The following is a 115,343-nucleotide window of genomic DNA, read 5'->3' on the forward strand; positions in this document are numbered from 1 at the left end:
ACCGCGAACAGGACGATGCAGCGCGGTTGCTTGCCCTGCAGCTGCTGGCGCAGCAACTGGGCATGACCGCTCTGGCCAGTGGCGATGTGCATATGGCGCAGCGGCGCGAGCGCATCGTGCAGGACACCCTGACCGCCATCCGCCACGGCTTGCCGTTGGCCGAGTGCGGCGCGCACCTGTTCCGCAATGGCGAGCGCCATCTGCGCACGCGGCGTGCCTTGGGCAACATCTATCCGGATGCGCTGTTGCAGGTCGCGGTGGACCTGGCGCAGCGCTGCAGCTTCGATATCTCCAGGCTTGAATACACCTATCCGCGCGAACTGGTGCCGCAAGGGCATACGCCGGCGAGTTATCTGCGACAGCTCACTGAGGAGGGGATGCGTGAGCGGTGGCCGAATGGTGTGCCGGAAAAGATACGCGATGACATCGAAAAAGAGTTGGAGCTGATCGCCGAGCTGAAATACGAGGCTTTCTTCCTCACTGTGCGCGATGTGGTGAATTTTGCGCGGTTACGCAAGATTCTTTGCCAGGGGAGGGGGTCGTCTGCCAATTCCGCAGTGTGCTATGCACTCGGCATCACCTCCGTGGACCCAATCAAGACGCGCTTGCTGATCTCGCGCTTCTTATCCAAGGCGCGCAACGAGCCACCTGACATCGACGTGGATTTCGAGCACGAACGGCGCGAAGAAGTACTGCAATATGTCTACAACAAATACGGCCGCGAACGCGCGGCATTGGCGGCGACGGTGATCTGCTATCGCGGCAAGAGCGCCGTGCGCGATGTGGCCAAGGCGTTCGGCCTGCCGCCGGACCAGATCGCGTTGCTGGCCAATTGCTATGGCTGGGGCAATGGCGAAACGCCGATGGAACAGCGCATCGAAGAGGCCGGGTTCGATCTGGCCAATCCACTGATCAACAAGATTCTTGCGGTGACCGAGCAACTGCGCGATCACCCGCGCCATCTGTCGCAGCATGTCGGCGGTTTCGTCATCTCCGACGAACCCCTGTCGCTGCTGGTGCCGGTGGAAAACGCCGCCATGGCCGACCGCACCATCATCCAGTGGGACAAGGACGATCTGGAAACCATGAAGCTGCTCAAGGTCGATTGCCTGGCGCTGGGTATGCTGACCTGCATCCGCAAGACGCTGGACCTGGTGCGTGGCCATCGGGGTCGCAAGTACGAGTTGGCGACGTTGCCGGATGAGGATGCGGCTACCTACAAGATGATCCAGCGCGCCGATACGGTTGGCGTGTTCCAGATCGAGTCGCGTGCGCAGATGGCGATGCTGCCGAGGCTCAAACCTGCAGAGTTCTACGATCTGGTCATTGAAGTGGCGATCGTGCGGCCCGGGCCGATCCAGGGCGACATGGTGCATCCGTATCTGCAGCGGCGTAAAGACAAGAGCCTGATCAGCTATCCCTCCGAAGGTGTAGAGAAAATTCTCGGGCCGACATTGGGGATCCCGCTATTCCAGGAACAGGTGATGGAGCTGGTGATTCACGCCGGTTACGACCCGGACGATGCCGACAAATTACGCCGCTCGATGGCGGCCTGGCGTCGCGGTGGTGATATGGAATCGCATCGGACCCGGATTCGCGCGCTGATGGAAGGCAAAGGCTACGCCTCCACCTTCATCGACCAGATCTTCGAGCAGATCAAGGGCTTCGGCTCTTACGGCTTCCCGCAAAGTCATGCTGCCTCGTTCGCCAAGCTTGTCTACGCTAGCTGCTGGCTCAAGCGCCACGAGCCGGCGGCCTTCGCCTGCGGGCTGCTCAACGCGCAGCCGATGGGCTTCTACTCCGCCAGCCAGATCGTGCAGGACGCACGCCGCGGCAGTCCCGAGCGTGCGCGCGTGGAGGTGTTGCCGGTGGACGTGTTGCACAGCGACTGGGACAACACGCTGGTCGGTGGCCGGCCCTGGCGCAGCGACGACGACCCCGGCGAACAACCGGCGATCCGGCTGGGCATGCGCCAGATCGCCGGGTTATCGGAAGTGGTGGCCAACCGCATTGCCGCGGCACGCGCGCAGCGGGCCTTCGCCGATATCGGCGATCTGTGCCTGCGCGCCGCACTCGACGAAAAGGCGCGCCTGGCATTGGCCGAAGCCGGCGCCTTGCAGGGCATGGTGGGCAATCGCAATGCCGCGCGTTGGGCGATGGCCGGCGTGGAAGCGCGTCGGCCGTTATTACCGGGCAGCCCCGAAGAACGCACGGTGACGTTTGAAGCCCCGCGCGCAGGCGAAGAGATCCTGGCCGACTATCGCGCGGTCGGCCTGAGTCTGCGCCAGCATCCGATGGCGCTGCTGCGCCCGCAGATGCGGCAGCGGCGCATCCTCGGCCTGCGCGAACTGCAGGGCCGCCGTCATGGCAGCGGCGTGCATGTCGCCGGCCTGGTCACCCAGCGCCAGCGCCCGGCCACCGCCAAGGGCACCATCTTCGTCACCCTGGAAGACGAGCACGGCATGATCAACGTCATCGTCTGGTCGCACCTGGCGCTGCGCCGCCGCCGCGCACTGCTGGAATCGCGCCTGCTGGCAGTGCGCGGCCGCTGGGAGCGCGTGGACGGCGTGGAGCATCTCATCGCCGGCGATCTGCACGACCTCAGCGACCTGCTCGGCGAAATGCAGCTGCCCTCGCGCGATTTTCATTGAAACTTTGTCTGGTCTGCGATTGCTGGTAAATTTCGCGCTCAGTTTGCACAAGACATGGAGCAGCACGTGCGGAAAAGGATTTTTATTGCGGCCTTGGGGCTGCTGATGGCTGCCGGCACTGCCGCAGCGCAGGTGGATGTCGGCGCCTATATCAAAAAAGACAAGTTTGCCGATATCAAGCTATCGCCCAGCGGCGCGTTTTTCGCCGCTACCGTGCCGATGGAAGACAAGACCGCGCTAGCGATCGTGCGGCGTTCGGACAACAGCATGGGCGCAACTTTCGTGTTGGAGAAGAACACGTATGTGAGCGACTTTGCCTGGGTCAGCGAGACGCGTGTGTTGATCTCCATCGCACAGAAATACGGTCTGCTCGACAAGCCGTTGCCGACCGGCGAGCTGTATGCCATCAATGCCGATGGCACTGGTGTCGAGTTGCTGGTGGGCTATCGTGCCCGAGGCACCGGGCTTGGCACCAATATCAAGGTCAAGAAAACCGAAGCAGTTGCCGCATTCCTCACCGATACCTTGCCCGACGACGATCGCAACGTGGTCGTCGGCATCTGGCCGTTGTCAGGGCAGGACCCGTACACGCGCGCAGAAAAACTCGACGTCAACACAGGTCGGCGTCTTCCGCTGGCGCGTGCCCCGATTCAGCGCGCCAGCTTCACCACCGACCACCATGGCGAGGTGCGTTTTGCGCAGGGCGCAGGATCGGACAATGTCAGCAAGCTGTATTACCGCGTTGGCGGTGGAACCGAGTGGACGCTGCTCAACGACGAACAGGCCAGCGGCCGCATCGAAACCCCACTGGGCTTTTCGCAGGACGAGCGCATTGCCTACCTGCGCGTGCAGGCTGCCGATGGCCCCGATGCGATCGTGGCTTGGGACATCCAGGCCAATCGCCGTGAACAGGTGCTGCGTGACGCAGTGGCCGATCCACTGGACGTCATCTATCGCAACGGCACCACGATCCCGGTGGGTGCCATTTTCATGGCTGACCGTCCGCGCAGCCGCTTTTTCGACGAGCAGGGCCCCGAGGCGCGGATGTATCACAGCCTGGAGGCCGCCTTCGCCGGTAATGCTGTGCGTATCACCTCCAGTACCAGCGATGGCCGCTACGTCATGTTGCAGGTCGATTCGGGCAGCAACCCTGGCGATTTCTATGTGTTCGATACGCAGGAGAAAAAAGCCCAGCACGTGATCAGCCGACGCGACTGGTTCGATCCCGAGCGCACCGCGACCGTGCAGCCCATCGCGCTGCAGGCACGCGATGGCGTGCCGTTGCATGGCTACCTCACGCTGCCGCGCACCGGCACGGCGAACAACCTGCCGATGGTGGTGATGCCGCATGGCGGCCCGTTCGAGATCTTCGACAGCTGGCAGTTCGACGACGACGCGCAGTTGCTGGCGCAGGCCGGCTATGCGGTGCTGCAGATCAATTTCCGTGGTTCCGGCAATTACGGTCGCGCTTTCCAGCATGCCGGCGCGCGCCAGTGGGGCGGCACCATGCAGGATGACGTCACCGACGCCACGCGCTGGGCGGTGACGCAGGGCTATGCAGATGCGCGCAAGATCTGCATCTTTGGTGCAAGTTATGGTGCGTATGCAGCCCTGATGGGGGCAGCCAAGGAACCGGGGTTGTATGCCTGCGCGGCCGGCTATGTCGGCGTCTACGACCTGCCGATGATGTTCACCAGCGGCGACATCCAGAAGCGCGGCTCAGGCGAAAACTATCTGAAGCAATGGCTGGGCGATCCGGCAACCCTGGCCGCACGCTCGCCGGTCCATCTGGCCAAGCAGATCAAGGTTCCGGTGTTCCTGGCGGCCGGTGGTGAGGACGAGCGCGCGCCGATCCAGCACAGCAAGCGCATGGAGGCGGCATTGCGCCAGGCCGGAACGCCGGTGGAAACCTTGTACTACGACACCGAAGGCCACGGGTTCTATACCGAGCCGCATCGGCGTGCGTTCTATACGCAGTTGCTGGCGTTTCTGGCCAAGTCCCTGGGAGGTGCCAAAGCGAACTAACCGCGTCGACGCACGCATATCGGGATCTTGTCGACCGCGCCATCCATGATGGCCGTCGCTACGCGACCGGCGGGGCAGCCCGCCGCAAGGCGATGACGCAAAAGCGCGGGTGAATAGCCGCCGTGGCGGGTCATCGTCATCCAACCAGTCTGTGCTACACCATGCAGGCCGGCGCGGCCGCGCTGGCTTACCTTTCATCCACGAGGCGATCATGAAGTTGGAGGCGTTGTTCGACCAGTTGCACACCTTGCCCACCGTACCCGAGGTGGCGCAGGACCTGATTGCCCGGTTCGACGATCCGGCAACCAACATCGATGTGCTGGCGCACACCATCGAGCGCGATCCGGTGATCGCCGCCAAGGTGCTGCGGCTTGCCAATTCGGCGCGCTTCCACGGATTGCGCGACTCCACCAGCGTGGAAGACGCGGCCATGCGGCTGGGCTTCAACACGCTGCGCACCCTTGTGCTGGCCTCGGCGATGACGGGTGCGTTCCGCGCCGGCCCGGGCTTCGATCTGAAGGCGTTCTGGCGGCACAGTTTCGAGGTGGCCGGCATCTGCCGTCTGCTGGCGCGCCAGCACGGCGTGGATCCGGAAACCGCGTTTACCTGCGGCATGATGCACAACATCGGCGAGCTGCTGATCCAGTCCGGCTCGCCCGATTACGCCAGCCGCATCAATCACGACAGCTCATCGGCCGGCCATGCCGCCGAAGAAACCCTGCAGTTGGGCTTCGGCTACCCGGAAGTCGGCGCCGAGCTGGTGCGTCGCTGGCAGCTGCCCGCCGTCATCCAGGAAGCGATCGCCTATCAGGTCCGCCCGGCCGCTGCCCCGGAAGGTGCGCGGATGCCGCTGCTGGTCGCCCAGGCGGTGCAGGTGTCCGACGCGCTGCGTGCACATGGTGGCGCCACGCCGGCGGCGTTGGAGGCGGTGCGCGGTCCGTTGATGGACACGGTGGATCTGGATGCCTTGTTCGCCGCATTGCCGGACGTGATCGAGGCCGACCGCGCGTTTGCCGAACTGCTGCATTGATTGGACAGCCGCGCCGACGTCGCCAGCGTCGGCGCAGCCGCTGACGCACCATCGCCGGCAGCAGATCCCTGACGTGCAGGAAAAACGGCAACGCCCAGCAATCACGGCGACAGCGATATACGGCAACGCGTGCCCGCCGCTGCAGCAGCAGACCAGTCGGCCCTTACGGGCGCACGGCCTCATCCGCGACCCCTCATCAGCGCATTGTCCCGCCAGCACGAGCGGCAGGCGACCGCCGGTACGAGCGATGGACGTGATGACGAGCCCATCGCTCGTTGTCACCTATCGGCCACGGCGCGTCGCTCATGGCGCCTCCGTCGGTCGACGAGCCGGAAGACCGCATCGCCGCACCCTGACGCCGTAAGCCGCTGGTCTGCATGCCATGCAGCAGTGTCCGCCACCTCCACACCGTGCGACCTCATGCGCTTGCGATCTGCATGCGTGCTGCAGTCGCCGGCACACGCTGGTACACGCCTGTCGTCCCTGTCGATACATCCCCGGGCGTTCCAGTCGCCACAGCAGGCACAGTGTCACGCCGCGGCGCAGCTGGACGGAACCCCGTGTAGGCGCTAGCGTGGTCCGGATTTTTTGCCACAGGGGAACTGCCCATGAGCCATGACGCGCAGCCGCGCCAGCTCACCTTCCGCGCCGTCGTGCTGGCCATCGTGCTGGCGGTGGTGCTTTCGGCCGCCAACGCCTATCTCGGCCTGTTTGCCGGCCTGACCATCGCCACCGCCATTCCGGCTGCGGTCGTCTCGATGGGCGTGCTGCGCCTGCTCGGCGGCGGCACCATTCTGGAAAACAACATCGTCCAGACCGGTGCCTCGGCCGGTTCGTCGATCGCCGCCGGGGTGATCTTCACCATCCCCGCGTTGGTAATCATGGGCTACTGGCCTGACTTCAAATACTGGTGGGTGCTGGGCATCGCCGGTATGGGCGGCTTGCTCGGGGTGCTGTTCTCGGTGCCGTTGCGGCGCTCGATGATCGTCGAAGACCCGCTGCCGTTCCCCGAAGGCAAGGCGGCGGCCGAGGTGCTCAAGGCCGGTGAAAACCCCGGCCCGGGCCTGAAGATCCTGGCGATGTCCGGTGCGATCGGCGCGCTGGTCAAGCTGGGTGCGGCCAGCGGCCTGCGGGTGATCCCGGACACCTGGGCGCAGGCCACCTACCTGGGCAGCAGCCGCCTGGTCGGCTATCTGGGCACAAACCTGTCGCCGGCGCTGCTGGGGGTGGGCTACATCGTCGGCCTGAATGTCGGCATCGTGGTGCTGTCTGGGTCGATCCTGTCCTGGCATATCGCCATTCCGCTGTATCAGCAGTTCTTCATGGGCAGCGACCCGGCCCTGGCGCAAAGCCTGGTCGGTGCGCCAGCGGCCGATGCGGCATTCGGCATCTGGGGCGCGAAGATCCGTTACCTTGGTGTCGGCGCGATGCTGATCGGCGGCGTGTGGACGCTGTTCTCGCTGCGCAAGTCGCTGTTGTCCGGCGTCAAGAGCGGCTTTGCTGCCGCGCGCAAGAGCGGTGGCGGTGTGGTCGCCGAGACCGAGCGCGACCTGCCGATGAAGTGGATGCTGGCGGCGCTGGTGCTGTGCACCTTGCCGCTGCTGGGCCTGTACCAGGCGATCGTGCAGCAGTGGCACGTGTCGATCCCGATGACCATCATCATGATCGTGGCCGGCTTTCTGTTCGTGTCGGTGTCCGGCTATCTGGCCGGCTTGATCGGCTCGTCCAACAACCCGGTCTCGGGCATCACCATTTCCACCATTCTGTTCGCCTCGGCGGTGCTGGTGCTGTTGCTCGGCAAGGATGGTCTGGTGCCGGTCGGCATCGGCGCGGCGCCGTTGGGTGCGGTGGCGGCGATCATGATCGGCGCGGTGGTGTGTTGCGCGGCAGCGGTGGGCGGCGACAACCTGCAGGATCTCAAGGCCGGCTATCTGGTCGGCGCCACGCCATGGAAGCAGCAGCTGATGCTGGGCATCGGCGCGTTTTCCTGCGCACTGATCATGGCGCCGGTGTTGAACCTGCTGGCGCAGGCCTACGGCATCGGCCCGGCCACGCCGCAGCACCCCAACTCGCTCGCTGCACCGCAGGCCACGCTGATGGCCTCGGTCGCCAAGGGCCTGTTCGGCGGGCAGCTGCCGTGGTCGATGATTGCCATCGGTGCCGGCGTGGGCGCGGCGATCATCGCGCTGGACGAATGGCTGAAGAAGACCGGCAAGCGCTTCCGCGTGCCGGTGCTGGCCGCGGCGATCGGTATCTATCTGCCGCTGGAGCTGATGGTGCCGATCTTTATCGGCGGCCTGATCGCGCACCTGGTGGAGCGCTTCCACAAGATCCGTGCCGACGACGAAGATGGCCGCGACCGCGTGCATCGCCCGGGCGTGCTGTTCGCCGCCGGCCTGATCACCGGCGAGGCGTTGATGGGTATCGCCATCGCGGTGCCGATCGTGCTGTCCAGCCGCGCCGATGTGCTGGCGTTGCCGGCCAGCCTGCAGCTCAACCAATGGTTCGGCCTGGCGATCCTCGCCCTGGTCGGCTGGCTGCTGTATCGCGTCGGCAAGCGCGGCGAACAGACCGTCTGAGGGTAACGCTTCACCAAGGTATGCGCCTGCGCGCTGCCTCTCGACGGACACATATCGCTGGATGTGTGTCCGTTTTTCGTTGTGGTAGTGCGACTGGATTTTCGCAGTTCTGATTGCCTCGCAGCAGGCGCGGTTCGAATGCGGCCCTGCTGCCGAACGCGCGAGTGCAGCAGCATGCCGGTAAGGCATGCTGCACCGAATCGATGCCGTGACCGCGCAGCGGCATATCCAGTTCGAACATCCCTGCAAGCTCGTGCATTGCCACCGTGAGCGGACCTGCCTTGTCGCTGCAGGGCAACGTCGTTGGCGCATCTGGTTAATCAGCTGACACGACGAGAGCAGCTGCACCGCGCCAAGGCATCAAGCGTTTGCCGATCGCGCAATGCACGCACAGCGCACGCACAACGCTCAGGCCATCGCGTCTGCACCACCGCAGCGCCTTTGCGCCGGCTTTACGCCTCACCCAGGCCTCGTGCATAGCGACTTTATGCGGCTGCTCCGTATCGTGCCGTCTCCCGCACCGATGGTGCACCACGGCGACCGCATGCCTCGATCGATCCCGGTGACGCGCCACGGCGCAGGTCATCGCACCGCCTGACCCCCATAAATGATGTGTGTGGAAAAGCGACTCGCATCACGCTATGCGACATCCGCACACTGTTGAGGCCGCTTTTGTCACCGACGGCGTTTTCGGACCTGCCGAGGCCTATAAGATCGATTGGTAACACGCCGCCCTCCAGCGGCCATGCAGTCGTTCGACATCCACGCGCATTCCCCCTCCCACTGCTGGCCGTTCACGCGATCTGGCCAGCGTCTTGCCATGGAAACCACTGCAATGCTGACTGCTGCTATCTCCCACCGTTCCACCCGCGCACGCCGTGCCCCCTTGTTGAGCATCGCCCTGGCCGGTGTGCTGTGCAGCCTTGCGCTGCAGGCGCAGGCACAGGAGGCCACCGACGTGGCGCTGTGTACCGATCGCCCGACCAAGGCCAATTCCACCTGTACCGTGCCAACCGGCGCCTGGCAGCTGGAAACCGACATCGGCAGCTACACCCGCGACAGCCAGCCCGCCACCCGCGTCGAAACGGCGTATTTCACCAACCCCACGCTCAAATACGGCGTCAGCGACCGCATCGATCTGCAGCTCAACTGGGCGCCGCAGCTGCAGGTCAAGACCACCGACCGTGCCACCGGTGCGCGCAGCAGCCTGAGCGGCGGCGGCGACATCTATCTGCGCATGAAGGCGCGTTTCTACGAAAGCGACACCGCCACCGTCGCGGTGCTGCCGTTCGTCAAGGCGCCGACCGCGCGCACCGGTCTGGGCAACGACGAGTGGGAAGGCGGCGTCGCATTGCCGATCAATTTCGCGCTGCCCAACAGCTTCTCGCTGACCTTCGGGCCCGAGGTGGATTGGTTGGCCGACAGCGATGGCAGCGGCAAGCATGTTGCGCTGATCAACGCGATCAACCTGGCGCATCCGCTCACCGCAAAGTTGTCGATGGCGGTGGAAGTGTGGTCCTCGATCAACCGCGACCCGGCGCAGACCATCGAGCAGTATTCGGCCGACATCGCCGCTGCGTATCTGCTCAATCCGCTGCTGCAGCTGGATGTGGGCGCCAATTTCGGCCTCAACGACCGCACCCCGGACGCGCAGGTGTATGTGGGCATGTCGCACCGCTTCTAACGCGCGCAGCACGCGCTGCGCATACAAAACGCCACTGCGGTCCGCGCCTGTGCGGACTGCAGTGTTCCGCAGGCAACCGCTTCAGATATGTAATAACTACCCGGTGCGGTGCGACACTATGTCGTCAGTCTGCCGGGCATGCCGGTGCCGGTCTCGCCAGAGGTACGCGGGCCGGGGAGGGGAGTGACAGAAAGTGGGCAGTGATGCTGCCTCTACTGGCCGTCGTGCGGGCACCTTGTAGCATCCAGATCGGAATGCCGGGCGCAGTGCAGGGCGGAATCTCCTGATCGAGGTGTTGCAACGTGGAAACGAAATCGAAGTTGCCGGTCCCGGGCCGGGCATTGCTGCTGGTGCTGGGCATGCTGGTCGCGCTGGTGGGGCTGATCTTTCTGCTGGGTGGCGCGAGGTTGGCCAGCCTGGGCGGCAGCTGGTACTTCCTGCTGATGGGCCTGGCGACCGCTTTGGCCGGTGTCTTGATCGTGCTGCGTCGGCCGGCCGGTGCGCTGGTGTACGGCGTCGCCTTCGCGCTGACGCTGGTGTGGGCGCTGTGGGATGCGGGGCTGGAGTTCTGGCCGCTGGTCTCGCGGCTGATGCTGCCTGCGGCGTTCGCCGTGCTGGTGGCACTGGCCTGGCCAGCGCTGCGGCGCAGCCGGGCGTTGCCGACCGGGCGCACTGCCTATGGCGTGGCGACGGTGCTGGCGCTGGCGGTAGTGGCCGGGATCGGCGGCATGTTCGTGCCGCATCCGCCGGTCGCAGGTAACGCGGGGCCGGGCATGACGGCGGTGCCGCCTGGAAGCGTGCAACAAAACTGGTCGGCCTACGGCAATACCGATGGCGGCAGCCGCTTCGCTGCGCTGGACCAGATCAACCGCAGCAACGTCGACCGGCTGCAGGTCGCCTGGACCTACCACACCGGCGAGATCGCCAACAGCGACGGCAACGGTGCCGAAGATCAGCTGACCCCGCTGCAGGTGGGCGAGAAGGTGTTCCTGTGCACGCCGCACAACAATCTGATTGCGCTCGACGCCAGCACCGGCAAGCAGCTGTGGCGGCGCGAGATCAATGCGACCTCGTCGGTCTGGCAGCGCTGCCGTGGCCTGGGCTACTTCGACGCCGACGCGGCGTTGCCGGCACCGAGCGTGGCCAATCCCTCGCCGATCGCCGCAGTGACCGTGGCGCAGGACGCCAACTGCCGTCGCCGCCTGTTCACCAACACCATCGATGGTCGCCTGATCGCGGTGGATGCGGACACCGGCGCGTTCTGCCAGGGCTTCGGCAGCAATGGTCAGGTCGATCTCAAGGCCGGCCTGGGCGCTGCGCCGGATCCGTTCTACCAGCTGACCTCGCCGCCACTGGTGGCCGGCACCACCGTGGTGGTGGGCGGACGCGTGGCCGACAACGTGCAGACCGACATGCCTGGTGGCGTGGTGCGCGGCTTCGATGTGGTCACCGGCGCGCAGCGCTGGGCCTTCGACCCGGGCAATCCGCACGATCGCCAGGCGCCGGCCGCCGGCAGCAGCTATGTGCGCAGCACGCCGAACGTGTGGGCACCGATGTCATACGACGCGGCGATGAACACCGTGTTCCTGCCGCTGGGCGGGCCGTCGACCGATCTATACGGCGCCGAGCGCACCGCGCTCGATCACCGTTACGGCGCCTCGGTGCTGGCGCTGGATGCCACCACCGGTGCGGAGAAGTGGGTCTACCAGACTGTGCACAACGATCTGTGGGACTTCGACCTGCCGATGCAGCCCAGCCTGATCGACTTCCCCAACCAGGACGGCAGCCACACCCCGGCCGTGGTCATCGGCACCAAGGCCGGGCAGATCTACGTGCTCGACCGCGCAACGGGCAAGCCGCTGACCGAGGTCAGGGAAGTACCGGTGAAAGGCTCGGATATCGCACACGAGCAGTACGCGCCGACCCAGCCGCTGTCGGTCGGCATGCCGCAGATCGGCACCAAGCACCTGACCGAATCGGACATGTGGGGCGCCACTGCGATCGACCAGATGCTGTGCCGCATCGCGTTCAAGCAGATGCGTTATGAAGGCCTGTATACCGCACCGGGCACCGATGTCTCGCTGAGTTTCCCCGGCTCGCTGGGCGGCATGAACTGGGGAGGCCTGTCGACCGACCCGGTGCATGACGTCATCTTCGCCAACGACATGCGCCTGGGCTTGTGGGTGCAGATGATTCCTGCCGACACCCGCAAGGCCGAGGCGGCCGGTGGTGGCGAGGCCGTCAATACCGGCATGGGCGCCGTGCCGCTGAAGGGCACGCCGTATGCGGTCAACAAGAACCGCTTCCTGTCGGCGCTGGGCATCCCGTGCCAGGCGCCGCCGTACGGCACGCTCAGCGCGATCGACCTCAAGACGCGCAGCATCGCCTGGCAGGTGCCGGTGGGGACGGTGCAGGACACCGGCCCGTTCGGCATCAAGATGCATCTGCCGATCCCGATCGGCATGCCCACGCTGGGCGGCACGCTGTCCACCCAGGGCGGGCTCGTGTTCATCGCCGGCACCCAGGACTACTACCTGCGCGCGTTCGACAGTGCCACCGGCAAGGAACTCTGGAAGGGCCGCTTGCCGGTCGGCAGTCAGGGCGGGCCGATGACCTACGTCTCGCACAAGACCGGCAAGCAGTACGTGGTGATCAGTGCCGGCGGTGCGCGGCAGTCGCCCGATCGTGGCGATAACGTGATCGCCTACAGCTTGCCTGACGCGCACTGACGCCGCCCACCGGTGACCACGTCGGCAGCTGCGTCGGCGTGGTCACGGAGCGGCCGAGAAACCTCGCGCGCGCCTGACGGCTGCGCACTCGCGTCAGCCGCTGTTGGCTGCAACCCGACGGCCGGGTGTCTCGCACATCCCGGCCAACGCTCCCGTTACCGCAGCGGCGCTTTGGCACACCGCCATGCATCGCCACCGATGGCCGTGCACGCTGCCCCGATCAGAGAACCACGATGCATCGTCTGTCTTTCCTCCCGCGCCGCAGTGCGCTGGGCTACGCCTTGTTGCTGGCACTGCCGGCCACCGCAGTCGCCGCGGGCGACACCACGTTGACCGGCGACTGGGGTGGGCGCCGGTCCGCCTGGGCCGAGCAAGGCGTGAGCGTTCGCGGCGACTACGTGTCCGAGACGTTTGGCGTGGTGGACGGCGGCTACGAAAACACCAGCGCGCGCTACGCGCAGCAACTGCGGGTGGGCGTGGATCTGGACATGGCCAAGCTCGCCGGCTGGGGCGGTGGCAGCCTGCACGTCACCATCAACGACCGCCGCGGCCGCAGCACCTCCGCCGACCTGGTCGGCAATCGCTTCCCCATCCAGGAAGTGTACGGAGGCCAGTACACCCGCCTGAGCGAGTTCAGCTACGACCGCAGCTTCAACCAGGGCAGGACGTATCTGAAACTGGGCTTCTATGCGATGGGCAACCAGTTCGCTTCGCACACGTTGCTGGTGAACTTCGTCAATGCCGCGTTCTGCGCGCATCCGCTGGCGTTTTCGGCCAATAGCGGCTGGTACAACTATCCGGCCGCGCGCTGGGGCATCGAAGGCGCGCAACAGCTGACCCCGCAGCTCAACCTGCATGCCGGCTGGTTTCAGGTCAACCCGAATCTGGGCTTCGGTGCCCGCGACACCTACGCGTTCGAGCCGCTCGCCAGCGGCACCACCGGTGCGATCTTCCCGCTCGAATTTACCTGGAAGCCGGCCACCGCGCGCTACCCGGGCGTGTACAAGTTCGGCGGCTACTACGACTCCTCGTCGGTACCCAGGCGTGGGCTGGACACCAGCCGCAGCACCGGCCGCGACGGCGCCTATCTGCTGGTCGAACAGAAACTGTTCACCCCGGGAGCGGACCCCAGCATCGGCCTGACCGGATTCGCCCAGTACATGGCCAGCGACCACGACAGTGCGCTGATGACACGGTGGTATTCGGTTGGCGGGGTGTACCAGGGCATCGGCACACGCACGCAGGACCGCATCGCACTCGGCTATGTGGCCGGCAGGATCAATCATCGGCTGCTCGATGCACGCCGCGCAGAACTGATCGATGCCGGCGTGGCGGCCGATTCGCCACTGGTCGGGCTGAGCGCTGCCGAAGAGCTCTACGAGCTCGCCTACAGCGCGCAGATCACGCCGTGGCTGATGTTGCGCCCGGACCTGCAATACATCGTCAACCCAGGGACCTACGCCTATACCCACACGCGCAACGCAGTGGTGGTCGGGCTGCAGGCCAAACTCACGTTCTGAGTGCGTGCCCGCAGCGTGGCGCGCCGTTGCCGCAAGGCGCACGACGCGCTGTGCGCATTCGGCGCCTTGCAGGGCGGCCACGTGCGGCGCCTGCGGGCGCATGACCTTGTGCCTTTGCGCGTGCGCCGCAGCAACGCCTACCATCGACGTTTTGCCGTTGCAGGAACTCTCGATGAAGCTTCGTTACGCCGTGCTGCCCCTGTGTCTGTTGACCGCCTTGCCAAGTCTTGCCGCTGCGCGCGGATTCGATGTGCGCGACATGGTCGCGCTGGACCGGGTGTCTTCGCCCACGCTCAGCCCCGACGGCAGCGTGCTGGTGTTCGCCAAGCGGCAGGCCAAGAGCAGCAACGGCAAGCCGGCCACCGGCCTGTGGACGCGCAATCTGCGTACCCGCGATGCTGCGCCGCCCAGGCGGCTCACTCCCGACGGCTGGAACGTCAACAGCCCGGCGCTGTCGCCGGACGGCAAGACGGTGTACTTCCTCAGCAGTAAATCCGGTACGCAGCAGCTGTACGCGCAGCCGCTGGCCGGCGGCGCGCCGCAGCAGTTGACCGCCTTTGCGGTGGATGTGGACAGCTACAAGCTCTCGCCCGACGGCAAGCGCATTGCCTTCAGTGCCGGCGTGTTCCAGGACTGCGGCTCGAACCTGGGTTGCACCAAGAGCAAGCTCGCCAACCTCAAGAACGCCAAGGCCAGCGGCGTAGTCTACGACCAGTTGTTCGTGCGGCATTGGGATACCTGGAACGATGGCCGCCGCAATACCTTGTTCGTCGCCGACCTGCCGGCTGCCGGCGGCAAGGCCGTGGCCGGTGCCTCGGCGATCAGCGCCACGCTGGCCGGCGATGCGCCCTCCAAGCCGTTCGGCGGCAACGACGATTACGCCTGGTCGCCCGACGGCGGCAGTGTGGTGGCCAGCGTGCGCGTGCCGCAGCCGCATGGGCCGGAAACCGGCAAGAAGGCAACCGCCGGCGCCAAGCCCACCGGCAACGACGAGCCGTGGCAGACCAACTTCGACCTGTACCGCCTGGATGCGGCCGGCAAGGCCGCGCCGGTCAATCTGACCGCGTCCAACCCTGCCTGGGATGCCGGCCCGGTGTTCAGCAGCGACGGCAAGACGCTGTACTACCGCGCGATGAAGCGCCCCGGTTTCGAAGCCGACCGCTTCGGCCTGATGGCGATGGACGTGGCCAGCGGCAAGAGCCGCGAGATCGCCCCCAAGTGGGACCGCTCGGCCGGCGAGATCGTCTTGAGCGCCGATGGCGCCAGCCTCTACACCAGCGCCGACGACCTCGGCGAGCATCCGTTGTTCAAGATCGACATCGCCAGCGGCCAGGCGACCAAGCTGGTGGGCGAGGGCAGCGTGCATGCGCCGACCCTGGCCGGCAACACGCTGGCCTTCACCCGCAACTCGCTCAAGAGCGGCGACCAGGTCTTTGTCAGCGATGTGCAGGGCCAGGGCCTGCGTGCGATCACCCAGAGCGCCGGCGAGCTGCTGCCGGAGGTGCAGTTCGGCGATTACGAGCAGTTCCAGTTCAAGGGCTGGAACAACGACACCGTGCACGGCTATGTGGTCAAGCCGTACAACTACCAGGAAGGTAAGACCTACCCGGTGGCATTCCTGATCCACGGCGGGCCGCAGGGCAGCTTCGGCAACGGCTGGAGCAACCGCTGGAATCCGCAGACTTACGCCGGCCAGGGCTATGCGGTGGTGATGATCGACTTCCACGGCTCCACCGGCTACGGCCAGGAATTCACCGATGCGATCAGCCAGCATTGGGGTGACCGCCCGCTGGAAGACCTGCAGAAGGGCTGGACCGCCGCGCAGAAGCAGTACGGCTTCCTCAACGGCGACAAGGCCTGCGCGCTGGGTGCCAGCTATGGCGGCTACATGGTCTATTGGATGGCCGGCAACTGGAATCAGCCATGGAAGTGCCTGGTCGACCACGACGGCGTGTTCGACAACCGCACCATGGGCTACGCCACCGAGGAACTGTGGTTCAGCGAATGGGAAAACGGCGGCACGCCGTGGCAGAACCCGGCCGGCTACGAGAAGTTCAACCCGGTGCTGCACGTGGACAAGTGGAAGGTGCCGATGCTGGTCATCCACGGCCAGCAGGATTTCCGCATCCCGGTCGAGCAGGGCCTGGCCGCGTTCACCGCGCTGCAGCGCAAGGGCATCGATTCCAAGTTCCTGTACTTCCCGGACGAGAACCACTGGGTGCTCAAGCCGGACAACAGCGTGCTGTGGCATGACACCGTCAACAGCTGGCTGAAACAGCATATCGGCCAGTGAGGTCGCGACCGGCACGCCGCCTGGAGCGGCGTGCTGGTTGGTGCGGCGATGACGCGTGAGACCTCGGCCTCTAATGCAGGTCGCAGGGGTTGTTCGGTTTGCTCAGTTCGGCAGCTGATCGCGTTTGGCCAACTGGCCTTCCACGATCTGCAGGATCTCCGCCACTGCGATACCGAACGAGCCGGCATTGCCGGCGTCGAAGGCGGCCTTCCATTCTGCATAGCCCGGCAGGTAATCCTGATTGGGCGCGGCAGTGCCGACGTGTTCGGCAGCGCTGCGCTCCAGGGTCTGCGCGATCACCGGGATGTGCGGCAGCGCGTCCAGGATCCCATCGGGCAATCCTGCGTGACGTACCTGGATGTCGCTGATGCTCACGTGCAGGATCTGGCCGCCGTGGGGATGCACATCGATCTGGTTGATCAGCAGCAGCGGCGTCTCCGTCGCGGTGCGCCCGCGGCAGCGCCAGATCTGGCCGACCGCATAGGCGGGGGAGGTGGTGTCGGGCATCGGGTACTCCACGATCAAACCGCAATGATGCAATGCGCTTGCGGAGATGGCGACTCTGCCGCCATATCGGCCATGCCAGGGTTGGTCCGGCGTTCGACACGCAGTCTGAGCAATCGCGCTTCGCCCGTCAGACGATGTTCGGAAGTGGCGCATTGAACTCGATTACGCTTTTTCAGGATGAGTCCGCTTGTAGCGGACCGAGATGGCCTGATCACCGCATCTGGCTGAATGCCAGCATGAGCCAGCAGTGCCGCAGTACACGCAAGCCATGTCAAAATAGCGATTCTTTAACTTCCTCAGCTCCCTGCCAGGATCGCAAGGACCGTCTGCATGCGCACCTTGTTCCGCCCCTCATTGTGGGCGCTCGCCCTCGTCTGTAGTCCTGCCCTGAATGCCGCATCGCGGCCCACGGCGGTGCCTGCGCGCGCGCCCGTGTCTGCGACTGCCGTAGGTGGCACCGATGCGGTGGCCAGTGACCCGGCCGTGCCACTGCCGGCCACGCTGAAGTCCGGCATGGGCTACCGCGCGTTTGCGCAGGCGGTGATGGAGCAGGGCTGGCAGCTGGTGGATCCGCTTGCCGCCGACAGCTGCATGGCCGCCGGCGATTGCGCCGTCGAGTTCGTCGCACCCGGCGGCAGTGCACGCCTGCAGGTGCAGGTCGGCTCGCAGTCCGGTGCGGCGGTGGTCAGTGGCTGGCGCGCGCAGCAAGTGCCGCTGGATCGCATCGGCAACCCCACCGCAGCGGCGGTGGACAGCAAGGCCGCGCCGGCCGCGTCCAAGGTGGCCGACAACCCGCGCTGAGCGCAGTGCGCCGGCGTCTGAGGCGCGCGGCGTATCATGGCGCTGCACGCGCTGCGGCCTGCATCGGTGGCGTGCGTCAGCGCCAGCCGCGTCTTCCTGATCCCGAGTCCAGTCCCGCATGACCTCCATGAAGAGCATCGATCCTGCCGATCTGGAAGCGTTGTTCGATGCGGTGCCGGACGTGCTGTTCTTCGTCAAGGATCGCGAGGGCCGCTATACCCACGTCAACCAGACCATGCTGCGGCGCCTGGGCCTGAAATCGCGCAAGGAATTGATCGGCAAGCGCGTTGCCGAGGTCTATCCCAGCGGGCTGGGCGCCAACTACGCCAATCAGGACGAGCAGGTGCTGGCCGGGGAAGTGATCGACAACCTGCTGGAACTGCATCTGTTCGCCAACCGCGAACCGGGCTGGTGCCTGACCTGCAAACGTCCGCTGCTGGTCGACGGCAAGGTGCAGGGCATCATCGGCATCTCGCGCGATCTGGGGCCGCAGGACGGTCACGAATCGCAGTACGAAAAACTGCGGCTCGCGCTGGCGTACCTCAACGCCAACTACGCGCAGAACGTGCGCATGCAGGCGCTGGTGGAGATCACCGGGTTTTCGATGTCCAAGCTGCAACGCTCGTTCCGCAAGGTGTTCCAACTCACCCCGCAACAGGTGCTGGCCAAGCTGCGCCTGCAGATGGCCATGCATCTGCTGCACGGAAACAAGAGCCTCACCGAAATCGGGCATGCCTGCGGTTTCAGCGATCAGAGTGCCTTCGCACGGCAGTTCAAGCTGGCGGTCGGCATGACGCCACGCGAGTACCGCGCGCTGGCGAACGCGGCGCAGTTTCCTGCCGAACCGGCTTAGTGCGCCTGAGCAAGACGACTGCTCAGTAGCTGAGTTGGTCGAGCACGGCTTCTCTGTAATGCTTGCGGGGAACTGCGTGAATCCATCGAGATTCCGGGTTGCAGTTTCATTTGGTAGATGCAGTCGAAAGCCTGGTTCGTTGAATGTGCGGCGCCCCCACCGCTTGCGGGACACGCCGTGAATCCGTCCATGGAGGCTCGGTGGCGGCATCCATGCCGCCACACGGTCCCGCAAGCGGCGAGGGCACCGCACCAGATAGTTGATCGGTGGCCGCATGAAAAGCTGCCTATCGCTCGACGTGCGTCTGGCATTGCGCCGGCACATTAGTAGCGAACAATGCGCATCGTGCACTGCTCTTAACTTTGCGCACCGACCCTCTCGACTGGTCCTTGCCCGCTCACCGTCGCGGGACCTTACGCGGCATGGATGCCGCGTAAGAGCCTACATGGACGTACTTGCGGCGTGTCCTGCGATGGTGGGCGGGCAAGGGCCTCGCAGCCAAACCGCAGCCCGCCGCTCTACTGCCGACCTAGCCGCACGCGCCGACACCCCAAAGACACGACCGCGCAACAACGTAGATACAGCCGGTTTCCAAGTCGCAGCGTCGTTTATCAGACGCGGCCAAAAGACTGGTCGAAGATTGGCCGTCGCAGAGGATGCGCTAATCTTCAGTTGAGGATAAATTGCTGCCTGCATAAACGACTTGGGCGCGAACGACGTAGAAGTCGTTCGCGCCCAAGCCTGTGCAGCCCATGCGGATGCGGTTACGCCAGCATGCGCACCTTCGGTTCGCGTGCCCACTGGCGGGTCTTGGCGGCAGTGATGAATGCCTTGGTATCTGCCGCCGCGATCACGCCCGCGTCCTTGCCGACATTGCCGGCCTTCAGCAGCAGCTGCGCGCCATCGTCAAAAGCGATTGCCTTCAGATGCGCCCACGCATTGCTGACGAAATCCAGCGCCGCCGATTCGCGTGTCAGCGCTTTGGCAGCTTCCGACGACAACACCACCGCTACCGCGTCGAACACCACCGAGGGTGTGCCGGCCAATTGACCATCGGCAGCCAGTTGCTTGCCGTCGCTGAGCTTGGCACCACCCAGTTTCGGCGCAACGATCTTGACCGTGGCACCGGCGGCTTCGGCGGCCTTGCGCACGGCCTTGATCGTCGCTGCATCGGAGCCATCGTGAATCAGGATGCCGACCGTGCGGCCCTGCAAGGTGTCCTTCATCTTGCCGATCAGCTGCAAGGCAGGCGACAGCGGCATGTCGGTCGGTGCGACCGCAGCCGGCGGTGCCGGCGGCAACGTGGTCATGCCCATGCCATCGGCCACACGCTGTGCCAGCGTCGGGTCGATGTGACGCAGGTGACCGACGATGGCTTCGCGCACGTGAGCGGTCTCCACCTTGGACAACTCGAACACCAGTGCTGATGCCATATGCGCCTGTTCCGGTGCGGTCTGGCTGCGGAAGAACATGCGTGCCTGGCTGTAGTGATCGGCAAAACTTGCTGCGCGTACGCGGCCCTTGGCACCATCTTCGGCCGGTGTTGCGTGGCTCGGGAATCCACGCAGCGCCTCACGCGGCGCATCGGCCTGCAACGAGCTGGGCTCGTAGGCGACACGGCCCTTGGGGACGCCCATCTGCATATGGCCGTCGCGCTGGTTGTTGGCGAACGGGCACTTGGGTGCATTGACCGGGATCTGGTGGAAGTTCGGCCCGCCCAGGCGGCTCAGCTGCGTATCCAGATACGAGAACAGGCGGCCCTGCAGCAGCGGATCGTTGCTGAAGTCGATGCCGGGCACGATGTTGGCCGGGCAGTACGCCACCTGCTCGGTCTCTGCGAAGAAGTTGTCCGGCCAGCGGTCGAGCACCATGCGGCCGACGATCTGCAGCGGCACCAGTTCTTCCGGAATGACCTTGGTCGAATCCAGATGATCGAACGGGAATGCATCGGCTTCCGCCTCGGTGAACAGCTGCACGCCCAGCTCCCACTCGGGGAAGTCGCCGCTCTGGATCGATTCGAACAGATCGCGACGATGGAAGTCCTGGTCGGCGCCGGCGATCTTCACCGCCTCGTCCCAGATCGTGGACTGCAGGCCGAGCTTGGGGCGCCAGTGGAACTTGACGAAGGTGCTGTCGCCCTTTTCATTGAGGAAACGGAAGCTGTGGATGCCGAAGCCTTCGATCATGCGCAGCGAGCGCGGAATCGTGCGGTCGCTCATCGCCCACATGATCATGTGCATCGATTCGGGGCTCAGCGAGATGAAGTCCCAGAAGGTGTCGTGCGCACTGGCGGCTTGCGGGAAACCGCGGTCCGGCTCCATCTTCACCGCATGGATCAGGTCCGGGAACTTCATCGAGTCCTGGATGAAGAATACCGGGATGTTGTTGCCCACCAGATCCCAGTTGCCTTCCTTGGTATAGAACTTCACCGCAAACCCGCGCACGTCGCGCGGCGTGTCCACCGAGCCGGCACCACCGGCAACGGTGGAAAAACGCGTGAACAACGGCGTCTTTTCGCCGACTTCGGTGAAGATCTTGGCGGTGGTGTACTGGCTCAACGACTTGGTCAGCTCGAAGTAGCCATGCGCCGCGCTACCGCGTGCGTGCACGATGCGCTCGGGAATGCGCTCGTGATCGAAGTGGGTGATCTTTTCGCGCAGGATGAAGTCTTCCAGCAACGTCGGCCCGCGCGGCGTTGCGCGCAGCGAGTTCTGGTTGTCGCCAACCGGAATGCCCTGGTTGGTGGTCAGCGGCGGATGGGTGCCGCCGGCCTTCTGATGCAATTCATCGCCCGTGCCGCGCAACGTTTCGGGAATTGCGCTGACAGCAGCGGTGGACGGAAGTTGCGCGGACTTGCTGGGGGACTTGGGCATGGGACTCCACTCTGGCGGGCTTGAGATGCGGGCTGATCCACTGAGCCTGGGAGTGGCGCTGTTAAGTGCACGTGTCTGCATGCGAACGAATACTCACATGCAGCCAAAAGCTTGCGCTGGATCGCAGCTGTCCGATGCGTCTGTCACGCAATGCACCGATGCATGGTCTGCAAGCGCATGCAGCGAACGCGACCGTTACATGCCGACTACAGAAGGTCCAGCGGCTGCTTGCGCGTCGGTGGCGGGAACGCACGGTCCAGTTCGGCAAGGTCCTGCGCGTCCAGGTGCAACGTGCACGCCGCTGCATTCGCGCGCACATGTGCAGGCGTTCCCGATTCGGGAATGGCAATGACCTGGCCACTGCGGATCGCCCATGCCAGCGCTACCGCAGTTGCGGCCACGCCGCGTCGCTCGCCGATCGCGTGCAGTACCGGGTGATCCAGCAATGCGCGGCTGCCCAGCGGCGAATACCCCATCACCGTCACCTCGTGCTGTGCGCACCACGGCAGCAGGTCGAACTCGATACCGCGGCTACCGGCGTGATACAGCACCTGATTGACAAGGCAATGCTGCCCGCCCTCGATCTCCCACAGGTCCTGCATGTCCTCCACATCGAAATTCGATACACCCCAGTCGCGGATCTTGCCGGCATCGCGCAGGGCTTCAAAGGCATCGACCACTTCGCGCAGATCGCTGCCGCCGCGCCAGTGCAGCAGATACAGATCCAGCGTGCGCACGCCAAGCCGCTGCAGGCTGGCCTCGCAGGCACGCGCGATGCCGCGCGCGCTGGCATTGCTCGGCAAGACCTTCGACACCAGATAAGGCCGCTGCGCGCTATCCATGGCCTGGCCGATCAATTGCTCCGACCGGCCATTGCCATACATCTCGGCGGTGTCGATCAGGCGCATGCCCAACTGCTGGCCTGTCTGCAGCGCATCGATCTCCTGCTGCGGCGGGTGTCGTCCCTGGCCCAGATTCCACGAGCCGAGCCCGAGTGCCGGCACGCTGCGTCCGTTGCGCAGGCGCACCGTGGGGCAGGGGGATGGAGTGGAAACGGACATGGGTGGCTCCTGATGATGCGATCAATGCGAGGGTGACTGTGCCGGCGTTGCGGTCGCGTGCGGTAGCGTCAGCGTTGCCTGTGCATCCCAGAACGTGCAGCGATGCCGTTGCGCGAAGTCGGGCGTTGAGCCGATCCTGCCGGGCGACAGCGTCAACGGAGCGTCGCCATCGAAGCGCGGCCATTGCGGACGGCCAGCCCCGTTCGGATCGCCGGTGCGTGCAAACGCGCCCCAGTAATCCTGCAGCGTATCGGCGAAGGCCTGCTGCGCCGGCGTGAACGCCGGCTCGCCACTGAGCACCCACGGACGCTGGAACAGGTACACCAGCTCGGACGCGTGATACGCGCCCAGCGGATGCGAGAACGGCAATCGCAACAGGTCGTAAGGCGCCTGCGGGTCGTCGAATTCGTACGCATACACCGGCGCGCGGCTGCGCAAGGCTTGGCCCAGCCGGCGTGTCGGGCAGGCGAATCCGCCATCGGTGACGATGTCGGCAAACGCATCCCAGCGCGATTGCGCGGCAACGTCCGCGTAGCGCGCCATGATCGCGGTAGGGTCGGCATGCATGCGCTTGAGGCGTGCCTCATAACCGCTGCGCAGGTTGAGCTTGCCGATGTAGGACAGCAGCTGCGCAAACAGCCGCCCTTCGTTGCGGTTGGTGCCGATCAGCACCGGCACCTGCGCATGTTGCAGGTTGGCGATCGCCTCGGCGGGCGGCAACGGCAACACCTCGCCGCCGGACATTGGCGCCCACGCATCGCTGCCGGTCAGGCCACGTCGCTGCGGTTTTGCGTCGGCCACGGTGTCGGCAGGCAATGCGCGCAGGCACGCGGCAACATCGCCTGCGTGCTCGCAGCCAAGCGTCTGCGCCATGCGCACACCGCCGCGCTCGGCCTCGGCACGCGGCAGGCTGGAATCGCTGGCCAGGCAACTGCCGCTCTGCAGGATTGCGCGTTGGAACAGACCGGCCGCGCCCGGTGCGGCCAGTTGATAGCAGATGCTCCAGGCACCGGCCGATTCACCGAACACGGTGACGTTGTGCGCATCGCCACCGAAGGCGGCGATATTGCGCCTGACCCAACGCAACGCAGCCTGTTGATCGAGCAATGCATATGCGCCTTCGCCCTCGCCACGCAGCGCCGGATGCGCGAAGAAACCGAACACCCCCAGCCGGTAATTGGGCGCCACCACGATGACGTTCTGCTGCGCGGCCAATGCACTCAGGTCGTAGTCGACATTGCTGCCCAGCTCCAGCGCGCCACCGTAGATCCACACCATCACTGCGCGCGGATGCGCCGGCGCAGGGCCGGGTGGCGCATAGACGTTGAGGGTGAGGCAATCCTCGGACACCTGCTTCTGCCCGAAGCGATAACGCGGCAGGCACGCCGGCCCGGCCTGGGTGGCATCGCGGACTCCCTTCCAGGCTGGCGCCGCCTGCGGCGCGCGAAAGCGCAATGCGCCCACCGGCGGCGCGGCGAACGGCACGCCCAAGAACACCCGCCCCTGCGCGCCGGCAACACCGCGGACTGCGCCGGCATCGGTCTGCACCACCTCGGCCTGCGCATCGGCCGCGTGCACCAGCGCCGGCACCTCGCCAGGGCGGCGTGGCGCACACGCGGTCAGCGTGCAGGCCGCCAGCAGAAGGATGCCGAAGTGTTTCAGCTGAAGCATGCGCAGGTCTGCCGTGTGCGTGAGGACGTCCGCCATCATCTCCACCGCACGTGTAGGGCAGGCAAACGTGTGGTTGATAGGGCACTGGCATGAGATGGCCGGGTACACGCGTTGCTGTGGAGTGAGCGGGTATCGCTGCCTGCGGCGCATGTGTACCTACTGGCGCAGTCGTCCTGCATGAAGTGTTGATGCATCCGCCTGCGACGGGCAGATGGCATCGCTGTCGCCTGGTCGAGTGCGGTGCGATGAGCGCAGCACGCGCCGGAGGGCAATCTTTCACCGCTGTCCATGAAGAGCGGGCTATCGCCCTGGCTGTGACAAACGCAAAACCTGTGCTGGCGGCTGCAGCGCCGATCCGTCCCTGCAAGGCAACAAAAAACCCAGCCGTGTGACCGGCTGGGTTTCGCGTTTTTACCTGGTGGTGGCGCTTACGCCTCCACATCGTCCTTGTACGCATCCACCGGGATGCAGGCACACATCACGTTCTTGTCGCCGTAGACGTTGTCCACGCGCGCCACCGGCGGCCAGTACTTCTGCTGCTTGAGGCTGGGCAGCGGGAAGGCGGCAAGTTCGCGCGGGTAGGCGTGGGTCCACTCGCTGGCCGACACCTGGGTGGCGGTGTGCGGGGCGTGCTTGAGCGGGTTGTCGTCGCGGTCCAGGCGGCCGTCTTCGATGGCGCGGATCTCTTCGCGGATCTGGATCATCGCGTCGATGAAGCGGTCCAGTTCGTGCTGCGATTCGCTTTCGGTCGGCTCCACCATCAAGGTGCCGGCGACCGGGAAGCTCAGCGTCGGCGCGTGGAAGCCGAAGTCGATCAGGCGCTTGGCGATGTCTTCGGCACCGATGCCGCTGGTCTTTTCCAGCGGGCGGATGTCGAGGATGCACTCGTGCGCCACCAGGCCGTTGCGGCCGGTGTACAGCGTCTTGTAGTGCGGCGCCAAGCGCTTGGCGATGTAGTTGGCATTGAGCAGGGCCACCTGGGTCGCCTTGCGCAGGCCGCCGCTGCCCATCATGGTCACGTACATCCAGCTGATCGGCAGGATCGAGGCCGAGCCGTAGGCCGCCGCGCTGACCATGCCGCCGATGCGCGAGGAGTGTTCACTCCCGCTTTCGGAGTTGAGTCCGCCGCCATGGATGGCGGCAGTTTGACCTTCGCCGGCATGGATGCCGGCACGAGGCAGGTATGGCGCCAGATGCGACTTCACCGCGCACGGGCCCACACCCGGGCCGCCGCCGCCATGCGGAATGCAGAAGGTCTTGTGCAGGTTCAGGTGCGACACGTCCGAGCCCCACTTGCCGGGCTTGGCCACGCCGACCAGGGCATTCATGTTGGCGCCGTCGGTGTAGACCTGGCCGCCATGCGCATGCACCGCTTCGCAGATCGCCACCACGTCCTCTTCGAACACGCCGTGGGTGGACGGGTAGGTGATCATCAACGCGGCCAGACGCTCGGAGTACTTTTCCGCCTTGGCGCGGATGTCGTCGACATCGACATTGCCGTTGGCATCGCACTTGGTCACGACCACGGTCATGCCGCACATCTGCGCCGACGCCGGATTGGTGCCGTGCGCGGATTCGGGAATCAGGCAGATGTCGCGATGCGCTTCGCCGCGCGCGCGGTGATAGGCACGGATCGCCAGCAGGCCGGCGTACTCGCCCTGCGCGCCGGAGTTGGGCTGCAGGCTCACCGCGTCGTAACCGGTGCATTCGACCAGCATCGCTTCCAGCTCCTCGATCAGCTGCGCGTAGCCGGCCGACTGCTCGGCCGGGGCCAGCGGATGGATCGCGCCGAACTCGGGCCAGGTCACCGGGATCATTTCGGCAGTGGCGTTGAGCTTCATCGTGCAGCTGCCCAGCGGGATCATGGTGCGATCCATCGCCAGGTCCTTGTCGGCCAGCGATCGCATGTAGCGCAGCAGTTCGTGCTCGCTGTGGTGGGTATTGAACACCGGGTGTGTCAGGAACGCGCTGCTGCGCAGCAGGCCCTGCGGCAATGCGTCGGCGGTGGCGGCATCAAGCGCGTCCACATCCGCCTGCGCACCGAACAACGCGGCCAGCGCGACCACATCGGCGCGCGTGCTGGTTTCATCCAGGCTGATGCCGACCGCTTCGCTGTCGATCGCGCGCAGGTTGATGCCGGCGGCGCGGGCCTTGGCGTGGATGGCCTCGGCATCGATCGCCTTGACGTGCAGGGTGTCGAAGAACTGCTCGCCCACAGTGACACCGGCGCCGCGCAGGGCGGCGGCCAGGATCGCGGCAAGGCGATGCGTGCGCCGCGCGATGCGGGTCAGGCCCTCGGGGCCGTGGTAGACCGCGTACATCGAGGCCATCACGGCCAGCAGCACCTGCGCGGTGCAGATGTTGGAAGTGGCCTTCTCGCGGCGGATATGTTGCTCGCGCGTCTGCAGGGTGAGGCGATAGGCCGGGTTGCCGGCGGCATCAATCGACACGCCGATCAGGCGGCCCGGCATCGAGCGCTTGTAAGCATCGCGGCAGGCCATGAACGCGGCATGCGGGCCTCCGAAGCCGAACGGCACGCCGAAGCGCTGCGAATTGCCGACCACGATATCGGCGCCCCATTCGCCGGGCGCGGCGATCAGGGTCAGCGCCAGCAGGTCGGTGGCCACCGCGACCAGGCCGCCTTGTGCATGCACTGCATCGGCCAGCGCGGCGTGATCGCCGATGTGCCCGAAGCTGTCCGGGTACTGCAGCAGCACGCCGAAGCACTCGGCCTGCAAGGCCTCTTCCGGCGTGCCGACGCGCAGCACGATGCCCAGTGGCTCGGCGCGGGTGCGCAGCAGTTCCAGCGTCTGCGGGTGCACCGCGTCATGCACGAAGAAGGTGTCCGACTTCGACTTGGCCGAGCGCTTGGCCAGCGTCATCGCTTCGGCCGCGGCAGTGGCTTCGTCCAGCAGCGAGGCGTTGGCGATCTGCATGCCGGTGAGGTCGGCGCACAGGGTCTGGAAGTTGATCAGCGCTTCCATGCGGCCCTGCGAAATCTCGGCCTGGTAGGGCGTGTATGCGGTGTACCAGGCCGGGTTTTCCAGGATGTTGCGCAGGATCACCTTGGGCGTATGGGTGCCGTAATAGCCCTGGCCGATAAAGCTGCGCTGCACCTGGTTCTTGCTGGCGATGGCGCGGATCTTGGCCAGCGCCTCTTCTTCGGTGATCGCCTCGGGCAGCGCCAGCGCCGCTGGCGACTTGATGTTGCCGGGCACGATCGCATCGGTCATCGCATCCAGCGAGGCGTGGCCGACCACCTCCAGCATCTGTGCGATTTCTGCGTCGTTGGGGCCGATATGGCGTTCGACGAACGCACTGTGGTGTTCGAGGTCGCGCAAGGAAGACGTGGTCTGGGACATGGCGGGCATCCGGGGCGGGGGCAGACGAATGGTCGACGGCCACCGGACCGGCGTGACGCGCGCAGCGCATCACCTCCTGTCGCAGCGACAGTCTTCCTCGCGCCCCTCTGTCCTTTTGCCTGAGAGTTTAAGAACGCGGCATGGCGCTGGGCCTGCCTGCGTTCCGTGCCCCTTCGGCGCCGGCATCGGCCGGTCTCTCCAGAGTTGTACTGCGGATGGTATCGGGCCTGAGCGATTACGGGCTGTTGCGCCTTCGGCAGCGGCAGTGCCGCTTCTCCCACCGTGTTGCCGGCCGATTATAGCCTGCGTGCGCACGCGCCGGAGCGCATGCGGCAGGCCCATGCACTCGGGTTTGCTTAACCTTGCAACGGCGAGCGCCTATCATCGACGCCCTTATGCTCATCCCGACGCCGCCCCCCAGGGCGGTGCCGGCGTGCGTCCCCCCCGATGCACCACGTTTCGGATCCCTGCATGACCCCCACCACGCCTTCCACCCGTCGCATGGCGCTGCTGCTCGCCGGGTTGGCGATGTTTGGCCCGTTTTCCATCGACACCATCTTCCCGGCGTTCTCGCGGCTCAGCCGCAGCCTGGCGGTGGACGAGGTGGCGATCCAGCAGACCATCAGCGTCTATCTGCTCGCCTACGGGCTGATGAGCATCGCGCACGGCCCGCTGTCCGATGCCTGGGGCCGCAAGCGGGTGATCCTGGGCGGGCTGGTGCTGTTCATCGCCGGCTCGGTGGGCTGCGCGCTGTCTCAGGACCTGCCCACCCTGCTGGCGTTCCGCGCACTGCAGGGGCTGTCGGCCGGGGTAGGCATGATCGTCGGGCGGGCGGTGATCCGCGACCTGTTCCAGGGGGCGGACGCGCAACGGCTGATGAGCCAGGTGTCGATGATCTTCGGCATCGCCCCGGCGATCGCGCCGATCATCGGCGGCTGGATCCTGCTCAGCGGTGCCGGCTGGCCGCTGATCTTCTGGTTCCTGGTGGCGTTCGGGCTGGTGCTGCTGGTGGCCACGCTGATCTGGCTGCCGGAGACCCACCCGCCGGAGGCGCGCACGCCGCTGCAGCTGCGCCGCCTGATGCACGACTACGTGCGGATCGGCTTCAACCCGCGTTTTCAGCGGCTGGCGGCGGCCGGTGCGTTCAACTTCGCCGGCATCTTCCTGTACATCGCCTCGGCGCCGGTGCTGATCATGCGCCACCTGCACCTGGGCGAGGGCGACTTCGCCTGGCTGTTCATTCCCACCATCGGCGGCATGACGCTGGGCTCGTTCCTGTCCGGGCGCATGGCCGGCAGCATGGATCCGGTGCGGCAGATCCGCATCGGCTTCATCTGCTGCGGCGTGGCGGCGCTGGCGAACCTGGGCTACACCATGACGGCGGCGCAGATCGCGCTGCCCTGGGCGGTGCTGCCGATCTTCCTGGCCGGCGTGGGCATGGCGCTGATCTTCCCGATCCTGGCGCTGGCGGTGCTGGACATGTACCCGCATCAGCGCGGCCTGGCCTCCTCGCTGCAGGCCTTCACCCAGCTGATGACCAATACGCTGGTGGCCGGGGTGCTGTCGCCGCTGCTGAGTGAACACCCGCGCCATCTGGCGATCGGCATGACCGGTTTTTTCCTGCTGGGCTGGCTATTCTGGCGCTGGGAACGCCGCAGCGGCCGCCGTCTACGCCGCCGCCAGGCCGAGGAGGCAGTGCCTCTGGAGCCGGCCGACCATCTCTGACCTCACAGGAGCCTGCATGTCCACCGATTCCAAGCTGCGCCGCGATGCCCGCAAGCGCGCCGCCGAACGCCAGCGCAACCAGGCCGCCGCCAATCCCGCGCCGGTCTCGCCGATCGAGCCGCATGCCGAACTGCGCGACCAGCAACGCACGTTACTGGCCGGCATCGTCCGCCGCGATGGCGAATGGGTGCTGGGCATGGACGGCCGCATTGCCGGCGAAAGCACCAGCGCCGCCCAGGTGCTGGCCCTGATCATGCGCGCGGCCGAGCTGCACGAGCGCCAGGGCACGCCGGTACGGCTGACCTATTCGGATGCGCTCAAGGACGCGGCGCATGCCGAGGCGGCCGCCGACGGCAGGGATTTCGAGGCGTTCCGGATCGAATTCGCGCAGAAGCTGGTGCCCGCGCGCACCAACTGAGGTCATGCACGCAGCGGTGTCGGCGACGCCGGCTCCGAACACTGCCCATTCCGCATCGGCGGGCAGTGTTCGGTGCTGACCTGCGCCAGCGCTTAGCTGCGGATCAGCCGGCGCGCTGAATCAGCGCGCCGGAGCCTGTCGCTGGAGGTCCTGCTGCTGCGCCTGTTCCTGCTGCTGCGCCTGTTCCTGCGCGGCGTCGTTGCGATCCTGCTCGGCGCCCACTGCCTGCGCGCGCTGCAGGCTGTGGTCCACCGGCGTCTGCTGCGCGGCCTGGGCATCGAAGGGTCCGCGCAGGTGCGCCGGCGAATCCAGCGCTCCCTGGACCACAAAGCCCTGTGCCGGGTCGCGGCCGAGCACCACGTGGTCGACGCGCTGCAGCCCGTGCTCGCGTGCGGCCACCAGCGCTCCGGCTGCCAGGCGCTCGCTGTCCGCATCGGGCACGCGGCCGCGCGCGGCCTCCAGCTGCTCCACCGCTGCGGTGCATTGGGTCAGCAGCGCATGGTCCGGACTGGCCGGATTGCGCGGATCCGCCGCCGCGGTTTCCGCAGCCGCCTGGCGCGGAAGCGCCTCGGCATCGATGCGCTGCAACCGGCCGTCGTATGCCCCATCGGCGCCGTCGGCGATGCGCTGCAGCCGCTCGACGAACGGATACGGCTCGCCGCCCACATTGCGCGCCATCGCGATCGCGAAGCGTTCGGGTGACTGCGGTGCGGCGTTGCGGTCGCCGACCAGCGCCGTCAGCGAGCTGCCGCCGATCCTGCCGGCTTCGACGCTGGCCTGGGTCTGCTGCATCAGCGCCTGCATCTGCGCCTCGCTGAAGGCCAGCGTGGTCTTCTGCCCTGGCGCAATCGCACCGGTGCCCGCCATGTCGCCGCTCAGCGCGCTGTTGAGATTCTGTGCAATCGCCTTTTCCTCGCTGGCCTCGTTGCGCCCGCCCAGGCGTTGCAGCAGCCCCGGCGCGGCGACATCGCCATCGATCTCGAAGCGGTAGCTGCGTTCCTGCACGCGCTCGGTGTCGTTGCCGTCGTACTGGCGCACGATCGTCAGCGGCACGTTGCCGCCGTATTGCAGCTGCTGCACCACGGTGTAGCCGTCCTGGCCCGGTGTGCTGATGCGCACCTGGCTGCCCTGGTTGCGGTTGCCGGCCAGATCGGCGCTGAGCGGGCCCAATTCCAGCTGCAGACGCTGCTGCGAGCTGAAACTGATCCGCTCCACCGTCTGTAGCTCATCGACGCCGGGCACGCCCGGTGCCATCTTGCCCTCGCGCACAAAGTCGCCCATGGCCGCGAGCGCGCGTGGATCGGCCAGGTCGAATTGCGCGCTCTCCACACGCGACTGGCCCAGGGCGTCGGCGCGCCCGAGCAGGGCCTGCGCCGGTCCCACCTTGACGCCAACGGCGTTCACTGCCTCGATGGCTGCATTGGGCCCGGTCACCACGCGCACGTGGCGCTCGTCCACGCGTTCGATCAGGTAGCTGCGGCCGCTGGCTTCGGTGATCTCGCTCTGCATGGTGAGGTTGTGCAGACTCGCCGAGGCGTCGCGCTGGGTGTAGGTCTGGGCGTCCATCACCGCGCGCGCGCCGATCGGCAGGCTTTCCGGCTGCAGCGGATTGACGCGGGTGGCAGCCTCTGCAGGCTGGTCGGCACCGGGCAGCGTCAGTGCGTAACGCATGCGCTGCCCGGCACTGGTGCTGGTCTCGATGCTCAGCTTGCTGTCGCCGAGCTTGGTCTGCAGGCTTTGCTGCTGGCCGGTGTTGGCGTCGGCCTCGAGGTTGAAGGTGGTGGTCTTCGCCTCGGCGTCGCTGAGCTTGCCCAGGCCGAGCGAGCGGCTGCTGCGCAGGCTGTTCTCGCCCAGCGGCTGCGTCGGACTGCCGCTGCTCTGCTCGCTGGTATGGGAATACTTGACCGTCTGATCTTCGGGGCTGAGCTCGATGTTGCTGCCGCCCACTTCCAGCGCGTAGTCGCTGCTCTTGCTGCTGTAGATCGGGTCGAATGCGCGGTCGTTTGCGTCGTCGATGAACTGCTTGTTGCGGTCCGCGTCGCGCGGGTCCGGGCCGGTGGAGGTGTTGTTCACTGGATGCATCCTGCATGCTGCGCCGGTGCAGCGGGCGCGCAGTATATCGCCGGCGTTTTGTGCGTTTATCAAATCAACGTTATGCGGCGGCCAGGGTGAGGGCCGCCGCATGCCGCAGGGAGCGCGTGCGTCAGTGCGTTACGGCAGGCACAGGCGTAGTGCTGGCGGCCGCGGGTGCGTTCGCCTGCCAGCCGCACAATTTCCCCTGGTTCTGCTGCTTCAGCCACTCGTTCATCGGTGCGAAATATTCCAGCATCGGGCCGGCATCCAGGCGGTCGTTGCCGGTGAGTTCCTTCAGCGTGGTCTGCCAGGGTTGGCTGGAACCCCGTTGCAGCATCGACCAGAACTTCTGCCCGGCGTCCTTGTTGCCGTAGAAACTGCACTCGTACAACGGGCCTTGATGGCCGGCGGCTTCGCACAGGCCCTTGTAGAACTGGAACTGCAGGATGTGCGCAAGAAAATACCGGGTGTAGGGCGTGTTGCCGGGCACATGGTACTTGGCGCCGGCATCGAAGAACTCTTCGCCGCGTGGGCTCGCCGGTGCCACGCCCTGGTACCTGGCTTTCAGTTCCCACCAGGCCTGGTTGTAACGCTCGGGGGGGATCGAGCCGTCGAACACGCCCCAGCGCCAGCGGTCGATCATCAGGCCGAACGGCAGGAAGGCAACCTTGCTCAGCGCCATGCGCATCTGCGAATTGATCAGCGCCTCGCGGCTGGTTTGCTGTTCGCCCACCATGCCAATCGACTGCAGATACTTGGGCGTCATCGCCAGCACGATGGTGTCGCCGATCGCTTCGTGGAAACCGTCGTTGGCGCCGTTCTGGAACAGTGGCGGCAGCGGGTTGTAGGCCAGGTCGTAATAAATGTGCCCAAGCTCGTGATAGATGGTGGTGAAATCTTCTTCGGTCGGCTTGATGCACATCTTGGTGCGCACGTCCGCACCGATGTTCTGCGTCGCTTCGCCGCCCATGTTCATGTCCCATGCGCTGGCATGGCAGACCACGTCGCGGTCCAGCGGTTTGATGAACTGCGAACGTTGCCAATAGGTGTCGGGAAGCTTGGGCATGCCGAGCGAGGTGTAGAAATCCTGCGCACGTTCGGTCATCTGTCTTGCGGTGCGCAGCTGCGCTTCGCGCTCGGCCTGGAAGCGTGCGCCGCTGCCGCCTTCGGTGCCGGTGTTGCGCGCCAGCACCGCACTCAGGTTGCCCTGGTACTGTTTTTCCAGCGCAGCGGTGATGTCCAGGTCGCCGGCACCCGGGTACGGCTGCAGCAGGTCCCACAGATTGCTCCAGTCCTGCTGCCACATATTGCCCATCAGATGCGCCGGCAACATGCCACCGGCGAGCTCGCCCTTGTCCTTGCCGTACTGCGTATCGAGCTTGCCGCGCGCATAGCACTGCAGTTGTGCGTACAGCGGCTTGACCTGGTCCCAGAGACGGTCGGTTTCGCTGGCCAGTTGCGCTGGCGGCATGTCGTAACCGCTGCGCCACAGCACGCCGACATCGGCAAAGCCCAGCCCGCGCGCGCCCTCGTTGGCGAGCTCGACAAAGCGCTGATAGTCCTTACGCATCGGGACTGCGGTGCCATGCCAGCCCTGCCAGGCGTCCAGTTGTTCGGTGTAATCACGGCTGCTGGCGAGCACTTGTTCCAGCTCGCCAAGCTGGCGGCAGCGGCGTTGTTCGCCATCGCCCACGCAATAACTGGCCGCACCGTAATCGCCTTCCATCTTGGCGGCGATCCGGGTGAGCTCTGCCAGCTTGGCCGGGTCGCGTGGGGCGGGCAGGGCGCTCATCAATTTCAGCAGTTGCAATGCACGCGCGCTGTCGGCCGACATCGGGGTGCCTGCATACTGCTTGGATTGTTCGATCCAGTGGTCCAGTTGCGCCAGCGAGCGTTCGTTGGCCTTGGCGGCCAGCAGCTGCGAGTCGCCGTTGATGTAGGTCGAAGACAACCACTGCGCGGCGGTGAGTTCCGGGTAAGCGGCCTTGTACTCGGCGCTGATGCGCGCGACGAACTGGTCGGCGCTTTCCTCCGGCGCGGTTTTGGTGGCAGCAGGCTTGGCGGGTGCTGCCGCGTCCTGACGGCAGGCCGACAACGACACGGTGCCGGCGGCCACGGCCAGTGCCAGCCACAACAAACGAGGATTCACGGGTGGTCCTTGCGGTGAAGTCCGACGCAGGCTAGAGCGCGTCGGGTTCCACCGCAAGCGCTGTCACGGTGTACGTGACTCGGACGGCTGCAAATCCATCTGTGCTCGCCATGTGTGCTCGTCAGAGCAAGCGCCACATTGCATGCTCACCGCAGGCGGGCACGGCCGTTACCTGATGTGGCATGGAGTGCTAGGGCACGCCGGTTGAAAGTGCGTCGTCACTACCCGCCTGCTGATTTGCTCGCGCCGTACTGTCAGCTGCTTCAAGACTGGGGGACCAGTTGCATCGGGTTGATGGAACCGTGCGGATGTATCGGCCGTAGGGCAGACCATCTGCCACTTGGCTGCAGGGCCCTTACCCGCCCACCCTCGCAGGACACGCCGCAAGTACGTCCATGTAGGCTCTTACGCGGCATCCATGCCGCGTGAGGTCCCGCGACGGTGGGCGGGCAAGGACCCGTCGAGATAGTCGGTGTGCACGGTAAGAGCAGTGCCTGATGCGCGTTGTTCTGAGCGTCGTGCGTCCGAAAATCTTTCCATCGCAAGCCGCGCAGCAAGTCTTCAAGAAAGAAGCCGACCAACTTACTGGCGCGGTGTCCTTGCCGGCATGGATGCCGCCGAGGAGCCTCCGCGGAAGGATTCACGGCGTGTGGCGCGAGCGGCTAGGGCACGCCTTCGATCACCATGCTTTAAAAAATCCAGCCGCATTTATCCCGTGCATTGCGCGAACAGATCGCGCTCACGTGCATAGACGCTGGTCTTGACCTGCATCAGCCCGAGCACCGACGGAAACAGCGCGTCCTGATCGGTGTACTGGCCGGCACGGTGGCGCAGGCAGGTTTCGTCCAGGCCGCGGTCACGTGCGAACTCCGGAGAGAACCACATCACCATCGGCACGTGGGTCTGCTCCTTGGGCGCGATCGCGTACGGCACGCCATGCAGGTAGAGGCCCTTTTCACCCAGCGATTCGCCGTGATCGGAGAGGTAGATCATCGCGGTGTCGTAGTCCTGCAGCCCGCGCAGCGTGTGGATGGCCTGGTTGAGGAAGTGATCGGTATAGGTGATGGAATTGTCGTAGGCGTTGACGATGTTCTGGCGGCTGCAACTACCCAGGTCGGCGGTCTTGCACACCGGTTTGAAGCGCTCGAACTGTGCCGGGTAGCGCTCGAAGTAACTCGGCCCGTGGCTGCCGAGTTGATGTAGCACCACCACGCGGTCGCCGGGCTTTGCGCGCACTTGCGCAGCCAGGTCGCTCAGCAGGATCTCGTCCATGCAGCGGCCATCGGCGCACAGCCCTGGCGTGGTGGCATCGTCCAGCTTCTGGATGTCCAGGCCATCGCAGACGCCCTTGCAGCCGGACTGGTTGTCGCGCCACAGCGTGGAAATGCCGGCGTGTTCGAGCACATGCAGCAACGACTGGTGGCCGCGGATCATGTCCTCGTTGTAATCGCGGCGGCCGAACGGCGAGAACATGCACGGCACCGAGACCTCGGTGCTGGTGCCGCAGGAATGCATATCGGGGAAATTGATCACTCCGGCCTGCGCCAGTTCGGGCGTGGTCTGGCGCGCATAGCCGTTAAGGCCCCAGTTCTGCGCACGTGCGGTTTCGCCCAGCACCACCAGCAGCAGGCGCGGACGGCTACCCGATGCGCGTGGTGTGGCCATGGCGTCGTGTTCGACCGGTTGCTTGGGCGCATGCTTGATTGGCGAATCGGATTTGAGGTTCTGCCGCAGTGCCACGATGTAGTTGATCGGCGTGGCCAGGTAACGCACCTCGCGGTGATTGCGCATCAACGCCGAGACGTCCTGCGACGACAGCATCGCGCCGGCCGCGCCAACCACTGCCACCACCAGCAAGAAACCGGCGCGGATTGCCAGTGATCTGCCGATGCTGCGTGCTTGCAGGCGCGTGCGCCACAACAGCGTGGCCGGAATCAGGAAGTAGCACAGCAGCGGCAGGATCAAGCCGGGCGTGAGCAGTTCGCGCGATTCCTTGTGGTCGGTATGCAGCACGTTGCGCAGCATGTCCGCATCCAGGTAGACGTTGTAGCTGTCCATGTAGTGCGCAGCCAGCGCGGTGGTGAACAGCAGTAGCGTCAACAGCGGCTTGGCGTTCCAGCGCCACACCAGCAGGCCCAGCAATAACGCATGCACGGCCACCAGCAAGGCCATCAACGAGATGGCAAACCCGAGACTGCCCGGATGCGTGGCCATGGCCGTGTGCCAGAACAGCTGGTTGCACACCAGTGCGAAGAACAGACTCGACAACAACACCAAGGTTTCGGTCGAGACCGTCGGTCGCGTCGTCCAGCTCAGTGCGCGCAGGCGCTTGAGCCCACGCGATTGCGGTAGATAGGTACTCATGCTGCATCCCCCGATTGCAACACCACAACATTGGCGCGATGCGGTCGAGCCAGCATCACGCAGTACAGTGCAAGTGCAGTTCCCCAACACACCGCCAGCGACCATAGGTCGTGCGACAGAAAATGCGCGCCGCGTAATTGCTGCGCAATCCCGAACAACAAGCCTGCCGCGATGCCCAGCCACAATGCAGGAACACGCCACGCAGGACGTAGTGCCAGCGCACAGAAATACAGCGCCACCCACGCATAACCGGCACTGGCGTGGCCTGCAGGAAAACAACCGGACGCAGCAATGCCGTGGCGCGATTCGAATAGCCCGATCATTTGCTGGGTGCCGCCGTAACGGCTCAGATCCCACGGGCAATCCATCGCCGTCCACGACTTGAGCAAGGACACCAGCGAGGTCGACAGTGCGATCGATGCAGCCAGATACGTCAGTGGCCAGCGCAGCACACGCAGGCGCGGCCGGTACCAGGCAACTAGCGCCAGCACCAGCACGCTGACAGCGCCAGCGGTGCTCAACCATTTGCCGACACGGTGAATCACGCCGCTGGTGAACCAGTGGTCCTTGAGCAGCCACTGCCCACCTTCCAGCCGATACAGCGCATCGGCAATCCACTGGTCGCCGCCGGCTCCCATCAACAACGCGCTGAGCACCAGCACACCGGCCAGCGGCAGCCACAGATGCCGAATGAGAAAGCGGGTTTGCGCAACAGTGGCTGTGCGCGCCAGGGCAGGTGCGTATACGGGAAGCGTGGTCATCGAAGCATCGGCCGGTGGTCTATGCCCGGCATCTTCGAAAGCGGCATGTCGGAAAGCGGTCGGACCGGAGTTGCCCGGCGGTTAACGCGCTACCCGGCGTTCAGTCTGTCTCGCTGTCGCCACCGCCAGTGTTGGTGTCGGAGGCGGTTGCAACGCAACCGGCATGCCATGCCGTGCCCGGCACCAACTGCCATTGATTGCGGTTGGACTCGCCAATATCGATCCGCTGCGCCGGATCGATGCACGCCGGTACCGCCTGCTTGAGGACGAACAGCCAACGGCGCTCAGGTGCGTCTGCAAGCCATGGACCTGCCTTGGCCCACTGCTGCTGCCAACTCGCCTTGAAGCCGAAGTCGGTGACCGGTCGATCCGCCTGCAGCATGTTCTGCTCTCGCCAGGCCAGCATGCCGAGCTCGGCCTCCGGGCCGATGCGCTGTCCCACGCGCTGCATCAAGCGGGCGGCAGAACTGTAAGGGTCCAGTGCCGGCATCAAGCCCAGGCCATACACGCTCCATAGTGCGGCGGTCACCACCACCACGGCGGTGCCGGTGCGCTTGCCACGCGACCCTGCAATTGCCGCCAGGCCGACCACGCCCAGCCCGATCAACCAGACACCCACCGACCGCAGCGAGGCCAACGCCATGCCGCGCTGCAGGGCGGTGTTTTCCGCCCAGTGCAGATGCAGTGCGATACCGCTGCCCAATGCAAGAGCGGCCAGCGCGAGCAGCAGCAGGTAGCCGGTCAGCAACACGCGGACGCCACGCTTGCGCAGCAGCCCGGCCAGAAGCGGTGCGGCGGCGATGCACAGGGCCGGCAGCATCGGAAAGATATAGACCTCGCGCTTGCCCGGGCTGGCGCTGAAAAACACCAGCACCAACACGCTCCAGGCAAGCAGCAACAGATAGCGCGGGTCGCCGCGTCGCAGCCGTCGCCACCAGGCCGGCAGCAACCAGGGCAACACCAGGCAGCCGGGCAACCACAGCGTGGCGATCACCTGCAGGTAGTACCAGGCCGGCTTGACATGATGCCAGGCGTGCGCATAACGGGTACCGGTCTGCTTGAACAACAACTCGTGTGCGTAGGCATGCAGCGCCGGGTCGTTGCTCTGCCACAACGCGATACCCAGCGGACCAAGCCATACCGCAGTCCCCGCCAGGAACGCAGGCAGCACCAGCAACCAGCTGCGCCCGGCCTGTGCGCGTGCCGGCAGCACGCGCCAGTGCTTGCGCGGCAGCGCCATCCACGGCAGCAACAGCAGCAAGGGCAGAAAGCCCACACCCTTGGTCACCGTGCCCACGCCGGCGGCGAACAATCCCAGCGTCCAAGCGCGCCAGTCCGGCCCGCGCAGCAGATGCCGCAGCATCCCCCACAACGACAGCGTGGTCAGCGCCACCAGCACCATGTCGATCTGCGCACGCTTGGCCATCAGGCCGAACTGCAGCACCGCAAACAACGCCAGTACCGCATGCCGCGCCACGCGTCGGTTCCACAACCGCCGCGCGATGTCCCAGGTCAGCCATAACGTGGCGAGCGCAGCCAGCAGCGACGGCAGCAGGAACGCGACCGGCCAGTGCGGCACCAGCTCGTAGCTGGCTGCCTGCAACCACATGAAGATCGGCGGCTTTTCGGCGTACAGCTGGCTGCCCCGATGCGGCAATAGCCATTGACCGGTCGCAACCATGCTGCGTGCGGCCAGCACAAAGCGCGGCTCATCCGGTGGGTTGGGCTGACGCAGGCCCAGCCCGGCCAGCAGGCTGACGATGATCAGCAACACGGCGGCAAGCAGCGCACGCTGGCGGGAAGTGGCGGCGGAGATGGCAGGCGACACGCGCACGCCCCGATCGGTGGGGCGCCACACTATCCGGCAAGCAGGTCGGAATTTTGTCGGAGCCATCCAGAGCGGCTGTGTTCGGCCAGGCTCGGTTAGGATGCGCACATCGTCCCTGCCGGGCCGCCCTGGAAACGCGCTCATGCGGTTGCTGGTCATCGAAGACAACCGCAACATGGTTGCCAACCTGTTCGACTATTTCGAAGCGCGCGGGCACACCCTGGACGCAGCGCCCGACGGCATCACCGGCCTGCATCTGGCCACCACCCAGCAGTACGACGTGCTGGTGCTGGACTGGATGATGCCGCGCATGGACGGCCCGGAAGTGCTGCGCCGCCTGCGCGAGCAGCACCAGTCCGAGCTGCCGGTGATCATGCTCACCGCCCGCGACGAGCTGCCCGACAAGATCGCCGGCTTCCGTGCCGGTGCCGACGACTATCTGACCAAGCCGTTCGCGCTGCCGGAACTGGAGGTCCGCATCGAGGCGCTGCTTGCGCGTGCGCATGGGCGCCGACGCGGCAAGTTGCTGCAGGTGGCCGATCTGCGTCTGGACCTGTCCACGCTGGAAGCCACCCGCGCCGGCCAGGTGCTGCACCTGTATCCGGCCTGCCGCAAGCTGCTGGAAGTGCTGATGCAGGCCAGCCCCGCCGCGGTCACCCGGCAGCGGCTGGAGCAATCGCTATGGGGCGACGATCCGCCCGATGGCGACATGTTGCGCTCGCATATCTACGAGTTGCGCCGCAGCGTGGATGGTCCGTTCGCACAGAAACTGATCCACACCCTGCCGCGGCTGGGCTATCGCCTGGCGCCGCTGGAAGGTGCCGGCGATCCGGCCACGGGCGAGTGCAGCGATGCTTAGGCAGCGCCCGTTGGGCCGCCGCGTGCTGGTGTGGTTGTTCGGCTACACGCTGCTGATGGTGCTGGCGGTGTTCGGCACCGCGCAGTATCTGCACGAGCGCGCAGAACACGGCGTGTGGCGCTCGTTGTTGAATTCGGAGCTGGACAGCATCCTGGATCGCAGCGCGCAGAATCCGGATTACCGCTGGCAGGACTCGGACACCCTGCGGCTGTATCGCGTCGACGGCAGCGCGACAGTACCGCCGGTGTTGCGCACGCTGCATCCCGGCCTGCACGACGAGCTGGAAATCGCCGGCCGCCAGAGCGCGGTGATGGTGCGCGACACGCCGCATGCCGGGCGCCTGGCGCTGGTGCTGGATATCACCGACTTCGAGGCGCTGGAGCAGTTCATCACCCGCTGGATGCTGGCGGCAGGCGTCGCGCTGATCGGCATCACCTTGCTGATGGGCACTTATGCGATGGCGCGGCTGGTGCGCCCGCTGGTGGAGCTGGCGCGCGACATCGGCGCGCTGCGTCCCGAGCGGCGTGCACAACGCATTGCTGTTGGCCCGCAGGGCAGCGCCGAGCTGTACGTGATTGCCGATGCGCTCAACGACTATCTCGATCGCAACGGCCAGTTCGTCGAACGCGAACGCGCCTTCATCGACAGTGCCAGCCACGAGTTGCGCACCCCGCTGGCAGTGATCGGCAACGCCGCCGAACTGGCGCTGGAACAACCCGGCACACCGCCGGCGGTGCGCCACCAGCTGGAGCGCATCGCGCAGACCAGCGCCGCGGTGGAGCAGTTGATCACCTTGTTACTGGTGCTGGCCAAGGACCCCGGCCGGCTGACGCGCAGCAGCGATACGCTGCGTCTGGACCAGTTGCTGCCGGAGATCGTCGCCGACCACGCGCATCTGCTCGCCGACAAGGATCTGCAGGTACTCACCGACCCGCTTCCGCCATGCAGTCTCACTGCACCGGTGGCGATCGTGCAGACCGCCATCGGCAATCTGTTGCGCAACGCGATCGAGAACAGCGACCGCGGCATCATCCGTGTCTCGCTATCGGCACCAGGGGTGGTGCGCATTGCCGACCCGGGCCACGGCATGACGCCGGAGGAGATCAGCGCAATCTACGCGCGCCTGGCGCGCGACAACGCACGCCAGGGCAACGGCATCGGGCTGGAGCTGATCGGACGGCTCTGCGAGCATCTGGGCTGGCATCTGCACCTGGATTCCAGCGCGGGGCAGGGCACGGTGGTGACGCTGGATCTCAGCGGCGCGCAGCGCAGCTAAGCGCCGGTACGCTCAAGGCAGCTGCGCAGTGCGGCCATCGCCGCCGCCGCGGTGGCCGGGGCAGCGGCGGCCTTGCGGACATCGTTGAAGACCTCGATGCCGATCGGTCCCGTGTAGCCCATGCCGGCCAGGCGCCGCAGCAGCGCCGACAGCGGAAAGCAGCCTTCGCCCGGCAGCAGGCGCGCATGCCGCGCCACCGCAGCCAGCGCACCTGGCGCCACCGGCTGCGCCACATCGCATAACTGCACGTTGGCGATGCGCGTGGCCGGGATGGCGTCCAGGTCGTCCAGTCCGCGGCCTGGCGCGAACAGATGGTAGGCATCCACCACCAGGTCGATGTTGTCCGCGCCGCTGGCACGCACGCTTGCCCACGCGGCAGGCAGGGTGTGATTGACCGTGCTCCACGCCATCGGTTCGTAGGCGATGCGCAGGCCGTGCTCGGCCGCGGCACGGCCGAGCCAGCGCAGATCCTCGACGATCCATGCAGGCACGACGTCGGTACGCGTGTTGGCCGGTGCCTGCACCACGCCCGCGCCCAACGCGGCGGCGGTTTCCAGCATCTGCAGCGCGTGCGCGCGGCAACCGTCGCGTTGCGCGTCAGCGGCACCGTCCACATCGCGCAGCACCTGGTAGTCGGTCAGTCCAAGCCCGAGCTGGTGGAGGGCGTCGCGCACCTGCGCCGGCGAGCGCGCCAACTGCTGCAGGTCCTGTTCCCACAATTCGACTGCATCGAAGCCGGCCGCCTGTGCGGCCGACAATTTATCGGCTGCGGTGCCGCCCAGCAGCACCGTGTTGAGAAACAGGCTGTGCATGCGTTGCAGCCTACGCGGCGTGGCGTTGAGGAGATGTCTGCGTCGTAGTGCTGCTGCGCGGCGCGACCTGTAGTACTACGAAACGCCGCGCCTGGCGATGCGCGCGACCTGCACGGAGACGGCGGCCGGCATGTTTTACGCGGAGGCACTCGGCATGGTCTATGCCGATGTTGACGACCCCGTCGTCTGCGGCCTGCTTGTGGCACGCAGTGCAGTGCCACTGCACTGCGTGGCCACTGGCTCGATCCCGGGGCTGCATGCTGGCAACCTGTGCATGCCGGCCTGCAGGCACGTCACAGCCAGGCGATCAGGTTGCGGCGCTCCGGCGTTACTGCGGTAACAGGTTGCGCGCGAGCAGCCAGCTGCGCGCATTTTCCGCGTCCTGTTCGAACCAGGCGCGCGTGGATCCCAGCCGGTAGGTGTAGCCCCAGGTGTCCATGTCGGTCATCAGGCGCGCGCTGCCCACGCCCGGCAATTGCTCGGCCAGCAGGATCTGCAGATAGCAGGTGGCGTCTTCCTCATCCACCGAGTCGGTGGCGTCGGTATGCACGGCCGCGCGTTTGTCGGCCGGCAGGACGATCAGGTGCCCGGCTTCGTGCAACAGCGAATGCACCGGCGTGTCGTCACGCACATAGACATCGCAGCCGATGATGCCGGCTTCCGGTTCGCCCCAGAAACTGCCGGGGATCGGCGCGCCGGCTTCCACGCGATGCAGGCGCAGGCCATAGCGGACGAGCAGGGCAGCCGGTGCGTCCAGGCCGATATCGCCCACGCACAACACGCTGGCTGGCTCGGCGCTGGTGGAAGAGTCGATGGTCACACGCAAGGGCTCGTGGTCGGTTCGGGCCGTCAAGGCGGCACCGTGCAAACACGGTGCCGCAGGGGACACTTACTTGTCGCCGTCTTCGGGCAAGGCGACCGAAATATCGAGCACGTCATGCTCGCCATCCTTGACCAGATCAACCCGCACCGCATCGGCGTCGATGTTGACGTACTTCTTGATCACTTCCAGCAATTCGCGCTGCAGCAGCGGCAGGTAATCCGGCCCGCCGCGGTGGTTGCGCTCCTGCGCAATGATGATCTGCAGGCGGTTCTTGGCCGTCTCGGCGGTGTTCTTCTTGCTCTTGAGAAAATCGAGCAGGCCCATGCTTACCCTCCGAACAGCTTGCTGAAGAAGCCTTTCTTCTCCACGGATATGAATCGCATCGGGCGCTCTTCGCCCATGATGCGGGCGACCGCGTCGTCGTAGGCCTGGCCGGCCGGGGACTCGGCATCCAAGATCACCGGCTCGCCCTTGTTGGAAGCGTTGAGCACATCACCGGATTCGGGAATCACGCCGATGGCCTTCAGCCCCAGCACTTCTTCCACGTCGGTGATGCTGAGCATCTCGCCGCCTTCCACGCGGCCCGGGCTGTAGCGGGTCAGCAGCAGGAAGGCCGGCACGGTCTGGCCTTGCTCGGCCTTGCGGGTCTTGGAATCGAGCAGGCCGATGATGCGGTCCGAGTCGCGGACCGAGGAGACTTCCGGATTGACCACCACCACCGCGCGGTCGGCGAAATACATCGCCAGGAACGCGCCTTTCTCGATGCCGGCCGGCGAATCGCAGACGATGTAGTCGAAGCCGTCGGCGGCCAGGTCCTTGAGCACCTTCTCCACGCCTTCCTGGGTCAGCGCGTCCTTGTCGCGGGTCTGCGAGGCAGCCAGCACATACAGGTTGTCGAAGCGCTTGTCCTTGATCAGCGACTGCTTGAGCGTGGCTTCGCCATGCACGACGTTGACGAAGTCGTACACCACGCGCCGCTCGCAGCCCATGATCAGGTCCAGGTTGCGCAGACCGACGTCGAAGTCGATGACGGCGACCTTCTTGCCGCGCCGTGCCAGCCCGCAGGCCAGGCTCGCGCTGGTGGTGGTCTTGCCAACGCCGCCCTTGCCGGAGGTGACTACGATGATTTCAGCCAAAGGATTTCTCCGAATATTTCTGTGGTTGGGCTGCGTCAGTCCAGCGCAGCGATCTTGATCTGATCCTGCTCCAGCCAGACCTGGACGGCCTTGCCACGCAGGTCCATGGGAACATCGTCCAGCACCTTGTAGTGGCCAGCGATGGCAACCAGTTCGGCGTGGAAGTCGCGGCAGAAGATGCGCGCGTCAGGGTTGCCCTGGGCGCCGGCCAACGCGCGGCCACGCAGGGTACCGTAGATATGGATGCTGCCGTCGGCGATGACCTCCGACCCGGCACCGACCGTACTGAGCACAGTCAGGTCGCAGTTCTCCGCGTACAGCTGCTGGCCCGAGCGCACCGCGTTGCGTTGCATGCGCCCAGGCGCAGGCCGCGCCGCGGGCGCTGCAGGTTCGGCACGCGCCGGTGGCGGCGGGGGCGGCGGCGGGCTCACCGCGGTCGGCTCGTATTGCGCACGGAACTTGGCCAGCAGCGGCACGCCGAGCTGCTGCGAGAGCAGGTCGATCTCGCTGGTGCCGTAGGCCAGTGCCACCGGCAACACGCCGGCATCGCGCAAGCCGTCCAGCAGCGCCTTGGCCGTGGCCAGGTCCGGTACCTGCGACAAGCCGCCGAAATCCAGGATCACCGCCGCGCGTCCGAACAACTTCGGCGCTCGGGTCACGCGCTCGCGCATCTCGCGCACCAGGCGCGGCACATCCAGCGTGCGCACGCGCAGGTTGGCAATGCCCACCTGGCCGATCTTCAGTTCGCCGGCCTGTTCAAAATCCACATTCACGCTCGCCACGCCTCAGCTCCCCGTCGACGGGTTGTCGGTGGCGGCGGCATGACGCGGCCGGCCGACCCACGGCAGGTGGTCGGGCAACTTGCCGGCATAGGTCTCCTTGACCCACGGATAGCTGCACATGTCTTTCATCAGCATGCTGGCGCGCACCTCGACATCGGCCATGGTGTTCTGGCCAACCTCGCGGAAGCCGAAGCTGCCATGGAACAGCAACGCCGCATCGGCGCCATGGTCCAGGAACACCTCGCAGGCCAGTTGCGGGTAGCGCAACTCGGTGTAGCTCTGCACATCGGCATAGAACGCACGCCCGACGCCACCGCCGCGACGGCGGCTGGCGACCACGATGCGGTCGATATAGAAGAATTCCGGGTGACGGTCCCGGAACCAGGCGAAATTGCTGCTGTCATGCGCACTGCCGCTGCCGAACCCGACCAGGAAACCGGCCAGGTTGCCGTCGCGCTCGGCGACGCGGAAGTATTCGGCCTGCTCGTAGAAACGTTGCAGCTTGGTTGAATCCAGCGGCAGGATTGCCAGTCCGGCATTGTTGTTCAGGGCCAGGACGGAATCGAGCTCGTGCTCGCGCACGTCGCGGATAACGATCGACATTGGGACTCCGTGGGGTAACGCTCTCGACCCGAAATCGGATCTGCGTCGGATTATTGCATGCGTGGCCTGAAGCGGCGACCCGCCGTGTGCCGCCAGCCAGGCATGAGAGCCGACTGCAGCATGCCGACGCCGGCAGCTCCTGCTGCCAAGGCCGTCGCGCCATGCCAGGCGTATGCATGACTTCCGGCAAGAGGGCAGCCGCCCGGCGAGCGCCTAAGATGCCTGCATGTTGGGATACCTCAGTCATACGCGCGTCCTGCGCTTCGCCGGCCTGTTCACCTGGGCGATGATCGCCATGCCCCTGGTGTACACCTATTGGCCGGCCGCCGAAGAGGGCGACCACCGCAGCGTGGCCGAAGGCCTGCTGATGTCGGCGTTCTTCGTCGGCTTCGGCGCCAGCTACTTCTGGCTGACCCGCGGCCTGAGCAGCGGCGGCCATGCGCATTGGTACGACCGGCTGATCCTGCTGCTGCTGACCATCTTCGCGCTGGCGGTCAGCTATCTGAGCGGGACCGGGCTGGGCAGCATCCTGATGATGGTGGCGGCCGGGGTGATCCCCTGGCTGCTGCCACTGCGCATCGGCGTGGCCTGGCTGGTGCTCAGCCAGCTGGCGGTGCTGCCGGTGTTCTATTACCTGCGCCCGGACTTCACCCTGTTCGCCGCGCTGATGCAGTCGCTGTTGTACGGCGGCTTTTCGATGTTCATCTTCGTGACCAGCCTGGTCGCGCGCCAGCAGACCGATGCCCGCGAAGAACAGCGCCGGCTCAATGCCGAGCTGCGCGCCACCCGCGCGCTGCTGGCCGAAAGCGCCCGCGTCAACGAGCGCACCCGCATCTCGCGCGAGCTGCACGACCTGCTCGGCCACCACCTCACCGCGCTGAGCCTGAACCTGGAAGTGGCCGGCCACATCACCGATGGCCAGGCCCAGGAACACGTGCGCCAGGCGCATACGCTGGCCAAGCTGCTGCTCACCGATGTGCGCGAAGCGGTCAGCCACCTGCGCGACAGCGGCGCGATCGACCTGGAAGCGGCCCTGCGCCCGCTGGTGACCCAGGTGCCGTCGCTGGACATCCATCTGGACATCGCCCAGCCGCTGACCCTGGACGACCCCGAGCGCGCCCACGTGCTGCTGCGCTGTACCCAGGAAATCATCACCAATGCGGTGCGCCATGCCGGTGCGCGCAACCTGTGGATCCAGGTGCGGCGCGATGCCGACACCGTGTTGATCGACGCGCGCGACGATGGCCATGGCGCCGACGCGGTGGCGCCCGGCAACGGGCTGCGCGGCATGCGCGAGCGGCTGAACCAGTATGGTGGCCAGCTCGAGATTCAAACCCGGCGGGGTGACGGCTTCGGCCTGCGCATCTCCGTTCCAGGCGCGCCGGCACTGATGCCTGCGGCCGTGACTCAAGGAGTGTTCTGATGATCCGTGTGTGCCTGGTCGACGACCAAACCCTGGTACGCCAGGGCATCCGCTCGCTGCTGGCGCTGGATAACGGCATCGAGGTGGTGGCCGAGGCCTCGGACGGCAAGCAGGCGGTCGAGCAGATCCCGCAGGTCCAGCCCGACGTGGTGCTGATGGACATGCGCATGCCGGTGATGTCCGGCCTGGAGGCGCTGCAGATGCTCTCGCGCAACGGCACGCTGCCGCCGACCATCATCCTGACCACCTTCGACGACGACCAGCTGGTGCTGGCCGGGCTCAAGGCCGGCGCCAAGGGCTACCTGCTCAAGGACGTCTCGCTGGAACAACTGGTCGGCGCGATCCGCACCGTGGCCGACGGCGGCTCGCTGGTGCAGCCGGCGGTGACCCAGCGCCTGCTGTCGGGCCTGGAGCACATGCGCAACGAGTTCGTCAGCCTGGACCGGCCCGATCCGCTGACCGACCGCGAGACCGAGATCCTGCGGCTGATGGCCAGCGGCTTCTCCAACAAGGAGATCGCCAACTCGCTGGGCGTGGCCGAGGGCACCATCAAGAATCACGTCTCCAACATCCTGTCCAAGCTCGGCGTGCGCGACCGTACCCGTGCGGTGCTGAAGGCCTTCGAGCTGCAATTGGTCTGATCGGCAACGCAGGGGGCGCAGCTGCCGACGCGCGGCGCTGCGTGCGCTCCGCCGCGCGCGTGGCAAAGCGCGTGGCGGGGTGGTCTGGTCGTTTCCAAGCCGATCAAGCGTGCTGCCGGAGGAACGAAAACCGCGCTGCCGGCAATCGCATCACACACAGGCATCGCGCGATGTGCATGATAGCTGCGCGCAATCTGCCCAAACCCTTGTGCAGGTTGGGATTGCGCAGTCATGGACTGCGCGGTTGCGCGGTGGATGACACCGCAAGACCGCGCTACCCGTCGCACAACTGAACATCTTTCTCGAAGCCTGCTAGGATGGCGGCTTCGCTTCACTCAACCCGGCCGTGGGATCGGCCCCGGAGACCTCCTGAATGACCCGTATTATCGAGTTCCTGATCGCCTTGGGGATCGTGGCTGGCTTGTTTGTCGTGGTGGGCTTGGTGTTGCCCTCGGAGCGGCAGATGTCCGAGAGTGTTGAGACCAACCGCAGGATGACGATTGTTTACGACACCGTGAACAGCTTCCGTCGTTTCAAGGATTGGAACCCGCTTGTGCTGCGTGACCCGAAGATCCAGCTGAAGCTGGTCGGCCCGACCGAGGGCAAGGGTGCACGCGTCGAATACAGCTCCACCGAAGGCTATATCGGCGACGGCAGCTGGGAGATCACCAACAGCGTCAAGAACGAGCGTGTTGAGATTTCGATCGACGATCCCACCAAGGGCTACGACAAAGTCACCAACTTCACCCTTGCGCCGACCGGCAAGAACAACAAGAACGTCAAGATCACTCAGGACTACAGCGTCAAGTACGGCTGGAACCTGTTCGGTCGTTATGCCGGTCTATATGTCAGCCGCCACGTGGGCGACGACCTGAAGCTGGGTCTGTCGCGTTTGACGACCGCACTGGCCACCGTGCCGAATTTCGACTACCGCGCCCAGCTCGACGGCAAGCCGGTGTTGAGCGATCTCAAGCTCGTCGATGTGCCGGCCGAGGACCTGTTGGTCGTCACCGCGGGCAACATCGATCGTGACAACGAGACGATCAAGAAGTCGATCAAGGACAACCAGGAGTGGATCAAGCGCGTGATGGACGCCAACGGCCTCGAGGCTGCTGGTCCGGTCCGCATCGTGACCACCGACTTTGCTACCGACAAGTACGCGTTCGACGTGGTGCAGCCGGTCCGCAAGCGTGCCGGTGGCGCGCCGAAGACCGATGCCAAGGCCGACACCGCCAAGGCTGATGCCAAGAAGGACGACGCCGCGGCTGCCGCACCTGTGGATGCAACCCCGGTTGCTGCAGCGGGCGAGGAGTTGAAGGTCAACATCCCGTCGGAAGCACCGGTCAAGTACGAGCGTACCAAGGCACACCGTTCCGCGTTTGCGACCTACGCAGGCCACATGGCCGGCCTGGACGCAGTGCGTAGCTCCCTGCGTGCCTGGGCTGCCACCAACGGCAACGACGTGACCGAGCGTCCGTACGAGTCGTGGAAGGGCGGCGTGGACAAGTCGTTTACGCAGGATGGTACCTACGACGTCTACTGGGCCATCAAGTAATCGTCTCACCACGATGATCTGATCCAGACGAAAACGCGCCGCAGTCCTGCGGCGCGTTTTTTTTTGCGCCACGGCGCTGCAATGGAAACTTCGTTATGTCCCTGCTCGAACGTCGCAAGAAACATCCGTCGCTGCTGGCGTTTTGCGGCGGCCTGCTGGCCGCCATCGCGGTGGGCCTGTCGGCTTATGCCTCGCACGGGGTGGCCGATGCGCTGGTGCAATCGCGGCTGCAGCTGGCAGCGCTGTATGCGTTTGGCCACGGTGCCGTGCTGACCGTGCTCGGCGCTACCGAAACGCGTGCACTTGGCCGGCTCGGCCTGTATCTGCTGTTGCTCGGCACGCTGCTGTTTGCCGGCAGCCTGGTCGGCGGCGCGCTGCTGCACTGGCCCACCAGCCTGGCACCGGTCGGCGGCACCAGCCTGATGCTGGGCTGGGTGGTGCTGGCGATCGGCGCGTTGAGGCGCTGAGCATGCCGCGCCATGCCCGCGGATTCGATGTGGAGGCCGCCTTTGCGTACCTGAGCCGGCGCGATCGCGCGCTAGGCGCGTGGATGAAGCGCATCGGCCCGATCACCGCGCAGCCGGGTTGGCGCAAGCCGTTCGATCCGGTGGACGCGTTGGCGCGCGCGATCCTATTCCAGCAACTCAGCGGCAAGGCCGCATCGACGATCGTAGCGCGGGTGGAAGCGGCCATCGGTGCGCCGCGGCTGCATGCGGACACGCTCGGTCGCATCGACGACGCGGCACTGCGTGCATGTGGCGTCTCCGGCAACAAGTCGCTGGCGCTGCGCGATCTGGCGCGCCGCGAGCGCGACGGCGAGATTCCCTCCCTGCGCAGGCTCGCCTTCATGGACGAGGAAGCGATCGTGCAGGCGCTGATCCCGGTGCGCGGCATCGGCCGCTGGACGGTGGAGATGATGCTGATGTTCCGCCTGGGCCGGCCGGATCTGCTGCCCATCGATGACCTGGGCGTGCGCAAGGGCGCCCAGCGCGTGGACAGGCAGGAACAGATGCCGACACCGAAGGAACTGGCCATCCGTGGCGAACGCTGGGGCCCATACCGCAGCTACGCGGCGTTTTATCTGTGGAAGATCGCCGACTTCAGCGTGGCAGCCAAGGTGCCGACGCCGCGCTCGCAGGAGTAGGGCGTTGCAGTGCGGTGCGCGCGGCTTGCCGCGCGCGTTACGCCGCCGACCAACGCCAGTGCCAGGGCTCGTAGATGATGCCGTAGGGATTGTCGCGCGGATAACTCAGCCGGTAGCCAAAGCGATCCGCGTTGTCGCGCAGCCAAGCGAAGGCCGGCGTGGTCTCGAAGGATTCTTCCACCGGCGGCTCGCCGGGCGTGCCGATATCCAGTGCATCGCCGCTGTGGTGTTCGCTGAAGCCGGGCGCGGTGTTGACCGCCAGGATCTGCGGCACCGTCAGGCCGCGCGCCAGCTTGCGTTCGAAGATCGCCAGTTGGTAATCGTGGCTGCGATAGCCGGACAATGCATCCAGCAGCACGCCAGCGCGTGCAGCGTCGGCCCGCATCTGTCGCCATGCACGGCTTGCGCCGGCGCTGAGCCATAACGGACGCGCAAAACGATCGCGTCCGGCAAAGTGCAGGGCAGCAGGTTCGGCCACCAGGCTCAGCCCGGTCTGCCGTGGATACGCCTCCACATCGATTTCCAGTTGCGCCAGCCGCTGCTGCACGCCGCTGACCGGCAGCCGCGTGTTCGCCCGGTCCGATGCACGCCCGCCTGGCAGTTCTAGCAGCGCCAGTGCCTCGTCCAGCCCCGGCTCGTACGCCAGTCGCGGGATCAACGGCATCAGGCCCTGCGGCAGATGCGCGGCCAGGTAGCGCCCGTCGCGCTTGCGCCGCAGCAGCCAGTCGGCTTGCGCCAGCACGCGTGCATCCGCATTGCCGCGCGCACGCAGCAGGTCTGCCGGCCACAGTTCGATGTCGGAGGTGTTGAGCAGAAAGCGTGGGGAATTGCGCATCGCCGCAGCTTAGCGGGTGCCACGTGAGGGCTGCCAGTCCGGAGCGGGGCGAACGCTTCCGTGCAGCGATAAAGATGCTCCGCTGAGCGGCGGCGGGGCGGATGCATGCGAGCGGAAGCTGATCCGTTCTGACGATTACTCACGCCTGTGCTTGTTCAAGCACCGGCGTCCTTGTCGGCCTGCGGCTTCGGCAGGCGCCCGGCCTTGCGTAGCGCATCGCGCAGCACGTATTCGATCTGCGCGTTGAGGCTGCGCAGTTCGTCGTCGGCCCAGCGCTGCGCGGCGGCCAGCACGTCGGCGTTGATGCGCAGCGGATAGGCCTTCTTCTCGCTCACTCGCGCTCCTGGCGGCCGCTGTGGCGGCGCAGGTGCATCACCATCGACACGATCAACACATTCACACCGACGAGCATGCCGATCACCACCGCGTAGATGCCGGCGCGGTTGTCGCCGGCCCAGTACAGGCAGGCAGCACCGATCAGGATGACCAGGCTGATCAAGGCCCAGCGCAGCCCCAGGCCGCGCGCGCGGTCGTCGTCGTCCGCACCGATGGAGGCGGCGATTGCCAATGCAGGCAGGCCGGAAAGCGCGACGACCAACGGCACGATGACATTCATTGCATCACCTCAATACAGCGAGCCGGCGTTGACCACCGGTTGGGTACCACGATCAGAACACAACACGGTGAGCAGGTTGCTGACCATGTGCGCCTTGCGCTCTTCGTCCAGCTGCACCACGCCGTTTTTCTGCAGCTCGGCCAGCGCCATTTCGACCATGCCCACCGCACCGGCGACGATGCGCGTGCGTGCGGCGATCACCGCATTGGCCTGCTGGCGTTGCAGCATGGCCTGGGCGATTTCCGGCGCGTAGGCCAGGTGGCTGATGCGCGCTTCGATCACGTCCACGCCGGCCTGGGTCAGGCGCTCGTCCAGATGGCGCTTGAGCTGTTCGCTGATTTCGGCCGGATGGCTGCGCAGCGAGATCTGATCGTCTTCGTGCTGGTCGTACGGGTAGCTGGTGGCCATCGCGCGCAACGCCGCTTCGGACTGGATATGCACGAAGCTTTCGTAATCGTCGACGTTGTAGACCGCCTCGGAAGCGTCCAGCACCTGCCACACGATGACCGCGGCGATCTCGATCGGGCTGCCGTCCAGTTCGTTGACCTTGAGCCGGCCGCTCTCGAAGTTGCGCACGCGCTGGCTGACCCGGCGCTTGGCATAGAAGGGGCTGTTCCAGCGCAGGCCCGGGTCCTTGACCGTGCCGACGTACTTGCCGAACAGGCTCAGCACCGCCGCCTGGTTCGGCTCCAGCGTGTACAGGCCGGCCAGCATGAAGATGCCCGCCGCCACCACCAACAGCGCAATCAGGAACCCGGCTGGAGTCGGGCTGCCGGCCGCCAGGGTCGTGAGAATGAACCAGGCGGCGCCCGCAAACGCGGCGCCAGCGGCGAGGATGACCGGAATGCCCGGCAGTGAGCTGATCGGCTTCTCTTTCATGAGGTGGGTGTCCTTGGGGAGTGGAAAAAAGATATCAAAGTGATATCAGTTGCTGCAAGTCGCGCAGCCGGCGGCCATGGCGACGGCCCGTTAGAATGGCGGCCCCCTCCCGATCTGGACTGCGCTCATGACTACTCTCGGCACGCCGTTGTCGCCTTCCGCCACCCGCGTGTTGTTGCTGGGCTCGGGCGAGCTGGGCAAGGAAGTGGCGATCGAATTGCAGCGCTTCGGGGTGGAAGTGATCGCCGCCGATCGCTATGCCAACGCGCCGGCGATGCAGGTCGCGCACCGTTCGCACGTGCTGGACATGCTCGATCCCCAGGCGCTGCGCGCGCTGATCGCCCAGGAGCAGCCGCATCTGATCGTGCCGGAGATTGAGGCGATCCATACCGAAACGCTGCTCGCGCTGGAGCGCGAGCAGGGCCAGCGGGTCATCCCGACCGCGCGCGCCGCACGCCTGACCATGGACCGCGAGGGCATCCGTCGCCTGGCTGCCGAAACACTGGGCCTGCCGACCTCGCCGTATCGCTTCGTCGACACGGCTGCCGAGTATCGCGAGGCGATCGCCGCGGTGGGCCTGCCGTGCGTGGTCAAGCCGGTGATGTCGTCCTCGGGCAAGGGCCAGAGCACCTTGCGCAGCGAGGCGGACATCGAGGCGGCCTGGGATTACGCGCAGACCGGCGGACGTGCCGGTGCCGGCCGCTGCATCGTCGAGGGCTTCATCGACTTCGATTACGAGATCACCTTGTTGACCGTGCGGCACGCCGGCGGCACCTCGTTCTGCGACCCGATCGGGCATTGGCAGAAGGACGGCGACTACCGCGAGAGCTGGCAGCCGCAGCCGATGTCAGCGGCCGCCTTGCAGCGCTCGCAGCAGATTGCGCAGGCCATCACCGACGACCTGGGCGGTCTGGGCCTGTTCGGCGTGGAGTTGTTCGTCAAGGGCGACGAGGTGTGGTTCAGCGAAGTCTCGCCGCGCCCGCACGACACCGGCCTGGTCACGCTGGTCTCGCAGGAGCTGAGCGAATTCGCCCTGCACGCACGCGCGATTCTCGGCCTGCCGGTCGGTGCGGAAAACGGCGGCGTGATCCGTCAGAGCGGCCCGTCGGCCTCGTGCGCGCTGCTGGCGCACGGTCACGGCGTGCCGGTCTTCGACAATGTTGCGCAAGCCTTGCGCGACCCGGACACCGCACTGCGCCTGTTCGGCAAGCCGCGCGTGGACGGTCACCGCCGCGTCGGCGTCACGCTGGCGCGCGCGGACAGCATCGATACCGCGCGCGAGAAGGCGCGGGTAGCCGCAGAGGCAGTGCAGATCCAGCTGGACTGAGCGCTGCGCGCGTCATGGCGCGGTTGCGGCAACCAGCCGCAATCGCGCCACGTCACAAGCAACCACCCGACGCTTCAAATCCCCAATCCCCAATTCCCAATCACCGCCCCCCAGCCACATCCACCCAAACCGCATGATGGTCGCTGCCATCGGCAATCGCCGCTTCCGGCGTGGCGCTGGCGGGCCAGAAGATGCCGCTGCCGACCAAGGTGAACTGGCGCGAAGGCAGCACGTAGTCCAGCCGCATCGTGCCCGCCTGCGGCCCGAAGTCGCCGGTTACCTGGTGCGGGTCGCCCGCATGTGCAATGCCTTGCGCGGCGTACTCGGCAGTTTTTTCCGGGCCGCCTGCACTCTGCGGCGTGGGGTACTGCAGCACCCGCGGGTGCGTGATCAAGGCGCGGATCGCATCGTGCCGGCCGGCGCCGTCGACCGGGTCGTTATTGAGGTCGCCGAGAATGACGAAGCGCGCATCGGCGGGCAGCCCGCCGCAGCGGCCCTGGTCGTCGCACAGCCAGCTGGCGTCCTTGGGATTGTCCAGATACTCGCGCCATAGCCGCAGCTCGTCGTGGTTGCGGGCGACGTTGCGCTTCTCGGCGCCATCGAACACCGGCGGGGTGGGGTGCGAGACCAGCGCGTGCACCACACCGAGCGGCGTGCGCACCGGCACGTCCCAATGCGATTTGGACGACAGCCGCAGCTGCGCCCAGATCGCGTCGCGATAGAACGCTTGTTTGCTGGACGGGTCGGTCGGGCGCAGCGCACCCGGCAGCGCGCTCCATTTCAGCAACTGGAAACTGCGCACCGCCTGCGCGTCGATCGGGTAGCGCGACAGCATCAGCATGCCGTACTGGCCGGGATGCAATCCGTAACCCCAGGCATCGTTGCCGCGGGTGCGGCCATCGCCACCGACGCTGCCGTTGTTGTCCAGATCCAGGCCGCTCGGCACGCCGGTATTGACCGGGGCCAGGTAGCGATACGGGTAGTGCAACGCTTCGCCGCCGCCCGGCTGGGCGACCTCCAGATAGCGTTGCTGGAACAGATCGGCGGCGCGGTGCTCGGGGTCGAAGTCGAACTCGTTGAGCAGCACCAGATCCGGACGCACCCGCTGCAGCACCGCGGCGATCTTGCGCGCATGCGCGCTGTCGCCCTGCAGTTCGCGCACCAGGCCGCCGGCCTGATCCGAATACAGCGAGGTGTTGTAGGTCGCGATGCGCAGCTGGGCCGGCGCGGAGGCGGCAGTTGCCTTGGCGCTTGTGTCCGGAGAGGTCGCCTGATGTGCGCAGGCGGCGCAGAGCGCGGTCAGCGCAAGCAGTAAGAGAGGTCTGATCATCGCGACATTCTCGCATGTGCAAGACGACAGCCCGATGTCGTCCCGGGGTGGTTCAACCTTCCGGTGCAGCGGCAGGAAGCCCGCGCCATTGGCGGCCGTCGTAGGCCTCCAGCGCGCTGAAGCGGCGCTTGTAGTTCATCTTGGCATGGCCGTCGATCCAGTAGCCCAGATACACATGCGCGCGGCGCTCGCGTTGCGCCCATTGGATCTGCTGCAAGATCGCAAAGGTGCCCAGGCTGCGCGCAGTGGCATCCGGTGCGTAAAACGTATAGACCGCCGACAACGCATGCTCGGTGACATCGGTGACCGCAACGGCGAGCAGCCGCCCAGGCGCATGCGCCACCGCCGGTTCGCGGATTTCCAGGAAGCGTCCATGCGACCAGCCGCCGATCAGGAACTGGTCGAATTCGGTGGCGCCATGCTCGTCCATGCCGCCGCCGGGATGGCGGTGCTTGAGGTACTGCCGGTACAACGCGAGTTGTTCGTCGGTGCGCTCGGCAGCGACCACGCGCACCACCAGGTCCTGGTTGCGCGCCAGGCAACGGCGCTGGCTGCGATCGGGCCGGAACGCATCCACTGCGATGCGCACCGGCACGCAGGCGCGGCAACGTTCGCAATGCGGCCTGTAGACCAGATCACCGGAGCGACGGAATCCCCATGCCAATGCCTGCGGATAGATCGCACCCAGGCGCGGATCGTGCGGATCCAGCACCAGGTCGCGCGCGCGGCGCTCGGACCAGTAGCCACAGGCATGCTCGCCGGTCTGGAACAGGCGCAGGTCGTCATGGGTGTCGGCGTGGATGGCCATGGCGTCAGGATAGCGCCTGCGCGTCGCAACAGCGGCGACTGTCCGCCGGATGAATACGCCCGGTTGCCGCGTCAACGCGCGCGCCGATGGCTCGTTGATGTGGGTGTTGGTGGCAGCGCACGGTGGATCCGGATGCGCCACCCACGCGATGCGGCCCATGCAGGTGCCGCGTGTGGTTCCCACATTCCAGGAGTTTCTCATGACGTCTCGCAAACCGTTTCTCGCACTGGCCGTGCTGGCTGCCCTGTCCACCGGCGCGGTGTTCGCCGCTCCGCCTGCCGCCGGCGATGCGCCGCGTCCTGCCAAACTCGACAAGAACGGCGATGGCGTGATCGATCGCAGCGAGGCCGCTGCCGACCCCAGGCTGGCCGCACAGTTCGACACGCTGGACACCAACAAGGACGGCAAGCTGTCGCGCGACGAGCGCCCGCATCATCGCGGCCCGGGGCGCGGCGGACGCGGCGAATGGCTGAGCAAGCTCGACACCAACAAGGACGGCCGCATCAGCCGAGAAGAAGCCAAGGCCGACCCCAAGTTCGCCGCGCGCTTCGATGAGATGGACATCAACAAGGACGGTTTTGTCGATCGCGCCGACCGTGAGCTGCGCATGCAGCAGCATCGCGACGCGTGGTTTGCCAAGGCCGATACCGACAAGGACGGCAAGCTGAGCAAGGCCGAGTTCGATGCCGCATCCAAGCAGCGTGGCGAGCATGGCCGCTGGGGTCAGGGCGAGCATGGCGATCACGGCAAGCGTCCGATGCCGGCCAAGCCTGCCGCGGGCAACTGAGTTCATCCAGTCGCTTACCCGGTCGCAGTGCTGCGACCGGGGCAGCACTGTCGTCATACGCAGCATGTAAACCGCAACACGCAACAAGGCGCCGATCGACCAACGGCCTCCCGCGCAAGCAGGAGGCCGTTTTTGTTGACAGGAATGGTCGCACTTGCTGCATGCGACGATGAGCTCACGCTGGGATCAGAGCATCCCCAGCTTCATGTAGTGCCGCACGATGGGCAGCATGACCGCCACCGTGCTCACCAGCATCGCGCCCGGGCTGAACATGCAGCGATACAGCAGCGGTGCCCGCGTGGTGCCGCGTCGTTGCGCATCGCGTTCCAGCATCGGGCGCATGACGCGTGGCAGCACCCGGATGGATTGGTAGTTGAGCACCGCCATGCCTGCGCCCAGCAACAGCAGCGACGTCCATGCGCCGGCATCCAGGCGTTTTAGCAGCAGCGTGCTGCCCACCACCAGCACCGACGTCAGCGTGGTGATGTGCAGGAAACGACGAATCGCCGCTGCTTCGGCGGCGGTCTGCGCAAAGCGCAGCAGATACCAGCACGACCAGTACGTACCGACGCCGGCAACCAGCACGGCGCCGGCGGCGAATAGCGATGGCAGGCCGAGCCAGAGGCTTAGTGCACCGGCCGCGCTACCCCCGCCCAGTGCCGAGCCGGTCAGCCCGCTCACGCCTAATTTGCCCGCGCCCCCCATGCCGGTCAGCACGATGGCCGCGCTCGCGGTCCCCGGCGCGGCCAGCAGGGTTGCCGAGGTCACCGCAGTGGCAAAGGCCACACTGGGCGCGCTGCCACGGGCGAACTCGCCGAACCGGCGCAGCAGCTCGCCGCGCACGCTGGCACGTGCCCGCGACAGGCGCTTGCGCACGGCCGCATCGCTCAGCCCGAGCAGCAAGGCAACCTGCCGCGAACTCTGGCCTTCGCGATAAAACAGCAGCAGCGTCTCGCGGCTCTCTTCGGGCAATGCAGAAATGATGTCGAGCGCGGCGATTTCTTCTTCCACCTGCAGCAACTGGTCGGTGGGCGAGGGGGCCGGGTCGGCGGCCATCGCGATCGCCAGGTCCGCCGCTTCGCCGCTGAGCGCGCGATGCCGGTTGGCGCGCAGCCAGTCGCGCGCCAGGTTGCGGGTGATCTGCCGCAGCCACGGCAGGAAGCTGGCCGGCTGATGCAATTGCGCCAGCCGCTGCCAGGCGCGCAGGAAGGCTTCCTGGGCGATGTCTTCGCTGGCAGCGATATCGCGGGTGATCGCCAGTGCGATGGCGGTCACCGTGTTCTGGCAGGCGCGCACGATGCGGCCGTAGGCCTGCTGGCAGCCGGCGGCGGCGACCGGCAATTCGCGTTGCAACATCAGGTCCAGCGTGTCGGTATGCATCGGCGCAATCCATGTCCTGGTCCCAGCATGACGCAGGCGAGCAGCGGATGTGACCGAGGCGATGGCGGTGGCATCTGGCGCACCGCCGTGTGGCTGCGCTCAGCGCGCCGGCTGGATCCGTACACGCACTTCGTCGTCCTCTGCGGCGGGCGGTGCGGTGGTGGCGGGCGCTGGCTGCGCTGCCGGCTGCGCCACTGGCATGGCCGCATCCGGGGCATTGCGATGGCGCAGCACCACGAACATGGCGACCCCGCCGATCACCAGCAGCAGCACCAGCCGGATGCGCCAGGCCCAGCTACGCGCATTGGTGCTTGAGCCGTTTTCGCCGTCGCGGAAGGTGTACTCCACATTCGGCAGGTCGCGGCGGGTGGTGTCGAGCAGGCGTGCGTCGCGCAGCAGATCACGGGCGCGCGGCTGGTCGTCGGCGTGCACGATCCACACCGTGGGGTAGGCCTGGGCGTTGCCCTGTTCGAGATAGCTGAACTGGCCGCTGCGCTTGCTCTCGTAGGAGCGGCCGTTGCTCATGCGCACGTCAATACCGGCGTTGCGCAGGAGATCGGCCACGCCTTCGGCGGTTTCGATACGTTGACTGCTGAAGATCTTGCGCATGCTTAAGGGATGCCAGCAATTGCCGAGCAGGGCGCGCTGCGAAGGCGCTTGCTCAAGCTGAAAGAAAGGAGCGGCAAGGATGTCGATCCAGGCCGGAAAGTGCAGGCGGCCATCAGCATGCCTGCGCGCGACGAACGCGGTGCAGCGATCAACATGGCGAGTCGTTTGCCGGCACCGCGATCGTGCTGCCGTCGGGCACCACCCGGATCAGGCCTTCCTGGGTGGTGCTGGCGACCAGCACGCCATCGCGGGTGAAGAACTGCCCGCGCGCCAGGCCGCGCGAGCCCTGTGCGGTGGGGCTGTCGAGCGAATACAGCAGCCAGTCGTCGGTGCGGAACGGGCGGTGGAACCACAGCGCGTGATCGAGCGAGGCCATCTGCACATTCGGCGTGTAGTAGCTGATGCCGTGCGGAAAGGTGGAGGTGCCCAGCAGCTGGAAATCCGAGGCATAGGCCAGCAAGGCCTGGTGCAGGCCGACGTCGTCGCCGACCGGGTCGCTCAGGCGCAGCCACATCTGCTGGAACGGCGGGCGCTTGGGCGGCTTGAGTTCGTCGCGCGGAAATACATGGCGAAACTCGAACGGGCCGCCACGCGACAGCCAGCGCTGCACCTTGGCAGGCAGTTTCTCCAGCACCTCCGCCGCCAGCGGCGGGGTGGGTTCGATGTCTTCGGGCGGCGGCACCACCGGCATCGCGGACTGGTGTTCGGCGCCGTCTTCGCGCTGCTGGAACGAGGCCGCGCAGAAGAAGATCACCTTGCCATGCTGGATCGCAGTGACCCGGCGCACCGAAAAACTGCCGCCATCGCGGGTGCGATCGACGTCGTAGACGATCGGGTGGTCGATATTGCCGGCGCGCAGGAAATAGGCATGCAGGGAGTGCGCCTGGCGGCCGTTGTCCACGGTGGCCTGCGCGGCGGCCAGCGCCTGGCCCAGTACCTGTCCGCCGAACACGTACTTGGTGCCGATATCGCGGCTCTGGCCGCGGAACAGGTTGTCTTCCAGGCGCTCCAGCGACAGCAGGCTGATCAGTTCGGAGACGACGGGTTCGGCAGTGGCGGACAAGGGGCTGGCCTGGGCGTGCGACGGACCGCGATTATAGCGGGCCGCCCCCTGCGCGCCGTGCGGGAGCGGCGTCAGGCCTTCTGCAGCCGCGCCACCAGGCCGTGCAAGGCGGCCTGCGCATCCGGCGCGTACCAGCCGTCGATGAAGCGCTCCAGCTGGATCAGCTCCGGCGCCAGCGCCGCGCGCAGATCGGCGCGGGCAATCGCGCGCGTGGTCAGCATCGGCTGGCGCGGCAGCTGCTGCAGGTCCTGCAGCCAGGCCACCGCGCGGGCGGTGACCAACTCGCCATCGACCAGTTCGTCGACCAGGCCGATCGTGACTGCCTGCTCGGCCGGCAGCAGCTGCCCGGAGATCAGCAGGCGCTCGGCGCGGTGCGCGCCGACCACGCGGCGCAACAGGCGCTGGATGCCTTCCGGCGCGGCCAGGCCCACCTGCACCTCGTTCAAGCCGATCGCATACGGTTTGGCGGTATCGGCGCTGCGCGCCATCACCCGGTAGTCGCAGCACAGTGCCAGCACGCAGCCGCCGGCCGGCGCATGCCCGCCAATGGCTGCGACCACCGGCACGCGGCTATTGGCCAGCGCCTGCGCGGCCTCGAAGAAGGCCGTCCAGCTGGCCAGCAATGCGGCGCGGTCGGTGCCATGCGCCAGCAGGTGCGGCACGTCCATGCCACCGGAAAAGATCCGCTCGCTGCCCGACAGCACGATGCCGTCGGTTTCCTCGCCGGCCTGCTGCACCGCAACGCTCAGGGCCTGGCACAGCGCGCTGTCCAGTGCATTGACCGGCGGGCGCGCCAGACGGATTTCGCGAAGACGGCCATGGTCTAAGATCTGGATGCTCATTCGGGGCTCCTGGAGGTTGGGTCATGATAGATGGCAGTCGAAGCAGGCAGCGCATGTGCGGACGCGTGCTGCTCGGTGCATGGGTGATGCTGGCAAGTGCAGGCGTTGGCGCGCAGTGCCTGCCCGAGTTCAAGGACGGCTGGATCCGCATTCCGCCACCCGGTGGCATGGGCATGGCAGCGGGTTTCGGGCAGTTCCACAATGGCTGCGCGCAGCCGTTGCAGGTCACCGCGGCCAAGAGCAGTGCGTTTGCCGATGTGTCCATCCACGAGACCACGCAGACCAACGGTGTCAGCCGCATGCGCGCGGTGCCGGAGCTGGCGTTGCCGGCCGGCAAGTCGGTGCCGCTTGCGCCGGGCGGCCTGCATCTGATGCTGATGGAAGCGCGTGCGCCGCTGCAGGAAGGCGCGCAGGTGCCGGTGACCTTTACCTTGCAGGATGGCCGCGAGGTCAAGACCACGCTGCAGGCGCGCAAGCGCGCGCCGGGTTCGTAGACGCGCGCAGTGCGTGGACGAGCGAGGCTGCAGTCTGCAGTTCTTGCAGAGCCCACTGCGCGATGTTGTCGATCAAACGCAATGCGTGGTGGCAGGCAGCCGCCACTTCACTGTGTCAGTCCGGTCCCGATCACGCGGCCTGTCGGTGGTATCGCGCAGCGGCATGACAGGATCGCTGCAAACAACAACGGCGGCTCCCGGAAGAGCCGCCGTCGTCTTATGGTGCCGGAGATCCAGCGCGCAACTGGCAAATCTCAGCTGCTGGCGGCGCGTACCGCGTCCGGCAGCGATGCGCTCTTGCCGGTCTGCGTATCGATCCACACCACCACCACATTGCCATCGGAATACAGCACGCCCTCGTCCTTCTGGTCGAGGATGCGGTGACCGATGGTGATGCTGCTGCTGCCCAGGCGCTCGACGAACAGTTCCACCAGGATGTCGTTCGGCCATTCCAGCGGGCGCTTGTAGTTGACGTTGGTGGCCGCGACCACCGGCGCGATGCGGTCGGTCATCGCCACGCCTTCAACGCCCAGCATCCAGCGCACGCGCGCTTCCTCCAGATACGAAATGTACTTGGCGTTGTTGACATGGCCCATGCTGTCCATGTCGCGCCAGCGCACGCTGATCGGGATGCGTGCCAACACCTTGTGCTCTTCGCTCATCAGCTTGCCTTCTTCTTTGCGGTTTTCTTGGTGGCGGACTTGGCGACTTTCGCCACCTTCTCCGGTTTGATCTTGCGTGGCGGGCGCGCATCGGGCTTGTTGGCCATGGCCGCCGGCCGGGTCTCGCGCGCCTTCACCGACGGCAGCATCTTGGCCAGGAACTGCCCGGTGTAGGACGCCTTGTGCGCGGCCACATCTTCCGGCGTGCCGGAGACCAGGATGCTGCCGCCGCGATGGCCGCCTTCCGGGCCCAGATCCACGATCCAGTCGGCGGTCTTGATGACGTCCAGATTGTGTTCGATCACCACCACCGTGTTGCCCTCGTCGCGCAGCTTGTGCAGCACGCCGAGCAGCGCTTCGATGTCGTGGAAGTGCAGGCCGGTGGTCGGCTCGTCGAGGATGTACAGGGTGCGTCCGGTATCGCGGCGCGACAGCTCCTTGGACAACTTGACGCGCTGCGCCTCACCGCCGGACAGCGTGGTCGCGCTCTGGCCCAGCTTGATGTAACTCAGGCCCACATCCACCAGCGTTTCCAGCTTGCGTGCGATCGACGGCACCGGCTCGAACAGCCGCAGCGCGTCCTCGACGGTCATCTGCAGCACGTCGCTGATGTTGAAGCCCTTGTAGCGGATCTCCAGCGTCTCGCGGTTGTAGCGCTTGCCGTGGCAGACATCGCAGGGCACGTAGACGTCGGGCAGGAAGTGCATCTCCACCTTGATCAGGCCATCGCCCTGGCAGGCCTCGCAGCGGCCGCCGCGCACGTTGAAGCTGAAACGGCCCGGCGAATAGCCGCGCGCACGCGCTTCCGGCACCTGCGCGAACAACTCGCGCAACGGCGTGAACATGCCGGTGTAGGTGGCCGGATTGGAACGCGGGGTGCGCCCGATGGGCGACTGGTCGATATCCACGACCTTGTCGAACAGATCCAGATTCTCGACCTCGCGATGCGCGGCCACCGGATGCGAGGCGCCGTTGATCTCGTTGGCGGCCAGCGAGAACAAGGTGTCGTTGATCAGCGTGGACTTGCCCGAGCCGGACACGCCGGTGATGCAGGTCAACAGGCCGGCCGGAATGTCCAGGTCGACATTCTTCAGGTTGTTGCCGGTCGCCCCGCGCAGATGCAGCATCATCTTCGGGTTGGGCTTGTGGCGCTGCTTGGGAATCTCGATGCGGCGCTTGCCCGACAGGTACTGGCCGGTCAGCGAGCCGGGCGCATCCAGAATGTCCTGCAACGAGCCTTGCGCGCAGATTTCGCCACCGTGTACGCCGGCGCCGGGGCCGATGTCCAGCACGTAATCGGCCAGGCGGATCGCGTCTTCGTCATGCTCGACGACGATGACGGTATTGCCCAGATCGCGCAGCCGCGTCAGCGTGCCGAGCAGGCGCTCGTTGTCGCGCTGATGCAGGCCGATCGACGGCTCGTCCAGCACATACATCACCCCGACCAGGCCGGCGCCGATCTGGCTGGCCAGCCGGATGCGCTGCGCCTCGCCACCGGACAAGGTGTCGGCCTTGCGTTCCAGGGTCAGGTAATCCAGGCCCACGTCGACCAGGAAGCCCAGCCGTTCGCCGATCTCCTTGACGATCTTGCTGGCGATCTCGCCACGCCAGCCCGGCAGCGACAAGCCGCGGAAAAAGCTCAATGCCTCGTTGACCGGCAGCACCACCAGCTCGGGCAACGGGCGGTCGGCGACGAACACGTTGCGCGCGGCACGATTCAGGCGCGTGCCGTTGCAGGCCGGGCAGGGCTGCTGGCTGACGTATTTGGTCAGCTCTTCGCGCACGGCCGGCGATTCGGTTTCGCGGTAGCGGCGTTCCAGGTTCGGCAGAATGCCCTCGAAACGGTGCTTGCGGGTGGTGCGCCCGCCCGCATCGGTGAAGTAGGTGAAACTGATTACCTCATCGCCGCTGCCGAACAGTACCGCCTGGCGCACCTTGGCCGGCAGCGTGTTCCACACCGCGTCCACGTCGAACTTGTAGTGCTTGGCCAGCGAGGCGATCAGCTGGAAATAATAGGCATTGCGCCGATCCCAGCCGCGCACCGCGCCGGCCGACAGCGACAGCTCCGGATGCACCACGACGCGATCCGGGTCGAAGAACTCGGCCACGCCCAGGCCATCGCAACTGGGGCAGGCGCCCACCGGTGCGTTGAACGAAAACAGCCGCGGCTCCAGCTCCGGCAGCGAGTAATCGCAGACCGGGCAGCTGTACTTGGACGAGAACAGGTGCGGCGCCGCGGCCGGGTCGTCCAGCGACTGCACCGCGACCATGCCTTCGCCGAGCTTGAGCGCAGTCTCGAAACTTTCCGCCAGCCGTTGCTTGATGTCTTCGCGCGGACGGAAGCGGTCGATCACCGCCTCGATGGTGTGCTTCTGGCGCAGCGCCAGCGGCGGCACCGCGTCGATCTCGTACAGCTCGCCATCCACGCGCACGCGCACAAAGCCCTGCGCGCGCAGCTGCTCGAACACCTGCGCGTGCTCACCCTTGCGCTCGCGGATCACCGGCGCCAGCAGCATGTAACGCTGCTCCTGGTCCTGCGTGAGCATGTGGTCGACCATCTGGCTGACGGTCTGCGCCTCTAGCGGGAAGCCGTGGTCCGGGCAGCGCGGCTGACCGACGCGCGCGTACAGCAGGCGCAGGTAGTCGTAGATCTCGGTGATCGTGCCGACCGTGGAGCGCGGGTTGTGCGAGGTCGATTTCTGTTCGATCGAAATCGCCGGAGACAGGCCTTCGATGTGGTCCAGGTCCGGCTTTTCCATCACGCTGAGGAACTGGCGCGCATACGCCGACAGCGACTCGACGTAGCGGCGCTGGCCTTCTGCATAGATGGTGTCGAACGCCAACGACGACTTGCCCGAGCCGGACAGGCCGGTGATCACGATCAGTTTGTCGCGAGGCAGGTCGAGGTCGATGTTCTTGAGGTTGTGCGTCCGCGCGCCGCGGATGCGGATGAAATCCATCGCCATGGGGGATCCGATGTCGGGCCGGCGAACCGGCAGTGGTGCGAGCGTGCTCAGCAGGAATGAGTGGCAGTCGATCAGCCTACCCGCCGACCTAGGTGAGGGCAATTGCCCCAAATGCCAGTCTGACCGGGCGCCTGTGGCGGCCGGATGATGCGTTGCACGGGTGGATCGGGCGTGGCCGCGCTCCGGCGGCCGGCAGGTTGACCCCAACCCCCGCCAGCCCGTACAATCCCGCTCCTGTCTGCCCTAGGGCACGTCAGTGCGACCATAATAACTACAGAGGAAAACCTGGTCATGTACGCAGTTCTGGTAACCGGCGGTAAGCAATACCGCGTCGCGCAGGGCGAAACGCTCCGCGTGGAAAAGCTCGAAGTCGAAGCTGGCAACGAGATCAAGTTCGACACCGTCCTGATGTTGGGCGATAGCGATGGCATCAAGCTGGGCGATGCGCTGAAGGGCGCCTCGGTCACCGCCAAGGTCGTGGCCCATGGCCGCGCCGACAAGGTGCGCATCATCAAGTTCCGTCGCCGCAAGCACCACATGAAGCGTCAGGGACACCGTCAGTACTACACCGAAATCGAGATCACCGGCATCGCCGGTGGCGATAAGAAGTAAGGAGAACCAGTCATGGCACATAAAAAAGGCGTAGGTTCCTCGCGCAACGGTCGCGATTCCAACCCGAAGTACCTGGGTGTGAAGATCTTCGGTGGCCAGGCCATCGATGCCGGCAACATCATCGTGCGTCAGCGCGGCACCCAGTTCCATCCGGGCGCCGGCGTCGGCCTCGGCCGTGACCACACCCTGTTCGCGCTGGTCGACGGCAAGGTGGAGTTCTCGGTCAAGGGTGCGAAGAAGCGTCGTACCGTCAGCGTGGTTGCCGAGGCGTAATCGCCCGCTCCATGCAGGCCAGTCCGCCAGGCATCCATGCCTGTCGGACGAGACGGAAAGCCCCGCTTTTGCGGGGTTTTTCGTTTGACGGCCGGGAGTGGGGAATAGGGAATCGGGAATCGGAAAAGCCGGCTCCTGGTTTCTTCTCGCTCTTTGCTGTCTTGCTGGTGAGTGCGCTCGCCGGCAGGGGTCAGGCTGGTTTCTTTGGCCGATTCCCTATTCCCCATTCCCAATTCCCGGTTGCAAGCTCATGAAGTTAGTCGACGAAGCAGAAATCCTGGTCAGTGCCGGCAATGGCGGCAATGGCTGTGTCGGCTTTCGCCGCGAGAAGTTCATCCCGCTCGGTGGGCCCGATGGTGGCGACGGCGGCAACGGCGGCAGCGTATGGATCGTGGCTGACGAGAACGTCAATACGCTGGTCGACTTCCGGCATGAGCGCACCTTCAAGGCGCAGCGCGGCGAGAACGGCATGGGTCGCCAGGCCTACGGCAAGGGCGGCGAAGACCGCATCATCGTGGTGCCGGTCGGCACCGTGGTGATGAATGTGCAGACCGACGAAGTCATCGGCGACCTGACCCAGCATGGCGATCGCCTGCTGGTGGCCAAGGGCGGCAAGGGCGGCCTGGGCAACATGCATTTCAAGAGCTCGGTCAACCGTGCGCCGCGCCAGTCCACCACCGGTGAAGAGGGTGAGGAGCGGTTGCTCAAGCTGGAGCTGAAGCTGCTGGCCGATGTTGGCCTGCTGGGCTTCCCCAATGCGGGCAAGAGCACCCTGATCCGCGCGGTGTCCTCGGCAACCCCGAAGGTGGCCGATTACCCGTTCACCACCCTGTACCCGAATCTGGGCGTGGTCAGCGTCGAGGCGTATCGCAGCTTCGTCATCGCCGACGTGCCGGGCCTGATCGAGGGCGCGGCCGACGGTGCCGGGCTGGGCACGCAGTTCCTGCGCCATCTGCAGCGCACCCGTCTGCTGCTGCATCTGGTGGACATTTCTCCGATGGATGGTGGGGTGGAGGCGTCGCCGGTGGATCAGGTGCGCACCATCGAGCGCGAGCTGGAGCGCCACGATCCCGAGTTGCTGAAGAAGCCGCGCTGGCTGGTGCTCAACAAGGCCGACCTGATGTTCGAGGACGAGGCGCGCGCTGCGGCCGAGACGATCGTGGCCGAGCTTGGCTGGACCGCGCCGTGGTATCTGGTCTCGGCGCTGGGCCGCGATGGCACCTTCCCGATCATGAAGGACATCATGGCGTTCTTCGACCGGCAGCGCGAGGACGAGCTCGAGGCACGCAATGCCGGCTGAGCGCATGCGCAGGCACACAAAAAACCCGGCCAAGGCCGGGTTTTTCTATGCCACCGCAGGCCAGGCCTGCGGTGATGCCAACACGGCTCGCTTACGCGGCCTTGATGGCCTTGATGCGAGCGGTCAGGCGGCTCTTGTGACGCGCAGCCTTGTTCTTGTGAATCAGGCCACGGGCGCTGAAACGGTCGAGAATGGGCTGAGCAACGGCGAAAGCAGCTTCGGCGCCTGCAGCATCGTTGGCGTCAAGGGCCTTGATCACCTTCTTGACGGCGGTGCGCAGCATCGAACGCTGGCCCGTGTTGCGCTCATTGCGCACGACGGTCTGCTTGGCGCGCTTCTTGGCGGACTTGATATTGGCCACGGTGGTGGGTTCCTGAAAAATCGGTGTAGTGGAAAAAGCAAGCGGGAAAGTATGATGGGCTTAGTTATGTACGTCAAGTCAGTTGTCAAGAGGGATGCAGCGTGAGCAAGCCCGGCATGTTGAGAGGCCTGCTCTCATTCAGCAGTATGACCATGGTGTCGCGGGTGTTGGGCCTGGTCCGCGACCAGGCGATCTCCACCACCTTCGGCGCCAATGCGGTGACCGACGCGTTCTGGGTGGCGTTCCGGATCCCCAATTTCCTGCGGCGGCTATTCGCCGAGGGCTCGTTCGCCACCGCCTTCGTGCCGGTGTTCACCGAGGTCAAGGAGACCCGCCCGCACTCGGACCTGCGCGAGCTGATGTCGCGGGTGTCCGGCACGCTTGGCGGCATGTTGCTGCTGATCACCGCGCTGGGGCTGATCTTCACCCCGCAGCTGGCGTCGGTGTTTTCCGATGGCGCGGCCACCGATCCGGATAAATACGGCCTGCTGGTCGATTTGTTGCGGCTGACGTTTCCGTTTCTGTTGTTCGTCTCGTTGACCGCGTTGGCGGGCGGGGCGCTCAACAGCTTCCAGCGGTTTGCGATTCCGGCGCTGACGCCGGTGATCCTCAACCTGTGCATGATCGCTGGCGCGCTGTGGCTGGCGCCGCGGCTGGACGTGCCGATCCTGGCGCTGGGCTGGGCGGTGCTGGTGGCCGGTGCGCTGCAGTTGCTGTTTCAGCTGCCGGCCCTGAAGGGCATCGACCTGCTGACGCTGCCGCGCTGGGGCTGGACGCACCCGGATGTGCGCAAGGTGCTCACCCTGATGATTCCGACCCTGTTCGGTTCGTCGATCGCGCAGATCAACCTGATGCTGGACACCGTGATCGCCGCGCGGCTGGCCGACGGCTCGCAGTCGTGGCTGTCGCTGGCCGACCGGTTCCTGGAACTGCCGCTGGGCGTGTTCGGGGTGGCGCTGGGCACGGTGATCCTGCCGGCGCTGGCGCGCCATCACGTCAAGACCGACCGCAGCGCGTTCTCCGGCGCGCTGGACTGGGGGTTCCGCACCACGCTGCTGATCGCGATGCCGGCGATGCTCGGCTTGCTGCTGCTGGCCGAGCCGCTGGTGGCGACCTTGTTCCAGTACCGCCAGTTCACCGCCTTCGATACGCGCATGACCGCGATGTCGGTCTACGGCCTGAGCTTTGGCCTGCCGGCGTACGCCATGCTCAAGGTGTTGTTGCCGGCCTTCTACGCCCGCCAGGACACCCGCACCCCGGTGCGTGCCGGCGTGGCGGCGTTGATCGCCAACATGGTGTTCAACTTCGCGTTGCTGGCGGTGGTCTACCAGATCATGGTGCCGCCCGAGCTCAAGGCGCAGGGCGTGATGCAGGCGCTGGGCAAGCAGCCGGGCCTGCATCTGGCGCTGGGCATTGCCAGCGCGCTGTCCAGTTATCTCAACCTGGCTTTGCTGTGGTACTGGCTGGGCAAGTCCGGCGTGTACCAGCGCCGGCCGGGTTGGGCTGGCTATGCGCTGCGCCTGCTGCTGGCATGCGCGGCAATGGTGGCGGTTCTGTTGAGCCTGCTCTGGTGGCTGCCATCGTTCACCGTGATGGACAAGTGGGATCGCATCGGCTGGCTGGCGGTGCTGGTCGGCAGCGGTGGGGCGACCTACCTGGTGGCGCAAGTGGCGCTGGGATTGCGGCCGCGGCATCTGCGCGAGGGCTAGTCGTCCGCCGAGCTGGCCGAGCAAGTGCGGAGCCAGCCGTCATGCGCGGTGGGTGGGGCCAGTCCCGGGCCGGGAAGGCGCAATCGTCTGCCCGCTTCCGGGACGCGGCGGCACAGGCCCGGGGCCGCGCCCATGCGGATTGACAGGCACGGCTATACTTGCGGGTTATGCATCAACGAGGGTCGGCCGGCAGGCCGGCATCTGTTTGGATCGAGGAATGAGCAGGCTGTTTAGAGACGTCGAGGGCGGGACGCTGTTCCCGCACGGAAGCGTGGTCTGCATCGGCGCCTTCGATGGCCTGCACCTGGGGCATCGGGCATTGGTGCAGCACGCAGTCGCGCGCGCGCTCGCGCTCGGGGTGCCGGCGGTGGCGGTGAGCTTCGAGCCGTTGCCGCGCGAGTTTTTCGCCCCGGCCGCGCCGCCGCCGCGGTTGACCCTGGCCCGCGCCAAGATCGAAGGGTTGCACGGCTTCGGTGCCGACAGCGTGGGCATGATCCGGTTCGATGGTCGCCTGTCGGCGATGAGTGCCGAAGACTTCGTGCGCCTGGCCCTGGTCGGCCGGCTGTGCGCCAAAGAGGTCTGGATCGGCCCGGAGTTCCGTTTCGGCCATCGGCGTGGCGGCGATATCGGCCTGCTGCGCTCGCTTGGTGAGCACTACGGCTTTGCAGCGGGCGAAATCGCGCCGGTGCACCTGCACGGCGAGCGCATCTCGGCCACGCGCATCCGTGAGCTGCTGGGCGCGGGCGAGTTCGCGCACGCCGGGCAATTGCTTGGCCGTCCGTATGCCATCGGCGGGCGGGTGGTGCGTGGCAAGCAGCTTGGGCGCACCCTGGGCTATCCCACCGCCAATCTGCGTTTCCTGCGCACGCCGGCGCTGTCGGGCATTTACGCGACCTGGGTGCATGGCGTAGCCGAGCGGCCGTGGCCGTCGGTCTCGAGCTTTGGCACGCGCCCGACCGTGGCCGGTGTGGAGCCGCTGCTGGAAGCGCATCTGTTCGATTTTCAGGGCGACCTGTATGGCCGGCATATCGAGGTCGAATTCGTTGCCAAGCTGCGCGACGAAGAGAAGTTCGATGGCCTGGACGCGCTGACGGTGCAGATGCATCGTGATGCCGAGCAGGCGCGTGCGGTGCTGGACAGGCACGCAGTTTCTGCAACACATGCGAGTTCCTCGCAACAGCCCGCCTATGATGCGAGTCCCTCGCAGGAGCCGACCTATGATGCGAGTCCCTCGCAAGAGCCCGCACATCCATGTGCGGACTTATCAAAAAATCCAGCGCAACGGTAGAGACCTGTGACCCAAGACTACAAAGCCACTCTCCATCTGCCCGCGACGGAATTCCCGATGCGTGGCGACCTGCCCAAGCGCGAGCCGGCGATGCTGGACCGCTGGGAGCGCGAGGGGCTGTACGCGCAACTGCGCGCCAATGCGGCAGGGCGCCCGCTGTTCGTGCTGCACGACGGCCCGCCGTATGCCAATGGCCAGATCCATCTGGGCCATGCGGTCAACAAGATCCTCAAGGACATCATCGTCAAGTCGAAGTACCTGGCTGGCTTCGATGCGCCCTACATCCCGGGCTGGGATTGCCACGGCCTGCCGATCGAGATCGCGATCGAGAAAAAGTACGGCAAGGTCGGCGTCAAGCTCGACGCAGCCGAGTTTCGCCGGAAGTGCCGCGAATACGCCACCGAGCAGATCGATCTGCAGCGCCGCGATTTCAAGCGCCTGGGTGTGATCGGCGATTGGGACAACCCGTACAAGACGCTGGATTTCCGCTTCGAAGCCAACGAGATCCGCGCGCTGGCCAAGGTGGTCGACAATGGCCATCTGACCCGTGGCGTGAAGCCGGTGCACTGGTGCTTCGATTGCGGCTCGGCGCTGGCCGAAGCCGAGATCGAATACGCCGACAAGGTGTCGCCGACGGTAGATATCGCCTATCCGGCGCGTGATCCGGCGGCTGTTGCTGCCGCGTTCGGCGCCAGCCTGCCGGCTGGCGTGGGCGTGGCGGTACCGATCTGGACCACCACCCCGTGGACACTGCCGGCGTCGCTGGCGGTGAGCCTGGGCGCGGAACTGGACTACGTGCTGGTCGAAGGCCCGGCCGATCGCGGCCAGCCGCGCTGGCTGGTGATCGCCGAGGCCCTGGCCGGCAAGGCGCTGGCGCGCTATGGCGTGGACACGGTGGTGGTGCACGGCCATGCCAAGGGCGCGGCGCTGGAGCAGATGCTGCTGAACCACCCGTTCTATGCCGAGCGCGAGATCCCGCTGCTGCTGGGCGACCACGTGTCGGCCGAGGACGGTACCGGCGCGGTGCATACCGCACCGGGCCATGGCCAGGAGGACTATCAGGTCTCCAAGCAGTACGGCCTGCTCGAGCGTTACGGCGCTGCGCAGATCAACCCGGTGGACGGGCGTGGCGTGTACCTGCCGTCGACGCCGCCGCTGGGCGACACCGTGCTGGCCGGGCTGCACATCTGGAAAGCCAACGACATCATCATCGAGGCGCTGCGCGATACCGGCGTGTTGCTGGCGGCCAGCAAGATGGAGCACAGTTATCCGCATTGCTGGCGCCACAAGACGCCGATCGCGTTCCGCGCCACGCCGCAGTGGTTCATCTCGATGGAGCAGGCCAACCTGCGCGCCGATGCGCTCAAGGCCATCGACAACGTGCACTGGTATCCGTCCTGGGGCCAGGCACGTATCGCCGGCATGGTCGATGGACGTCCGGACTGGACCATCTCGCGCCAGCGCACCTGGGGCGTGCCGATCGCCTTGTTCGTGCATCGCGAAACGGGCGAGCCGCATCCGCGCAGCACCGAGTTGCTGCGCCAGGTCGCCGACCGGGTGGAACTGGGCGGCGTGGACGTGTGGTACACGCTGGATGCGGCCGAACTGCTGGGCGATGAGGCGGCCGATTACGACAAGATCACCGACATCCTGGATGTGTGGTTCGACTCCGGCGTGACCCATGAAGCGGTGCTGGTGGACCGCGGCCTGCCCAAGCCGGCCGACCTGTACCTGGAAGGCTCCGACCAGCACCGTGGCTGGTTCCAGTCCTCGCTGCTGACCGGCGTGGCGATGGACAAGGCGGCGCCGTACAAGCAGTGCCTGACCCACGGCTTCACCGTGGACGAGCACGGCCGCAAGATGTCCAAGTCGCTGGGCAACGGCATCGAGCCGCAGGACATCATGAAGACCCTGGGCGCGGACATCCTGCGCCTGTGGATCGCCTCGGCCGATTACAGCAATGAGATGTCGCTGTCGCAGGAGATCCTCAAGCGCAACGCCGATGCGTATCGCCGCCTGCGCAATACCGCGCGCTTCCTGCTCGGCAACCTGCATGGCTTTGATCCGCTGCAGCACCTGGTGGCGCTGGACGACATGGTGCTGCTGGACCGCTGGATCGTGCACCGCGCGCACGAATTGCAGGAAAAGATCGTTGCCGCGTATGCGCGCTACGACTTTGCCGAAATCGTGCAGGCGCTGCTGAATTTCTGCAGCGTCGACCTGGGCTCGCTGTATCTGGACGTGACCAAGGACCGCCTGTACACGATGGCCGAGGATGCACGCGGCCGCCGTTCGGCGCAGAGCGCGATGTATCACGTGGTCGAGGCGTTCGTGCGCTGGATCGCGCCGGTGCTGAGCTTCACCGCCGAGGAACTGTGGGGTTATCTGCCGGGCAAGCGGGTCGACAACGTGTTGTTCGCCACCTGGTACGACGGCCTGGCGCCGTTGCCGGCCGATGCCGCGCTGAGCAGTGCCGATGTCGACAGGCTGCTGGCCTTGCGCGAGCAGGTGGCCAAGGTGCTGGAGCCAATGCGTGCCAACGGGGCGATCGGCGCGGCGCTGGAAGCGGAGATCACCGTGGCGGCCGATGCGCAGACTGCCGCGCGCTGGCAGCCGCTGGCCGAGGAACTGCGCTTCCTGTTCATCAGTGGCGACGTGACCGTGACTGCGGCCAGCACCGACGACATCTTCGTCAGCGCGCAGCCGACCAGCAAGGCCAAGTGCGTGCGTTGCTGGCACCACCAGGCCAGCGTGGCCAGCGATCCGCGTCACCCGGAACTGTGCAGCCGCTGCGTCAGCAATATCGAAGGCCCCGGCGAGCAACGCCGCTGGTTCTGACGGGGGTGTGTGAAGGCGCGTGGCGGGCAGGTCCTGCCACGCGTTATCGAGACCCCGTACGGGCTGGCGTGCGCCTCTGTCGCGGCATCATGGGCAGGCGCTGGTGCCGGATGACGAGTGCCCCGGCGCTGCATGCAGTCCCTTGCTGAAGCGTGGCGCATGCGTCACGGCGGGGCAGGGTGGCCGGCTCCGGTGCCCATGCCATCCTTGCCTGCCGGTCATCCCGCTTTCGTCAGCTTCATCTGCCACCGCCCTTACTTATCGCCATCCAGGCATCTTCTCCGACGTCGGAGAAGTCACCACCAACTGCGACCTTTCGACATGAGTCAACGCCCCAAACCCTCTGCCCTGATCTGGTTGCTGCTGTCGGCACTCGTGATCGGGCTGGACCAGTGGAGCAAGGCCTGGGTGCTGTCCAGCCTGCCCGAATACACCCCGGTGCCGGTGATCGACGGTTTCTGGAACTGGTACCGCACCTACAACACCGGCGCGGCCTTCAGCTTCCTGAGCGATGCCGGCGGCTGGCAGCTGTGGTTCTTCACCGCGCTGGCGGTGGGCATCAGCGGGCTGCTGGCGTTCTGGCTGTCGCGCACCGCACGCAGCGAATGGCGCAGCGCGCTGCCGTATGCGCTGGTGATCGGCGGAGCGATCGGCAACGTGATCGACCGCCTGATGCACGGCCACGTGGTCGATTTCATCCAGTGGTACATCGGCAGCCACACCTGGCCGGCGTTCAACATCGCTGACTCGGCGATCGTCGGCGGCGCCATCGGGATTGCGGTATTCGGTCTGTTCGACAAGTCCGGCAAGCGCGAGTCGGGAATGCGGAAGTAGGAATCGACGCTGAAGTCGTGGCGCACCGGCGCCGCCCGGTCCCATCCTCCATTCCCCATTCCCGTAGAATGCCCGCCATGGATGTCCTGCTCGCCAATCCCCGTGGATTCTGTGCCGGTGTCGACCGCGCGATCGAGATCGTCAAGCGTGCGATCGAAACGCTGGGCGCGCCGATCTATGTGCGCCACGAAGTGGTGCACAACCGTTTCGTGGTCGACGACCTCAAGCAGCGCGGCGCGGTCTTCGTCGAGGAACTGGACGAGGTGCCCGACAATGCCACGGTGATCTTCAGCGCGCACGGCGTCTCGCAGGCGGTGCGTCAGGAGGCCGAGCGCCGCGGGCTCAAGGTGTTCGACGCGACCTGCCCGCTAGTGACCAAGGTGCATTTCGAGGTGGCGCGGCATTGCCGGGCGGGCCGCGACGTGGTGCTAATCGGCCACGCCGGGCATCCGGAAGTGGAAGGCACGATGGGGCAGTGGAGCCGCGAGCGCGGCCCGGGCGCGATCTATCTGGTCGAGGACATCGAGCAGGTCGCCACGCTGCAGGTCCGCCAGCCGGAGAACCTTGCCTACACCACCCAGACCACGCTGTCGGTGGACGACACCATGGGCATCATCGAGGCCCTGCGTGCGCGCTTCCCGGCGATGCAGGGGCCGCGCCACGACGACATCTGCTACGCCACCCAGAACCGCCAGGACGCGGTGCGCGATCTCGCGCGCCAATGTGATCTGGTGCTGGTGGTCGGTTCGCCCAACAGCTCCAATTCCAATCGCCTCAGCGAGCTGGCCCGGCGCGACGGGGTGGAGTCCTACCTGATCGACAACGCTGGCGAGATCGACCCGGCCTGGATCGTCGGCAAGCAGCACATCGGCCTGACCGCCGGCGCCTCCGCACCGCAGGTGCTGGTCGATGGCGTGCTGGCGCGGCTGCGCGAGCTGGGCGCCGAGGGTGTGTCCGAGCTGGAAGGCGAGCCGGAATCGATGGTGTTCGCGCTGCCCAAGGAACTGCGGTTGCGTCTGGTCAGCTGACAGCGGGTGCTCCGTGCTGGCTGAGTCAGCGTCGAGTGTGTGCGGCAAGTCCGGGCGTTTCGCAGTTGCAGGAGGCCATCGTTCGAAGGCCACAGCGCCGGGCTCGAGGCCGGGATGCGTAGTCCGCCGCCTGGCGGCGATTGACCGGGCACCGGCTCCGCTCCTACAATTCACGGCTCGCCGGAATAGCTCAGTTGGTAGAGCGGCGCATTCGTAATGCGTAGGTCGTAGGTTCGATTCCTATTTCCGGCACCATCGCTTCAGCACTGGGTCGACCATTGGTCGGCCCAGTTGCGTTTTGGGCCGATCACGCACATCCCGGCGCTGCGCCGCCATATACGCCGCACATCACGCAGGCCGCAATCGATGGCCGCAACCGCATCTTGGCCGCCCCGCGCAGCGCTGCGACAACATGTCGCACAGTTTTGCGCGCATTAATTGCGACAGATCATTGCCGATGGGTTTCGTGCAGGTGCAGCAAAGTCTAAAATCAGGGAGCTAACTCGTGTCTTCGGTCTGCGTGGCCGCCTTCCCCCGGGAAGCGCGCCTTCAGGACGAGTCCACATGGATACGACGAACGAGGCTGGCGTTCCTTCGCACTTGGATCGACCGATGATTCCGTTGAAACATCTCGGGCGTGTACTTCGTCCAGGCCTGATGCTGCCGTTCCTGCTGTTGGCAGGCTGCAACTCGGCCATTCTCAATCCGAAAGGCCAGATCGGCCACGACGAGAAGCAGCTGCTGATCACCTCGGTCGTGCTGATGCTGATCGTGGTCATCCCGGTGATCGTGATGACGATTGCGTTCGCGTGGAAATATCGCGCGTCCAACACGAAGGCGCGCTACGAGCCGGACTGGTCGCACTCCACCGCCATCGAAGTGGTGGTGTGGTCGATCCCCTGCGTGATCATCCTGGTGCTGGCGGTGCTGACCTGGCGCTCCTCGCACGCGCTGGACCCGTACCGGCCGCTGGATTCGGACGTCAAGCCGATCACCATCGAAGCGGTGTCGCTGGACTGGAAGTGGATGTTCATCTACCCGGACCAGAACATCGCCACGGTCAACGAGATCGCGTTCCCGGTGCATACGCCGCTGAACTTCAAGATCACCTCCGATACGGTGATGAACTCGTTCTTCATCCCGCACCTGGGCACGATGATCTACGCGATGGCCGGCATGGAAACCAAGCTGCACCTGGTGGCCAACGAGCCGGGCGAATACTTCGGCCTGTCGACCAACTACAGCGGTCACGGCTTCTCGAAGATGAGCTTCAAGGCGCGTGCGGTCGATCAGGCCGGCTTCGATGCGTGGGTGGCCAAGGTCAAGGCATCGCCGACCGCGTTGAACGCCGCCGAGTACCAGGTGCTGGCGGCCAACCGCAACGACAAGGAACAGTATCCGGTCACCTACTACTCGTCGGTGCAGGACGGCATGTTCCGCTCGCTCGTCGACAAATACATGAATGGTCCGGGCCATAACAAAGGCCATGGCGACCATCAGGCAGCGGCTGCAGAGCCGGTTGCCATGTGCACTTCTGGAGACAAGTGATGCTAGGCAAACTTACGATCGAGGCGGTTCCGTACCACGAGCCGATCATCATGGTCGCACTCGGTGGTGCCGGCCTGCTCGGCCTGCTCATCGCGGGCGCCATCACCAAGTACAAGCTGTGGGGCTACCTGTGGAACGAGTGGTTCACCTCAGTGGATCACAAGCGCATCGGTGTGATGTACATCATCGTGGCGCTGGTCATGTTGCTGCGCGGCTTCGCCGATGCGGCGATGATGCGCACCCAGCAGGCGCTGGCGGGTAACGGCGGCGAAGGTGTGCTGCCGCCGCACCACTACGACCAGATCTTCACCGCGCACGGCGTGATCATGATCTTCTTCATGGCCATGCCGTTCATGACCGGCCTGTTGAACCTGATCGTTCCGCTGCAGATCGGCGCACGCGACGTGGCGTTCCCGTTCCTGAACTCGCTGAGCTTCTGGCTGTTCGTGGCCGGTGCGGCGCTGATCAACATCTCGCTGGGTGTCGGCGAATTCGCGCAGACCGGCTGGCTGGCCTATCCGCCGTTGTCTGGGCTGGAATACAGTCCGGGGGTCGGTGTCGATTACTACATCTGGGCGTTGCAGGTCTCAGGCCTGGGCACCTTGCTGACCGGCATCAACTTCTTCGTGACGATCATGCGGATGCGCGCGCCGGGCATGACCCTGATGCGCATGCCGATCTTCACCTGGACCGCGCTGATCACCAACATCCTGATCATCGCCGCATTCCCGATCCTGACCGTGGCGCTGGCGCTGCTGGGTGCCGACCGTTACCTGGGCACGCACTTCTTCACCAATGACGGTGGCGGCAACGCCATGATGTACGTCAACCTGATCTGGATCTGGGGTCACCCGGAAGTCTATATCCTGATCCTGCCGGCGTTCGGCATCTTCTCCGAGTTGATCGCGACCTACAGCCGCAAGCGCCTGTTCGGCTACACCTCGATGGTCTACGCGACCTCGTGCATCGGCGTGCTGTCGTTCGTGGTGTGGTTGCACCACTTCTTCACCATGGGCTCGGGTGCCAACGTCAATGCCTTCTTCGGCATCACGACGATGATCATCTCGATCCCGACCGGCGTGAAGATCTTCAACTGGCTGTTCACCATGTTCCGCGGTCGCGTGCACATGACCTCGCCGGTGCTGTGGACGATCGGCTTCATCATCACCTTCACCATCGGCGGCATGACCGGCGTGATGCTGGCGATTCCGGCCGTGGATTTCGTGCTGCACAACAGCCTGTTCCTGATCGCGCACTTCCATAACGTGATCATCGGCGGCGTGGTGTTCGGTTACCTGGCAGGTCTGACCTACTGGTTCCCGAAGGCGTTCGGCTTCAAGCTCAACGAGAAGATCGGCAAGGCCTCGTTCTGGTGTTGGATCATCGGCTTCTTCGTGGCCTTCATGCCGCTGTACGTGCTCGGCTTCATGGGCATGACTCGTCGCATGAACACCTACAACCACCCCGAGTGGGCGCCGTGGCTGTACGTCGCTGCGGCCGGTGCTGCGATCATCGGCCTGGGTATCTTCCTGAACCTGGTGCAGATCGGTTACAGCGTGTGGAAGCGCAAGGAGCACATGGACTACACGGGCGATCCGTGGGATGGCCGTACGCTGGAGTGGGCCACCTCCTCGCCGCCGCCGTTCTACAACTTCGCCGTGCTGCCGCACATCGACGACCGCGATCAGTTCTGGGCCGACAAGCAGAACGGCAGGGGCTGGGTGCGTCCGTCCAAGTACGAGGCGATCCACATGCCGCGCAATACCGGGGCTGGCGTGTATATCGGTGCCTTCAGCGTGCTGATGGGCTTCGGTCTGATCTGGCACATCTGGTGGCTGGCCATCATCGGCCTGGTCGGCATGATCGGCAGCTTCATTGCGCGCACCTTCGATGACGACATCGATTACTGGGTGCCGGCCGACGAAGTGGAGCGCATCGAAAACGCGCGCTTTGCCCTGCTCGAACAGCAACATGCGGCGCAGGCCGCGAAGGTGGTATGACCATGTCTTCCTCGACCACGCTTGACCACGCCGCCCACGCGGGCGGCCACGACGACCACGAACATCACGACGCCGGTGGCAACACCGTCTTCGGGTTCTGGGTCTACCTGATGAGCGACTGCCTGCTGTTCGCCGGCCTGTTCGCCACCTATGCGGTGCTCTCGGGCGCCACGGTGGACGGACCGACCGCCAAAGAGCTGTTCGACCTGAAGTTCGTGCTGGTGGAAACCTTCCTGCTGTTGTTCAGCAGCTTGAGCTTCGGCGTTGCGATGATCTCCGCGCACAAGCGCAGCATGACCGGGCTGTACGCCTGGCTGGGTGTCACCGCACTGCTGGGTATTGGCTTTCTGTGCATGGAAGTGTGGGAGTTCAACCACCTGATCCATGAAGGGGCGGGTCCGGGGCGCAGCGCGTTCCTGTCGGCCTTCTTTACCCTGGTGGGCACGCACGGCCTGCACGTGGCCTCGGGCCTGTTGTGGATGGCAGTGCTGGTGATCCAGATCTCCAAGAACGGCCTGACCCCGCGCAACAGCACGCGTCTGGCCTGCCTGAGCCTGTTCTGGCATTTCCTGGACATCATCTGGATCGGTGTGTTCACCGTCGTCTACCTGCTGGGAGCGCTGTAATGGCCAATCACCACGCGCATGAAACCGCTGCCGACGCACATGCCGGCGGCCTGAAGTCCTACCTGATCGGCTTTGTGATGGCCGTGATCCTCACCGTCATCCCGTTTGCGATGGTGATGAGCGGGGCGTTCTCCAAGGGCGTCACCGTCATCGTGATCTCGCTGATGGCGGCGGTGCAGATGCTGGTGCACATGGTGTACTTCCTGCACATGGATCGATCGCCCGAGCAGCGCTCCAACGTGCAGGTGGGCCTGTTCTCGCTGCTGATCATCGGCATCGTGATCGTCGGTTCGCTGTGGGTGCTGCACAACATGAACGTCAACATGATGCATTGAGACGGCGCTGTGCCGGATTACGGCACGCCGGATCGAAGCATGCTGGACAAAAAGCCGCCGGGTCACCGGCGGTTTTTTTGTGTGTGAATCGCTGCGCAGCATGACCTATGGCATACGGGGAAGCGCGGGCAGGCGCTTAGCATCGTGGGCTTGCCTGTTCCAGGTCCCTGCGGAGTTGCGATGAAGATCCCCACCTTGTTGTCCGTGTCGTTGCTGGCGGCACTGTCGTTGCCTGCGGCCGCACAAACTGCCGCGCCGCAGGACGTGCCGTTCGACGGCACCTTGAAGATCGACGTCGATGCCACCGATCTGGCCCATCGCATCTTCAAGGTCAAAACCACCATGCCGGCCAGGCCGGGCCCGATGACGCTGCTGTATCCGCAGTGGATTCCCGGCAACCACTCGCCGACCGGGCCGATCGACAAGCTCGCCGGTCTGGTGATCAAGGTCGATGGCAAGGTGGTGCCGTGGAAGCGCGACCAGTTCGATGTGTATGCCTTCACCGTGGACGTGCCGCAGGGCGCCAGCGAGCTGGTGGCCGAGTTCAAGTTCCTCTCGCCGCAAGCCCCCAACCAGGGCCGGGTGATGATGACCCCGGAGATGCTCAACCTGCAGTGGAACACCACGGCGCTGTATCCGGCCGGCGTCTTCGCACGCAACATCAAGGCCCAGGCCAGCGTCACCTTGCCAGCCGGCTGGAGCTATGCCACGGCGCTGGAGACCGACCGCCGGGTTGGCGACACGGTGACCTTCAAGCCGATCGACTTCGACGATCTGGTCGACTCGCCGATGTTTGCGGGCAAGTACTACAAGCGCGTGGAGCTGAGCGGCGGCAAGCAGCCGGTCTACCTCAACGTGTTCGCCGACGAGGCCAAGTCGCTGGAGGCCAAGCCCGAGCAGATCAAGGCGCATGCGTCGCTGGTGCAGCAGATGGACAAGCTCTACGGCGCGCGGCATTTCGACCACTACGAATTCCTGCTGGCGCTGACCAAGAAGTTGGGTGGCATCGGCCTGGAGCACCATCGCTCCAGCGAAAACAGCGGCGTGCCGACCTACTTCACCGAGTGGGACAAGAGCTGGACCGGTCGCGATCTGCTCGCGCACGAGTTCAACCATTCCTGGAACGGCAAGTACCGCCGTGGTGCCGACCTGGCCACGCCCAACTTCAACGTGCCGATGGGTGACAGCCTGCTGTGGCTGTACGAAGGCCAGACCCAGTTCTGGGGCGAGGTGATGGCTGCGCGTTCGGGCCTGTGGACGCAGGACCAGGCGCGCGAGATGCTGGCCGGCGTGGCGGCGAACTACGAGCGCGGTCGCCCCGGCATGGCCTGGCGCACCGTGCAGGACACCACCAACGACCCGACCATGTCGATGCGCCGGCCCAAGGCCTACCGTAGCTATCAGATGGCCGAAGACTATTATTCCGGCGGCCAGATGATGTGGCTGGAAGTGGACAGCAAGCTGCGCGCGCTGACCAACAACAAACGTTCCATCGACGATTTCGGCAAGGCCTTCTTCGGCATGAAGAACGGCGACTGGGACGTCAACCCGTACACCTTCGACGACATCGTCGCCACGCTCAATGGCATCGCCGCTTACGACTGGGCGAGCCTGTTGCGCAGCCGCATGGACGGGCATGGTTCCTTGAACGGTGGCATCGAAGCCAACGGCTGGAAGCTGGTCTACAACGAGGAGCCGAACCTGGCCACCAAGGCCGACGAGAGCGACGACAAGGACGCCAGCCTGACCTATTCGCTTGGCGTGTCCCTGAAAGCCTCTGGCGATATCGGCGATGTGCTGTGGGACGGCCCGGCCTTCAATGCCGGCCTGATCGCCGGCAACACCATCGTGGCGGTCAACGGCCGCGCCTTCAGCAGTGAGGTGATCAAGGACGCGATCAAGGCGGCCAAGGGCACCACCGCGCCGATCGAACTGCTGGTCAAGCGCCTGGACCGCTACGACACCGTGCGCATCGATTACCACGGCGGCCTGCTGTATCCGCATCTGGAACGCATCCCCGGCAAGCCGGATCGCCTGAGCGAGTTGTACAAGCCGCGCTGAGTGGCAGCCGCCCGCTCGCAGCCGTTGAAGCGGGCAATGGCAAGAACTGGAGCTGCATGACCGATTGCGATCGATCATGCAGCTCCGTACGCTGTTTCTGGTCGGTACCGATGCCGGTGCCGACCGATCAAAAGACATCGCGCCAACCAAAACACTCGGCGCCATAGATGTCCAAGTGAAAACGCAGCAGCAGGAATGCGCGGTTGCATCCATTTCAGCAACGCCGCAGCCTTCCCGATTCCCGATTCCCGATTCCCGATTCCCGATTCCCGAATCCCGAATCCCGAATCCCGAATCCCGAATCCCGAATCCCGAATCCCGAATCCGGAATCCGGAATCCCGAATCCCGAATCCCGAATCCCGAATCCCGAGCCAGCGTCGCGCATCCTGAGACCAACGCCGACTATCCTGTCGCTCCAGAAGCGATTGGTTAACTGACGATGGCGAAGGCGAAAACGGCCTATGTCTGCGGCGAGTGCGGCGCCGAATACAACAAGTGGCAGGGGCAATGCACCGAGTGCGGGGTGTGGAACACGCTCAGCGAGATCGTGCTCGAAAGCGCCACGCCCGGCGGCAAGGCCTCGCCTGCGGCATCGCGGCGTAGCGGCTGGGCCGGCAAGGCCGAGGCGCCCAAGATCACCGCGCTCAAGGACGTGCAGCAGTCCGAGCAGGCGCGTGTGTCCACCGGCATTGGCGAGTTTGATCGGGTGCTGGGCGGCGGCCTGGTCGAAGGCGCGGTGGTGCTGATCGGTGGCGACCCCGGCATTGGCAAGTCGACGCTGTTGCTGCAGGCACTGGCGAGCATGGCCAGCACGCTGCCGGTGCTGTACGTCACCGGCGAGGAATCGCTGGCGCAGGTGGCCGGGCGAGCGGTGCGGCTGGATCTGCCGTTGGAGGGCCTGAACGCGCTGGCCGAAACCGGCATCGAAAACATCCTGCAGCATGCCAGCGTGGCGCGGCCGAAGCTGATCGTGGCCGACTCGGTACAGACGCTGTGGACCGAATCGCTGACCGCAGCGCCGGGCTCGGTCAGCCAGGTACGCGAGAGTGCGGCGCGGCTGGTGCGTTATGCCAAGGAGACCGGCACCGCGGTGTTCCTGGTCGGCCATGTGACCAAGGAAGGCGGTATCGCCGGCCCGCGCGTGCTCGAGCATATGGTCGATGCGGTGCTGTACTTCGAAGGCGAGAGCGGCAGCCGGTTCCGGCTGTTGCGCGCGTTCAAGAACCGCTTCGGTGCGGTCAACGAGCTGGGCGTGTTCGCGATGGGCGAGAAGGGCCTCAAGGAGGTCTCCAACCCGTCGGCGATCTTCCTGTCCGGTGGCAGCACCCAGCAACCGGGCAGCTGCGTGATGGTCACCCGCGAAGGCACCCGTCCGCTGATGGTGGAGGTGCAGGCGCTGGTGGACGCCTCGCCGCTGTCCAATCCGCGGCGCGTGGCGGTGGGTCTGGAGCAGAACCGGCTGGCGATGCTGCTGGCGGTGCTGCACCGCCACGGCGGCATCGTGGTGGGCGACCAGGACGTGTTCGTCAATGTGGTCGGCGGCATCCGTGTGCAGGAAACCGCTGCCGACCTACCGGTGCTGCTGGCGGTGTTGTCCTCGCTGCGTGACCGGCCGTTGTCCGAGAAGACCATCGCCTTTGGCGAGGTGGGGCTGTCCGGCGAGATCCGGCCGGTGCCCAACGGCGAGGATCGTCTGAAAGAGGCCGCCACCCACGGCTTCAAGCGCGCGATCGTGCCCAAGGCAAACGCGCCCAAGACCACCAGCATCAAGGGTATGGAGATCGTTGCGGTGGAGCGCCTGAGCCAGGCGCTGGAAGCGGCCGCCGAGTGATGCCGGTGCGATAGGGGGAGCGACTGTCGGCACAGGCGTCGCTCTGCACGCGATGAGCTGACCCCGCACCCCCATGTAGTGGGCGACATGGCCGCCTGCGCCATGCCGGAATGACATCAATGAAGTTTCGGGCTGGCTGTCGCCAGCTCCGGTGACCGTCCGTCGGCCAGCAGGTCGCGATCCGCCATTCGTCGATAAGAAAACGTTTTCAGCGCAGAGCGGCTATGGCAACATGCGCGGCCCGTTGCACTGTGCACCGGATCACGGACAGCGCTCACTGCGCGTTATCAGGAGAAAACACGATGGAATGGATGTTGTTGCCACTCAAGCGCTACGCCGACTTCAATGGCCGCTCGCGCCGCAAGGAATATTGGATGTTCATGCTGCTGCAGGCGATCGTCCTGCTGGTGTTGGGCGGCCTGTTCGGCATCGCGGCTGCACTGATGGGCGGCGAGAACGGTCCTGGTGCACTGGCATGGCTGGTTGCTGCCGTCATGGGGATCGTGGTGCTGGCATTGATTGTGCCGAGCATTGCAGTGACCGTGCGTCGCTTGCACGACCAGGGCAAGTCGGGCTGGTTCTATCTGATCAGCCTGGTGCCGTACGTCGGCGGCTTCATCGTGCTGGTCTTCATGTGCCTGGAAGGCACGCCCGGCCCGAACGAGTACGGCGAGAATCCCAAGCAGTAACCGGGGGCAAGGCCTGATCGAACAATGGCGCGGAGACTTCTCCGCGCCATTGTCGTTTCTGGAGATGTACGGTTGGCGCAGGCTGACCAACAACACGCGTGCGTTTGAGTGCCGGATTCGGCTCGATTGATGTGTTCTTCAACTGCCGGCAAAAAACCTGGACGTCCTGCCATGGTGTAGGAAGCAGTCGGCCGGCAATGCGCCAAGGCTCTATTTGTATGTTCAATACATTATTGAACTATTAACTGGGTGCGTTTCCATTCGACATGGAGCCGGCGAAGAAGTTCTGCCAGTTAATGCCTGAGCAGATCAACGCATGGTAACGGCCGATTCACTGCCATGCAGGCGCCGATAGCAGTTGGCAAGCGCAGGTCGCTGCCGATCGCCGTACTTCGCTCTTGCAGGGCCGCATCGGTCAACAGGCCGCGGCATGATGGGCGGTGCTGGGGCTGACGGCCTTGCCGGGCGTCGGTGCGTCCTTGTCCTGCAGGGCAAGTTCCAGCTTGTACCCATGCGAATACACGGTTCTGATACGCACCACGCCGCTGTGATTGCACAGTTGCAGCTTCTTGCGCAGCTTGTAGATGTGCTGCTCCATCGTGCGGTCGGTGAACTCGGTGTGGCTACCCCACACCGCCTTGGCCAATTGGCAGCGGCGGAAACACACACCGGGGCTGGAAAACAGCAGCCAGGCGATCGAGAACTCGCGTGCGGTCAACACGATCGGCTTGCCGTGCAGATACACGGTATTTTCGTCGCGGATCAGCTGGTAGGGGCCCACACTCAGCTGCTGGCTCTCGGGGCACGCCTCGGCCACCGGCGACAGCGCCAATGCTGCGCGCACATGCAGTTCGTGGGAATTGAAGGGAAGGGCGAGCACATCGTGTGCGCCGGCGCGGTACCAGGCCAGGATGTCGTGGGCACAGTCAAAACGCCCCAGCACGATCAGCGGCGTGGGATGGCCGCTGTGGCAGCGTTGCCAGGCCAGCAATGAGCTGTCGTCCGATGCAACGCAGGTCGCATCGAAGATCAACAGCTCGCAAGGGGAATGCCGCAGCGAGCGCAGAAGTTCGAGTTCGTCGGAAAACACCGCAAAACTCGGGGCGAGCGGTGCGAGGCTCGCATTGACCTGCGATGCCAGACGCGCGTCCTGCGTCAACAGGAAAGCCGATCCTTGCTTGCCGGGAAGGTTGCCGTGCATCAGCCGGCCTTCCCATGTCTGCACACGTACCAGTCGTACGTCGGATGCCTGTTGCGGACAGCAGGCGCCAATACAAAACCCACATGTATAGATAAGTGCATCGCCATCGCCTTTGGCTGCCAGGGGATCCGACCTGGGGTCGGACGAATGGTATGTACCATTGCCGAGGCAGAAAGTTTCACTGCTGCGTACTTTTCTTCGGCTTTGGGTAGGCCGGCTTTAACGTACGCTCATTTAGGCGCAACACAGCTCTTACATCCAGGGCATGCGTCGTGAGTAACTAACAAAATTCCGACATCGGGCAATGCGCAGGCCGGGCGATCCGGGGAAACAACAGGCGCGATCGCCGAGTTCATCAATCGCGTGTCCAGGTCTATACCACGTTATTGCGATTTGCATGCGCTTGCAGCGCACATGGAATATGTCGCCAATCCGTCGATGCAATGGAACCGCGCGCCAATCGTTTGAAGCGCATCTTTCATTTACTGAAGCGCCGCGCCAGCAGCCATTGCCACGTCATGCCAGGACAGCGGTCAAGCCAATGCAAGGCTTGGTCCTTGGCTTGCCTTGCGAATCCTCTCCGGCAGAAGTCCTGTCTTCAATACGGTTTCGCATGGCGTGCAATGTCCTATGCATGACAGCGCCGGCGGTATGCAAAAAGTGCCCTTTATCTGCATGCCGCATAACTGGGTTGCCAGGAGACAGAGTGAGGTTTTTTGATTTTCTTAGTGCCTTCGAGTGAGAAATTCCATTGGATCCGCTGCATACAATCGGTTGCGCCAGCCAGACCGGCGCATTGTTGTTTTTGCTCATCCCCCTATGAGAGAGCCCGGCATGATCCTTTCAACCTACTTCGCGGCGATCTCTGCGTTGTCGTACGCAGACCGTCTTCCTACCTATACAAGCAGGATGCTGGTTGGTGCCTGGCCGCAAGGTCTGCAACATCTTCAACAACGCCGTGATGGCCAGGCCGCCGCGGATGGCGCCGACGATGAAGTCGGCCTGCTCGGCGCCAGCGGCGATGCCTTGTTGATCCTCGAATACCAGGAGGAGGCCGAAGATGCCTACCGCCACGCCTTGAAGGCGATGCGCGGGCATCAGCGCCAACTGCGGTTGCTGTCCTGCCGCAATACCGCCTGGTTGATGCTGAGCCAGCGCCGCCTCAGCGCTGCACTGAACTGCTTCGCACAGCTGGCGATGGACCGCGAGACGCCGGCCTGCCTGTGTGGTGAGAGTCTGCTGGGCAAGGCGCTGACCCACTTTCATCTGGGCCAGAGCACGCTGGCGCTGCAGACCCTTGAGCGTGCCAACGACGTGCTGGCGGACCTGGACAGCGGCGCAACCGAGTGGCTGCGCATCGCCAATGCGCTGCGCCTGGACATGATTGCGCAGTTGCGCATCCGGCGCGCCGACCGGATGAGCGACCACGTGTTCTGGCAGGCCACGCTGCGCCAGGAGGATGCGGCGCACGCGTTCGAGCCCAACGAGCTGCGCGCCTGCATCGCCGACCTGGCCGAGAGCATGCCGGTGCTCGCACAGCGCATGCGCCACGTGCGCAATCTGCTGCGCATCGCCGGTGGCGACACCTTCGGTTTCGATGCGCAGATCGATGCGCTCCCGGCCGCCGCCACCGGTTGCCCGCCCTGCGCCCGCCAGGATGCGCAGGTGGAGCTGGCGCTTGCCGCATTGGCGGTGGGGCGCGCCGATCTGGCGGAGCGTGCCCTGGCCGGTGCCGGCCGGCACCACGCGCCGCGCTGGAATCTGGAGTTCGAGTATTGCCAGGCCAAGATCAGCCAGGCGTTGGGCAAGACCGAGCAGGCACTGCTGCTGTACAACCGCTATGCGCTGGGCGCGGTGCAGTGCCTGCGCAGCGAGGTGCAGGCGCCGCGGCTGCTGGAAAGCGGCACGCCGGCGCATGTCAGCGACGACATCTCCGCGCGGCTGCCGGCCAAGTACCGGCGCGCCTACGCCTACATGATCACCAATGCGCACCGCTCGGATCTGTCGATCAACGAGGTGGCTGCGCAGATCGGCGTCACCGGGCGCGCCTTGCAGCAGGCCTTCAAGTCCGCCACCGGGCTGTCGCCGACCCAGGTGCTGCGTCGTTACCGGATGCAGAGCATTCGCGACGAACTGCTGGCCGAAGGCGGCTGCGGCAGCGTGCTGCAGGCGGCCAGCCGCTGGGGCGTGGGCAGCCGCTCGGCGCTGGCCAAGGGCTATCGCCAGCATTTCAATGAGGCACCGATGGAAACCCTGCAGCGCTAAGCCGTTGCGCGCCACGGCCGGGCGTCGACGCAGGCCGTGGCGCGTCGTTTCCAAAGGGTGTGCTGCAATGGCGACCGAACGGCTGGCCAGGCGCTGAAGGCAGTCATAGTGTGACGCGCGTGCGTATGGCGTGGCTTGCGGCTATCCTGTTCGGCTAGCACTGCCACCCAGGAAGGCGCGTCCGAGGATGGGCGTGGCCGCCAAGGAAACGACGAACGATCATGCAAGATCACACCTCCGAGGCGACGGACGCCTCCCAGATCCGCCGTGCAGGCGTCGATCTCAACGGACTGATGTCCGTCCTCAGCAAGCATCTGTATTCCACGCCGGTGGTCGCGCTGCGCGAGCTGGTGCAGAACGCGCACGACTCGATCCTGCGTCGCCGGCTGGAGCAACCCGACTGGCAAGGCGAATCGCGCATCGAAGTGCATGCCGACGCTGCCCAGGGGATCGTGCGCATCATCGATACCGGCGCCGGGCTGACCCAGCAGGAAATCCACGATTACCTGGCCACGGTCGGCGTGGGGTATACGCGTGGCCTGCGTCAGGGCGGGCATGAGGACAGCGGCCTGATCGGCATGTTCGGGCTGGGCTTTCTGTCGGCCTTCGTGCTGGCGCGCCGCGTCAACGTGCGCACCACCTCCTACCAGAGCCCGACGCTGGGGCATTGCTATATCTCCAGCAATGCCGAGCAATACACGGTGAGCCCGATCCCGGCGCGTGCGCAGGTCGGGACGGAAGTGGTGCTGGAACTGCACCAGGACTATCTGTCGTTGGCCCAGGAAGCACGGCTGCGCGAGATCCTGTCGCGCTATTGCGCGCTGTTGCGCGAGCCGATCTGGATTGGCTCCGACACCCAGGCGATCAACCCCGAGCCGCCACCGTGGCGCGTGCACGACGCGGTGCCGTTGCATCCGGTGCAGGCCTGGCGGCGTCAACGCGAGTTTGCTGCACGTTTCGAGCGCAACTTCGAACCCTTGTGCTGCATGCCGGTGCGCGCGGAGGAGGGCAGCGATGCGGTCGGCCTGCTGTGGGTGCAGGACGGGGCCACCTACGGCACCAGCGACAACCGCAATCTGTCGGTATTCCTGCGCGGCATGCTGCTGGACGACAACGCGCGTGAACTGCTGCCGCCGTGGGCGGGCTTTATCGGGGGCGTGATCGAATCCAATCGTTTGACGCCCACCGCCAGCCGCGAAGACCTGCAGCGCGATGCCACCTACGCGGCCGTGCAGCACGCGCTGTCCGAGGCGCTGGTGCAGGGCCTGGCCGATGTGGCGCGTCAGCAGCCGGAAGCCTGGCGGCGCATCCTGCTGCGGCACAACGAGGCATTGCTGGGCGCGGCGCTGTGCGACGAGCGTCTGTTCGAGTTGCTGATGGAACACGTGCGGGTGCCGACCTCGCAGGGCGACCTGCCGGCGCAGCAGTTGCCGGCGCGTGGTGCGGTGCACGTGATCCTGGACAGCGACAGCGGTTTCGAAGAAATGCTGTTCCGCGCGATGGGCGTGCCGGTAGCCTACGGAAATCGCTATGCGGTGGTGCCGTTCCTGCGCCGCTGGACGCAGGCCAAGGGCGTGCGCCTGGTCGAGCTGGGCACCGAGCAGGGCAACCGGCAGTTGTTCCAGCTGGACACGCTGCCGGCCGACGAACTGGCCTGGCTGGAACAGCATCTGGGCGATGGCGAAGCGCTGGTGCCGGCGCGTTTCAGCCCCGAGGCATTGCCGTTGGTGGTGGTGCCCGACCGCGAGGCCGAACTGAAACGCCGCCTGGAGCAGGACGAGAACGACAAGCGCGTGTCCACCGCTGCGCTGCGGCTGGCCCGGCAATTCACGGCGGGGATCGAAGCACGGCAGACCCAGCGGCTCTACCTGAATCTCGACAACCCGGCGTTGCAGGCGCTGCTGGCGGCGCAGCGTGCCGGCAATCCGCAGGCGGCGGTGGCGGCACGGCTGCTGCGCTCACTGAAGGTGATCGTGTCGGCGCAGGGGCGCACCCAACCGCAGCCCGGTGCCAACGCATCGGGCGGATCGGATTTGAACCGGGCCTTCGGCGATCTTGCCGAGGCCGTGACCCAATTGCTGGCACGCTGAGCGCCGCATCGAAGGAGCAACACGATGGAAATCTGGAACTGGGTAGAAAAGCTGCAGGACGATCTGGGCGAAGCCGGGCAGCCGCAGAATGCGCAGCTGCTGACGCGCCTGACCGACCATATCTGCGACCTGCAGATCGAACGTGCCGAAGCGCTGTTGCCCGAGGCGCGTGCGCTGGGCAAGACGCTGGCCAATCCGTGGCTGGAGGTGTTCGTCGGGCATTGGGAAATGCGCAACCGGGTCGGCAACCTGTGCGAAGGCGAGCGTGCGCTGAGCGATGCGGTGACGCTGTTCGAACGCGCGCACCGCCCTGATGCGGTGGAGTGCCCGCAGTCGGTGTGCGTGACCCAGGATTTGGCCGCGTGCTACGCCAATATCGATGGTCCGGGCTGGGTGGAAGAGCGCATCGAGGTCTGCGAGGAAACGCTGGGCCGCATTGATCCAAGCTGGTCGTGCTACCAGTGCCTGAGCTGCGAAAAAGCCGATGCCTTGCTCGACGACGGACGCGGCGAGGCGGCGCTGAGTTATCTGGACCAGCAGTCGCAGACCATTCTTGCGCATGGCGGGCAGATTTACGACGGCGTGCCGGACATGCGCATCTCGATCCTGCTCTCGCTGGGCCGCGCAGAAGATGCGTTGGCACTGATCGAGCAGCGCGAGCGCGAGGCCGCACGCGAAGGGGCGGAGTGGGCCAACTGCAGTCAGCCGCGGCGTTTGCAGAAAGCCCGCGCCCTGGCGATGTTGAATCGTGACGACGAAGCGCTGGAAGCGTTTCTGCCGTGGCGCGAGGTCGCGCCGCGCTACCGCCTGCACTGGTTGCATGCGGTGGTGGTGCTGGTGTCGCGCCAGCCCGAGCGCAACACCTGGGATCTGGGCAGCCGCCTGCAGGTGATGCTCGATCATTACGCGCAGGTGGGTGCGCATCGCATCCTGATCGAGGCGGCCGAGATGGCGATCGGGCTGGCCTTGCAGCGTGGCGCGGTGTGGACTGCGCGCCGCCACCTGGCGCTTGCGCGTGCGCACGTGCCCAAGTTGCGCCAGGACCGTGGCGCCACGCAACTGCTGGACGGGCTGGCCGTGCGCATCGAAACCGCACCGGCGGGCGAGCCGGCGCCGGTCCCCGCCGAGCAGTTGCTGGCATGGCTGGATGCGCAGGGCGAAGACGTGGCGCGTAACCCCGAGCGCGAAGCGCAGTGGTTGCTGCAGGCAGTGGCCGAGCGACCCGACGATGCCGAGTTGGTGGACACCACGGCGTCGGCATTGAGCGCGTGTGCGGCCGACGACGAGGCGATCGCGCTGCTGTGGTCATTCGTGCAGCGGCATGCCGATCGCGAAACCAGCCCGACCTTCCGGCTGATGAATTTGCTGCTGGGCCGTGGCGACGAGGCCGGCCTGCGCCGGCTGGCGCAGCTGTATCGCCCGCTGGTGCCGGTGGCGGCGTTGTGGTGCGAAGCGCAGCTGGCCCAGCGGCTGGCCGATTGGCCGGCGTTGGAGCAGGCCTGCACCGCGTTGCTGGAACTGTCGCCCGGCTCGCACGGTGCGCGCGGCTTGCTGGGGCGCATGTATCTCAACACCGGCCGCTTCGCCGATGCCACCGAGGTGTATCGACAGCTGACCGAGTTGATGGAAGAACCGCGCTCCGCGCATTGGGATCACATGACCGCGGCCAGCGCGGCGCAGCAGTGGGACGCGGTGCGCGCCTCGGCGCTGGCGCTTGGCATGGAGCTGAGCAGCACCAGTGGCGTGGTCGAAGAAACCTGGGGTTGGGTAATCGTGCGTTGCGTGGATGACGGCGAGGCAGCCGAGTACTATGCGCGGCGCACCGGCCCGGTCACCGCGCGTATCGTCGAAAATGCACCGGCGCATCGGCGCCAGCATGTCGGCGACTGGGTGGTGTTCGATGCGGAGTTGTTGTACCCGCCGCCGGAGGACGAGGCCGAGCGCGAGCGTTTCGTGCCGACCTATGCGCAGGTGCATGTGCTGGAGGCGGGTGGTTACGGCAGCAGCTGGCTGGTGGATGGCGTGCATCCCGGCGAGCAGGCGATCGACGCCTTGCGCGAGGACATCGAAGCGCGTGGCTGGAAACTGTGGCTGCATAGTCGCGACGACTATCGTGTGGTCGATCCTGAGCACGCGGAGGCATTCGACCCGGAAGATGCGAGCACGGGCTTGCCGGGCGTGCTGTTCACCGTGGCGCTGCCGGAAGCGGCGGCGCCGCTGGAACTGCATCGCGTCCTGCTGGCCACAACCGCGCAGTGGGCGCACCCGATGTGCTGGCTGCGCCTGGCCGAGGCCTGCGATCAGGACCCGCGCCCGCATCTGGACGCAGTAGAGCGTTACGGGCTGTAGGGCGGCGATCAAGCTCGTCGCGCATTAGCTGCTGACGCGGCCGCCGCCGGGATTGGGGATTGGGCATTCGGGATTGGCATGCGTGGTTGCGTGCCAACTGCTGGCCTGTCGTCAGGAATGGTGATGCTCGGAAGAGCGTGCAGCCCATCTGGCTGTTCGCATTTCTTTCCGCAACCGACAACAACCGGTGGTGCTTGCGCGCGTGCCGGCGTGGGACCTTGAGCGGCATGGATGCCGCGCCAGAGCCTACATGGACGTACTTGCGGCGTGTCCTACGCCGGTACGCGTGCAAGCGCCCTCGGCAGACCGAAGCATTCGCGTAGAACCGGTGGATGTCGTGCGCAAGATTGATTCGGTGTGCGGAGTCGGTCGGCGGCGCGGCGCCGCATCCAGTGTCGGGACACGCCGTGAATCCATCCCTGGAGGCTCGGTGGCGACATCCATGTCGCCACACGGTCCCGCCACCGGACGCGGCGCCGCGCTCTCAAGATTGCTACCGCTGATCGGCAAGCAATGCTTTCAGGCAAGCGTTAATTCTTGCGGATTTCTTGGTCGATGTAATCGGTAAGCCATCCATCTACTGTCACGTCGCCAGGAATGGACGCGAGGAGGAACGTGCAGCTCATCTGGCTGCTCGCATTTCTTTCAGCAACCGACAACAACCGGTGGTGCTTGCGCGCGTGCCGGTGTGGGACCTTGAGCGGCATGGATGCCGCGCCAGAGCCTACATGGACGTACTTGCGGCGTCTCCTACGCCGGTACGCGTGCAAGCGCCCTCGGCAGACCGAAGCATTCGCATGGAACTGGCAGAGGTCTTGCACAAGATTGCCAGGTCTGCGGAGCTGTTCAGCGGCGCGGCGCCGCATGCAGTGTCGGGACACGCCGGGAATCCATCCCTGGAAACCCGGTACAAGCGCCCGCAGCAGACCTAAGCATTTGCACGTACCGCACTCTCGCAGTGCATCGCAGCTGTCCGATCAGCTGCGCTTGCCGTAACGCTCCAGCCAGTGCGCGTACGAGGGCGGTAGCACCCAGGACGGGCGTTCTTCGCCCAGGGCCAATGCGGCGTGATACGGCCAGTGTGGGTTGGCCAGGTGCGCGCGGCCGACCATCACCAGCTCCATCTGTCCGGCGGCGACGACGCGGTCGGCTTCCAGTGGATCGTCGATGTTCCAGGACGAGGCAACCGGCAGCTGCGCCTCGCGGCTGACCCGTTCGGCGTAAGGCGCCAGCAAGGCCGGTCCCCACGGAATCTGCGCAGTCGGAGTGCTGAAGCCGATGCTGACGTTGAGCAGATCCAGGCCGCCTTGCTTGAAGTTGCGCGTCAGTGCGATGGCTTCCTGCAGGGTCTCTTCGTCGCGGCCATCGAATTCGATCACGCCAAAGCGTGCGGTCAGCGGCAGCTGTTCCGGCCAGACCGCACGTACGGCCTGCAGCGTTTCCAGCAGGAAGCGCGCGCGGTTGTCGGCAGTGCCGCCGTAGTGATCCTGGCGTTGATTGGCGTGTACCGAGAAGAAGCTCTGCGCCAGATAGCCGTGGGCAAAATGCAGCTCCAGCCACTGGAAGCCGGCATCGCGTGCACGCTGTGCGGCGGCGACAAAATCGCCGCGCACGCGGGCGATGTCGTCCAGCGTCATCTCACGCGGCACTTTGGGCAGGCCGCCGCCGAAGGCGATGGCCGAGGGCGAGATGGTGTCCCAGCCGCGCGGGTCGCCGTCGGCGATGTGGTCGTCGCCTTCCCACGGCAGGTTGGCACTGGCCTTGCGGCCGGCGTGGCCGATCTGGATGCCCGGCACGGCGCCGGCAGCGCTGATCGATGCCGCGATGCGCGCCAGTCCTTCGGCCTGGTCGTCGTTCCACAGGCCCAGGCACCCGGGGGTGATGCGTCCTTCCGGTGATACGCCGGTGGCTTCGACGATGACCAGGCCCGCACCGCCGCGCGCCATGCCGGCGTAGTGCACCTGATGCCACGCGTTGCTGAGGCCGTCGACGGCGGTGTACTGGCACATGGGCGGAACCGCGATGCGGTTGCGCAGCGTGACGTCCTTGAGTTGATACGGAGAAAACAGCGATGACATGGAGAGCGACCACCTGAGAAAAGCAGGCTGCGATCAGACCACGCCCGGCCGCCGCGCAGACACCCTGCCGGTGGCACAGCGCGTTGCATGCGGTGCCGGTTGTGGACGAGCGGGCCAGCCGGCGCAGCGGGCGCGTCCGCTGGCATGGGATGCGCGGTTCCGACAGGTATGGGGCGGCGTCAGGCGCGCTCTGCCCGCAAAGCATGACCACCGTTGCGCAGCGGTCGGCCGCAGCAGGCACGGCCGAGCCGGCGGCGGACGCCAATTGGCGGCCGTCGCGCCTGCAATCGTCGCGCCGGTGGCAAGGGAACGGGACGGCAGTCATCGCATCTTTCCAGGCGTGGTCGCGCTCACGTTCACCGCGTGCGCCGCAATGTCAAACTCTGTCTGGACGTTCCTCTGACCGCTACAGGTTCGTCGCTGGTTGCCGAAACTGAATTGCTTTATTCTGCTGCGCTTCGGCGTGGGGGCGCCGCGCCAGTCAGGGGGCGCCATCGCCCCGCATGCCCAGCCTTCTCTCTTCTACTCTCGGCGGGTGATCTCATGGTGGCATTGCAGCAGCGCTCGATCGATGCGATTCGTGGCCAGGAAAGTGCATTGTTGGCTGCATGGCTGGGCTCCAGCCTGGGCAGCGATGGACGGATTTCCCGGCAGGACATCGAAACCCAGAGTGCGGACTTTTTGCACCTGTTGGTCGCTTCCCTGAAGGACGGCAGCAGCAGCCTGGATAGCGCCGACTGGAGCGAGGTACGTCGCTTCCTGGAAAACCTGTCGCGCGACCGCGCCACCCGCGGCTTCGATTCGCAGGAGACCGCCAATTTCATCTTCTCGCTCAAGCGGGTGCTGTTTGCGCTGGTGCAGCGCGAGTACGCCGATACGCCTCAAGAACTGGGCCAGCAGCTGTGGGCGCTGTCCGAGCTGCTGGACCGTCTGGGCCTGTACACCGTCAAGGCGTTCCAGAAGACCCGCGAAGACATCATCGTGCGCCAGCAGGAAGAAATGCTGGAGCTGTCCACTCCGGTGGTCAAATTGTGGGATGGCGTGCTGGCACTGCCGATGATCGGCACGCTGGATTCGCAGCGCACCCAGGTGGTGATGGAGTCGCTGCTGCAGCGCATCGTCGATACCGGCTCGGAAATCGCCATCATCGACATCACCGGCGTGCCCACCGTGGACACGCTGGTCGCGCAGCACCTGCTCAAGACCGTCACTGCGATCCGCCTGATGGGCGCCGACGCCATCATCAGCGGGGTGCGCCCGCAGATCGCGCAGACCATCGTGCACCTGGGGCTGGACCTGCAGGGCATCGTCACCAAGGCCAACCTGTCCGACGCACTGGCGCTGGCGCTCAAGCGCATCGGCGTGACCGTCAGCAAGGCAGGCTGACATGGAGCGCATCCCGATCCTGCGGATGGGCGACCTGCTGCTGGTCACCATCCAGGTGGACATGCATGACCAACTGGCGATGACGCTGCAGGAAGACCTGTCGGAAAAGATCAGCGCCACCTCCGCGCGCGGCGTGCTGATCGACATTTCCGCACTGGACATCGTCGACTCCTTCATCGGCCGCATGATCAGCACCATCTCCGGGCTGGCGGCGATCATGGATGCCAGGACCGTGGTGGTGGGCATGCAGCCGGCCGTGGCGATCACGCTGGTCGAGCTGGGCCTGACCCTGCCGTCGGTGCGCACCGCGCTCAATGTCGAACGCGGCATGCGCCTGTTGCAGCAACCCGATCGCGATTCATGACCACCGGTTCGCAACCGGTGCGCACCGAACAGGATGTGGTGCTGGCCCGGCAGACGGTACGCAAGCTGGTGGTGCAGTGCGGCCTGCGTCTGGTCGACCAGACCAAGCTGGTCACCGCAGCCAGCGAGCTGGCCCGCAACACCGTGATCTACGGCGGCGGCGGCGACATGGATTGGGCCCTGGTGGAAAGCGGCATCCGCAAGGGCGTGCAGCTGACCTTCCGCGACGAAGGCCCCGGCATTCCCGACCTGGATCTGGCGCTCACCGATGGCTGGACCTCCGGCAGCGGGCTGGGGCTGGGCCTGTCCGGTAGCCGTCGGCTGGTGGATGATTTCGTGCTGGACACCGCAGCCGGCAAGGGCACGCGCATCACCATCACCAAATGGAAGTGATGCTTGCTGGCGAAGTCACGCGCGCGTTTCGCGTCGACGAAACCAGCCAGGTCGGGCAGGCGCGCCGCGAGGCGGCGGTGCTGGCTCAGGCGCTGGGTTTCGATGAGGCTGCCGGCGGGCGCGTGGCGCTGGTGGCCACCGAGCTTGCCACCAACATGGTCAAGCATGGACGTGGCGGCTGGCTGCAGTTGTCCACGGTGGCCGCACGCCAGGGCATGGGCGTGGAGATCTGTGCCATCGACGGCGGCCCCGGGTTCGCACTCGTGGACGGCCTGCGCGATGGTTATTCCACCGCCGGCACGCCGGGCACCGGGCTGGGCGCGATCCAGCGCCAGGCGCAGGTGCTGGACGCGTATTCCGATGCCAAGGGCGCGGTGGTGATGGCACGGCTGTTTGCGCAGCAACGCGCCGAGCTGGACCTGCCGTACGGCGCCATCCGCCTGCCGCTGCACAGCGAAACGGTGTGCGGCGATGCCTGGCATCTGGCGATTGGCGACCAGCGGGCGACCGTCACCGTGATCGATGGCCTGGGCCACGGTCCGGGTGCCGCCGATGCTGCCGATGCCGGGACGCGCGCTGCAGCCACGGCCCGCGGCGAGCCCGGCGAGCGCATCGCGCAGCTGCATGCCGGCATGTCCGGCACCCGCGGCGGCGCGGCGGCGGTGATGCAGTTCGACAGCAGCACCGGCCGGGTGCGCTTTGCCGGTGTCGGCAATATCGTCGCCTCGCTGTGCGATGGCGACGGCGTGCGTGGCATGCCGTCGCATCCGGGCATCGTCGGGGTGCAGTTCCGCAAGGCGCAGCCGTTCGATTTTGCGGATGCCGCCGGCAAGCTGCTGGTCATGCACAGCGATGGCCTGCAATCGCGCTGGAACCTGCGCGATCATCCGGGCCTGCTGTCGCGCCATCCGCGTCTGATTGCGGCGGTGCTGTTGCGCGATTACACGCGTGGCCGCGACGATTGCGGCGTGTTTGTCATGCGGCTGGGAGGCCTGCAATGAATGCTTCCAGTGAGACACCGCCGCTCGATCCGCTGGCCGAACTGGACGCGCTGCGGCGGCAGAACCAGGCCCTGCGCGAAGAGCTGGAAGAGACCAACCAGGGCGTGCTGGCGCTGTATGCCGAGCTGGATCAGCAGGCCGAACAGCTGCGCGACGTGTCCGAGCTCAAGAGCCGCTTCCTGTCGTACATGAGCCACGAGTTCCGCACCCCGCTCAGCTCGATCCTGAGCATCACGCGGCTGCTGGAAGACGGCATGGACGGGCCGCTGACCACCGAGCAGTCCAAGCAGGTGCGCTTTGTCAGCGCCTCGGCGCGCGAGCTCACCGAGATGGTCGACGACCTGCTGGATCTGGCCAAGATCGAGGCCGGGCGCATCACCATTTCGCCGGGCTGGTTCGACCTGATGGACCTGTTTGCGGCCTTGCGCGGCATGTTCCGCCCGCTCACCGATGCCGGCAGCACCACCTTGATCTTCGAAGATCCGCCGGTGCTGCCGATGCTCTATACCGACGACAAGAAGCTGGCGCAGATCCTGCGCAACTTCATTTCCAACGCGCTCAAGTTCACCCCGCAAGGCCATGTGCGCGTGTTCGCGCAGCTGGAAGGCGAGACCCATGTGCGCTTCGGCGTGCAGGACACCGGCATCGGCATTCCGGCCGAGCTTCACGACGCCTTGTTCGAGGATTTTGTACAGGTGGATTCGCCGTTGCAGAAACGCCTCACCGGCACCGGTCTGGGGCTGTCGATCTGCAAGCGGTTCGCCGAGTTGCTGGGCGGCACGGTGGGGATCAACAGCGTGGTCGGGCAGGGCTCGGAATTTTTCGTGGTGCTGCCGGTCACGCTGGCAGCGGAGGATGCACTTGGGCAGTAAGCCGCACATTCTGGTGGTCGACGACAACGCGGTGACGCGTTATTCGGTGCGCCGCGTGCTCGAACACCACCAGTTCGTGGTCGACGAAGCCGGCACCGGCACCGACGGCTTGGCCAAACTGGCCGAGCAGGCATTCTCTGCGGTGGTGCTGGACGTCAATCTGCCGGACATGAGCGGTTTTGACATCGTGCGCACGCTACGCGCCGAGCCGCGCACCGCGTTGCTGCCGGTGGTGCACGTGTCGGCCGCGTCGATTGCCACCGGCGACATGATCACCGGCCTGGAGGCCGGTGCCGACGCCTACCTGATTCATCCGGTCGACCCCAGCGTGCTGGTTGCCACGCTGCGCACCCTGCTGCGTGCGCGCCAGGCCGAAGACGCCTTGCGCATCAGCGAGGCACGCTTCCGCGAGATCTTCGAGCACATCAGCGCACCGATTGCGGTGGTCGATGCCAGGCTGCACACGCATGAGGCCAATGCGGCGTTCCAGCGCCTGATCGGTACCGTCACGCCCGGCGAGGCGCTTGCCGTGCCGGGCGTGGACCAGGCCGCCACCGTGCAGGCGCTGACCGACGCGCTGGCGCAGCGCGAGCGCTGGAGCGGCGCCTTGTCGATCCTGCGCGAGGGCAAGGTGTGCGAAACCGAGTGGCGCGTGTCGCCGTACCGCGAACCGGATCTGGGCCTGCTGCTGGTCGAGGACGTCACCGAACAGCGCCTGCGCGAGCGCGAGCAGCGCCAGGAACTGGATACCGCCACCACCGAGTTGGCCCACCAGATCGCCGAGCGCCAGCGCACCGAAATCCAGTTGCTGCAGGCGCAGAAGATGGAAGCGCTGGGCAAGCTCACCGGCGGCATCGCGCACGACTTCAACAATCTGCTGACCAGCATCATTTCCGGCCTGGACATGATCCAGCTGGCGGTCGAGTCCAACCGCATCGAGCGGGTGCCGCGGCTGGCCGAGATCGCCACCGGCTCGGCGCATCGCGCCGCCGCGCTGACCCAGCGCATGCTGGCCTTTGCACGCAAGCAATCGCTGGATGCGCAGGCCTTCGACATCAACGCACGCGTGCGTTCGCTGGAAGACATGCTGCACCGCTCGATCGGCGAGAACATCGTGCTGGAACTGGAGTTGGCGGACACGCCGCTGGTGGCGGTGGCCGATGCCAACCAGCTCGAAAACGTGGTGCTCAACCTGGTCATCAACGCACGCGACGCGTTGAAGGGCCGGGGCACCATCCGCATCCAGAGCGCGGCCTACACCGCGCAAGGCGATCCGGAACTGGACGATGGCGATTACGTGGCGGTGAACGTGATCGACAACGGCAGCGGCATCGAGCCAGCGATTCTCAATCAGGTCTTCGAGCCTTTCTTCACCACCAAGCCGATCGGCGAGGGCACCGGCCTGGGCTTGTCGATGACCTATGGCTTTGCGCGCCAGTCCGGCGGCACCGCACGCATCACCAGCACCGTCGGGCGCGGGACCACGGTGGCCTTGCTGCTGCCGCGCGGGCTCACCGCCAGCGCAGTGCCGCCGGCACCGGCACCGAGTTCGCCCCGTACACGCAGCGAGCGCATCCTGCTGGTGGACGACACCGACGTGGTGCGCATGATGGTGAGCGAGGTGCTCAGCGATGCCGGTTACCACGTGGTCGAAGCCGAAGATGCCAAAGGCGCGCTGGATCAGTTGCGTGCCGGCGTGGAGATCGATCTGGTGGTGTCCGACGTCGGCCTGCCCGGCATGAACGGGCGCGACATGGCCGACGTTGCGCGCGCGCTGCGGCCGGGCCTGCCGATCCTGTTCATCACCGGCTACGCCGAAAATGCCGCCACCCGCCAGGAATTCCTGGCCGATGGCATGGCACTGCTGCCCAAGCCTTTCAGCCTCAACGATCTGCTCAACATGGTCGGGCAGATGCTCGATAGCAGCGTGATCGCCGCCCGCGCCTGACGCGTTTACGCGCGTAGGCGCCAGCCGTCGGTGCCTGCGCCTGCCGCGCGACGACGACGATGACGATGTGCCGCGACGCTTCAGGCGTTGACCGCGTCCAAACCAGCGTCCAGCTGCGTGTGTCTCAGGTGTGCGCTGCCTGTGCCTGACACGCCATGTTGCACGTGCCTGGCTGCAGTGGATGCTTGTCCAGTGCGCCGGCGTGCCGTTGGCGTGCGCGCGCTCACTGCGCGTACGCGTAGGGGCCGAACGTGGCACCCAGAAAACCGCCGGCGCTGTCGGTACTGAGCATGCGGGCATCGCCCTGTTCCAGCAGCGTCTGCCACTGACCGCTGCCGACTGCGTAATCCACATGCACGCGTGCGCCATCCAGGGCAAAGCGCAGCGTGACCGGTTGGGTTGCATCGGCCAGCGGCGCGCGCGCCAGCACGGTGCCGCTGCCTGGCTCCTGCGTCCCGGCGCGGCGCGACAGCACCACCGACATGCCGGCATCCCCGCGCACCAGCAGTAAGGCCAGGTAATGCGTTTCCCTGGCGACGATTGCCAGCCCGGCCTGTTCGCCCGCTGCCAGCGTGCTGCCATCGACGGTCGCCGCCAGCGTGGCGTGGTGATGCTGCAGACGGTGGCCCAGATACGCCGGCTGCCCGCGGCCGATATCGCCCAGCGCCACGCTCGAGGGCGTGATGCGCAGACCCTGCGGGCCGGTGACATACCACGGCGTCGTTGGCGGATGGATGGTCATCCATTGCATCGGCACGCGCGCGTCCTGGAAATGCTCGCTCCACTGCATCGGCCCGCTGGTGGCTATGCGCTGCGGGTCTGCCGGTAGCGGGGGGCGCGTGGCGACCGCAGGCACTGCCGTGCCGTGCGGCAATATCACCGGCCAGCCGTCGCGCCACTGCACCGGCAACAGGAAGGTTTCGCGACCCAGGGTGTAGTGGTTGCCTTGATATGGGCGGGTGGCCAGGAATACCGCCCACCAGGAACCGTCCTGCAATTCGACCAATTGCGCGTGGCCTGCGGAGGTGATCGGCGCGCTGCGGCTGGGGTCCAGATCGCGCTGGGTCAGCACCGGATTGCCGCTCCAGGGCTGGTAGGGCCCGGCGATCTGGCGGCTGCGGTAGATCATCTGTGCATGCTGCTCGCCGGTGCCGCCCTCGGCTGCGGTCAGGTAGTAATAGCCATCGCGGCGGAACAGGTGCGGGCCCTCGATATGCTCGGGGTTGCTGGCCGGCTGGAAGCCCGCATCCACCAGCACCTGGCGCGTGCCGACCAGTTTCATGCTGGCCAGATCCAGCCGCTGCAGCCAGATCGCGCGGTGTCCGTCGTAACGCAGCTTGCCTGCCGGCACATCGTTGTTGACCAGCCAGGCGCTGCCGTCGTCGTCGAAGAACAGCGATGGGTCGATGCCCTTGGCATCCAGCCAGATCGGGTCCGACCAGGGCCCGGCCGGGTCCTTGGCGGTGATCAGGAAATTGCCGCCATCGCAGTAGAAACAGGTGTTGGCGATGTAGAAGGTGCCGTCGTGGTGACTGATGCTGGCGGCGAACAGGCCGCGGGTGAGTTCGTCGTTGCCGTATTTGATTTGATCGGGGCGATCGATCGCGTTGCCGATCTGCGTCCAGTGCACCAGATCGCGGCTCTTGAACACCGGCAGGCCGGGGAAATAGCCGAAGCTGGAGTTGACCAGATAGAAGTCGTCGCCGACGCGGATTGCCGAGGGGTCCGGATGGAAACCCGCCACGACCGGGTTGCGGTATTGCGAGGCAGTCGGTACCGGGCCGCCATCGCCCTGGTAATCGATCCGGCTGATCACCGCGCTGCCGGCCTGCGCCAGCTGACAACTCACCGCGGCCAGTACGCCCGCCATCCATCCAAGTCGTTTCAAGCTCTGTTCCTCTCCGCTGAGCACGTCCGCATGGCGCCAGCATGACAGCACGCGGCCAGCGCAGGCATGCCGTTTCGAAATGCCTGGCGCGCGCCGCGGCATGGCTCTGCAACGGCGGCCATGTGCGCAACGGCACGCTTGCCATAGAGCTGCAACATTGCTGACATATCGTGCGCGCGGCGCCACCTTGCGTCGTCGGCCGGCATGCCCGGTGCCGACGGACGCTGGAGTGGCCAACAAAACGTGGCGAGCAGGTGTCAGGTGGGTGCGGACGGTGGGGGAGGAACCGGCGTGTACGAGTGCGACGTGCCGATTCCAAGTACCGGCCGTGCCCGCCTGATCGCCGCGCAGTCATGTTGATCGCCGCGTTTGCCTCCGTGTCACCCCTCGCGTCACTTACCCAAGGATCATCTCGCATGTCGTTGTATTCGTCTGTCTCCGCGTCCCTGACGTCCGCCACCACGCACGCACCCGCACGCCGTCGCGCCGCCTTGCAGCGCACGCCGCTGGCGCGTGCCTGCGCCGGCCTGCTGCTTGCCTCGCTGGCCGCCGCTGCCTCTGCGCAGCAGGCGCCGACGCGCCAGGGCGAGGGCGAGGGCAGCCCGACCGCGCTGGATACGGTCACCGTCACTGCCGAGCACCGCGAGCAGAACCTGCAGGAAGTGCCGGTGTCGGTGGGCGTGGTGCAGGGCGCGGCGATGCGCGAGTTCACCGCCGGTGGCGACGACACGCTGCTGGCGCTGTCCGGCCGCGTGCCGGGCTTCTATGCCGAGACCACCACCGGGCGCATCTTTCCGCGCTTCTATATCCGTGGCCTGGGTAATATCGATTTCTACCTTGGCGCTTCGCAGCCGGTGTCCATCATCCAGGACGACGTGGTGCTGGAGCACGTGGTGCTCAAGTCCAACCCGGTCTATGACGTGGACCAGGTCGAAGTGCTGCGCGGCCCGCAGGGCACCTTGTTCGGCCGCAACACCACCGCCGGCATCGTCAAGTTCGACACCATCAAACCCAGCGATACCTATACCGGCCGCGTCGATGCCAGCTACGGCAGCTACAACACGGTGTCGCTGGACGGCGGCTTCGGCGGCCCGATCAACGACGTGCTGTCGTTCCGTGTGTCGGCCCTGTACCAGCACCGCGACGACTGGGTGGACAACACCTTCGCCGGCAGCAGCGCCGACGGCACGCGTACCCCGCGCAAGGATGCGATGGGCGGCTACAACGACCGCAATGCGCGCCTGCAGTTGCTGCTCAAGCCCAACGACGCGTTCTCGCTGCTGGGCTCGGTGCATACGCGCGACTACGACGGCACCTCCACGTTGTTCCTGCGCAATGCGGTCACGCGCGGCAGCGACAAGGTCGACGTGCCGCGCGATCGCGTTGCCTACGACGAGGCGCACGACAACCCGCAGGCGTATCAGACCGACGGCGGCTCGATCAAGGCGATCTACGATTTCGGCGGCGTGTCGCTGACCTCCATCACCGCCTACGAAACCACCTCCGGCTATAGCCGTGGCGACACCGATGGCGGCGCAGCGGCCAATTACCCGGTCAACGGCGTGCCGAACGGCTTCGGCCAGTCGATGGGGCAGATCCGCGACCTGGACCAGTACACCCAGGAACTGCGTCTGGCCAGCGAAGGCGACGACACCCTGCAATGGCAGGTGGGCGCGTTCTACTTCGACGGGCGCGACACCACCGATTTCTATCAGCGGGCGTATTTCCTGCAGACCGCCGCGCGCAACCCCAACAACTGGGTGCGCCTGCGCAACACCAATACCTCCTGGGCCGGCTTCGGGCAGCTCAGCTACAAGGCCACCGACGCGCTCACCCTGACTGCCGGTCTGCGCCAGACCAAGGACAGCAAGGAAACCCGCCTGCTCAAGACCGCCGATACCGCCGCCGGTGCGGTGACCTATCGCGGCCGTCGCGACGTGCGCATGTCCGACACCCAGCCCAGCTGGGATCTCAGCGCGATGTATGAGATCAATCCCGAGCTGAGCGTCTATGCGCGCGTGGCACGCGGTTTCCGCGGCCCGACCATCCAGGGCCGCAGCGCGGTGTTCAATTCCGATTTCACCACCGCCGATTCGGAAACCATCCTGTCGTGGGAGGCCGGCATCAAGAGCAGCCTGTTCGACAATCGCCTGCGTCTGAACGTCAGCGGCTTCACCTATACGGTGGACGACATCCAGCTCAACGGCAACGACTCGGACGGCAACGGCGTGCTGTTCAATGCCGACAAGGCCAAGGCCTACGGCCTGGAGGCGGATCTGGACTGGCGCCCGATCTCCAACCTGTCGCTGACCGCCGGCCTGAGCCTGTTGCATAGCGAAATCCACGACGATCGCGTCTACGCGCAGGCCTGTGCGCTCAACGGCGTGGTGGTGTGCACAGTCAACGACCCGACCATCCGCGTCGGTGCCAACACCTTTGCGCAGATCGACGGCAACCCGCTGCCCAACGCGCCCAAGTACAACCTCAACCTGGCCGCGCGCTACGACATTCCGGTGGGCAACGATGGCGCCTTCTTCGTCTCCACCGACTGGAACAAGCAGGGCGAAACCAGCTTCGTGCTGTACGACTCCACCGAGTTCCGCGCCGACGGCAATTTCGAAGGCGGCCTCAAGCTCGGCTACACCGGCGGCTACGGTGCGTGGGAAGTGGCGGCGTTTGCGCGCAACATCACCAACGAGAAGAACGTCAAGGGCGTGATCGAAAACTACATGGCGGCGGTGTACAACGAGCCGCGCATGGTGGGTGTGTCGGTCAACGTCAACTGGCAGTAAGAGCGATTGAAAAGTAGCGGGCGGCTGCACGGTGCTCTGGTCAGCCGCTCCCGGTGCTTGATCGATCGACTGCATCACTGCGCGTGTGCCGCAGTGATGCCGACCGTAGAACGTAGAACAGACCCGCTGCGTGCATCATGCAGCGGGTTTTTTTGTGTCAACGGCTGCGCAACACCGACTGCACCCAGCTGACGATCTGCGCGCTGCTCACCGCGCCGGAGTGACGGCCCAGCTCACTGCCGCCGCGGATGACCAGCAAGGTCGGGATGCTGCGGATGCCGAAGCGCGTGCCCAGCGCCGGATGCAGATCGGTATCGACCTTCGCCAGCCGGACCTGCGGTTCGAGCAGTGCCGCGGCTGCGGCAAACTGTGGCGCCATGCTCAGGCACGGCCCGCACCACGGCGCCCAGAAATCCACCACCAACGGCAGCGCGCTGCGCAGCGCATGCTTGTCGAAATCGGCTACCGACAGCGCCACCGGCGTGCCCAGGAACAAGGGCTTGTGGCAACTGCCGCAGTTGGGGGCATCGCGCAGACGCGCAGCTGCGACACGGTTCATCGCAGCGCAGCTCGGGCAGGCGATCAAAAGCGGTGCGTCGGTCATGCGGCGGTCTCCGGTGGCAGGCAATGCAGTCGCTGCGCTCGCGCATCATGGGCGGCGAGCGCGGCTGCATGCTGCCAGTGTAACTGCCATCGCCGAAGGTCCGGTGTCGTCGGCCACTGCCGCAACACCGGGTGTGCGGCGCTCATGCGACAGGCCGGCGCACGCGCGCGCTGCAGTGCTCAGCCCGATTGCCCCAGGCTCAGGATCGGAACGAAGCCGCCGTAGATCAGGCGCTTGCCATCGAACGGCATCGGGTTGACCGATGGGTCCATGCGCGGGTCGTCCATCATCTTGCGCATGCCCGCATCGCGGGTCGCCTTGTCCGGCCATTCGATCCACGAAAACACCACGGTTTCGTCGTCGCCGGCATCGACCGCGCGATGGAAGTCGGTCAGTTGTCCATGCTGGACGTCATCGCCCCAGCACTCCACCACGCGCAGCGCGCCGTACTCGATGATGATGGCATCGCCCATGCGGGCATGTTCCAGAAACGCGGCCTTGTTGGCCGTGGGCACCGCGAGCGCAAACCCATCCACATACGACATGACCACCTCCTCAGACATGGCGCACGGCGTGCGCCTGATGATGACGAACAGATGCTGGTGCGACCGAAACAAGCTGGAATGCGGCGCCGCGATGGATGTCGCCCGCGCGTGGAATGCGAGCATACGGTGCATCCGGATGGCGAGCACTGGTCGCGCTCGCATGACGATGCACACCGTTGTCGTGCCCGGTTTAGTTCTCGTATCGCATGCGCGGCACGCTGCGTGCCGCGTCCTGGATGAGTTCGTCAGAGGGATTATGTTGTGGCGATGGGCTGGGCTTACGACAGGCCGCCAGCCCCGGGATTGCACCGGCTTCGATCACCCATCACGCCTTGCCGGGCGCGCCGCGGCGAACGCCGGGCGTGATGTTCGTCGCCCCATTGGCCGCGATTACGCGGCCAGGTTGTGTCGCCGCAGCACGGCTTCAAACACCACGTCGCCGCTTTCGTTGCGTGCCTGCAGCGTACCGCCGTGCGCCTTGACGAACTGGTCGGCGATGAACAGGCCCAGCCCCAGGCCCTGGCTGGCATGGAAGCTGGCCTTGAACGGCTCGAACAGGCGCGGCATCAGGCTGTCCGGGATGCGCCCGACATTGCGCACCGACAGCCGCAGCGTGTCGCGTTCGCGTCCATCCAGGTGCACCCGCACCGGCTGGCTACCGCCATGCAGCACCGCATTGCCGACCAGATTGGACACGACCTGGGCCAGGCGATCGCCATCGCCATCGCCGTCCAGATCGCCTTCGGTACGCAGGTCGATCGGCGTGTGCGGGTTGGCCTGCGCCACTTCGCCCACCACGCTATGGGTGACTTCGCCCAGATTGCAGGGGCCGAATTGCATCGACAGCCCGTCGCTGCGCAGGCGCGAGAAATCCAGCAGCTGCTCGACCATCCGCGCCATCCGCCGCGCGCTGTTTTCCAGGTGATCAAGCGTGCGTGCGGCCGAGCCATCGGCCTCCACATCCAGGCTGAGCTTGTCGGCGCACAGCAGGATCACCGACAGCGGCGTACGCAGGTCGTGGGTGAGCACGGCCATCATGGTTTCGTTGAGGGTGAGCGCGCGTTCCAGCGAGGCGTTGCGCGCCTTGAGCAGGCGCCGCTGCTGGTACAACTCGATGAACACATTGACCTTGCTCAGGATCACGTGCGGCTCGATCGGCTTGTGCAGGAAATCCACCGCGCCGGTTTCGTAGCCCTGGAAGGCGCGCATCGGATCGTTCGGCGATGCGGTCAGGAAAATGATCGGCACATGCCGGCTGCGCTGCGAGCCGCGCATCAGTTCGGCCAGCGAAAAGCCGTCCATTTCCGGCATGTGTACATCCAGCAGCGCCAGCGCCACATCGTGTTCGAGCAACAGCTCCAGCGCCTGCGCGCCGGACGCGGCACACAGCACCTGGAGGCCGTCGCGCTGCAGCAGCGCTTCCATCGCCACCAGGTTCTGCGGCACGTCGTCGACGATCAGCAGCTTGGCGGGTTCATCGCCATTGCTGTGCGCAGCCAGGCCGGTCGCGGTGAGATTCATGGGTGAAAGGCTTCCAGTCTGCTGCAGATCGCCTGCAGGGTGAGCACCGCATCGGCGCCAGCATAGGCGAGAGCGGAGGCGGGCATCAGCGGTGAGGCGGCATCGTCGGGGCGCTGGATCCAGGCGGTGCCACCGACCGCGCGCACGGCTGCCACGCCGGCGCTGCCGTCGCTGCTGGCGCCGGTGAGCAGGATCGCCAGCAGCCGCCGCCCGAACACGTCGGCCGCCGATTCGAACAGCGGGTCGATCGCCGGGCGCGAGAACAGCACCGGTGCATCCATCGACAACGCCAGGCTGTCGCGCGTTTCCACCAGCAGATGGTAGTCGGGCGGGGCGATGGTCACGCTGCCGGCAAGCAGCGGCTGCTTGTCTTCGGCCTCGCGCACCGGCAAGGCGCAGCGTGCATCCATCAGCTCGGCAAGATGGCTGGTGCGGTCGCGTGGCAGATGCAACACCACCAGCACCGGCATCGGCAGATCCGCAGGCAGGCTGGACAACAGCGCCTGCAAGGCCATGACACCGCCGGCCGAGGCACCGATCACCATCGCGTCGAACTGCGCCGCCGCCGCGTGCATTGCGTTCATGCCGCCGCCTTGCGGAACAGGCGCTGCTCGCGTGCCACGGTTTCGAACGCCTGCGCATGCGCACCGAACTGCAGCGACTCCTTGCTGCCCAGGCCCAGGAACCCGCGGTGCACCAATGCATCGTGGAACAGGCCCACGGCACGGTCCTGCAGGCTGCGGTTGAAATAGATCAGCACGTTGCGGCACGACACCAGGTGCACTTCGGAGAACACCGTATCGGTGGCGAGGCTGTGGTCGGCGAAGACGATATTGCGCTTCAACCGGCGGTCGAACACCGCGCCATCGTAGGCGGTGGTGTAATAGTCCGAGAGCGAGCCGCGGCCGCCGGCGTCCAGGTAATTGCGGCTGAATTGCGCGATGCGGTCGATGCCGAAGGCGCCGGCCTCGGCCATGCCCAGGGCTTCGGGATTGATGTCGGTGGCGTAGATCACGGCCTTTTCCAGCAGGCCTTCTTCGTGCAGCAGGATCGCCAGCGACCAGACTTCCTCGCCGGTGCTGCAGCCGGCCACCCACAGCTTGATCGACGGATAGGTGCGCAAGACCGGCACCGCATGCTCGCGCAGTACGCGAAAGTAGGCCGGGTCGCGGAACATCTCCGACACCTGCACGGTGAAGAACTGCATCGCCTGCGCAAAGGTGTCCGGTTCGTGCAGCAGGCGGTGCTGCAGATCGGCCACGCGGGTGCACTCCAGACGTGCCATCGCGTGGCGCATGCGCCGGCGCAGCGACGACACCGCGTAATCGCGGAAGTCGTAGTGGTAGCGCTGGTAGACCGCTTCCAGCAGCACCCGCAGCTCCAGGTCGAACAGCTCCACCGCGTTCATTGCCGCGAGCACCACACCCGGCATAGCGACACCAGCTTGTCCACGTCGATGGGCTTGGCGATGTAGTCGTTGGCGCCGGCCTCGAGGCAACGTTCGCGATCGTCGGCCATGGCCTTGGCGGTCAGCGCGATGATCGGCAGATCCTGCCACTGGCGGTTGGCGCGGATCTGACGCATCGCGGTCAGGCCGTCCATCTCCGGCATCATGATGTCCATCAGCACCAGGTCCACCTCGTGCTTGGCCAGATGTTCCAGCGCCTCGCGGCCGTTGCGGGCGATCTGCAGCGTCACGCCCAGCGGCTCGAGCACGCTGGAGAGCGCAAAGATGTTGCGCACGTCGTCCTCGGCCAGCAGCACGGTGGCGCCGTCCAGCACCGCGTCGCGGCGGCGCGCTTCGCGCAGCAGGCGTTGCTGGTCGCTGGGCAGCGAGGCTTCCACACTGTGCAGGAACAGCGTCACCTCATCGAGCAGGCGCTCGGGCGAGCGCACGCCCTTGATGATGATGCTCTTGGAATAGCGGCGCAGGCGTTGTTCCTCGTCGCGGGTGAGCGCGCGCCCGGTGTAGACGATGACCGGCGGAAACGCGACTGCGTCGTTGCCGGCCATGCGCTCGAGCAGGTCGTAGCCGCTGCCGTCGGGCAGCGCCAGATCGGTGACCATGCAGTCGAAGGTCGAGCCGGCCAGTTGCTGCATCGCCTCGGCAATGCTGCCGACTGCGATGATCTCCAGCTGATCGCGCGCCAGCAGCAATTGCAGATTCGCACGCAGCGCGCTGTCGTCTTCGACGATCAGCAGGCGGCGCACCGCGCGTGCATTGGTGTCTTCCAGTTGACGGATCGCGCCCGCCAGCAACTCGCGCGTGGCCGGCTTGATCAGATAGCCCACCGCGCCCAGTTCCAGCGCAATCTGGCTGCGCTCCAGCGCAGACACCACATGCACCGGAATATGGCGCGTGGCCGGATCGCGCTTGAGGCGTTCGAGTACGCTCAGGCCGGACGCATCCGGCAGGCCGATATCGAGCAGGATGCCGCTGGGACGCAGTTCGGCGGCCAGGCGCAGCGCTTCTTCGGCGCTGGGCGCCACCACGCAATCGAAGTCCAGCTCGTGCGCCAGGTCGACCAGCGCCTGTGCAAAGCGTGCTTCGTCTTCCACCGCCAGGATCAGCCGGCCGGGACGGGTGCGTTGGTCGCGATCATCGTCGGCACGCTGCAGCGGCGGGGCGGCGGCTGCCGGAATCGGCAGCGGCATTCCCGTGGGCGCAACCGTTGCGCGCCCATCGAGGCGCGAGGCCATGGCCGTGCCACTGGCGGATTGCGACGACGGCGCGGCGCCGATCGCCATCGCGCCCGCGTTGGCCTGTGCTGCAGTGACCAGCTCGGCGGGCGCGCCATCGATCGGCAACTCCAGCGTGAAACAGCTGCCGCGTCCGGGCTGGCTGTCCACGCGGATGCTGCCGCCCATGCGCTGGGCCAGGTCGCGCGAGATCGACAGCCCCAAACCGGTGCCGCCGTAACGACGGCGCGTGCTGCCATCGGCCTGGCGGAACGCTTCGAAGATGACCTCGGTCTGTTCGTGCGCGATGCCGATGCCGGTGTCGTTGACCTTGAACAGCACCCGGCCCGGCGTGTGCGCCTGGATCGACAGGCTGACGCTGCCGTGCTCGGTGAACTTGATCGCGTTGGCCAGCAGATTCTTGAGGATCTGCTGCAGGCGCTGGCTATCGACGACCAGTTGCGTCGGTGCGTCCGATTCGGCAGCCATCTGCAACGCTAGGCCTTTCTGCCGCGCCAGCGGCTCGAAGGTTTCGCGCAGGCGCTGCAGCACCGAGCTGGTGGCGACGGTTTCGTCGGCCAGTTCCACATGCCCGGCTTCGATCTTGGACAGGTCGAGAATGTCGTTGATCAACGCCAGCAGATCGTTGTTGGACGACAGGATCGCCTGCGCGTATTTCACCTGCTCGGGGCTGAGCGTGCCGTCCTTGTTGTCCGACAGCAGCTTGGCCAGGATCAACGCGCTGTTGAGCGGCGTGCGCAGCTCGTGCGACATGTTGGCCAGGAATTCGGATTTGTAGCGCGAGGCGGTAGACAGCTCGTTGCTGTTGCGCACCAGCTGGTTCTGCGCGATCAGCAAGGCCTGCTTCTGCGCTTCCAACGCCTGGGTGCGCTCTTCCAGCTGCACATTGGTCTGTTCCAGCTCGGCTTGCTGCAGTTCCAGATCGCTTTGCGATTGCTGCAGGCTGCGGCTTTGTTCCTCCAGCTCCTCGTTGGCCACGCGCAGCTCTTCCTGCTGGGTCTGCAGTTCCTCGCTTTGGCGCTGGGTTTCTTCCAGCAGGGCCACCAGCTGCGCGCGCAGCAATGCCGTGCGCAAGGCCAGGCCGATGTTCTCGCCGCAGCGCGTGAGGAGTTCTTCCTCGCGCGTGCGGGCCGTGCCCTGCGCAGCGGCGCGGCCCAGTTCGAGGATGCCGATCACCCGCCCATCGGCGATGACCGGCGCCAGCAGCAATTCCTGGCAGGCGCTGCGGCCCAGGCCCGAGGCGATCTGCAGATGTCCGGCCTCCACACCGCGCACCCGGCGCACCGTGCCGCTACGCAAGGCCTCGCCGAGTTGGCCGGCATCGGTCGGCAATGTCTTGGACGCATCGGCCGGCAGCGCGGCGCCGCCGGTCAGACGCAGGCGTTCGCCCTCGATGCGATACAGCGCGCCGACCTGCGCATCCAGCGTGTCGCACAGCGCGCGCACGGCGGCATTGGCCAGATCGTCCGGGCTGTGATCGCCGCGCAAACTGGCTTCGACGGTGTTTTCGGCCTGCTGCAGCCACAGCGCCAGTTCGGCCTGGCGGCGCGCGCGGATCGCCTGCATCACCACCAGCGCCATCGCCAGGAACGACACCCCGCCGATGCTGCGGTTGATCGAGGAAAAACTCGAACTGGTACTGGATGGCGCCAGCTGAAAACCGACGGCCAGCAGCACGCACGAGAGCGTGGCGACCACCAGAGGCACCTGCACGCGATTCTGGAAAACCGTCACGCCCACCGCGACGAAATAGGTCAGCCACACCGCATAGCCGAGCGGCGTGACCAATTCCACGCCGAGCGTTCCCGCCATCAGGGCCCCCGCGATCACCCACACCCAGCGGTCGCGTGTGGTCGAGATGTTCTGCATAAAGGCGCGGACCGGACGGGGAGGGCGGTCATGGTAGCCGATAAGTTTCACGCGCAAATCGCCGGGATTTTGACGCTCTGCAGCCGGGTCGGCTTGCACGCAGCCTTCACGCACTCGTCACTATGGTCGCGCGCTTTCTCGGGGAAAAGTTGCGTGATGGATGCGGAAACGGCCGTCGACAGTGCGGGGCCGCTTTCTCACGACAGCCGGCAGTGCCAGCTGTTGGTGCAGAGCGTGTCCGATTATGCGATCTACATGCTCGATACGGGCGGCCACGTGTGCAGCTGGAATCCCGGCGGCGAGCGCATCAAGGGTTACACCGCCGCCGAGATCATTGGCTCGCACTTTTCGCGCTTCTATCTGCCAGAGGATGCGCAGGGTGGCGAGCCGGCCCGCAATCTGGACACCGCCAGACGCGAGGGGCGCTTTGCCACCGAAGGCTGGCGGGTGCGCAAGGACGGCAGCCGCTTCTGGGCAAGCGTGGCAATCGAGCCGGTGCTGGAATTCGGCGTGCTGGTGGGGTTTGCCAAGGTCACCTGCGACATCGACCAGCGGCATCAGGCGCAGCAGCTGTTGCAGCACGCGCAGCACGCCCTGATGCAGTCGCAGAAAGTGGATGCGCTGGGCCGCCTCACGCTCGGCATGGCGCACGATTTCAATAATCTGCTGACCGTGATGGTGACCAGCCTGGACCTGATCGCGCTGCGTGCCGGCGACGATGCGCGCACGCGCATGCTGGTGGAAGCGGCGCAGACGGCAGTCGACCGTGGCACCTTGCTGACGCGCCAGCTGCTCGCCTTTGCACGCGGGCAGCGGCTGATTCCTGAGCGCCATGGCGCCAACGCGGTGGTGACGCGCTCGCTGGAACTGCTGCGGCGTGCCTGCCCGGCCGGCCTTGCCTTGTCGCTCAAGTTTGCCGAGCAATTGCCCGATATCCGCGTGGACCCCGGCCAACTGGAAGCGGCCTTGCTCAATCTGGTGTTCAACAGCTGCGATGCCATGCCTGGCGGCGGCAATATCGTGCTGGAAACGGCCGTGCAGCAGCGTGTTGCGCCGTCCGATCCGCATGGCCGGCCGCGCAACTACGTCAGCATTGCCGTGCGCGATGATGGCCCCGGCATGTCTGCACACGTGGCGCAATGCGCCAGTGAGCCGTTTTTCACCACCAAGGACGTGGGCAAGGGCTCGGGCCTGGGATTGAGCCAGGTATACGGCTTTGCGTCCCAATCCGGTGGTTTTGTCGAGCTGGATACCGCTCCTGGCCGCGGCACCACCGTTACCCTGTTTCTCCCGGCCATCGAGGAGGCTGAGCATGACTGAACCCCTGCGTCTGTTGATGGTGGAAGATCAGCAGGAATTACGCGAACTGATCGGCGAGGCGCTGCGTGATGCAGGCATCACCGTCGAAACTGCCGACGATGGCCACAGCGCCTTGCGCATGCTGCGCGAGAACGGCCCCTATGACGTGGTCTTCAGCGACATCCGCATGCCCAACGGCATGTCGGGCATCGAACTGAGCGAACACGTGGCGCAGCTGCTACCGCAGGCGCGGGTCATCCTGGCCTCGGGGTTTGCAAAGGCGCAATTACCGCCGCTGCCGGCGCAGGTGGATTTCCTGCCCAAGCCGTATCGCCTGCGTCAGCTGATCGATGTGTTGAAAGGCGTGGCAACCAACGCCTGAGCGTTGGCTGCATGTGTCCTGCGCTGCAGAAAGCCGTGCCTGCAATCGCGCGGGCCGTGACCGAGTATCCTGCGGCTGCGCCGCTCAACGGCTCTGGTAGTACACCTTGTCGATGGCAATCTCCACTGGTGCGGCCGGCGGATCGGCCACCAGCATGAACATCTGTTTGACCGCTTGCAGATCCAGGTCGTAGAAGGCACTGAAGGGAATGCTCACCTCGTGCCAGGCGCCGTCGCGCACCAGGCCGTACTGATTGCCGCCCGCGGCAAAATCCACCCAGCTATCACCAAAACTGGTGTTGATGCCGATCTTGAAGGTCGATGGCGTGGTGGTTTTCAGGTGTAGCTTCAGCGCGCCGCCGGTATAGGCGGCCATGTTGCGATAGTCGGTCTGGATGCCCAGGCCATACCAGGCACCGGCGTTGGCGCGATACGCCATCACGTTGCTGCCTTCGAACGGCGCCTGCGCAATCGGGGTGAGGTTGTTCCACAGATACAGCTCGGCATCCTGGCCGAAGTTGAGTCGCCCGCTGGTATCGGCCTGCTCGGTGAACACGCCGAATCGCCCCGCAGGCGCTGCGTGTTGCGCGCCCACGTACAGTTGCGAACCGGGGTTTTGATACAGGCGGATATAATCGATCTCCATCCTGCCAGGCAACGGCGCGGTCACCGCCGCAGGCGAGGTGATGCCGGTATAGGTGCCGCCCACGGCGAGATTGAGCAGCAGATACTGCTGCTGATGGAATTCGTGCAGCGAGGCGCCTTCGATATTGGAGATCGCAAACTCGAAGTATTGCTGGCCGTCGATCGACACGCGGATGAACTGCGGGTCCCAGGTCATGCGGTACACATGGAAGTCGGCATGCAGATCCACCGGGCTGGTGTAGCTGGTGTCGTAGTCGGCCTGCTGGCCGTTGTAGTCCCAGTGCACCGCGGCGCCGATACGGCGATTGGCGGTGCCATTGGCGATCGCCGCGGCCATGCCGGCTTCCAGCAGGTCGATCTCGCCGCGACCTGGCCACACGCCGATGGTGCCCAGCATCCAGTACGCCGGCCATAGCCCGTTGCCCACCACCGGCGTCTTGATGCGCGCCTCCAGCGTGCCGTATTTGAAGTGCATGCGGCCTTCGGTCTTGAGACGCGCCGAGGTAAACGGCATGCCCTGGAATGCTTCGCGTCGCGCTTCGATCACCAGCCGGCCGTTATCGATGCGCGCGTTTTCGGCGCGGCTGGTGTAGTACTGCATCTCGCCGTTGCCCCAGCCGCACAGGCCGATCTGGCAGCCATTGCCGACGTCATAGGTCCACTTGTTGCCATCGATGCCGGGGCCATTGAAGTTGTCTTCCCAGACCAGGGTTTGCGCGTGCGCGCCTGGTGTCATCGCCACTGCGCACAGCAGGGCGAACTGCACAGCGACACTGCGTAGCGTGTTCATTGCGTGCGTCTCCAAAAAGTGGACCGACGTCCATGGAGAAGTGACGCTGCGCAGCGGCTACTTCAGTGTCAAAGCAATTGTGTGGCGCGTTTCAGTTCCGTGGAGTTCATTCCGGAATCATCCAGCATTGGCATGACGGCGGTCGCAGACTGCATGCGCCGGATGCTGCGTGGCAGCAGCTGGCTGCGGATGTTTCGTTGCGGGCGCGACTGCATCTGCGGCGTTCAGGTCAATGCGTTCAAGCCGACAGATGCTTCGAACGCCAACGCGTGCACGCGTTGGCAGGCGCTGGAGTGGCTACGGCGCTGGGAACGCCATCGGAATGCCACCGTGGCCGGCAAGCCACGTGCTGCGGCACATCGATGGCCTTGCGGATGCATCGGCACATTGCCCGCGGCAGCGTTTCGCGCATCCCGCATA

General features: G+C 65.8%; 89 protein-coding genes, 1 tRNA gene, 1 other RNA gene and 1 riboswitch (1 of these 92 cut by a window edge). Of the genes, 50 read left to right on the forward strand and 41 right to left on the reverse strand.

What is annotated here, in order from left to right; genetic code table 11:
* A protein-coding gene (locus ABQY64_RS06170) for an error-prone DNA polymerase (RefSeq protein WP_349779187.1) crosses the window boundary here: on the forward strand, nt 1-2,651 show its 3' portion. 598 nt of this gene lie to the left of the window's left edge; only the last 2,651 of its 3,249 coding nucleotides appear in the window; its start codon lies off the left edge, out of view; the stop codon is at nt 2,649-2,651.
* 146 nt (nt 2,652-2,797) lie between these two features.
* Here the strand turns inward: ABQY64_RS06170 and ABQY64_RS06175 are convergent, their stop codons facing one another.
* On the reverse strand, nt 2,798-3,001 hold the full coding sequence (locus ABQY64_RS06175; protein WP_102252592.1) for a hypothetical protein: 204 nt from the start codon (nt 2,999-3,001) through the stop codon (nt 2,798-2,800).
* Between the two features lie 82 nt (nt 3,002-3,083).
* Between ABQY64_RS06175 and ABQY64_RS06180 the strand changes: the two genes are divergently transcribed.
* From ABQY64_RS06180 to ABQY64_RS06210, 7 genes are all read left to right on the forward strand, one after another.
* Nucleotides 3,084-4,676 carry a S9 family peptidase gene (locus ABQY64_RS06180; RefSeq protein ID WP_102252604.1) on the forward strand — a complete coding sequence of 531 codons (1,593 nt, stop codon included), beginning with the start codon at nt 3,084-3,086 and terminating at the stop codon, nt 4,674-4,676.
* 211 nt (nt 4,677-4,887) lie between these two features.
* On the forward strand, nt 4,888-5,706 hold the full coding sequence (locus ABQY64_RS06185) for an HDOD domain-containing protein (protein ID WP_349779186.1): 819 nt from the start codon (nt 4,888-4,890) through the stop codon (nt 5,704-5,706).
* Between the two features lie 608 nt (nt 5,707-6,314).
* Entirely contained in the window at nt 6,315-8,285 is a 1,971-nt protein-coding gene (locus ABQY64_RS06190) for an OPT family oligopeptide transporter (protein WP_349779185.1), read from the forward strand.
* A gap of 835 nt (nt 8,286-9,120) precedes the next feature.
* Nucleotides 9,121-9,969: a transporter gene (locus tag ABQY64_RS06195; protein WP_349779184.1), complete on the forward strand. Its 849-nt coding sequence runs from the start codon at nt 9,121-9,123 to the stop codon at nt 9,967-9,969.
* Nucleotides 9,970-10,271: 302 nt separating this feature from the next.
* Complete coding sequence (locus ABQY64_RS06200) at nt 10,272-12,698, forward strand: glucose/quinate/shikimate family membrane-bound PQQ-dependent dehydrogenase (RefSeq protein WP_349779183.1); 2,427 nt, start codon at nt 10,272-10,274, stop codon at nt 12,696-12,698.
* Nucleotides 12,699-12,931: 233 nt separating this feature from the next.
* On the forward strand, nt 12,932-14,218 hold the full coding sequence (locus tag ABQY64_RS06205; protein WP_349779182.1) for a carbohydrate porin: 1,287 nt from the start codon (nt 12,932-12,934) through the stop codon (nt 14,216-14,218).
* Nucleotides 14,219-14,390: 172 nt separating this feature from the next.
* Nucleotides 14,391-16,511 (forward strand): S9 family peptidase, encoded by a 2,121-nt coding sequence (locus ABQY64_RS06210; protein ID WP_349779181.1) that lies wholly within the window; start codon nt 14,391-14,393, stop codon nt 16,509-16,511.
* Nucleotides 16,512-16,613: 102 nt separating this feature from the next.
* Here ABQY64_RS06210 and ABQY64_RS06215 read toward each other — a convergent pair whose 3' ends face one another.
* On the reverse strand, nt 16,614-17,018 hold the full coding sequence (locus ABQY64_RS06215; protein ID WP_349779180.1) for a hypothetical protein: 405 nt from the start codon (nt 17,016-17,018) through the stop codon (nt 16,614-16,616).
* A 330-nt stretch (nt 17,019-17,348) separates the two neighbouring features.
* Between ABQY64_RS06215 and ABQY64_RS06220 the strand changes: the two genes are divergently transcribed.
* The gene (locus ABQY64_RS06220) at nt 17,349-17,819 is read left to right on the forward strand and encodes a hypothetical protein (RefSeq protein ID WP_349779179.1); all 471 of its coding nucleotides are present in this window, start codon (nt 17,349-17,351) and stop codon (nt 17,817-17,819) included.
* Between the two features lie 127 nt (nt 17,820-17,946).
* A complete protein-coding gene (locus ABQY64_RS06225) occupies nt 17,947-18,672 on the forward strand; it encodes an AraC family transcriptional regulator (protein WP_024939479.1) in 726 nt (241 codons plus the stop codon).
* 764 nt (nt 18,673-19,436) lie between these two features.
* On the opposite strand, the gene ABQY64_RS06230 is transcribed toward ABQY64_RS06225, so the two are convergent.
* The 4 genes from ABQY64_RS06230 to gcvP all read right to left on the reverse strand — a co-directional run bounded on the left by ABQY64_RS06230 (nt 19,437) and on the right by gcvP (nt 27,639).
* The gene (locus ABQY64_RS06230; RefSeq protein ID WP_349779178.1) at nt 19,437-21,545 is read right to left on the reverse strand and encodes a catalase; all 2,109 of its coding nucleotides are present in this window, start codon (nt 21,543-21,545) and stop codon (nt 19,437-19,439) included.
* A gap of 206 nt (nt 21,546-21,751) precedes the next feature.
* Nucleotides 21,752-22,606 carry an aldo/keto reductase gene (locus ABQY64_RS06235; RefSeq protein WP_349779177.1) on the reverse strand — a complete coding sequence of 285 codons (855 nt, stop codon included), beginning with the start codon at nt 22,604-22,606 and terminating at the stop codon, nt 21,752-21,754.
* Nucleotides 22,607-22,627: 21 nt separating this feature from the next.
* Nucleotides 22,628-24,277: a carboxylesterase/lipase family protein gene (locus ABQY64_RS06240; protein ID WP_349779176.1), complete on the reverse strand. Its 1,650-nt coding sequence runs from the start codon at nt 24,275-24,277 to the stop codon at nt 22,628-22,630.
* A gap of 428 nt (nt 24,278-24,705) precedes the next feature.
* Complete coding sequence (gene gcvP, locus ABQY64_RS06245; RefSeq protein WP_349779175.1) at nt 24,706-27,639, reverse strand: aminomethyl-transferring glycine dehydrogenase; 2,934 nt, start codon at nt 27,637-27,639, stop codon at nt 24,706-24,708.
* 97 nt (nt 27,640-27,736) lie between these two features.
* Nucleotides 27,737-27,851, reverse strand: a riboswitch (glycine riboswitch).
* Nucleotides 27,852-28,110: 259 nt separating this feature from the next.
* Here gcvP and ABQY64_RS06250 point away from each other — a divergent pair.
* Nucleotides 28,111-29,364 carry a multidrug effflux MFS transporter gene (locus ABQY64_RS06250; protein ID WP_349779174.1) on the forward strand — a complete coding sequence of 418 codons (1,254 nt, stop codon included), beginning with the start codon at nt 28,111-28,113 and terminating at the stop codon, nt 29,362-29,364.
* Between the two features lie 16 nt (nt 29,365-29,380).
* The gene (locus ABQY64_RS06255; RefSeq protein WP_016901679.1) at nt 29,381-29,782 is read left to right on the forward strand and encodes a hypothetical protein; all 402 of its coding nucleotides are present in this window, start codon (nt 29,381-29,383) and stop codon (nt 29,780-29,782) included.
* Between the two features lie 120 nt (nt 29,783-29,902).
* Here the strand turns inward: ABQY64_RS06255 and ABQY64_RS06260 are convergent, their stop codons facing one another.
* From ABQY64_RS06260 to ABQY64_RS06280, 5 genes are all read right to left on the reverse strand, one after another.
* The gene (locus tag ABQY64_RS06260) at nt 29,903-31,855 is read right to left on the reverse strand and encodes an XVIPCD domain-containing protein (protein ID WP_349779173.1); all 1,953 of its coding nucleotides are present in this window, start codon (nt 31,853-31,855) and stop codon (nt 29,903-29,905) included.
* Nucleotides 31,856-31,985: 130 nt separating this feature from the next.
* Nucleotides 31,986-34,004, reverse strand: a complete 2,019-nt coding sequence (locus tag ABQY64_RS06265; protein WP_349779172.1) for a M2 family metallopeptidase — start codon at nt 34,002-34,004, stop codon at nt 31,986-31,988.
* A 708-nt stretch (nt 34,005-34,712) separates the two neighbouring features.
* The gene (locus ABQY64_RS06270) at nt 34,713-36,368 is read right to left on the reverse strand and encodes a phosphoethanolamine--lipid A transferase (protein WP_349779171.1); all 1,656 of its coding nucleotides are present in this window, start codon (nt 36,366-36,368) and stop codon (nt 34,713-34,715) included.
* Nucleotides 36,365-37,129, reverse strand: coding sequence for a phosphatase PAP2 family protein (locus ABQY64_RS06275; RefSeq protein ID WP_349779170.1), 765 nt, complete (start codon nt 37,127-37,129; stop codon nt 36,365-36,367). Before ABQY64_RS06275 ends, ABQY64_RS06270 begins: the two co-directional genes overlap by 4 nt.
* A 100-nt stretch (nt 37,130-37,229) precedes the next feature.
* A complete protein-coding gene (locus tag ABQY64_RS06280) occupies nt 37,230-38,963 on the reverse strand; it encodes a glycosyltransferase family 39 protein (protein WP_349779169.1) in 1,734 nt (577 codons plus the stop codon).
* 136 nt (nt 38,964-39,099) lie between these two features.
* On the opposite strand from ABQY64_RS06280, the gene ABQY64_RS06285 reads away from it, so the two are divergent.
* Together ABQY64_RS06285 and ABQY64_RS06290 are read left to right on the forward strand one after the other, a co-directional pair.
* Nucleotides 39,100-39,816 carry a response regulator transcription factor gene (locus ABQY64_RS06285; RefSeq protein ID WP_047128313.1) on the forward strand — a complete coding sequence of 239 codons (717 nt, stop codon included), beginning with the start codon at nt 39,100-39,102 and terminating at the stop codon, nt 39,814-39,816.
* Nucleotides 39,809-41,092 (forward strand): HAMP domain-containing sensor histidine kinase, encoded by a 1,284-nt coding sequence (locus ABQY64_RS06290; RefSeq protein WP_349779168.1) that lies wholly within the window; start codon nt 39,809-39,811, stop codon nt 41,090-41,092. The genes ABQY64_RS06285 and ABQY64_RS06290 overlap by 8 nt, the downstream gene beginning before the upstream one ends.
* Here the strand turns inward: ABQY64_RS06290 and ABQY64_RS06295 are convergent.
* From ABQY64_RS06295 to ABQY64_RS06320, 6 genes are all read right to left on the reverse strand, one after another.
* Complete coding sequence (locus ABQY64_RS06295) at nt 41,089-41,904, reverse strand: sugar phosphate isomerase/epimerase family protein (protein WP_349779167.1); 816 nt, start codon at nt 41,902-41,904, stop codon at nt 41,089-41,091. The two genes, ABQY64_RS06290 and ABQY64_RS06295, sit on opposite strands and share 4 nt — an antisense overlap.
* Before the next feature lie 328 nt (nt 41,905-42,232).
* Nucleotides 42,233-42,724, reverse strand: coding sequence for a hypothetical protein (locus tag ABQY64_RS06300; RefSeq protein WP_349779166.1), 492 nt, complete (start codon nt 42,722-42,724; stop codon nt 42,233-42,235).
* A 69-nt stretch (nt 42,725-42,793) separates the two neighbouring features.
* Complete coding sequence (gene minE / locus ABQY64_RS06305) at nt 42,794-43,051, reverse strand: cell division topological specificity factor MinE (RefSeq protein WP_005994583.1); 258 nt, start codon at nt 43,049-43,051, stop codon at nt 42,794-42,796.
* Between the two features lie 2 nt (nt 43,052-43,053).
* Nucleotides 43,054-43,863 (reverse strand): septum site-determining protein MinD, encoded by an 810-nt coding sequence (gene minD, locus ABQY64_RS06310; protein ID WP_016901689.1) that lies wholly within the window; start codon nt 43,861-43,863, stop codon nt 43,054-43,056.
* Nucleotides 43,864-43,898: 35 nt separating this feature from the next.
* Nucleotides 43,899-44,645, reverse strand: a complete 747-nt coding sequence (minC, locus tag ABQY64_RS06315; RefSeq protein WP_349779165.1) for a septum site-determining protein MinC — start codon at nt 44,643-44,645, stop codon at nt 43,899-43,901.
* Nucleotides 44,646-44,648: 3 nt separating this feature from the next.
* On the reverse strand, nt 44,649-45,248 hold the full coding sequence (locus ABQY64_RS06320; RefSeq protein WP_016901691.1) for a GNAT family N-acetyltransferase: 600 nt from the start codon (nt 45,246-45,248) through the stop codon (nt 44,649-44,651).
* A 226-nt stretch (nt 45,249-45,474) separates the two neighbouring features.
* Here ABQY64_RS06320 and ABQY64_RS06325 point away from each other — a divergent pair, with 226 nt between their 5' ends.
* The 5 genes from ABQY64_RS06325 (at nt 45,475) to ABQY64_RS06345 (ending at nt 50,011) form a co-directional block, all read left to right on the forward strand.
* A complete protein-coding gene (locus ABQY64_RS06325; RefSeq protein ID WP_349779164.1) occupies nt 45,475-46,671 on the forward strand; it encodes a sensor histidine kinase in 1,197 nt (398 codons plus the stop codon).
* Entirely contained in the window at nt 46,671-47,312 is a 642-nt protein-coding gene (locus tag ABQY64_RS06330) for a response regulator transcription factor (RefSeq protein ID WP_016901693.1), read from the forward strand. Before ABQY64_RS06325 ends, ABQY64_RS06330 begins: the two co-directional genes overlap by 1 nt.
* Nucleotides 47,313-47,685: 373 nt before the next feature.
* Nucleotides 47,686-48,867 (forward strand): SRPBCC family protein, encoded by a 1,182-nt coding sequence (locus ABQY64_RS06335; protein WP_039519954.1) that lies wholly within the window; start codon nt 47,686-47,688, stop codon nt 48,865-48,867.
* Between the two features lie 95 nt (nt 48,868-48,962).
* A complete protein-coding gene (locus ABQY64_RS06340; protein WP_349779163.1) occupies nt 48,963-49,334 on the forward strand; it encodes a DUF423 domain-containing protein in 372 nt (123 codons plus the stop codon).
* A gap of 2 nt (nt 49,335-49,336) precedes the next feature.
* Nucleotides 49,337-50,011: a DNA-3-methyladenine glycosylase gene (locus tag ABQY64_RS06345; protein WP_212579287.1), complete on the forward strand. Its 675-nt coding sequence runs from the start codon at nt 49,337-49,339 to the stop codon at nt 50,009-50,011.
* Between the two features lie 37 nt (nt 50,012-50,048).
* Here the strand turns inward: ABQY64_RS06345 and ABQY64_RS06350 are convergent, their stop codons facing one another.
* The 4 genes from ABQY64_RS06350 to ABQY64_RS06365 all read right to left on the reverse strand — a co-directional run bounded on the left by ABQY64_RS06350 (nt 50,049) and on the right by ABQY64_RS06365 (nt 52,341).
* A complete protein-coding gene (locus ABQY64_RS06350; RefSeq protein WP_349779162.1) occupies nt 50,049-50,846 on the reverse strand; it encodes a M15 family metallopeptidase in 798 nt (265 codons plus the stop codon).
* 155 nt (nt 50,847-51,001) lie between these two features.
* Complete coding sequence (locus tag ABQY64_RS06355; protein WP_053051285.1) at nt 51,002-51,181, reverse strand: hypothetical protein; 180 nt, start codon at nt 51,179-51,181, stop codon at nt 51,002-51,004.
* Nucleotides 51,178-51,462, reverse strand: a complete 285-nt coding sequence (locus ABQY64_RS06360) for a hypothetical protein (protein ID WP_349779161.1) — start codon at nt 51,460-51,462, stop codon at nt 51,178-51,180. The genes ABQY64_RS06355 and ABQY64_RS06360 overlap by 4 nt, the downstream gene beginning before the upstream one ends.
* Nucleotides 51,463-51,471: 9 nt before the next feature.
* Complete coding sequence (locus ABQY64_RS06365) at nt 51,472-52,341, reverse strand: SPFH domain-containing protein (protein ID WP_016901700.1); 870 nt, start codon at nt 52,339-52,341, stop codon at nt 51,472-51,474.
* A gap of 127 nt (nt 52,342-52,468) precedes the next feature.
* On the opposite strand from ABQY64_RS06365, the gene purT reads away from it, so the two are divergent.
* Nucleotides 52,469-53,668, forward strand: coding sequence for a formate-dependent phosphoribosylglycinamide formyltransferase (gene purT / locus ABQY64_RS06370; RefSeq protein ID WP_184231199.1), 1,200 nt, complete (start codon nt 52,469-52,471; stop codon nt 53,666-53,668).
* A gap of 100 nt (nt 53,669-53,768) precedes the next feature.
* On the opposite strand, the gene ABQY64_RS06375 is transcribed toward purT, so the two are convergent.
* Nucleotides 53,769-54,998, reverse strand: coding sequence for an endonuclease/exonuclease/phosphatase family protein (locus ABQY64_RS06375; RefSeq protein WP_260400718.1), 1,230 nt, complete (start codon nt 54,996-54,998; stop codon nt 53,769-53,771).
* 52 nt (nt 54,999-55,050) lie between these two features.
* Nucleotides 55,051-55,965, reverse strand: a complete 915-nt coding sequence (locus ABQY64_RS06380; protein ID WP_039519976.1) for an arginyltransferase — start codon at nt 55,963-55,965, stop codon at nt 55,051-55,053.
* Between ABQY64_RS06380 and ABQY64_RS06385 the strand changes: the two genes are divergently transcribed.
* Nucleotides 55,856-56,593, forward strand: coding sequence for an EF-hand domain-containing protein (locus tag ABQY64_RS06385; protein WP_016901704.1), 738 nt, complete (start codon nt 55,856-55,858; stop codon nt 56,591-56,593). The two genes, ABQY64_RS06380 and ABQY64_RS06385, sit on opposite strands and share 110 nt — an antisense overlap.
* A gap of 186 nt (nt 56,594-56,779) precedes the next feature.
* Here ABQY64_RS06385 and ABQY64_RS06390 read toward each other — a convergent pair whose 3' ends face one another.
* The 4 genes from ABQY64_RS06390 to ABQY64_RS06405 all read right to left on the reverse strand — a co-directional run bounded on the left by ABQY64_RS06390 (nt 56,780) and on the right by ABQY64_RS06405 (nt 60,487).
* On the reverse strand, nt 56,780-57,973 hold the full coding sequence (locus ABQY64_RS06390) for an RNA polymerase sigma factor (RefSeq protein WP_184231198.1): 1,194 nt from the start codon (nt 57,971-57,973) through the stop codon (nt 56,780-56,782).
* Nucleotides 57,974-58,072: 99 nt separating this feature from the next.
* Entirely contained in the window at nt 58,073-58,582 is a 510-nt protein-coding gene (locus ABQY64_RS06395) for a pathogenicity-like protein (RefSeq protein WP_349779160.1), read from the reverse strand.
* Between the two features lie 148 nt (nt 58,583-58,730).
* Complete coding sequence (gene tesB, locus ABQY64_RS06400; RefSeq protein ID WP_349779159.1) at nt 58,731-59,645, reverse strand: acyl-CoA thioesterase II; 915 nt, start codon at nt 59,643-59,645, stop codon at nt 58,731-58,733.
* A 71-nt stretch (nt 59,646-59,716) separates the two neighbouring features.
* The gene (locus tag ABQY64_RS06405; protein ID WP_104561675.1) at nt 59,717-60,487 is read right to left on the reverse strand and encodes an enoyl-CoA hydratase/isomerase family protein; all 771 of its coding nucleotides are present in this window, start codon (nt 60,485-60,487) and stop codon (nt 59,717-59,719) included.
* A gap of 53 nt (nt 60,488-60,540) precedes the next feature.
* Between ABQY64_RS06405 and ABQY64_RS06410 the strand changes: the two genes are divergently transcribed.
* On the forward strand, nt 60,541-60,981 hold the full coding sequence (locus ABQY64_RS06410) for a copper chaperone PCu(A)C (protein WP_104568792.1): 441 nt from the start codon (nt 60,541-60,543) through the stop codon (nt 60,979-60,981).
* A gap of 254 nt (nt 60,982-61,235) precedes the next feature.
* Here the strand turns inward: ABQY64_RS06410 and ABQY64_RS06415 are convergent, their stop codons facing one another.
* A complete protein-coding gene (locus ABQY64_RS06415; protein ID WP_349779158.1) occupies nt 61,236-61,643 on the reverse strand; it encodes a thioesterase family protein in 408 nt (135 codons plus the stop codon).
* Complete coding sequence (uvrA, locus tag ABQY64_RS06420; RefSeq protein WP_024940077.1) at nt 61,643-64,609, reverse strand: excinuclease ABC subunit UvrA; 2,967 nt, start codon at nt 64,607-64,609, stop codon at nt 61,643-61,645. The genes ABQY64_RS06415 and uvrA overlap by 1 nt, the downstream gene beginning before the upstream one ends.
* Before the next feature lie 291 nt (nt 64,610-64,900).
* Between uvrA and rplU the strand changes: the two genes are divergently transcribed.
* The 3 genes from rplU to obgE all read left to right on the forward strand — a co-directional run bounded on the left by rplU (nt 64,901) and on the right by obgE (nt 66,794).
* Entirely contained in the window at nt 64,901-65,221 is a 321-nt protein-coding gene (rplU, locus tag ABQY64_RS06425) for a 50S ribosomal protein L21 (RefSeq protein WP_016901712.1), read from the forward strand.
* Nucleotides 65,222-65,233: 12 nt separating this feature from the next.
* Entirely contained in the window at nt 65,234-65,494 is a 261-nt protein-coding gene (gene rpmA / locus ABQY64_RS06430) for a 50S ribosomal protein L27 (RefSeq protein ID WP_010365804.1), read from the forward strand.
* A 250-nt stretch (nt 65,495-65,744) separates the two neighbouring features.
* A complete protein-coding gene (obgE, locus tag ABQY64_RS06435) occupies nt 65,745-66,794 on the forward strand; it encodes a GTPase ObgE (protein WP_016901714.1) in 1,050 nt (349 codons plus the stop codon).
* 91 nt (nt 66,795-66,885) lie between these two features.
* Here obgE and rpsT read toward each other — a convergent pair whose 3' ends face one another.
* Nucleotides 66,886-67,155 carry a 30S ribosomal protein S20 gene (gene rpsT, locus ABQY64_RS06440; protein WP_002807888.1) on the reverse strand — a complete coding sequence of 90 codons (270 nt, stop codon included), beginning with the start codon at nt 67,153-67,155 and terminating at the stop codon, nt 66,886-66,888.
* A gap of 116 nt (nt 67,156-67,271) precedes the next feature.
* On the opposite strand from rpsT, the gene murJ reads away from it, so the two are divergent.
* From murJ to ABQY64_RS06505, 13 genes are all read left to right on the forward strand, one after another.
* Complete coding sequence (gene murJ / locus ABQY64_RS06445) at nt 67,272-68,864, forward strand: murein biosynthesis integral membrane protein MurJ (RefSeq protein WP_104596239.1); 1,593 nt, start codon at nt 67,272-67,274, stop codon at nt 68,862-68,864.
* A 217-nt stretch (nt 68,865-69,081) separates the two neighbouring features.
* A complete protein-coding gene (locus ABQY64_RS06450; RefSeq protein WP_104596237.1) occupies nt 69,082-70,152 on the forward strand; it encodes a bifunctional riboflavin kinase/FAD synthetase in 1,071 nt (356 codons plus the stop codon).
* 6 nt (nt 70,153-70,158) lie between these two features.
* Nucleotides 70,159-72,990 (forward strand): isoleucine--tRNA ligase, encoded by a 2,832-nt coding sequence (gene ileS / locus ABQY64_RS06455; RefSeq protein ID WP_349779157.1) that lies wholly within the window; start codon nt 70,159-70,161, stop codon nt 72,988-72,990.
* A 321-nt stretch (nt 72,991-73,311) separates the two neighbouring features.
* On the forward strand, nt 73,312-73,824 hold the full coding sequence (lspA, locus tag ABQY64_RS06460; protein ID WP_349779156.1) for a signal peptidase II: 513 nt from the start codon (nt 73,312-73,314) through the stop codon (nt 73,822-73,824).
* 77 nt (nt 73,825-73,901) lie between these two features.
* Nucleotides 73,902-74,852: a 4-hydroxy-3-methylbut-2-enyl diphosphate reductase gene (gene ispH, locus ABQY64_RS06465; RefSeq protein WP_349779155.1), complete on the forward strand. Its 951-nt coding sequence runs from the start codon at nt 73,902-73,904 to the stop codon at nt 74,850-74,852.
* Nucleotides 74,853-75,031: 179 nt separating this feature from the next.
* A tRNA-Thr gene (locus tag ABQY64_RS06470) sits at nt 75,032-75,107 on the forward strand.
* Between the two features lie 357 nt (nt 75,108-75,464).
* A complete protein-coding gene (gene cyoA, locus ABQY64_RS06475) occupies nt 75,465-76,400 on the forward strand; it encodes a ubiquinol oxidase subunit II (RefSeq protein ID WP_349779154.1) in 936 nt (311 codons plus the stop codon).
* Nucleotides 76,400-78,400 carry a cytochrome o ubiquinol oxidase subunit I gene (cyoB, locus tag ABQY64_RS06480; RefSeq protein ID WP_104596233.1) on the forward strand — a complete coding sequence of 667 codons (2,001 nt, stop codon included), beginning with the start codon at nt 76,400-76,402 and terminating at the stop codon, nt 78,398-78,400. Before cyoA ends, cyoB begins: the two co-directional genes overlap by 1 nt.
* Nucleotides 78,397-79,026 (forward strand): cytochrome o ubiquinol oxidase subunit III, encoded by a 630-nt coding sequence (gene cyoC / locus ABQY64_RS06485; RefSeq protein ID WP_006450194.1) that lies wholly within the window; start codon nt 78,397-78,399, stop codon nt 79,024-79,026. Before cyoB ends, cyoC begins: the two co-directional genes overlap by 4 nt.
* Nucleotides 79,026-79,361: a cytochrome o ubiquinol oxidase subunit IV gene (gene cyoD, locus ABQY64_RS06490; protein WP_006450195.1), complete on the forward strand. Its 336-nt coding sequence runs from the start codon at nt 79,026-79,028 to the stop codon at nt 79,359-79,361. Before cyoC ends, cyoD begins: the two co-directional genes overlap by 1 nt.
* A 180-nt stretch (nt 79,362-79,541) precedes the next feature.
* Nucleotides 79,542-81,422: a M61 family metallopeptidase gene (locus ABQY64_RS06495; RefSeq protein ID WP_158506614.1), complete on the forward strand. Its 1,881-nt coding sequence runs from the start codon at nt 79,542-79,544 to the stop codon at nt 81,420-81,422.
* Nucleotides 81,423-81,862: 440 nt separating this feature from the next.
* A complete protein-coding gene (radA, locus tag ABQY64_RS06500; RefSeq protein WP_016901522.1) occupies nt 81,863-83,254 on the forward strand; it encodes a DNA repair protein RadA in 1,392 nt (463 codons plus the stop codon).
* A 302-nt stretch (nt 83,255-83,556) separates the two neighbouring features.
* Nucleotides 83,557-83,943, forward strand: a complete 387-nt coding sequence (locus tag ABQY64_RS06505) for a DUF805 domain-containing protein (RefSeq protein WP_016901521.1) — start codon at nt 83,557-83,559, stop codon at nt 83,941-83,943.
* A gap of 415 nt (nt 83,944-84,358) precedes the next feature.
* Here the strand turns inward: ABQY64_RS06505 and ABQY64_RS06510 are convergent, their stop codons facing one another.
* Complete coding sequence (locus ABQY64_RS06510; protein WP_039522641.1) at nt 84,359-85,144, reverse strand: response regulator transcription factor; 786 nt, start codon at nt 85,142-85,144, stop codon at nt 84,359-84,361.
* Between the two features lie 909 nt (nt 85,145-86,053).
* On the opposite strand from ABQY64_RS06510, the gene ABQY64_RS06515 reads away from it, so the two are divergent.
* The 3 genes from ABQY64_RS06515 to ABQY64_RS06525 all read left to right on the forward strand — a co-directional run bounded on the left by ABQY64_RS06515 (nt 86,054) and on the right by ABQY64_RS06525 (nt 91,848).
* Nucleotides 86,054-87,409, forward strand: coding sequence for a helix-turn-helix transcriptional regulator (locus ABQY64_RS06515; protein ID WP_024940067.1), 1,356 nt, complete (start codon nt 86,054-86,056; stop codon nt 87,407-87,409).
* Nucleotides 87,410-87,630: 221 nt separating this feature from the next.
* Nucleotides 87,631-89,499: an ATP-binding protein gene (locus tag ABQY64_RS06520; RefSeq protein ID WP_349779153.1), complete on the forward strand. Its 1,869-nt coding sequence runs from the start codon at nt 87,631-87,633 to the stop codon at nt 89,497-89,499.
* 24 nt (nt 89,500-89,523) lie between these two features.
* Nucleotides 89,524-91,848 (forward strand): hypothetical protein, encoded by a 2,325-nt coding sequence (locus ABQY64_RS06525; protein WP_349779152.1) that lies wholly within the window; start codon nt 89,524-89,526, stop codon nt 91,846-91,848.
* 977 nt (nt 91,849-92,825) lie between these two features.
* Here ABQY64_RS06525 and ABQY64_RS06530 read toward each other — a convergent pair.
* Nucleotides 92,826-93,926 carry an NADH:flavin oxidoreductase/NADH oxidase gene (locus tag ABQY64_RS06530; RefSeq protein ID WP_349779151.1) on the reverse strand — a complete coding sequence of 367 codons (1,101 nt, stop codon included), beginning with the start codon at nt 93,924-93,926 and terminating at the stop codon, nt 92,826-92,828.
* Between the two features lie 543 nt (nt 93,927-94,469).
* On the opposite strand from ABQY64_RS06530, the gene ABQY64_RS06535 reads away from it, so the two are divergent.
* From ABQY64_RS06535 to ABQY64_RS06560, 6 genes are read left to right on the forward strand one after another with little or no spacing between them, the layout of a single operon-like run.
* Nucleotides 94,470-95,312 carry an STAS domain-containing protein gene (locus ABQY64_RS06535; protein ID WP_349779150.1) on the forward strand — a complete coding sequence of 281 codons (843 nt, stop codon included), beginning with the start codon at nt 94,470-94,472 and terminating at the stop codon, nt 95,310-95,312.
* 1 nt (nt 95,313) lies between these two features.
* Complete coding sequence (locus ABQY64_RS06540) at nt 95,314-95,676, forward strand: STAS domain-containing protein (protein WP_016901513.1); 363 nt, start codon at nt 95,314-95,316, stop codon at nt 95,674-95,676.
* On the forward strand, nt 95,673-96,068 hold the full coding sequence (locus tag ABQY64_RS06545; RefSeq protein ID WP_016901512.1) for an ATP-binding protein: 396 nt from the start codon (nt 95,673-95,675) through the stop codon (nt 96,066-96,068). The genes ABQY64_RS06540 and ABQY64_RS06545 overlap by 4 nt, the downstream gene beginning before the upstream one ends.
* Nucleotides 96,059-97,069 carry an ATP-binding protein gene (locus ABQY64_RS06550; RefSeq protein ID WP_349779149.1) on the forward strand — a complete coding sequence of 337 codons (1,011 nt, stop codon included), beginning with the start codon at nt 96,059-96,061 and terminating at the stop codon, nt 97,067-97,069. Before ABQY64_RS06545 ends, ABQY64_RS06550 begins: the two co-directional genes overlap by 10 nt.
* Complete coding sequence (locus tag ABQY64_RS06555; protein ID WP_349779148.1) at nt 97,066-97,941, forward strand: ATP-binding protein; 876 nt, start codon at nt 97,066-97,068, stop codon at nt 97,939-97,941. The genes ABQY64_RS06550 and ABQY64_RS06555 overlap by 4 nt, the downstream gene beginning before the upstream one ends.
* Entirely contained in the window at nt 97,931-99,889 is a 1,959-nt protein-coding gene (locus tag ABQY64_RS06560) for a response regulator (RefSeq protein ID WP_349779147.1), read from the forward strand. Before ABQY64_RS06555 ends, ABQY64_RS06560 begins: the two co-directional genes overlap by 11 nt.
* A gap of 223 nt (nt 99,890-100,112) precedes the next feature.
* On the opposite strand, the gene ABQY64_RS06565 is transcribed toward ABQY64_RS06560, so the two are convergent.
* Both ABQY64_RS06565 and ABQY64_RS06570 read right to left on the reverse strand, forming a co-directional pair.
* Nucleotides 100,113-101,759 carry a family 43 glycosylhydrolase gene (locus tag ABQY64_RS06565; RefSeq protein ID WP_349779258.1) on the reverse strand — a complete coding sequence of 549 codons (1,647 nt, stop codon included), beginning with the start codon at nt 101,757-101,759 and terminating at the stop codon, nt 100,113-100,115.
* 249 nt (nt 101,760-102,008) lie between these two features.
* A non-coding RNA gene (locus ABQY64_RS06570) (sX9 sRNA) lies at nt 102,009-102,085 on the reverse strand.
* Nucleotides 102,086-102,193: 108 nt separating this feature from the next.
* Between ABQY64_RS06570 and ABQY64_RS06575 the strand changes: the two genes are divergently transcribed.
* Nucleotides 102,194-104,569, forward strand: a complete 2,376-nt coding sequence (locus ABQY64_RS06575; RefSeq protein ID WP_349779146.1) for a TonB-dependent receptor domain-containing protein — start codon at nt 102,194-102,196, stop codon at nt 104,567-104,569.
* Nucleotides 104,570-104,726: 157 nt separating this feature from the next.
* Here the strand turns inward: ABQY64_RS06575 and trxC are convergent, their stop codons facing one another.
* The 6 genes from trxC to ABQY64_RS06605 all read right to left on the reverse strand — a co-directional run bounded on the left by trxC (nt 104,727) and on the right by ABQY64_RS06605 (nt 111,808).
* Complete coding sequence (trxC, locus tag ABQY64_RS06580; protein ID WP_349779145.1) at nt 104,727-105,173, reverse strand: thioredoxin TrxC; 447 nt, start codon at nt 105,171-105,173, stop codon at nt 104,727-104,729.
* A gap of 179 nt (nt 105,174-105,352) precedes the next feature.
* Nucleotides 105,353-105,718 carry a DUF1428 domain-containing protein gene (locus ABQY64_RS06585; RefSeq protein ID WP_039522643.1) on the reverse strand — a complete coding sequence of 122 codons (366 nt, stop codon included), beginning with the start codon at nt 105,716-105,718 and terminating at the stop codon, nt 105,353-105,355.
* A 390-nt stretch (nt 105,719-106,108) separates the two neighbouring features.
* Nucleotides 106,109-107,239 (reverse strand): hybrid sensor histidine kinase/response regulator, encoded by a 1,131-nt coding sequence (locus ABQY64_RS06590; protein ID WP_039520029.1) that lies wholly within the window; start codon nt 107,237-107,239, stop codon nt 106,109-106,111.
* A complete protein-coding gene (locus tag ABQY64_RS06595) occupies nt 107,236-107,814 on the reverse strand; it encodes a chemotaxis protein CheB (protein ID WP_167763526.1) in 579 nt (192 codons plus the stop codon). Before ABQY64_RS06595 ends, ABQY64_RS06590 begins: the two co-directional genes overlap by 4 nt.
* 5 nt (nt 107,815-107,819) lie before the next feature.
* Complete coding sequence (locus ABQY64_RS06600) at nt 107,820-108,671, reverse strand: protein-glutamate O-methyltransferase CheR (RefSeq protein WP_172454412.1); 852 nt, start codon at nt 108,669-108,671, stop codon at nt 107,820-107,822.
* Nucleotides 108,644-111,808, reverse strand: a complete 3,165-nt coding sequence (locus ABQY64_RS06605) for a response regulator (RefSeq protein WP_249453336.1) — start codon at nt 111,806-111,808, stop codon at nt 108,644-108,646. The genes ABQY64_RS06600 and ABQY64_RS06605 overlap by 28 nt, the downstream gene beginning before the upstream one ends.
* Nucleotides 111,809-111,964: 156 nt before the next feature.
* Here ABQY64_RS06605 and ABQY64_RS06610 point away from each other — a divergent pair, with 156 nt between their 5' ends.
* Together ABQY64_RS06610 and ABQY64_RS06615 are read left to right on the forward strand one after the other, a co-directional pair.
* Nucleotides 111,965-113,128 carry a PAS domain-containing sensor histidine kinase gene (locus ABQY64_RS06610; RefSeq protein WP_039528498.1) on the forward strand — a complete coding sequence of 388 codons (1,164 nt, stop codon included), beginning with the start codon at nt 111,965-111,967 and terminating at the stop codon, nt 113,126-113,128.
* On the forward strand, nt 113,121-113,489 hold the full coding sequence (locus ABQY64_RS06615) for a response regulator (protein WP_016901499.1): 369 nt from the start codon (nt 113,121-113,123) through the stop codon (nt 113,487-113,489). The genes ABQY64_RS06610 and ABQY64_RS06615 overlap by 8 nt, the downstream gene beginning before the upstream one ends.
* 84 nt (nt 113,490-113,573) lie before the next feature.
* Here ABQY64_RS06615 and ABQY64_RS06620 read toward each other — a convergent pair whose 3' ends face one another.
* Entirely contained in the window at nt 113,574-114,923 is a 1,350-nt protein-coding gene (locus ABQY64_RS06620) for a glycoside hydrolase family 16 protein (protein ID WP_349779144.1), read from the reverse strand.
* Between the last annotated feature and the right edge of the window lie 420 nt (nt 114,924-115,343).

Source organism: Xanthomonas sp. WHRI 7065, from assembly GCF_040203115.2.
Classification (GTDB): Bacteria; Pseudomonadota; Gammaproteobacteria; order Xanthomonadales; family Xanthomonadaceae; genus Xanthomonas; species Xanthomonas arboricola.

What these genes read in the sequence shown, in the direction of transcription:
- ABQY64_RS06530 (WP_349779151.1), bottom strand. Translation starts at nt 93,926, where the DNA reads ATGTCATCGCTGTTTTCTCCGTATCAACTCAAGGACGTCACGCTGCGC.
- ABQY64_RS06585 (WP_039522643.1), bottom strand. Translation starts at nt 105,718, where the DNA reads ATGTCGTATGTGGATGGGTTTGCGCTCGCGGTGCCCACGGCCAACAAG.
- ABQY64_RS06335 (WP_039519954.1), top strand. Translation starts at nt 47,686, where the DNA reads ATGACCCGTATTATCGAGTTCCTGATCGCCTTGGGGATCGTGGCTGGC.
- ABQY64_RS06510 (WP_039522641.1), bottom strand. Translation starts at nt 85,144, where the DNA reads ATGCACGGCAACCTTCCCGGCAAGCAAGGATCGGCTTTCCTGTTGACG.
- ABQY64_RS06270 (WP_349779171.1), bottom strand. Translation starts at nt 36,368, where the DNA reads ATGAGTACCTATCTACCGCAATCGCGTGGGCTCAAGCGCCTGCGCGCA.
- ABQY64_RS06290 (WP_349779168.1), top strand. Translation starts at nt 39,809, where the DNA reads ATGCTTAGGCAGCGCCCGTTGGGCCGCCGCGTGCTGGTGTGGTTGTTC.
- ABQY64_RS06195 (WP_349779184.1), top strand. Translation starts at nt 9,121, where the DNA reads ATGCTGACTGCTGCTATCTCCCACCGTTCCACCCGCGCACGCCGTGCC.
- ABQY64_RS06295 (WP_349779167.1), bottom strand. Translation starts at nt 41,904, where the DNA reads ATGCACAGCCTGTTTCTCAACACGGTGCTGCTGGGCGGCACCGCAGCC.
- ABQY64_RS06380 (WP_039519976.1), bottom strand. Translation starts at nt 55,965, where the DNA reads ATGGGCCGCATCGCGTGGGTGGCGCATCCGGATCCACCGTGCGCTGCC.
- ABQY64_RS06375 (WP_260400718.1), bottom strand. Translation starts at nt 54,998, where the DNA reads ATGATCAGACCTCTCTTACTGCTTGCGCTGACCGCGCTCTGCGCCGCC.
- ABQY64_RS06175 (WP_102252592.1), bottom strand. Translation starts at nt 3,001, where the DNA reads ATGGAGATCAACACACGCGTCTCGCTGACCCAGGCAAAGTCGCTCACA.
- ABQY64_RS06565 (WP_349779258.1), bottom strand. Translation starts at nt 101,759, where the DNA reads ATGGCGGGCGTACTGGCCGCGGTGAGTTGTCAGCTGGCGCAGGCCGGC.
- radA (WP_016901522.1), top strand. Translation starts at nt 81,863, where the DNA reads ATGGCGAAGGCGAAAACGGCCTATGTCTGCGGCGAGTGCGGCGCCGAA.
- ABQY64_RS06545 (WP_016901512.1), top strand. Translation starts at nt 95,673, where the DNA reads ATGACCACCGGTTCGCAACCGGTGCGCACCGAACAGGATGTGGTGCTG.
- cyoA (WP_349779154.1), top strand. Translation starts at nt 75,465, where the DNA reads ATGATTCCGTTGAAACATCTCGGGCGTGTACTTCGTCCAGGCCTGATG.
- ABQY64_RS06555 (WP_349779148.1), top strand. Translation starts at nt 97,066, where the DNA reads ATGAATGCTTCCAGTGAGACACCGCCGCTCGATCCGCTGGCCGAACTG.
- ABQY64_RS06285 (WP_047128313.1), top strand. Translation starts at nt 39,100, where the DNA reads ATGCGGTTGCTGGTCATCGAAGACAACCGCAACATGGTTGCCAACCTG.
- ABQY64_RS06350 (WP_349779162.1), bottom strand. Translation starts at nt 50,846, where the DNA reads ATGCGCAATTCCCCACGCTTTCTGCTCAACACCTCCGACATCGAACTG.
- ABQY64_RS06255 (WP_016901679.1), top strand. Translation starts at nt 29,381, where the DNA reads ATGTCCACCGATTCCAAGCTGCGCCGCGATGCCCGCAAGCGCGCCGCC.
- cyoD (WP_006450195.1), top strand. Translation starts at nt 79,026, where the DNA reads ATGGCCAATCACCACGCGCATGAAACCGCTGCCGACGCACATGCCGGC.
- ABQY64_RS06395 (WP_349779160.1), bottom strand. Translation starts at nt 58,582, where the DNA reads ATGCGCAAGATCTTCAGCAGTCAACGTATCGAAACCGCCGAAGGCGTG.
- ABQY64_RS06525 (WP_349779152.1), top strand. Translation starts at nt 89,524, where the DNA reads ATGGAAATCTGGAACTGGGTAGAAAAGCTGCAGGACGATCTGGGCGAA.
- uvrA (WP_024940077.1), bottom strand. Translation starts at nt 64,609, where the DNA reads ATGGCGATGGATTTCATCCGCATCCGCGGCGCGCGGACGCACAACCTC.
- ABQY64_RS06515 (WP_024940067.1), top strand. Translation starts at nt 86,054, where the DNA reads ATGCTGGTTGGTGCCTGGCCGCAAGGTCTGCAACATCTTCAACAACGC.
- ABQY64_RS06405 (WP_104561675.1), bottom strand. Translation starts at nt 60,487, where the DNA reads ATGAGCATCCAGATCTTAGACCATGGCCGTCTTCGCGAAATCCGTCTG.
- rplU (WP_016901712.1), top strand. Translation starts at nt 64,901, where the DNA reads ATGTACGCAGTTCTGGTAACCGGCGGTAAGCAATACCGCGTCGCGCAG.
- obgE (WP_016901714.1), top strand. Translation starts at nt 65,745, where the DNA reads ATGAAGTTAGTCGACGAAGCAGAAATCCTGGTCAGTGCCGGCAATGGC.
- ABQY64_RS06535 (WP_349779150.1), top strand. Translation starts at nt 94,470, where the DNA reads ATGGTGGCATTGCAGCAGCGCTCGATCGATGCGATTCGTGGCCAGGAA.
- ABQY64_RS06210 (WP_349779181.1), top strand. Translation starts at nt 14,391, where the DNA reads ATGAAGCTTCGTTACGCCGTGCTGCCCCTGTGTCTGTTGACCGCCTTG.
- ABQY64_RS06590 (WP_039520029.1), bottom strand. Translation starts at nt 107,239, where the DNA reads ATGAATCTCACCGCGACCGGCCTGGCTGCGCACAGCAATGGCGATGAA.
- ABQY64_RS06235 (WP_349779177.1), bottom strand. Translation starts at nt 22,606, where the DNA reads ATGTCCGTTTCCACTCCATCCCCCTGCCCCACGGTGCGCCTGCGCAAC.
- ABQY64_RS06345 (WP_212579287.1), top strand. Translation starts at nt 49,337, where the DNA reads ATGCCGCGCCATGCCCGCGGATTCGATGTGGAGGCCGCCTTTGCGTAC.
- ABQY64_RS06215 (WP_349779180.1), bottom strand. Translation starts at nt 17,018, where the DNA reads ATGCCCGACACCACCTCCCCCGCCTATGCGGTCGGCCAGATCTGGCGC.
- ABQY64_RS06320 (WP_016901691.1), bottom strand. Translation starts at nt 45,248, where the DNA reads ATGTCGATCGTTATCCGCGACGTGCGCGAGCACGAGCTCGATTCCGTC.
- ABQY64_RS06240 (WP_349779176.1), bottom strand. Translation starts at nt 24,277, where the DNA reads ATGCTTCAGCTGAAACACTTCGGCATCCTTCTGCTGGCGGCCTGCACG.
- ABQY64_RS06385 (WP_016901704.1), top strand. Translation starts at nt 55,856, where the DNA reads ATGAATACGCCCGGTTGCCGCGTCAACGCGCGCGCCGATGGCTCGTTG.
- ABQY64_RS06230 (WP_349779178.1), bottom strand. Translation starts at nt 21,545, where the DNA reads ATGCCCAAGTCCCCCAGCAAGTCCGCGCAACTTCCGTCCACCGCTGCT.
- ABQY64_RS06325 (WP_349779164.1), top strand. Translation starts at nt 45,475, where the DNA reads ATGTTGGGATACCTCAGTCATACGCGCGTCCTGCGCTTCGCCGGCCTG.
- trxC (WP_349779145.1), bottom strand. Translation starts at nt 105,173, where the DNA reads ATGACCGACGCACCGCTTTTGATCGCCTGCCCGAGCTGCGCTGCGATG.
- ABQY64_RS06365 (WP_016901700.1), bottom strand. Translation starts at nt 52,341, where the DNA reads ATGAAAGAGAAGCCGATCAGCTCACTGCCGGGCATTCCGGTCATCCTC.
- murJ (WP_104596239.1), top strand. Translation starts at nt 67,272, where the DNA reads ATGTTGAGAGGCCTGCTCTCATTCAGCAGTATGACCATGGTGTCGCGG.
- ABQY64_RS06505 (WP_016901521.1), top strand. Translation starts at nt 83,557, where the DNA reads ATGGAATGGATGTTGTTGCCACTCAAGCGCTACGCCGACTTCAATGGC.
- minE (WP_005994583.1), bottom strand. Translation starts at nt 43,051, where the DNA reads ATGGGCCTGCTCGATTTTCTCAAGAGCAAGAAGAACACCGCCGAGACG.
- ABQY64_RS06615 (WP_016901499.1), top strand. Translation starts at nt 113,121, where the DNA reads ATGACTGAACCCCTGCGTCTGTTGATGGTGGAAGATCAGCAGGAATTA.
- ABQY64_RS06415 (WP_349779158.1), bottom strand. Translation starts at nt 61,643, where the DNA reads ATGAGCGAAGAGCACAAGGTGTTGGCACGCATCCCGATCAGCGTGCGC.
- ABQY64_RS06540 (WP_016901513.1), top strand. Translation starts at nt 95,314, where the DNA reads ATGGAGCGCATCCCGATCCTGCGGATGGGCGACCTGCTGCTGGTCACC.
- ABQY64_RS06225 (WP_024939479.1), top strand. Translation starts at nt 17,947, where the DNA reads ATGAAGAGCATCGATCCTGCCGATCTGGAAGCGTTGTTCGATGCGGTG.
- ABQY64_RS06205 (WP_349779182.1), top strand. Translation starts at nt 12,932, where the DNA reads ATGCATCGTCTGTCTTTCCTCCCGCGCCGCAGTGCGCTGGGCTACGCC.
- lspA (WP_349779156.1), top strand. Translation starts at nt 73,312, where the DNA reads ATGAGTCAACGCCCCAAACCCTCTGCCCTGATCTGGTTGCTGCTGTCG.
- ispH (WP_349779155.1), top strand. Translation starts at nt 73,902, where the DNA reads ATGGATGTCCTGCTCGCCAATCCCCGTGGATTCTGTGCCGGTGTCGAC.
- ABQY64_RS06495 (WP_158506614.1), top strand. Translation starts at nt 79,542, where the DNA reads ATGAAGATCCCCACCTTGTTGTCCGTGTCGTTGCTGGCGGCACTGTCG.
- ABQY64_RS06250 (WP_349779174.1), top strand. Translation starts at nt 28,111, where the DNA reads ATGACCCCCACCACGCCTTCCACCCGTCGCATGGCGCTGCTGCTCGCC.
- gcvP (WP_349779175.1), bottom strand. Translation starts at nt 27,639, where the DNA reads ATGTCCCAGACCACGTCTTCCTTGCGCGACCTCGAACACCACAGTGCG.
- ABQY64_RS06550 (WP_349779149.1), top strand. Translation starts at nt 96,059, where the DNA reads ATGGAAGTGATGCTTGCTGGCGAAGTCACGCGCGCGTTTCGCGTCGAC.
- ABQY64_RS06450 (WP_104596237.1), top strand. Translation starts at nt 69,082, where the DNA reads ATGAGCAGGCTGTTTAGAGACGTCGAGGGCGGGACGCTGTTCCCGCAC.
- purT (WP_184231199.1), top strand. Translation starts at nt 52,469, where the DNA reads ATGACTACTCTCGGCACGCCGTTGTCGCCTTCCGCCACCCGCGTGTTG.
- ABQY64_RS06620 (WP_349779144.1), bottom strand. Translation starts at nt 114,923, where the DNA reads ATGAACACGCTACGCAGTGTCGCTGTGCAGTTCGCCCTGCTGTGCGCA.
- ABQY64_RS06330 (WP_016901693.1), top strand. Translation starts at nt 46,671, where the DNA reads ATGATCCGTGTGTGCCTGGTCGACGACCAAACCCTGGTACGCCAGGGC.
- ABQY64_RS06410 (WP_104568792.1), top strand. Translation starts at nt 60,541, where the DNA reads ATGTGCGGACGCGTGCTGCTCGGTGCATGGGTGATGCTGGCAAGTGCA.
- ABQY64_RS06605 (WP_249453336.1), bottom strand. Translation starts at nt 111,808, where the DNA reads ATGCAGAACATCTCGACCACACGCGACCGCTGGGTGTGGGTGATCGCG.
- ABQY64_RS06220 (WP_349779179.1), top strand. Translation starts at nt 17,349, where the DNA reads ATGCGCACCTTGTTCCGCCCCTCATTGTGGGCGCTCGCCCTCGTCTGT.
- ABQY64_RS06575 (WP_349779146.1), top strand. Translation starts at nt 102,194, where the DNA reads ATGTCGTTGTATTCGTCTGTCTCCGCGTCCCTGACGTCCGCCACCACG.
- rpmA (WP_010365804.1), top strand. Translation starts at nt 65,234, where the DNA reads ATGGCACATAAAAAAGGCGTAGGTTCCTCGCGCAACGGTCGCGATTCC.
- ABQY64_RS06185 (WP_349779186.1), top strand. Translation starts at nt 4,888, where the DNA reads ATGAAGTTGGAGGCGTTGTTCGACCAGTTGCACACCTTGCCCACCGTA.
- ABQY64_RS06600 (WP_172454412.1), bottom strand. Translation starts at nt 108,671, where the DNA reads ATGCCGGGTGTGGTGCTCGCGGCAATGAACGCGGTGGAGCTGTTCGAC.
- ABQY64_RS06190 (WP_349779185.1), top strand. Translation starts at nt 6,315, where the DNA reads ATGAGCCATGACGCGCAGCCGCGCCAGCTCACCTTCCGCGCCGTCGTG.
- ABQY64_RS06340 (WP_349779163.1), top strand. Translation starts at nt 48,963, where the DNA reads ATGTCCCTGCTCGAACGTCGCAAGAAACATCCGTCGCTGCTGGCGTTT.
- ABQY64_RS06390 (WP_184231198.1), bottom strand. Translation starts at nt 57,973, where the DNA reads ATGCATACCGACACGCTGGACCTGATGTTGCAACGCGAATTGCCGGTC.
- ABQY64_RS06275 (WP_349779170.1), bottom strand. Translation starts at nt 37,129, where the DNA reads ATGACCACGCTTCCCGTATACGCACCTGCCCTGGCGCGCACAGCCACT.
- cyoC (WP_006450194.1), top strand. Translation starts at nt 78,397, where the DNA reads ATGACCATGTCTTCCTCGACCACGCTTGACCACGCCGCCCACGCGGGC.
- ABQY64_RS06595 (WP_167763526.1), bottom strand. Translation starts at nt 107,814, where the DNA reads ATGCACGCGGCGGCGGCGCAGTTCGACGCGATGGTGATCGGTGCCTCG.
- ABQY64_RS06610 (WP_039528498.1), top strand. Translation starts at nt 111,965, where the DNA reads ATGGATGCGGAAACGGCCGTCGACAGTGCGGGGCCGCTTTCTCACGAC.
- ABQY64_RS06360 (WP_349779161.1), bottom strand. Translation starts at nt 51,462, where the DNA reads ATGAATGTCATCGTGCCGTTGGTCGTCGCGCTTTCCGGCCTGCCTGCA.
- cyoB (WP_104596233.1), top strand. Translation starts at nt 76,400, where the DNA reads ATGCTAGGCAAACTTACGATCGAGGCGGTTCCGTACCACGAGCCGATC.
- ABQY64_RS06520 (WP_349779153.1), top strand. Translation starts at nt 87,631, where the DNA reads ATGCAAGATCACACCTCCGAGGCGACGGACGCCTCCCAGATCCGCCGT.